This is a genomic window from Ramlibacter sp. (genome assembly GCA_019635435.1).
GTDB lineage: Bacteria > Pseudomonadota > Gammaproteobacteria > Burkholderiales > Burkholderiaceae_C > JAHBZM01.
Genome location: JAHBZM010000001.1, coordinates 3,773,521 through 3,885,512, shown reverse-complemented (window position 1 = coordinate 3,885,512; position 111,992 = coordinate 3,773,521). Strand labels below are relative to the sequence as shown.

The window sequence follows — 111,992 nt, the reverse complement described above, 5'->3', positions numbered from 1 at the left end:
GCACTGGCCCATGCGCGCGCCATCGTGGACGCCACCGACCTGCCGGTCTCGGCCGATCTGGAGAACGGCTTTGGCCACACGCCCGAAGCCGCGGCCGAAACCATTCGCCTCGCGGGCGAGGCGGGCCTGGCCGGCGGCTCGATCGAAGACGCCACCGGCAACCCGGACCAGCCGCTGTACAGCCTGAGCGAAGCCACCGAGCGCGTGGCCGCCGCCGTGCAGGCTGCGCGGGCCCTGCCTTTCCCTTTCCAGCTCACGGCCCGCGCTGAAAACTTCCTGCACGGCCAGGCGGATCTCGACGACACCATTGCGCGGCTGCAGGCGTTCGAGAAGGCCGGCGCCGATGTGCTGTTTGCCCCGGCCCTGCCCAGCCTGGAAGCCGTGCGCACCGTCTGCAGCGCGCTGGGCAAGCCCGTCAACTTCATGGTGGCGATCCCGGGCAAGTCGTTCAGCGTGGCCGAACTGCAGGCCGCGGGCGTGCGCCGCATCAGCCTGGCCACCTCGCTGTACCGCGCTGCGATGGCGGGCCTGCTGGACGCCGCGCGCGAGGTCCAGGAGCAGGGCAGCTTTGGCTACCTGGCCCGCGCCACGCCCACGGGCGCGCTGGTCAAGCTCATGGGGGAGCGCTGATGGTGCCCGGCCTGCGCAACCCCAGCAACTTCCGCGACCTGGGCCTGTACCTGGGCGCCGGGGGCCGGCCCCTGCGGCGCGGCCGGCTGTTCCGCTCCGATCACCTGGGTGCGTTGGCTGCGGACGACGTGGCCGCCCTGCAGCCGCTGGGCATTGGCCGCGTGCTGGACTTTCGCGGCGCCACCGAGCGCCAGGCCGCGCCTTGCGCGCTGCCCGGCGTGCCCGTGCATTCGCTGGCCATCGAGCCCACGGTGGTGCAGGCGCTGAGCGCGCTGCTGGCGGCCGGGCAATCCATCACGGCGGCCGACGCCGTGGCCTGCATGCAGGACACCTACCGCGGCTTTGTGCGCGACAGCTCGCACCGCTTCGCCGAATTGTTCGCCCACCTGCTCGCGACGGACGAACCGCTGGTGTTCCACTGCACCGCCGGCAAGGACCGCACCGGCTTTGCGGCGGCATTGATCCTGCTCGCGCTGGGCGTGCCGCATGACGACGTGATGCGCGACTACCTGCTCACCAACGAACGGCTCAGGCCGCCCGCAGGGGCGGGCCATGGCCTGTCGCCCGAGGTGGCACAGCTGCTGTGGCAGGTGCAACCGGCGTTCCTGGAAGCCGCGTTCGACGCCGTGCAGCAGGACTACGGCGGGCTGACCCCTTACCTGGCCGAAGGGCTGGGGCTGGGCGCGCCGGAGCGTGAGCGGCTGGCCAGTCTCTACCTCGCATAGCTCCTGTTTTGATAGCGCGTGGTGGCCGTCCCGCCTGGACTCCAGGCCGTTTTCATTCGCGTTCGGGGTGTTTTGACCAAGCTGCGGGGTTACCACCAGGTTACGGCGTCACAATGCTCGGCGGAGACACCTGATGACCGACACCCCTGCCCCCAACCCGGCCCAGTCGCCGCGCGAATTCCTTGAACACCTGTACCAGGCCGCGGTGCGCCGCGCGCTGCCGCTGCACACCACGGGCGCCTGCCTGCCACCGCCGCCCAGCCGCGAGAGCGGTGGCCGCACCGTGGTGCTGGGCGCCGGCAAGGCGGGCGGTTCCATGGCTCAGGCGGTGGAGGCCCTGTGGCCCGCCGACGCGCCGCTCAGCGGCCTGGTGGTCACGCGCTACCACCACATTCCACCGCGGCCCCAGGGCCTGAAGCAGCGCATCGAGATCGTCGAGGCCTCGCACCCCGTGCCCGATGCGGCGGGGCTGGAAGCGGCCGAACGCATCCTCGCGCTCACCCAGGGCCTGACCGCCAACGACCTTGTGTTGTGCCTGATCTCGGGTGGCGGCTCGGCCCTGCTGACGCTGCCGGCCGAGGGCCTGACGCTGGCCGACAAGCAGCGCATCAACAAGGAGCTGCTGAACAGCGGCGCCAACATCAGCGAGATGAACTGCGTGCGCAAGCACCTCTCGCGCATCAAGGGCGGCCGGCTGGCCGCGGCCTGCGCGCCGGCCCGCGTGGTCACGCTCACCATCAGCGACGTGCCGGGCGACGACCCGTCCATCATTGCCAGCGGCCCCACCGTGCCCGACGCCACCACCTGCGCCGACGCGCTGGCCATCCTCCAGCGCTACGGCATCGAGCTGCCGGCGCCGGTGGCCGCCGCGCTGCGAGGCGGGGCGCTTGAAACGCCCAAGCCCGGCGACGCGGCCTTTGCCGGCCACGAGGTGCACATGATCGCCACGCCCCAGCAGTCGCTGGAGGCCGCCGCCGAAGCCGCGCGTGCGGCGGGGCTGACGGCCTACATCCTCAGCGACGAGATCGAGGGCGAGTCCCGCGAGGTGGGCAAGGTGCATGCGGCGCTGGCCCGCGCCGCCGCGCGCGGCAACGGCGCGTTCCGCAAGCCCTGCGTGATCCTGAGCGGGGGGGAAACCACGGTGACCATCCGCAAGCAGCCCGAAGGCACACCGCGCGGCCGCGGTGGCCGGGCCGGTGAGTTCTGCCTGGGTCTGGCCCAGGCGCTGCAAGGGCAGGCGGGGGTGTGGGCGCTGGCCGCCGACACCGACGGCATTGACGGCGTGGAAGACAACGCCGGCGCCTTTGTGGCGCCCGACACGCTGCAGCGCGCCCAGGCACAAGGCATGAAGGTCGATGCCTTCATGGACCGCAACGATGCCTATGGCTATTTCGAGCCGCTGGGCGGGCTGGTCGTGACCGGACCGACCCACACCAACGTGAACGACTTTCGCGCCTTACTTGTTCTGTGAGGCGGCGGGCGCGGGCGCGGGTGCAGCGGTGGGCGCGGGTGTGGCAGCCCCCACGCGCTCGAACTTGCGCCGGTTCAGGGCGGCGTCGGGCGCGGCTTCTTCCTGGTCTGCTGCGATGTTGGCAGCGTACAGGTCGTCACCCAGCTGGTAGAAGTTGGCGCAGTTGCCCCGGTCGCCTGCCGGGGCCTTGGGCAGGTGGGTGCAGAACAGCCCGCCCTTGCTGACCGTCCAGGTGGCCTTGACCGGCGACATCCACTCCGGCGTCCAGGCGTTGCCGGTGAGCTGGCCATTGGGTGCCAGGTCGAACGCAAAGGTGAACGACTTGTTGTTGGGCTGGTAGGACACGCCGGTGAGCGTGGCCCCGGAGGCCAGCTTGGTGAGCTGCTCGGCGTTGAGCTTCTTGCCCCCCTTGTCGAGGAGTTCCTTGACCGTGGTCTGGGCTTGCGCGCCGAGCGCGGTCAATCCGAGAAACAGGAATGCAGCAACTGCTTTTCTAGACATCATGGCTTTCTGGGCGTGAAAAGGAAAAAAAGTTCCCGGCGCGGCCCCGGGGACCCCGCCGGACGGAAACCCATAAGTGTCTCATGCCGGCCTTTTCCAGGACGCCTATTGGCACATCTCGCGCAGGGTGGGCGGAATGGGCACCGCCCGGATCGCCGTGGCCTCGCCCTCGCGCCGCGCGGCGAAGATGCGGACCTCGTCGCACTCCATGATGAGGTCGGCCGGGCCGCCGGCGCGCGCGCGCTCGATGCGGTAGCGCTGCACAAAGCTCTTGCTGCGCCACTCGGCGATGTGCACGTGGATCTGCAACACGTCGCCATAGCTCGCGGTCTGCACAAAGCGCGCGTGGGTGTCGACCAGCGGTGTGCCGATGACGCCCAGCGTGGCCTCGGTCTCGTGCCAGGGGGGCACGCCGCAGCTCACGAAGAAATGGCGCGAGGCGGCGTCGATCCAGCGGAAGAAGTTGGGGAACCACACGATGCGTGCCGGGTCGCAGTCGCCAAATTCGACGGTCACGGTGTGGACCACGGTGCGCGGGGTCGCCGCGGGGGAGGAAATCGCTTCAGTCATGCCCCCGATAATCGCACCAAATGCCTGTCTCCCTGCCCGAACTCCAGCTCGCCGTCCTCGATGTTCAACCCGGCGCCGCGCTGGAAAGCCAGTCGGGCCTGCAACTGCTGCGCCCGCGCATCTACGGCGCCTGGCGCGCGGCGGCAGGTGCGCAGAAGGTGGCGGCCATCGTCATGCACCCCACCAGCAACTTCATGGGCCACTACCTCATCGAGCCGCTGGCCGCGCGCGGCGTGGCCTGCATGGGGCTGAATTCGCGCTACGCGGGCAACGACACGCTGCTGCTCATGGAGCGCGTGATCCAGGACCTGGGCGCGGGCGTCAAGTTCCTGCGCGCCCAGGGCTATGACAAGGTGGTGTTGATCGGCAACTCGGGTGGGGCCTCGCTCGCGGCGCTGTACCAGGCGCAGGCCGAGCAGCTGACCATCACCCACCTGCTCGATGGCGACCCGGCCGGCCTGGCTCCGCAGGACCTGCCGCCCGTGGACGGCCTGGCCCTGTGCGCCGCGCACGAGGGCCGTTCCACGCTGATGCGTCACTGGATCGACCCGTCGGTCACCGACGAACAGGACCCGCTCGGCGTGGACCCGGCGCTGGACATGTACGACCCGGCCAACCAGCCGTTCACGGCTGATTTTCTGCAACGCTTCAAGGCGGCCCAGCAGGCCCGGCTGCGGCGCATCGAGGACTGGGTGGCGCGGCGGCTGGCGCTGCTTCGCTCGCAGACCGCGCCGGGCAGCCCGCGCGACCAGACCTTCATCATCCACCGCACCCATGCCGACCCGCGCTGCCTGGACCTGGGCCTGGACGCCAATGACCGCGCGGTGGGCAGCGTCTGGGGCCAGGGCGCGGCCGGCGCGCGCGCCGTGAACTACGCGGCCAGCCAGATGGGCCGCATCACCTCGCTCACGGCGTTTCTCTCGCAGTGGTCGTCGCAAAGCCGGGCCGACGGGCCGTCCAACCTCGCGCGCACCCAGGTGCCGGTGCTGCTGTGCACCCACACGGCGGACCAGAGCACCTTCCCCAGCACCCGCGACGCCTGGCTGCGCGCGGCGCCGGGCCGCATCCGGAATGTGGATGTGGTGGGCGGCAACCACTACCTGGCCGGCCAGCCTGCGCTGGTGCGGCAGGTGGCCGACGAGATGGCCGCGTGGATGCTGGCGCTGTAGCGAGCCATTCCCCGGGGTTGCCCGGTGCTTCGCCACGCAGCAGGCGGCCCTGCGTCGGGCATGGGGCGCTCAGGCTGAAGCGGACTGCCGCGCGCAGGCCACCTTGTGCAGCAGCTCGATCAGGATGGTCTGTTCGCCCAGGCTCAGGTGCGACAGGGCCTGTTTTTCGGACGCGAGGATCTGCCCCGTCGCCTTGCGGGCCAGCTCGGCGCCGCGCGGCGTGGTGTGCAGCACCTGCGAGCGGCGGTCGTTCTCGCTCTGGGTGCGTTGCACCCAGCCCCGGGCTTCCAGCCGGTCCACCACGGCCGTGATGTTGGGCGCCGTGACGGCCAGCGCGCGCGCCAGCCGCACCAGCGAGCCCCCGGGGTTCTCGTCAATCAGGGTCAGCACCGTGTATTCCACGGGCCGAAGGCCAAAGGGCTCGCCCGCGTGCTCCAGAAACACCTGGTGGGTGACGATGGTGGCCTGCGCCAGCTGGTAACCCAGCACATGGTGCAGGCAGGCCTCGCTGAGTTTGCCTGCGGGGGTCACGTCGGTGCGGGGAAGAGGGCGTTTGGCGGGCATGGGGGCTATTGTGCCAAGTCGGTTCCGGGGAATTTATAGATAAGTAACTGAACTAAACATGCTTCTTGTTAAGGGAAAACACGGAGAATTTTCAGTCCATAAGCTTCACTAAATGAACAATACTGCGGTCCTTGCACAACAAGGAGACACCCATGACCCGAGTTCCCGGATACCTGCTGTGGGCCGTGCCGGCCGTTGCCGCCGCCGCCCTGGCCGCCTGCGGAGGCGGCAGCAGCGGCAGTGCCAGCGCCCTGCCGCAGCTGGCGCCCGCCACCCCCGCCGCCCTGGCCTTCACCTGCGCCGACCTGCCCGGCAAGCTCACGGGGCTGGCCAACACCACCATCACGGCATCCACCCTGGTGGCGGCCGGCACCCTCACGTTGGGTGGCGAGCCCGTCCCTGAGCACTGCCTGGTTACCGGCAACATGTTCAGCCGCACCAGCGCGGTGGATGGCAACGCCTACGCCATCGGCTTTGAAATGCGGTTGCCCGTGGTCTGGAACGGGCGCTTCTTCCACCAGGGCAATGGGGGCATTGATGGCAGCGTGGTTGCCGCCCGGGGCGAGTTGGGTGGCGGTCCGCTGACCGGCGCGCTCAAGCAGGGCTTTGCCGTGCTGAGCTCGGATGCCGGCCACGCCGGCGCGCTGGGCCCCACCTTTGGCATCGAACCCCAGGCCCGGCTCGACTACGGCTACCAGGCGGTGGCCAAGCTCACGCCCATGGCCAAGAACCTGATCAAGACCGCCTATGCCAAGGGGCCGGACCGCTCCTACTTTGGCGGCTGCTCCAACGGCGGGCGTCACGCCATGATCGCCGCCACCCGCTACGCCGCCGACTACGACGGCGTGCTGGCCGGTGCCCCGGGCTACAACCTGCCCAAGGCGGCCATTGCCAGCATTGCCGGCGGCCAGCTCTATGCCAGCGTGGCCACCAACCCGGCCGACCTGTCCACCGGCTTCACCACCGCCGAGCGCACCCTGGTGGCCAACGCCGTGCTGGCCAAGTGCGATGCGCTGGACGGCGCCACCGACGGCCTGGTGCAGGACGTGGCGGCCTGCCGCGGCGCGTTTGACCTGCAGCGCGACGTGCCCTCGTGCACCGGCGCGCGCGACGGCACCTGCCTGAGCGATGCGCAGAAAACCGCCATCGGCAAGATCTACAGCGGCCCCAGGACCAGCGCCGGCGCGCTGGTGTATGCGAGCTTCCCGTACGACGCGGGCGTGTCGGGCTCGGGCATCCCGTTCTGGGAGTTCACCGCGCCGCTGGCGCTGGACTCGGGCGCGGTGGGCATGATCTTCAAGGTGCCGCCGGTGGCCGCCGCGGGCTTCAATGGCCCGGCCTTCACGCTGGGCGCGAACATCGACGACCTCGTGGCGCAGATCAACGCGACCAACGCCACCTATGTTGAATCGGGCATGAGCCTGATGACGCCGCCCACCCCGTCCAACATGAGCGCGCTGAAGAACCGTGGCGGCAAGATCATCGTCTACCACGGCGTGAGCGACCCGATCTTCTCGGTCAACGACTCCGAGGCCTGGTACCAGGGCCTGCAGGCCGCCAACAACGGCGACGCGTCGGACTTTGCGCGCTTCTACCGCATCCCCGGCATGGGCCACTGCTCGGGCGGCCCGGCCACCGACCAGTTCGACGCGCTCTCGGCGCTGGTCAGCTGGGTTGAAAAGGGTGACGCGCCCGGCGCGCTGACCGCATCGGCCCGCGGCGCGGGCAATGCCGGCGGCGTCAACGGCGACGTTCCGGCCAGCTGGTCCGCCACGCGCACCCGGCCGCTGTGCCCCTACCCGCAGGTGGCGCGCTACAACGGCACCGGCAGCCTGGAGTCGGCCAGCAGCTTCAGCTGCAAATAGCCCCAGCCTGCTCTGATTTTGATAGCTGCCAGTGGCCACGGGGCGTGGACTGGCGGCTTTTTCTATGGAAATTTGACGAGTTCGAGCACGGCCTCGGCAAACACCTGGGGCGCTTCCTGCGGCAGGTTGTGGCCCGCGCCCGGCACGATGCGGTGGCTGCGCGGCCCGCTGAACCGGTGGGCGTGCGCGCTCGCATCGGCTGGCGGCCGCACACCGTCATCGGCCCCGTCAAAGGTGATGCTGGGCACGCTGATCACGGGCTGCGCTGCGAGCCGCGCCTCGATGCCGGCCAGCGCCGGGTCGCCTGGCACCAGGCCAAAGCGGTGGCGGTAGGACTGGATCACCACGTCGACAAAATCAGGGTTGTCAAAGGCGGGTGCCGAGCGTTCAAAGGTCGCGTCGTCAAAGGCCCAGGTCGGTGACCACAGGCGCCACAGCAGCTTGACCAGGCTGCGCCGGTCCCGCACCAGGCCCGCGCGGCCCCGCTCGGAGTGAAAGTAGTACTGGTACCAGAGGCTGTGCTCGTTGGCGGGCGTGTCGGGCTCCATCGCGCGCGCGATGTCCTGGATGTTGTAGCTGTTGAGCGAGACCAGGCCCGCGCAGCGCTGCGGCCAGAGCGCGGCCACCACGCAGGCCGCGCGCCCGCCCCAGTCGTAGCCGGCCAGCACCGCGCGATCGATGTTCAGCGCATCCATCAGGGCCAGCAGGTCCGCGCCCAGGGCCGCTTGCTCGCCCGAACGCGGGGTGGCCTCGGACAAAAAGCGCGTGGGACCGAAGCCGCGCAGATAGGGCACGAGGACGCGGCAGCCGGCGGCGGCCAGCCGTGGCGCCACTGCTTCATAGGCGTGGATGTCGTAAGGAAAGCCGTGCATCAGGAACACGGGTGGGCCGTTGGCCGGGCCGGATTCGGCGCAGGCGATGGACAGCGGGCCGGCGGTGAGGTACTTTAGGGCTTGCATGTGAACGCATGCTACCAAGGCACACCGGACCCGGTGGCCGAGGGATGACGGCACAGGCGCAGGGAGGGCAACATCATGCGATGCAAAAGAAGGCACGCGCGGCCGCGGGCCGCGTTCGACACGGGGCGGGCTGCCCATGCGGGAGGTGCCGATGGCCGTTCGTAAAATCCCGCCCGACCCCCTGGTCGGTGGACGGGTTCGCAAGACCGACGTGCGCCGCGAGGTCATCACCAGCAATTACGGCGTGACGCGCAGCTATGGCGCCTGCCCCCACACCAATCCCGCCAACCAGATGGTTTGCACCGGCGGCTCCGCCATGACGGCCCTGCTCGGCCCCGATCTGGGCGATGGCCAGCGGCGTGGTTCGCCCACGACCCAGAACAGCCTGCAGCCATTGATGGGGCTGCTCAACGGTTTCGGCGCCAAGAAATGGAAGGCGGGGCATCTGCTCAACGCCGAGTTCGGAGGCAGCGGCCTGAGCGACCGGAATCTGACGCCCCTGACCAGCGCGGCCAACAATGCCCACAAGGTCTACGAGGGCCACATCAAGCGCATGCTGCTGCTGTGCAACCAGATTGATCGCGCCTACCAGGACTACACCCATTGGTATGGGGTGCTGTACACCGTCAATGTGTCAGCCGTGTCCTATTCGAACGCACCGGCGGTCAACGACATGTACAGCTACGCGTACTCACACATCACGCTCGCCTACGGGTTCGTGAAGCTGCCGAAATTCCCGGCGATGGGCGCGCCGCCCCACACTGCCCCGCCGCCGCCCAATAACCATGTGGCGGTACCGGTACTCGTGGGCCCCGACCCGCGGCTGGCCGATTTGCGGGGCGTGGTCCAGCCCAATCCGGCGCCCAGTGCCAACATTGCGAACTGGGCTGGCGGGCTCAACGCCATCCAGTTCAGCGTCGAGATTCACAACGAGCCCTGAGGCTGCCGCGCCACCAGCGCGCAGGCCTTGAGCACGTTCTCACCGGTCGCTGGGGCCTGCAGCGGCACCGGCAGGGGCTCAGGGCTGGTCGCTCCCACGGCTTCCCGCAGCGCCTCCCACACGCTGATGGCCAGCATGAACGGCGGCTCGCCCACGGCCTTGCTGCCGCCCACGTTGTCCTCGCGGTTGGCCTCGGGCCAGAGATCGACCCTGAAGTGTTCGGGGATGTCGCCGGTGGCGGGGATCTTGTAGGTGCTGGGCGCGTGGGTGGCCAGGTGGCCCTTGTCGTTCCACACCAACTGCTCGGTGGTGAGCCAGCCCATGCCCTGGACGAAGCCGCCCTCGATCTGGCCGATGTCGATGGCCGGGTTCAGGCTGGTGCCCACGTCGTGCAGGATGTCGACCTTGAGCACGCGGCTTTCGCCCGTGAGCGTGTCAATGGCCACCTCGGTGCAGGCCGCGCCGTAGGCAAAGTAGTAGAACGGCCGGCCCGAGAGGGTGGTCTTGTCGTAGTGGATCTTGGGTGTGCGGTAAAAGCCGTCGCTCCACAGCTGGATGCGGTTGGCATAGGCCTGCTTCACCACCTCGTCAAAGTGGCGTGTGGTGGTGGGCGTGGTGATCTGGCCGCCGGCAAAGCTCACGGCGCCCGCGCCGCAGCCATCCAGCCCGCTCACAAAGGCCGCCAGGTTGTTGCGCACATTGCGCGCGGCGTACTGGGCGGCGCGGCCGTTCAGGTCGGTGCCGCTGCTGGCGGCGGTGGCGCTGGCGTTGGGCACCTTGCTGGTGTCGGCCGCGGTGCTGCGCACGCGCTCGAACGGCACGCCCAGCTCGTCGGCCACGATCTGCGCCACCTTGGTGTTCAGGCCCTGGCCCATCTCGGTGCCGCCGTGGTTCACCTGCACGCTGCCGTCGGTGTACACATGCACCAGCGCACCGGCCTGGTTGAAGAAGGTGGCCGTGAAGCTGATGCCGAACTTGACCGGCGTGAGCGCGATGCCGCGCTTGATCACCGGGCTGCCCGCATTCCAGGCCGCAATCGCCTCGCGCCGCGGCCGGTAAGCCGCCGTGCTTGCCAGCCGGCTCATCAGGGGCTGCAGGATGTTGTCTTCCACCTTCATCTGGTAGTGGGTGGTGTTGCGGTCTTCCACGCCATAGAGGTTGCGCAGGCGCACGTCCAGCGGGTCCAGGCCCAGGGTGCGCGCAATGTCGCCCAGGATGGCCTCGATCACGATCACGCCCTGCGGCCCGCCAAAGCCGCGGAACGCGGTGTGGCTCTGGGTGTTGGTCTTGCAGCGGTAGGAGGCGATCTCCACATCGCTCAGGAAGTAGGCGTTGTCGGCGTGGAAGATCGCGCGGTCGGCCACCGGGCCGCTCAGGTCGGCGCTGAAGCCGCAGTCGGCCAGCATGGTGAGCTTGAGCGCGGTGACCAGGCCGCTGTCGTCAAAGCCCACCTCCCAGTCGTAGGCAAACGGGTGGCGCTTGCCGGTGACCATGAAGTCGTCGTCGCGGTCCAGCCGCAGCTTCACGGGCCGGCCGGTCTTGCGCGCGGCCAGCGTGGCCCACACGGCCAGATGGCCGGCCTGGGTTTCCTTGCCGCCAAAGCCGCCGCCCATGCGCCGGCACTCCACGGTGACGGCGTTGTTCTCGATGCCCAGCGCGTGCGCCACCCAGTGCTGGATTTCGCCGGGGTGCTGGGTGCTGCTGTAGATCCACCACTGGCCCTGTTCCAGCGGCAGCGCGTAGGCCACCTGGCCTTCCAGGTAAAAGTGCTCCTGCCCGCCCACGGCCAGCTGGCCGCTGAGTTTGCGGGCCGAGCGCTTCATGGCGGCCTCGGGCTCGCCGCGGCGCACCACCACGGGCGGCAGCACATAGCTTTGCGCGGCATGGGCCTCGCGTGGCGTCATCACGGCGGGCAGCGGCTCGATCTGGAGCTTGACCTGGCGCGCGGCACGGCGTGCCTGCATCACGGTGTCGGCCACCACGATGGCCACCACCTGGCCCACATGCTGGACCGTGTCACGCGCCAGCACCGGCTCGTCGTGCACATGGGTGGCCAGCACCGGGTCGCCCGGAATGTCGCCGGCCAGCACCACGGCGCGCACGCCGGGCAGGGCCAGCGCAGCGGCCGTGTCCACGCCCAGCAGGCGGCCGTGGGCCACGGGGGACAACACGGGCGCCGCATGCAGCGTGCCCTTGACCTCGGGGATGTCGTCCACATAGGTGGCGGCGCCGGCCACCTGGGCGCGCGCGCTTTCGTGCGGGCGCGACACGCCGGCGGCCGGGCCCGCCGCCGCGGGCGCGTGCGGTGAATCGGTGGCCGGCGCCATGTTGAGTTCACCCGCGCGGGCGTTGCCGCCGGGCGCCACGGTGTTGAGCTTGCTGTCGCGCGCGTTCATGCGGCCTCTCCCTCGAGCTGGAACGACTCCAGGTTGATCTGCCGCAGGCCCTGGCTTTCAAGCCAGAAGCGCTGCATCAGGTTGCCCAGCACCTCGCTGCGGTAGCCGGCACTGGCGCGCATGTCGCTGATGGGCCGGAACTCGGCGCGCAGCGCGGCGGTGGCGGCCTGCACGGTGGCCAGCGTCCAGGGCTGGCCGCGCAGCGCGGCTTCGGCCTGCACCGCGCGCACCGGCGTGGCGGCCACGCCGCCGGCGCCGATGGACACCGTTTGCACGGTGTCGCCGGCCAGGCTCAGGTTGACCACCAGGCACACGGCCGAGATGTCGTCGTCATAGCGCTTGGAAATCTTGTAGGCCTTGAGCTTCTCGCCCGGCGCGGGCTTTGGCACCTTGATCCAGGCCAGCACCTCGTCCGGAGCCATCACGTTCTGGCGGTAGCCGGTGTAGAGCTTTTCCAGTGGCAGTTCGCGGTGGCCGCGCACGCTCATCAGCACCACGTTGGCGCCCAGCGCAATCAGCAGCGGCATGCTGTCGCCAATCGGCGAGCCGTTGGCCACGTTGCCGCCCAGCGTACCGGAGTTGCGCACCGGCAGCCCGGCAAAGCGGTTGGCAAAGGTCTTGAGCTGCGGCCGGTCGGCCACCAGCGCGGCAAAGGCCTCACTCAGCGTCACCGCCGCGCCGATGGCGATGTGGTGGGGGTAGCGCTCCACGCGGCGCAGCTCCTTCACCTGGGTCACGTCCAGCACCTGGGCGAACTGCCGGTGCTGCTTGGTGACCCACAGGCCCACGTCGGTGCAGCCGGCCACCAGCTGGGCTTGGGGGTGGGCGGCGCGCGCCGCCAGCAGCTGGGCCAGGTTTTGCGGCAGTTTGTAAGCCGAATCGGGCTGGAGTCCAGGATGGGCGGCCTTGATCTGCTCCAGTTTTTGTAGCAAAGCGGCTTCGTCCACGGGCACGGGCGGCAGGCTGGCCATCTGCTGCGCGGCGTCCAGAATGGGCCGGTAGCCGGTGCAGCGGCACAGGTTGCCCGAGAGTTCTTCCTGCGCCAGCGCACGCGTCACGGGCTCGCCCCGCGCCACATGGTTCTGGTAGGTGCCAAACAGGCTCATCACAAACCCCGGCGTGCAAAAGCCGCACTGGCTGCCGTGGCACTGCACCATGGCTTGCTGCGCGGGGTGCAGGGTGCCGTCGGCCGCGGCAATGTCTTCCACGGTCCACAGTGCCATGCCGTCGATCGAATGCGCCAGCCGGATGCAGCTGTTGATGGCCTTGTAGCCGATGCGCCCGCCACCGGCCTGGCCCGGTGGCGCGGGCCTCATTTCTCCAATGACCACGGTGCAGGCGCCGCAGTCGCCCTCGCCGCAGCCTTCCTTGGTGCCGGTGCAGTGCAGGTCCTCGCGCAGCACTTCCAGCAGCGTGCGCTCGGGTGGTACATTGGTCAGGCACACTTGCTCGCCGCGCCGGATGAATCGAATCGTCTTGGTGTCCATGAAGCTCAGTATGGTTGATTTGTCTTTGCTCGTGAGGGTAGAACGCAGCCCCCGGTCGCGACATAAGCATTGCCATATGACAGGAATGCAGGCCCCGGTATGAGAGACCAAGCGCTTTTCGACAAGATAGACCTCCACTTGATAAGGGTCTTGCACACCGTGTTAACCGAACGCAGCGTCTCACGCGCCGCCATCCGTCTGGGCATGCACCAACCCGCCGTTTCCGCCGCGCTCAAGCGCCTGCGCGACCTGGCGGGAGACCCGCTTTTGGTGCGTTCAGGCGCCGGCATGGTGCCTACCGATGCGGGGCTGCGCATGATCGAGCCCAGTGCAAGCATCCTGCGTGCCGCCGAAGTGCTGTTCACCGACGTGCGTGGCTTTGACCCCCAAACCTCCACCGGCACCTTCCGCGTGGCCGCGAGCGACTACCTCGACCCGCTGTTCCTGCCGCAGCTGGTGTCGCAGATCAAGGCCCAGGCGCCGCTGTGCCACATCGAGATCCACCCGCTGTCGGCCGACTCCGACTACCACGCCCACCTGGCGCAGGGCGACGTGGACGTGGTGATCGGCAACTGGCTCAAGCCGCCCGAGGACCTGCACCTGGGCAAGCTGTTTGCCGACGAGGTGGTCTGCCTGGTGTCCAGCGAACACCCGGCCGTGCGCCGCGGCTGGACGGCCGAAAGCTGGCTGGCGGCCGAGCACATCGCACCCACGCCCACCCACCCCGGCGCGCGCGGCGTGATCGACGAGCACCTGGCGGAGCTGGGCCTGTCCCGCAACATCACCGCGCGCTGCCCGCATTTCGGGCTGATCCCGGGCATGGTGGCATCGAGCTTGCTGGTGCTGACCACCGGCCGCCAGTACTGCGAGCGTTACCTCGACAGGTTGCCGGTCAAGGTGCTCGAATGCCCGATCGATTTTCCGCAACTCATGTACTACCAGCTCTGGCACGAACGCGCCCATGCGTCCGACTCGGCCCGCTGGCTGCGCGAGCGCGTCAAGGCGGTGGCGGCCGCCCTGAGGCGGTTGCCGCCCGCCGGGCCGGCGACGCCGCCGCTGCATTGATTCCCACCCAAAAATACCGATAAGCAAAGAGAGACAAACCCCGTGATTCCAAGACTCCAACTCGCGCACATCACCAAGCGCTACCCGGCGGTCGTGGCCAACAGTGATGTATCGCTGACGGTCCTGCCCGGGCAGACGCATGCGGTGCTGGGCGAAAACGGCGCCGGCAAGTCGACGCTGATGAAAATCATCTACGGCAGCGTCAAGCCCGACGAGGGCAGCGTGATGTTCAACGGCCAGCCGGTGCACATCCGCAACCCGCAGGAGGCGCGCGCCCTGGGCATCAGCATGGTGTTCCAGCATTTCAGCCTGTTCGACACGCTGACCGTGGCCGAGAACGTCTGGCTGGGTTTGAACAAGAGCCTGTCACTCAATGAAGTCACGCACAGCATCACCACCAAGGCTGCCGAGTACGGCCTGGACATCGACCCGGCCCGCCCCGTTCACACGCTGAGCGTGGGCGAGATGCAGCGCGTGGAGATCATCCGTTCGCTGCTGACCAATCCGCAGCTGCTGATCCTGGACGAACCCACCTCGGTGCTCACGCCGCAGGCCGTGGAAAAGCTGTTCGTGGTGCTCAAGAAGCTGGCCGCCGAGGGCTGCAGCATCCTGTACATCAGCCACAAGCTGCACGAGATCCGCGAGCTGTGCAACGCCTGCACCGTGCTGCGCGGCGGCAAGGTCACCGGCGTGTGCAACCCGCAGGTGGAGAGCAATGCCTCGCTGTCGCGCCTGATGATCGGGGCCGAACCGCCGGCGCTGGAGCACCATGCCCGACAGGCCGGCGAGACCGTGCTGCAGGTCCAGGGCCTGACGCTCGCGCGCGAAGACCAGTTTGGCGTGGACCTGGACGGCATCTCGCTCGAGGTGCGCGCGGGCGAGGTGGTGGGCATTGCCGGTGTCTCGGGCAACGGCCAGCAGGAACTGCTCTATGCCCTGTCGGGCGAGGACACACGGGCCGAGCCGGCCATGATCCAGGTGTTTGGCCAGGACGCCGCGCGCCTGGGGCCGGGCCCGCGCCGCGCGCTGGGCGTGCACTTTGTGCCCGAGGAGCGGCTGGGCCGCGGGGCCGTGCCCACGCTGGGCCTGGCGCACAACCTCATGCTGACCCGCACCAATGCCATTGGCCGAAGCGGCTGGATCAACGTCAAGGCGCTCGAAGCGCAGGCCGCCGACATCATCCGGCGGTTCAACGTCAAGGCCGGGGGCCCCAACGCCGCGGCCAGGTCGCTGTCGGGCGGCAACCTGCAGAAGTTCATCGTGGGCCGCGAGATCGACGCCAACCCCAGGCTGCTGATCGTGTCCCAGCCCACCTGGGGCGTGGACGTGGGCGCGGCCGCGCAGATCCGCGGCGAGATCCTGGCGCTGCGCGACGCGGGCTGCGCCGTGCTGGTGGTGAGCGAGGAGCTGGACGAGCTGTTTGAAATCAGCGACCGGCTGCATGTGATTGCCAAGGGGCGGCTGTCGCCCTCGATCGACCGCGCCAAGGCCACCGTGACGCAGATCGGTGAATGGATGAGCGGGCTGTGGAATGTGGTTCCCGTTCGCGGCTCTCCGGGGGCTTCGGCGGGCTCAGCCCGAGCGGATCATGTTGGCGAGGAGAAGAACCATGCTCAAGCTTGAACCGCGCCCGCAGGCGTCGCGCTGGTGGAGCCTGGGCTCGCCGCTGCTGGCGCTGGCCATCACCGTGGTGATTGGCGTGCTGCTGTTTGCCGCGCTGGGCAAGGACCCGGTCAAGGGCCTGCAGGTGTTTTTCTGGGAGCCGGTCAAGTCGTCTTACGCGCTGGGCGAGCTGATGGTCAAGGCCACGCCGCTGCTCATCATCGCGCTGGGCCTGTCGGTGTGCTTCCGCTCCAACGTCTGGAACATTGGTGCCGAGGGGCAGTTCGTGATCGGCGCCGTGTTCGCGGGCGGCGTGGCGCTGCTGGCCGACAAGACCACCGGCGGCTGGATCGTCATTGCCATCCTGCTGTCGGGCATTCTGGGCGGCATGGTCTGGGCCGGCATCACGGCGCTGCTGCGCGACAAATTCAGCGCCAATGAAATCCTGGTGAGCCTGATGCTGGTCTATGTGGCCGACATGGTGCTGAGCTACCTGGTCTATGGCCCGTGGAAAGACCCGGCGGGCTACAACTTTCCGCAGTCCAAGACCTTCGAGGCGGTCACGCAGATTCCGCGGCTCATGGCCGGCTCGCGCGTGAGCATCGGCCTGCTGCTGGCGCTGGGCGGCGCGGCCGCGCTGTGGGTGTTCCTGTTCCGCACGCGCGCCGGCTTTGCCCAGCAGGTGGGCGGGCTGGCACCGGCGGCGGCGCGCTATGCGGGCTTCTCGTCGCGCAAGGCGCTGTGGATCGCGCTGCTGACCTCGGGCGGCGCGGCCGGCCTGGCCGGCGCGCTCGAGGTGGCCGGGCCCATCGGCCAGCTCACGCCCTATGTGCCCGCGGGCTATGGCTTTGCCGCCATCATCGTGGCCTTTGTGGGTCGGCTGCACCCGGTGGGCATGGTGTTCTCGGCCATTCTCATGAGCATGTTCTACATCGGCGGCGAACTCGCGCAGTCGCGCCTGGGGCTGCCCAAATCGCTCACGGGCGTGTTCCAGGGCCTGCTGCTGTTCACGCTGCTGGCCTGCGACACGCTGATCGTCTACCGCCTGCGTTTCATGCCCTCCCTCACCGTGAAAGGCGCACAGTAATGGAATCCTACGCCTTGCTCCTGGCCGCCACGCTCAACGCGGGCACCGTGCTCGCCATTGCCGCGCTGGGCCTGCTGATCAACGAAAAAGCCGGCATCGTCAACCTGGGCGCCGAGGGCATGATGCTGTGCGCCGCGGTGGCCGGGTTTGCCACCGTGGTGCACACCGGCAACGACTGGATGGGCTTTGCCGCCGGCATGGGGGCCGGGGCCCTGCTGGCCGCCGCCTTTGGCCTGCTGGTGATCTGGCTCAACACCAACCAGTACGCGACCGGGCTGGCGCTGAGCCTGTTTGGCGCGGGCTTCTCGGCCTTCGCCGGCATCAAATACGTGCAGGAGAAGCTGCCCGAGCGCCCGCATTTCTCGATCCCGCTGCTGGGCGACATCCCGCTGCTGGGGCCGGCGCTGTTCCGCCAGCACCCCATGGTGTACGCGGCCATGGCGCTGGTGGCGGGGCTGATCTGGTTCCTCTACCGCTCGCGCACCGGCCTGGTCCTGCGCTCGGTGGGCGAGTCGCCCGAATCGGCCCACGCGCTGGGTTACCCGGTGCGGCGCATCCGGCTGGCCGCCGTGGTGGCCGGTGGCGCGCTGTGCGGGCTCGCGGGGGCCTACATCTCGGTGATCTACACGCCGCTGTGGGTCGAGGGCATGGTGGCTGGCAAGGGCTGGATCGCGCTGGCGCTGACCACCTTTGCCACGTGGCGCCCGGCACGGGTGTTGCTCGGGGCCTACCTGTTTGGCGGCGTGACCATGCTGCAGTTCCACCTGCAGGGCGTGGGCGTGCAGGTGCCGAGCCAGTTTTTAACCATGTTGCCTTACATCGCCACCATCGTGGTGCTGGCGTTGATCTCGCGCAATCCCGCGTGGATTCGCATCAATATGCCCGCGTCGCTTGGAAAGCCGTTCTACCCCGGTTCATAATCTTTTTTTCACCAACTGTCGCAACCCCCTCAAAGAAGGACCTGACATGACTGATCTGACGAAACGTTCCCTGCTCCAAGTGGCGGCCTTGTCCGCGGTGGCGGCGGCAGCCCTGGTGGGTTGCGGCAAGAAGGAAGAGCCCGCGCCCGCGCCGGCCCCGGCGGCGGCCGCGCCTGCACCTGCGCCCAAGCCCGAGCCGCTGAAGGTGGCCTTTGCCTATGTGGGCCCGGTGGGTGACGGCGGCTGGACCTTTGCCCATGACAACGGCCGCAAGGCCGTTGAAAAGGAATTTGGCGACAAGGTGGCCACCAGCTTCGTCGAGAAGGTGCCCGAGTCGGCCGACGCCGAGCGCGTGATCCGCGACATGGCGGCCCAGGGCAACAAGCTGATCTTCGGCATCACCTTTGGCTACATGGAGCCCATGCTCAAGGTCGCCGCCGACAACAAGGACGTCAAGTTCGAGCATGCGACCGGCTACAAGACCGCCGAGAACATGCGCACCTACGACAGCCGCACCTACGAAGGCGCCTACATGGCCGGCGTGATCGCCGGCAAGATGACCAAGTCCAACACGCTGGGCGTGGTGGCCTCCATTCCAATTCCTGAAGTGGTGCGCAACATCAACAGCTTCACGCTGGGCGCGCAGTCGGTCAACCCCAAGGTCAAGACCAAGGTGGTGTGGGTCAATGAATGGTTCAACCCGCCCAAGGAAACCGAAGCCGCCACCGCGCTGATCAACGGCGGCGCCGACGTGCTGATGCAGAACACCGACTCGTCGGCCGTGCTGCAGACCGCCGAGAAGATGAACAAGCGCGCCTTCGGCTGGGACAGCGACATGACCGCCTACGGCCCCAAGGCCCACCTGGGCTCGGCCGTGATCAACTGGGGCCCGTACTACATCAAGGCCGTGCGTGACGCGCTGGACGGCAAGTGGACCACCGGCCAGAGCTGGTGGGGCGTCAAGGAAGGCGCGATCGACATGGTGTCCATCGCCGCCGACGTGCCCGACGAAACCAAGAAGAAGATCGACGAGGTCAAGGCCGGCCTGAAGGACGGCAGCTTCTCGATCTGGAAGGGCCCGATCACCGACAACACCGGCAAGGTGGTGGTGGCGAAAGACGCCGTGGCCGACGACAAGTTCCTGGGCGGCATCAACTTCTACGTCAAGGGCGTGGAAGGCAAGGTGCCTGGCGACAAGAAGTAAGCCAGGAGATGCATCAAGGGGCCGCCCGTGGGCGGCCTTTTTTTGCGGAGTCCTGAACGCCAGCCGCAGTAAGCGACAGGGCATCATGCGGTTCTGGGTGGCCCGTTCGAGCCGCGGGGCTGGATCATGCGCAAGCCCCTTCAAGTTGCCCTGCGACTCCGATAAAATCTCCACCATGCCCCAAATCGCACAGCCCCTGCCCACGCGCCCCAGCCGCAAAGCCATCGTGCGCGCCGTGGCCAGTTCCACCGCCGTGGAAACGGGGCGCAGCGTGGCACAGCTGGAGCAGCAACTGAAGCAGAACTCGCTGCGTTTCCCGCATATCAAGCTAGCCCGTTGAGGCTGGGTCGCCGGCCTCCATGGCGCTGGCCACCAACGTGCACATGGGGCCATAGTCACCCGAAAACCCGGCATGAATGGCTGCGATGTACACGGACTTGTGCTGCTCCCATCCGCTGTAATCCAGCGGCTCGTGCCCGGCCTGAACGGCCATCACGTCGGCCAGCAGACGCGACAAGCGCCCGTTGCCCTCCCGGAAGGGGTGAATCACGATCAATTCCACGTGGGTGACGGCGATTGAATTCACCAATTCTTCGGGCGCCAGGCGCCCACAGGGTGTCCAGGGCTTCAGGTACCTGCGTTCGAATTCGTCCAGCAAGCCAGGCAGCAGCCCGGCAGTGGCGAACTGAAACCCGTCCTTACCCAGGTTCACTGAGCGCTCTTTTCCCGCCCACGGGTACACATTGCCAAGCCACAGGCGGTGCCAACGCCTGAGGTCTGTCACGCTCAGGGCCCGGTTCGGGAAGTCGTTCAGCAGCACCTCCTCGTACAAATCCCCCAACAGTTGCAGTTCCAGCGTGTCCATGTCATCGGGCGAGGTGATGCCGGCCAGATTGCGTAGCACCCGTTCATTCGAGCCCGGCTCGAACTCGCCTTCGGCCCCTGTGGTCTGGTAGCGGTTGGTCATGGCACTCTATTCAGAAGTCTGATTGCATCCCCATGCAGACTGGCAATTCTGCTGAGATCTTCTTCGATCAGAACAATCAAATCTTTGGCGTCTCGAAAATATCCTCAGCAGCTTGCTGCGGAATCAGCCGTTCCGCTTCTTGTCCTCCACGGCAAGTCCATCCAGCCTCCCGTTCGTGGACAATCTTGCCAGACAATCACCTTGAAAGAGAACCCGCGAAAACCTCATGATTGAACAGCGCCATGGGCACCCTGCGGCGCTGGCGAATGAAGTGGCCTGTGCGCCAGCGGCGGACAAGGCCTCGTCGGCCTACCGCCGCCACCTCAAGAACCTGGGCATTACCTTTGGAGTCTGTTGATGATTGCCGTTCCCCCCATTGCCGCCGACCGCCTGCCGGCCCTGCTGCGCCAGATGCCCAAGGCCGAGCTGCACATGCACATCGAGGGCTCGCTGGAGCCCGAGCTGATCTTTGCGCTGGCACAGCGCAATGGCGTGGCCCTGCCGTATGCGAGCGTGGACGCGCTTCGCCAGGCCTATGCCTTCACCAACCTGCAAAGCTTCCTGGACACCTATTACGCGGGCGCCAGCGTGCTGCTCAAGGAACAGGATTTTTACGACATGGCCTGGGCTTACCTGCGGCGTGCGCAGGCCGACCATGTGCTGCACACCGAAATGTTCTTTGACCCCCAGACCCACACGGCGCGCGGGGTCAGCATGGCCACCGTGGTCAACGGCCTGCACCGGGCCTGTGTGGACGCGCGCGCGCAGCTGGGCGTGAGTGCGTCGCTGATCCTGTGCTTTCTGCGCCACCTGAGCGAGGAAGACGCGTTTGAAACGCTGGAGCAGGCGCTGCCTTACCGCGACCGGTTCATCGGCGTGGGGCTGGACTCCAGCGAGGTCGGGCACCCGCCCGAAAAGTTTGCACGGGTGTTCGCGCGCTGCCGCGAGCTGGGCCTTCACCTGGTGGCCCATGCCGGCGAGGAAGGCCCGCCCGCCTATGTGTGGACCGCGCTGGACCTGCTGAAAGTCGAGCGCATCGACCATGGCGTGCAGTCCACCAAGGACCCGGCCCTCATGAAGCGGCTGGCGCAGGACCGCATCCCGCTCACGGTGTGCCCGCTGTCCAACCTCAAGCTGTGCGTGTTCCCCTCGCTGGCCGACCACAACCTCGGTGCGCTGCTGGACGCCGGCCTGGTGGCCACCGTCAACTCCGACGACCCCGCCTACTTTGGCGGCTACCTCAACGAGAACTTCACGCAAACCTTTGCCGCCACGGGACTGGCGGCGCAGCAGGCCTACCAGCTGGCGCGCAACAGCTTCGAGGCCGCCTTTGTGGACGCCAGCGTGCGGCGTGCCTGGCAGGACCAGCTGGACGCGTGCTTCGCGGCGGCGGCCTGACGCCCGCACACGGCTGTCGCAAGGGCAGCCGCCGCGTCACCCCGCGTGGGTCACGCGGTCCAGCATGTCCTGGCCGACCTGCCGCACCGCTTCATGGGGTGAGTCGAGCAGCAGGCGCCCGGCCTCGGCCATGAAGCCGGGGGTCGCGGTTTCGGGCACCTTGCGCAGCCAGTGCAGCGCCTGCTCGACCTGCCCCTGCGCGGCCAGCATGCCTGCGTAGCAGAACTGGCCACGGAAGTCGCCGCCCTCGGCCGCCTGGCGGTAGCTGCTGAACGCGAGCGACAGGTCCTGCGGCACCACCAGCCCGTCTTCAAAGTAGCGGCCCGCCTTGGTCATGGACTTGGCGTGGCCCAGGCTCGCGGCCTGGCTGTACCAGCCCAGGGCCTTGCGGTGGTCCTGTGGCACGGCCTTGCCCGAGGCCAGCTGGTTGGCGTAGTTGTACATCCCCACGTCCAGGCCCCGCTCGGCGGCCTGCTGGTACCAGCCGGTGGCGGCCACCAGGTCGGGCGCCGTGCCCCAGCCGTTCTCCAGGCAGCGCCCGGCCATGGTCATGCCCATGGCGTGGCCTTGCCGCGCGGCCTTGAGAAACCACTGGAAGGCGGCCACCGCATCGCGCGCCACGCCGTGGCCGTCGAGCAGCCACTGGCCCAGCACCGCCTGCGCCTCGGCCAGGCCCAGCCGCGCCGCGGCCGAGACCCAGGGCAGCGCCTGCGCGGGGCCGCCGGCCAGCAGGGCCTGCAGGCCTTGGGGCGTGACACGCGCCAGGTCGTCAACAGAGCGGGGCGGGGCGGGCGGTACGAATGACATGCAGGGGGGCAGGCGAAGCGAAGGGCCTTGATTCTAGGCACCTGCGGGCCACGGCTTAAAATGCGGGCTGGCGCTGTTGCCCCGCAGCGCCTGTTTTTTTGTTGGGGCCATGTAGAGGAACACCATGTACAAAAACCTCGCCGCTTCGCTGCGTTCAGCTTTGGCCTGCACGCTCGCCGCCGCCAGTTTTTTCTCACCCGCCATTTCGCAGACCGTCACGCCGCCCGATAAGGTGCACGGGCCGCTGAAAATCGGTTTTGTCTATGTCGCCCCGCTCACCGAGGCCGGCTGGGTGCGCCAGCACGAGGAAGGCCGCAAGGCCGTGCAGGCCGCGCTGGGCGACCGGGTCAAGACCACCTATGTCGAGAACGTGCCCGAGGGCGCCGACGCCGAGCGCGTGATCCGCGACCTGGCGCAGCAGGGCAACCAGCTGATCTTCACGCCCAGCTTTGGTTATATGGAGCCCACGCTCAAGGTGGCGCGCGATTTTCCGGGCGTGAAGTTCGAGTCCATCACCGGCTACAGGACCGCGCCCAATGTGGCCACGGCCAACGCGCGCTACTACGAGGGCCGCTACCTGGCCGGCATTGCCGCGGGGCGCATGACTCGTACCCATGTGGCGGGCTATGTGGCGGGCTTTCCCATCCCCGAGGTGCTGCAGGGCATCAATGCCTTCACGCTGGGCATGCGCTCGGTCGACCCGAAGGCCGTGGTCAAGGTGGTCTGGCTCAACGCCTGGTTTGACCCGCCGCGCGAGCGTGACGCGGCCATGAGCCTGTTCAACCAGGAGGTGGACGTGATCGCCTTCCACACCGGCTCCACCGCCGTGATGGTGGCGGCGCAGGAGCGCGGCAGGATGGCCGTAGCCTACCACTCCGACATGCGCAAGGTCGCGCCTGACGCGCAGATCGTGGCCGTCACCCACGAGTGGGGCGGCTACTACACGCAGCGCGCCCGCGCCGTGCTCGACGGCAGCTGGAAGACCGGCAGCGTCTGGGGCGGCGTCAAGGAGGGCATGATCCGCGTCGGCCACTTTGGCGCAAAGGTACCCAGGGCGGTGCAGGACGAGGTGCTGGCCCGCCAGAGCGACATTGGCGCCGGCCGGCTGCACCCGTTCCACGCCGTGGCGCCCATCAAGGACAACGAGGGCAAGCTGCAGGTGCCCGCGGGCCAGACGCTCAACGACGGGCAGATTCTCAACATGAACTGGCTGGTCGAAGGCGTGCAGGGCAAGATCGCGGGCTGAGCCGCGGCCCGGGCGGTGTGGAGCGGCCCGATATAGCCCTTATCCGGCACGGCATATGCGTGGGGGCCGTACCCCCGGTTAAGCTCCCGCCCCATGAAAGCCTACCGCGCCGCCATTCTCCGTTTTGCCGATGACCGCTCTGCGATCTACGAGGCCGATGGCCTGCTGGTCGTCGGGCCGGACGCCACGGGCCGCCAGGTGGTGCGGGCCGTGGGCGCCTACAGCGCGCTCGCGTCCAACTACCCGGGCGTGGCCATCGAGCACCTGCCGGGCCGCCTGATCGCGCCCGGCTTTGTGGACCTGCACATCCATTTTCCGCAGACCGACGTGATCGGCTCACCGGCCGAGGGCCTGCTGCCCTGGCTGGAGAACTACACCTTTCCCCACGAGTCACGCTTTGCCGACGCCGCCTATTCGGCGCAGGTGGCCACGGTGTTCCTCGACGAGCTGCAGCGCCATGGCGTGACCACCGCGCTCACCTTCTGCACCTCGCACCCCGCTTCGGTGGACGCGCTCATGGCGGCGTCGCAGGCGCGCGGCCTGCGCATGATCGCGGGCAAGGTGCTGCAGGACCGCCACTCGCCCGACGGCGTGCGCGACCAGACCGAACAGTCCCTGGCTGACACCGAAACGCTGATCGGCCGCTGGCATGGCCAGGGGCGCCTGGGCTATGCCATCACGCCGCGCTTTGCGCCCAGCTGCTCCGAAGCGCAGCTGCGCGGCGCGGGCGAGCTGGCCGCCAGGTACCCCGATGTGTGGATCCAGTCGCATGTGGCCGAAAACAAGGACGAGATCCGCTGGGCGCGCGAGCTGTTCCCGCAGTCGCGCAGCTACCTGTCGATCTACGACGACTTCGGGCTGATGCGCGAACGCGCCGTGTACGCGCACTGCATCCACTTTGACGACGACGACCGGGCCCTGATGCGGTCCACCGGCGCGGCCGCCGCCGTGAGCCCGACCAGCAACCTGTTCCTGGGCAGCGGCTTTTTTGACTACGAGGGCGCGGACCGCATCGGCTTCAGGTACGGGCTGGCCAGCGACGTGGGCGGCGGCACCAGCTTCAGCCCGTTCCACACCATGCTCGCGGCCTACTACGTGGGGCGCGAGGGCCAGACCAAACCCGGCCTGAGCCTGGGCCCGCAGGCCCTGTGGTGGCAGCACACGGCAGGGGCCGCGCAGGCGCTGGGGCTGGATGGCGTGGTGGGCAACCTGCAGCCCGGTTGCGAGGCCGACTTCGTGGTGCTCAACCCGCAGGCCACGCCGCTGCTGGCGCGCAAGACCACGCAGGCCCGCAACCTCGACGAGCTGCTGTTCGCGCTGATCGTGCTGGGCGACGACCGGGTGGTCGACCAAACCGTGATTTCCTGATCAAAAGTGGCTGGAGTCCAGGCGGGGCGGCCACTGTCTGCTATCAAATAAAGAGCAAACCGGGGTCACGCCCAGACCGCCGGGCTCAGACCGAGAGGCCCACCTGCAGCGTCGCCACGTAGCCCGCGGCATTGCTGCCGGTCACCGAGGCCAGTTGCAGGGCCGAGCCGTCGCTGAAGACGTTGTCGCTGGTCAGGCTGGTTCTTGAAAGATTGGCCGAGCTGCCGGTGTAGCGCGAATCGGCGTAGACCGCGCTGCAGGCTGCGGCGGGCAGGGCCAGCTGCGAGGTCTTGATGTCGTTGTTGCCGCTGGTGGCGCGCGCCAGGCTGGCGTACACCTCGAAGTGAATGTGGGGCCAGCGGCCGTCGTAGCAGCCGGGAAAGATGCTGTTGAACGTGACCTCGCCCGAGCTGTCGCTCACCTGCACGCCGCGCAGGTAGTTCTCGCCGGTGATGCCCTGCGAGTACATCGAGTAGCGGCCCAGCGCGTCGCAATGCCACAGGTACACCGCGAAGCCGGCCAGCGAGGCGCAACTGCTGGCGCTGTTGACCAGCTGCAGCTTGATGCTCAGGGGCACGCCCGTGGCGGTGCCGGTGGCGCCCGCGAAGCTGCTGGTGATGTCGCTGCGCACGATGCCGGCCGTGGTCAGCGCGTTGGCGATGCCGTCGCTGCCGCCGTTGTTGGTGCCGTCGCCGGGGTAGGGGCCGGCGGTTTCCTCGGGGATGGTGGCGCAGCTGGCCGATGTGCTGCCGGACGAGGTACCGGTCGATCCGGTGGTGGTGCCTGTGCTGCCGGTGGTTGTAGTGGTTGTGGTCGTTGTGGTGGCGCTGGCTTCGTCGCCGCCGCCGCCGCAACCGGCCAGCGCCACCGCGGCGCCGGCGCCCAGCCAGCGCAGCGCGTTGCGGCGGCCGTGCCTCAGGCGCAGCAGGGTATCAAGGTCGTGGGCAAGACGGGGGTGGGGGTGGAGGTGGTTTTGCATGCCATGAAGCATGGCCCCCAATTTTGGAGAAATCTGGCAGAAAGATGCATTTTGTCAACGCGGCTCGAAACTGAAGCCCACGCCGTACACCGAGCGTATCCATTCGTGGCGGGCGTCGCGCGCCGCAAGCTTGCGGCGCAGGTTCTTGATGTGGCTGTCCAGCGCGCGTTCGCTGGCCTCCAGCGCATCGGGGTAGACGAGGTCCATCAACTGGGCGCGCGGGAAGATGCGCCCTGGGCGCGCCGCCAGCACCCGCAGGATGCTGAACTCCTTGCGCGTGAGTTCCAGCCGGTGCCCGTCGAGCATGGCGGTGCCCTGGGCGTCGTCCAGCCACAGGCCGTCTGGCGGCACGGCCTGTGCCGGCGCCTGGCGCGGCGCGGTGGCGGCCTGGCTGCGCCGCAGCACGGCCTTGATGCGCGCCACCACTTCGCGCGGGGAGAAGGGCTTGCAGATGTAGTCGTCCGCGCCGGCCTCCAGGCCGAGCAGGCGGTCAACCTCCTCGACGCGGGCGGTCAGCATCACCACGGGCAACTGGCTGCGCTCGCGCACCGCGCGCAGCACCTGCAGGCCGTCGAGCCCGGGCAGCATCAGGTCCAGCAGCAGCAGGGCCGGGGGCGTGGCCAGCGAGGCCCGCAGGGCGGCCCCGCCGTCGCCGAAGTGCCGCGGTGCGTAGCCCGCGGCGCTCAGGTAGTCGACCAGCACCGAGGCGATGTCGGGCTCATCCTCGACCACGAAGACGCTTGTCATGGCGCCGCCGGCAAGGTGAGCGTGATGCGCAGGCCGCCCAGGGGCGACGGCGCCGCGCTGATCTGGCCACCATGCGCCTGCACGATGGACTGGCAGATGGACAGGCCCAGGCCGGCACCACCGCTGGCGCGGTCGCGCGAGGCCTCGCCGCGAAAGAAGCGCTCGAACAGGCGGGCATAGTCCTGCGCACGGGGTGCCGGGGCCGAGTCCTCGACCACCAGGCCGAACGCGCCAGGGGCGGCGCTGCTGGCTTCCAGCCGCACCAGGCCGCCGGCATCGGTGTACCGCAGGCTGTTTTCCAGCAGGTTCACAAACACCTGGGCCAGCCGCGCCGCGTCGGCCTGGATCACGGGCGCTTGCGTGGCGGCAAGCGCCTGCAGCGCGGCGAGTCCTTCAAGCCGAAGGCCGCGCTGCTGCAGGCGCGGCTGCATGGATTCGATCACCTCCACCAGGATCCCCAGGGGGCGCGTGGGGAGCAGGGCCAGCGCGCCGGGGGCGTCGGTGTCCTGCGTCACGAGGCGCAGGTCTTCCACCAGACGGCCCAGCCGCATCACCTGGCCATGCAGGCGCCGGGCGGTGGCGGGATCGAAGCTGCGCACGCCGTCCTGCACCGCCTCGATTTCGGCGCGCAGCGCGGCCACCGGGGTGCGCAGTTCGTGGGCCACATCGGCCAGCCACTGCTGGCGCGATTGTTCGGTGCGGGCCAGGCGCTGCGCCATGTCGTTGAAGGTCCGTGTCAGATCCGCGAACTCGTCGCTGCCCTGCACCGGCACGACCACGTCGCGGCGGCCTTCGGCCACCGACCGGGCCGCCCCCACCAGCCGCTCCACGGGCCGGACCCAGCGGCGCGCCAGCCATGCCGACATCAGCAGCGCGAGCAGCAGCCCGGCCAGCCCGACGTAGATCACAAACGCCGATTGCTGCGCCACGAAGGCGCGGTCGGCACTGGAGCCCAGCCCCTGCAGCGGGGCGAGCCCGAGAAAGCCCACGGTGCGGCCGTCCACCTGGATCGGCTTGCGCAGAATGCCCTCGGCCGGCGCGGCCAGGCCGGCCAGCGGCTGCCTGCCATCGGCGTCCCACAGCGAGAGCCGGCGGTACAGCGAGTCGGGCGAGGCGCGGGGGTCCCCGGGCTGATCGGGCGGTGGCGGCGGCGCGAGGTGCTGTGGCAACAGGTCCAGTTGGGGCTCAGCCGGTCCGCCGCCGTGGTGCGGGGGCGGAGCACCCCGCGGCAGCGGCGGGCGTTCGGCCGCGGGTGGAAAGCGGGCGCCGCCATCAGGCATCTGCAGCCGGTGCCAGGAAGCCGGGTCCTGGCGCACGAAGGCCCAGTTGCCCTCGCGCGCGTAGGCCCGCGCAAGGTTGGCCACCAGCCAGTCGAGCCGCGACAGTTCGATCTCCGCCACATAGGGGCCGATGCCGCGCTGCAGCCCCAGCCGCGAGAGGCCCACAAACAGACCCATCAGCAGCACCAGCAGCAGTGCCAGGGCCATGAAGAATTTTCGCTGCAGCGTCAGACGGGGCATGACCTCATTTTGCAGGACGCTCCCGCGTGGCCTCCTACAAACTGGGGATGCCAAGCGGCGCGGCGGCTCCTAGGATGCGTGCCAACCGGTCGTTGAACCGGGCACAACCCCACAGGAAGGAATTCCCATGACCGCCGTAATGCCCCTGCGCGCCGCGCCGCCGCGCCTCAATGTCACATCCCCGCTGGGCCTGCTGGCCGATCTTGAAGGCACCTGGGCGGGCGCGGGCTTCAACCTGATCGCCGTGCCCAACTTCCAGAATCACGGCGATTTCCGCCTCATGCTCAATGCCACGAACGAGGTGATCCAGTTCAATTCGATTGGCGGCGTGGTGCCCAACCGCGGCTCGGTGCAGGACGACATCGGCATCTTCGGGCTGACCTACCTGCAGCGCGTCAACGACGCGGTCACGCACGAGGGCATCCACATCGAGCCGGGCATCTGGCTCAATGTGCCGGCCACCACCGATCCGTCGGCGCCGCCGAGCATCGTGCGCCAGTCCACCATTCCGCATGGCGACTCGTTGCTGGCCCAGGGCACGGCGTTCAGCGTGCCCGGGGGGCCGCAGATCGCGCCGGTCAGCGCCAAGCCCACGGGCCCGGGCCTGAGCACCAAGCTGCCGGGCTACCTGGACCCCTATGGCCACTCCAACCTGCCGCCGGGCATGAAGCAGGCCTATGTGGCCAACATGAACCAGGCGCTGGTGGATGACATTGAGGGCCAGACCATCATCAACACCGTGGTGCTGGAGGTGGCCTCGATCCCGGTGGGCGGTATCGTGAACATTCCGTTTGTCACGGTGAACGCCAACGCCACGCGCATGGACGCGATCTTCTGGATCGAGACGGTGCAGCGCCCCGACGGCTCAACCTTTCTGCAACTGCAGTACACGCAGACCGTGATCCTGAACTTCCTGGACATCGACTGGCCCCACATCTCGGTGGCCACGCTGATCCGGACCTGAGCGTTCCGCCGGCCCCGGCGCCCGGGGCCCGTGGCCGCCCACAAAGCCCTGGACCTCGAAGTTGCCCAGCCACAGGCGCAGCAGCCCCAGGTCGGGCACGGGGCGCAGGCCCAGCGCGGCCACGGCCGGTAGCAGGCGGCTGACGGGGGTCTGGCCATCCAGGCGGCGCAGCAGTTCCCATTGCACGGGCGCCAGTTCACGCGTGTGCAGCCGGTAGCGGGCGCGGCTGAGTGCCAGCCAGACCGGCCGCGCGGGCGGAATGTCGGGCGCGGCGTGCAGCCGGCTGTCGGCGGTGTGGCGGCGCAGGGCCTGCAGGTAGTCGTGCACCGGGTGGCTGAGCAGGAGCAGCCGCAGGCAGGGGGCGGCGCGCGGGCACCATGCCAGCAGGTCGGCATCGGCCATGCCGCGCACTGCGCTGGCGTCGGCGTCGTCGGCTGTGGCGGCCTGTTCGAGCCCCGGGGCTTCGCTGACCTGCAGCAGCGTGCTTTCCAGTTCGGCCAGGGCCAGCAGAAAATCGGCCCAGTCCGGCGCGTTGCCCTCGCGCGGCGGCCGGGTCGCGGCCAGGTGCGCGGCAAAGCCGTCGGCCACGCGGTTCACCGAGTGCGAGCGCGGCGGGTGTTGCGTCAGAAAGTCCACCGCAAAGGCGTTCAGCATGTCGGCGCCCGTGGCATGCAGCAGCCCCGGGAAAATCGCGTGGAAGCCCTGCAGCAGCCGGGCCCGGTAAGAACGCTGGTAGATCGCCAGGCGGGCCTCGGCGCCGAGCCTATCCGACGACTGCAGGTGCTGCGGCGCCAGTGCCTGCAGGTCGGGCTGGCCCGGCTCGCGGATGGCCTGCTGCATCCAGGCCTGCAGCGCGGGCAGGCTCATGCGCCAAACTCCGCGCCCGCGAGTTGCGGGTAGCCGCCCGCGGCGTCGTGCGGGGCATCGGCCCGGGGCTGCTGCGGGGCATGCGCCGCGCCGCCTGGCCTGGCCGCGGCTGGCCGCGCCAGCCAGTCGCGCGCCTTGAGCAGCTCGGCATGCAGCGCGTCCAGCGCGGGAATGTGGTCGTCCCATTCCAGCAGCGTGGATACCGGGCCGGTGCGCGCGATGGCCTGGCGGTACAGCCACCACACGGCGTCGCACACCGGGGCGTCGTGGGTGTCGAGCAGGTAGCCGTCGCAGGGGCGGTGCCCGGCCAGGTGGATCTGCACCACGCGGTGCGCGGGCAGCGCGTCGATGTAGTCGCTCGCGCTGAAGCCATGGTTGATGCTGGAGACGTAGACATTGTTCACGTCCAGCAGCAGGCCGCAGTCGGCCTCGTCGGCCAGGCGCGCGAGGAACTCCCACTCGGGCAGGGTGTCGGCCTGAAAGCGCGCGTAACTGCTCGGGTTTTCAATCACCAGTGGCCGCTCCAGCAGGTCCTGTGCCTGGCGCACCCGGGCCACCACATGGGCCAGGGTCTGCTCGTTCAGCGGCAGGGGCAGCAGGTCGTGGGTGGTCTGGCCGGCCACGCCGGTCCAGCACAGATGGTCAGACACCCAGCGCGCGTTGACCTCGCGCGCCAGCTGCTTGAGGCTGGCCAGGTAGGCCCGGTCCAGCGGGTCGCTGCTGCCAATGGACAGCGAGACCCCATGCAGCACCACCGGGTAGCGCTGCGCCACCTGCTGCAGCGCATGGCGCTGCCAGCCGTGGTTGTCCAGGTAGTTCTCGGTGATGGCCTCGAACCAGTCGATGGCCGTGGGCCCCTGCAGCAGCTGCGGCACATGCTGGCTGCGCAGGCCCAGGCCCAGCCCGAGGTCGGGCAGGCCCAGGCGCGGCGGGCGCGCCGTCACTTGGAGGTGGGGGCCACGGCGGCGCGGCGGTTGGTGCCGTTGAACTGCTTGCTGCTTTGCGGCGTGGGCAGCGAGCTGATCTTGTTGCGCGCGGCAAACAGCGTGCGCGCCTGCTCCCACACGGGCTGGCCGATCAGCTTGAGCAGCGCCGCCTTGGCCTCGGGCGTCCAGCCCTCGCCCGTCTGGGCGTTGATGCTGGCCGCGGCCGTGCGGTCAAACACCTGCAGCGGACCGATGGGCGTCTGGCAGCCGCCGGTGGCCTTGCCCACGTTTTCGCCGGGAATCCACTGGTCGGCCGGCCCCAGCATGCCGCTGCCCGGCAGGCTGGACAGAAAGCCGCAGCCGCCCTGCGCGCTGCAATCGTTGTTGCCGCCGCAGGTGTGCAGGTCGGCGGTGGCGCAGGCGCCATCGCCCTTTTGCGTGGCAATGCCGCCCCAGCCGCGGCCGCTGCATTCGTTCAGGCCCTGGCAGGCGTTGAGCGCGATGTCGCCCTTGGCCCATTTGGCGCGCAGCTTGGCCGTGGTTTCGTCCCAGTGGAACAGCGACAGCGGGTCGGCCGTGTCCATGGCCTTCTGCGCGTCGGCGCCCGTGGCGCCGGCGCTGTACTGGTAGCCGATGACCTTGCCCCATTGCCACAGCATGGGCGTGATGTACTTGAAGGCCAGCATCGCGTCATTGAAGCCGGGGCTGGTGGTGGTCTGGCCGCTGCCGGCCTCCAGCGTGCCCCTGGCAAAGCCTTTTTGCATGGTGTCGGTCAGGTAGCTCCAGATGGTGGAGGCGGATTTCTGCAGGGCCGTGGCGCTGGGCGCCCAACTGGGCAGGTCGGCCGACTTGACGTTGTTGGCCGCGTAGAACATGGGCTGGCCACCGGGCAGGGTCGGGCCCGACCGGGCGATGTCGCTGTTGCCCTGGATCTTCGCCACCACGGCCTGCACATTGACAAAGCGCGTGTAGTGCGACAGCGCGCCCCAGCGCGCAAACCGGCTGCCGGCCACGGGCTGGAACTGCGGCAGCACGTCGCCCGCGGGCGCGGACTTGAACAGGCCCCCGGCCGCCTTGGCCACCAGGCCGCCTTCGCCCTGGTCGGTGATGGCGTTGGCCGCGGTGTTGACGTCGGCCCGCGTGGCGATGGTGGGGATCATCGGGTAGGTGCTCTGGAAGGTCGCGTAGTTCACCTGCTTGTTGTTGGGCCGGAAATGCGGGTCGTCTTCGGGCGCGATGCCGGCGTAGGCGCGCATGTAGCGGTTCAGCAGCACCAGCGTGGCGTGGTACAGGTCGGCGATGGACTGGTAGATCACCTCCTTGTTGGGCGGCGCAAAGCCGCCAGCGGCGGGCTTTTCAATCGCAATCAGCGCGGCAATCACATCGGGCAAATTGCCGATGGTGGTGGTGAACGGTTTGCCGGGCGTGGGTTCAAGGTGCGGCACCACGATCACCTGGCCGGGCTTGACGTTGAGCTGGGGGATCTGCGGCGTCACGCCAAAGGCGTTGCAGATGTTGCAGGCCAGCTGCAGGTGCAGCATTTCCTGCACCGCCACCGAGAGCACTTCCTGCTGCGCGTCATACAAGGGCGTGGTCTTGCCCTTGTCGGGGCTGTAGCCCAGCGCGGCCTCGGTGAAGGAGTAGACCGCCGTCAGGTACAGCGGGATGGTCATGAACTCCACCTTCACGATGGCCTGCAGGTGGGCCTTGAGCAGCTTGGCGTCGTTGGTGGAAAACAGTTGGGCGGCGGTGCGCAGGGCGGCGGTGGAAGTCATGGGGGTCCTTCTGTCAGTCTTTGGCGGTCAGCGGATGCCGTTGTCGAAGGCTGCATGATAGGAAGCGCAGTGCCGCCTCGCCTCCCCCATTTGTAGGAGGGCTGGCGCGCGGGAATTCCGCCCGTTCAAGGGGAAAATGGCCGCTGGTCCTTGCCTGGTGGCCTTCGTCTGCTATTGAACCAATAGCAGATGAGCGGTCAGCGGTTGAGCTTTTTCTCGCGGATGTAGCGCGCCAGGCCGCAGTAGCCTTCCTTGAACAGCAGGTCGTTCTCGAGTTTGGCGGGCATCAGCTTTTCCTTCAGGTCGGCGGCGGCCTGCGTGCCCTGGTTCTGGCGGATGAATCCGATGGCCTGCTCGAACTTCGAGACCTCGGCGCGGCAAGGGTCCTGGGCCTGCTGGCTCGGGTCCACCGGGGTCTGGGCCCGGCCGCTGCCCAGCGCCAATGCCAGTGGCAGGCCGATGAGGATGGAAACCAATGAGGGGGTTGAACGCATGGGGCACTCCCGGTAGATGCCGGTTGCCAAGCATGAACCATTCCCGTGGCGGTTTCATGATCAAACGCGTATGGGCCCCATCCGCCGCGCCATATGCACCGGGCTGGGGCGCGGGCGCCTGCCTACAATGGCGCAGCAGGAGCGTGAGCAATGACGATTAAAAGCGACAAGTGGATTCGCCGCATGGCGGAACAGACCAGGATGATCGAGCCTTTCGAGCCGGGGCAGATCCGCGAACGGGAAGGCCACAAGATCATCAGTTACGGCACCAGCAGCTATGGGTATGACATCCGCTGCGCGCCCGAATTCAAGGTGTTCACCAACATCCACAGCACCGTGGTGGACCCGAAGAACTTTGACGAGAAGAGCTTTGTCGACTTTCATGGCGACAGCTGCATCATCCCGCCCAACAGCTTTGCGCTGGCGCGCACCCTGGAGTACTTCCGCATCCCGCGCAATGTGCTGACCATCTGCCTGGGCAAGAGCACATATGCGCGCTGCGGCATCATCGTCAACGTGACGCCGTTCGAGCCCGAGTGGGAAGGCTATGTGACGCTGGAGTTCAGCAACACCACGCCGCTGCCCGCCCGGATCTACGCGGGTGAAGGCTGCGCCCAGGTGCTGTTCTTTGAGAGCGACGAAGTCTGCGAGACCAGCTACAAGGACCGCGGCGGCAAGTACCAGGGGCAGCGCGGGGTGACGTTGCCGAAGGCGTGACATAACGCCTGTTCAGTCGCCGGTGATCTCTTCTCCGGTCCATCCGTCCCTGTATCCCCAGTCCAGGATGCCCATCAGGGCATGCAATTTCTTGCGCAGCGCAGCTGCATTGGGCGGCTCAGTCTTGGTGAGCCACCGGGAGAAGAGCCCGCTACGGGTTGTTGTGGGTGGAAAGTGGGCAATGACCAGAACCTTGCCGTCAAGCTTGCGCACCAGCTCGACGCGGCAGCGGGGTTTGCTTCCAACGTAGCAGAGATTGGTCCGCACGCAGTGAAACTCTTCAAAACGATAGCGGTGCGTTTTGCTGCGGAATCTCCAATCCGTTGTGGTTGATTCGATGACGCCCGCAGCAGTCTGGAAGCTGATCTTTCGCTTGCAGAGCAGTTGGTTGACAGCAAGGTAAGCCCACACGGGTACCAGGCAGATCGCCATAACGACAGCGGTCCAACGCGAATGAAGGGACACTCGCCCCAGCCACGTCGCCGTAGTCAGCATCGTCACCCAGGTGAGGTGGCCTACCTTGGGCTCACTCAAGGTGAGCTTGGGCTTGCTCCGCTCAGCCATCACTCGCCACCGCCACCCGCGCCGCCGCCAGATCCCACCCCGCCCAGCCGCAGCTCTTGAACAGCACCGGCCCCTGTCCCGCAGCGGCGGAGCCACGCACCACATCGCCCAGCGACGCAAACGCTGATACATCCAGCCCGGCCTGAAGCAGGTCGCCGGCCTCGTGGGCCGCGTCGGGCGTGTCGACGAATACGCGGCCCAGTTCGGCAAAGTGCCGGCACAGCCTGGGCGCCAGTTCCACCATGGTGGGGGTGAACGCGCCCACGGCGGCGACGAAGCCGTCTTCCCGCGGTAACACGCGCAGCACCACCTCATTGGCCGGCGTGCAGGTCACGGCCAGCGGGCAATCGGCCAGCGCGGCGTTGGCGTCGGGGGTGGCGCGGGCCTGCAGGCCCAGGGTGCGCGCCTTTTGTGCCAGTGCCTCGGCGCTGGCCTGGCTGCGCGACGCCACCACCACCTCGGTGATGCCCAGGCCCTGGGCAAAGGCCTCCAGGTGCGCGAGCCCCTGCGCGCCCGCACCCACGATGAGCAGGGGGCCGTCCGGATTCGGCGCCAGCCGCTGCGCCGCCAGCAGCGACACCGCGGCCGTGCGCCGGGCCGTGACGGTGGGGCCGTCCAGCAGCAGGCGCCGCTCGCCCGTGGCCACGTCAAACACCACCACGTCACCCTGGATGGTGGCGCGGCCGGTGCCGGCATTGGCGGGGGTGAAGGTGATGAGCTTGGTGATGGCGATGCGCGCGTCCAGCGCCGGCATCACAAACAGGCTGCCGCCGCCGGGCAGGGCCTGCACCAGCCGGGGCGGCACCTGGACCGTGGGGTCGCGCAGCAGGGTGGCCATTTCGGCCGCCAGCGCCGGGTAGGGCAGGCGCAGCGCGGTCTGCGCGGCATCGAGCACGTGGGTCATGGGGCGATGGTAGCGGCAGGCGATGCGATCTTGTCCTACGCCCTGACAAGCCGCCAGCCGTAGCACGGGCGGCCGCCCGGTTCCTACGATGAAGCCATGTTCCGAGGAGATCCAACATGCTGTCCACACTGATCGAAAAAGTAGCCGATGCCCCGCGCGAAAGCCTGTTTCTTGCCGTGGTGCTGGCGGTGGTGGGAGGCTTGCTGTCGGCCATGTACCTGGTCTGCGACGCCCAGACGCGCCAGGCCCAGGAACGCCGCGCCTTGCTGGAAACCCAGCGCCTTGCGGTGCTGGACTGCCTGGGCAGCGACCCGCGCGCCAGCTATGCCTCGTGCCGGCAGGAGGTGGCGCTGCGTTTTGACCCGCAGGGCGCTGAAGCCCGGACCGCCAATGAGGTGCTGGCCGCCGCGCCCCTGAGCCACGTGACCATGCTGGTGCCCGTGGCCTACGCGGCGCGCTGACACCCGGCGGTTGCCGGCCTACAGCTCTGCCCCTTCCACCAGAAAGCGCACGCGCTTGACGCCCTGCCATTCATCGGCGTCCAGCCGGAAGGCCAGCTTGACCCGGCCCGGCAGCGGGTCGGTGTGGCCGAACCAGATGCCGTCCACGGGCTGGCCCTGGTGCCGCAGCTTGAGGGCCAGGTGCTTCTCGCCCACCAGCCGCTGTGACAGCACCTCGACTTCCTCACTGAACACCGGCGGCGCAAAGCCCTGGCCCCAGACCTCGGCGTGCAGGGTGTCCACCAGGTCGGCGCGGCGGTACTCGGGCGCCAGCGGGCCGTCGGTGTCGATGCGCCGGGTCAGCGTGGCGGCATCCAGCCACTCCCCGGCCACCGCGCCCAGCGCCTGCGCGAACACCTCAAACTGATCCCGCGCCACGGTGCAGCCGGCCGCCATGGCATGCCCGCCAAAACGCAGCAGAACGCCGGGGTGGCGCTTGGCCACGAGGTCCAGCGCATCGCGCAGGTGAAAGCCCGGAATCGAGCGGCCCGAGCCCTTGAGCTCCTGTTCCTTGCCCGGCGCCTGGCTGGCCGCGAACACAAAGGTCGGGCGGTGCAGCCTGTCCTTGATCCGCGAGGCCACGATGCCGACCACGCCTTCGTGAAAGCCGGGGTCGAACACGCTGATGGCCGGCGGCGCAACGGCCGCGCTGTCCAGCAGCGACTCGGCGATGCTGAAGGCCTGTTCGCGCATGTCGCCTTCAATGACGCGGCGCTCGCGGTTGATGCCGTCCAGCAGGCGGGCCAGTTCGTCGGCGCGCACCGGGTCGTCGGTGCTCAGCAGTTCAATGCCCAGCGTCATGTCGGCCAGCCGGCCGGCCGCGTTGATGCGCGGGCCCAGCGCAAAGCCAAAGTCAAAGGTGGTGGCCACGCGGGCATCGCGCCCCGCCGCGCGGAACAGCGCCGCCAGGCCGGCGGGCAGCGTGCCCGTGCGGATGCGCCTGAGGCCCTGCGCCACCAGGCGCCGGTTGTTCGGGTCCAGCTTGACCACGTCGGCCACCGTGCCCAGCGCCACCAGCGGAAGCAGCCCGTCGAGCTTGGGCTGGTCGGCCGCGGTGAAGCGGCCGCGGCGGCGCAGTTCCGCGCGCAGGGCCAGCAGCACGTAGAACATCACGCCCACGCCGGCGATCGATTTGCTCTCGAAGGCGCAGCCCGGCTGGTTGGGGTTGACGATCACGGCGGCCTCGGGCAACTGCGCGGCCGGCAGGTGGTGGTCGGTCACCAGCACCGGCAGGCCCAGCGCATTGGCGGCGGCCACCCCCTCCACGCTGGCAATGCCGTTGTCCACGGTGATGAGCAGGTCGGCGCCGCTGTCCTTCACCCGGTGGGCAATGGGCGGTGTGAGGCCATAGCCATCGACCACGCGGTCGGGCACGAGGTAGCTGACATGGGCGGCGCCCAGCAGCCGCAGGCCGCGCAGCGCCAGGGCGCAGGCGGTGGCGCCGTCGCAGTCGTAGTCTGCCACGATGCACAGGCGCTGTTGCCGTTCAATGGCGTCGGCCAGCAGCACGGCGGCTTCAGGGGCGCCCTTGAGCGCCGTCAGGGGCAGCAGCCGCGCCAGGCCGTCGTCGAGCTCGTCATGGCCCACCACGCCCCGCGCCGCGTACAGGCGCGCCAGCAAGGGGTGCACGCCGGCCTGCTCCAGCGCCCAGGCCGCGCGCGGCGGCACGTCTCTCGCTACTATTTTCATAGCGGCTCGAGCAGGCTGTGGGCGGGCTGGCGGGCGATCTTGCTTGAAATCTGGCGGAACAGGCTGCGCGGCAGGGTTTCAAAGGTCTGGGCGCTGCGCTCCCCGCACAGCGTGAGCGTGACGCGCTGGCCCGCGTCCAGCGCCTCGATCAGGCGGGCGCATTCCCCGGCGTCCAGCTGGCGCCAGGCCTCGGCCCAGGCGGGCCAGTCCGCGCGCAGCGCGGCATCGCGCAGGTAGTGCGTGACCCGCAATGCGCTGGCCTGCGTGGCCGGAGGGGTGGCCGCAGCGGTTGCGGCGGGCAGGGCGCCCGCGCCGCTGACCCAGAAGGAATTGACGGGCAGCAGCCCGCCCCGTTCCCGCGCCTCGTTCAGCGGGTGGGTGTACAGCAGCATCTGCATCTCGCTTTGCAGCCGGCGCAGCGTGCGGGCCGGGTCTCCCTGTGGCAGCCAGGGGTTGATGGGGCGGCCGATCACCCGGTCCAGCGAGGCCGTGCGCAGATCCCCGAACACCGGGGCGCGCGCCAGCCACAGCGTGGGCGCGTCGAACACCAGCTCGATGCCGTCCTGCGCAAAGAACGGCTGCATGGCGGCCAGCAGCGTGCGCGCGTCATCGGCGTCCAGTTGCAGCGCCTGCGGGTGCAGCAGGGTGATGTGGTCGGTGGCCAGTTGCCAGTGGCAGGGCGTGATCCAGGCCCAGGCGCCGCCGTGGTCGTCCGGTCGCGTCTGGCGGGCCTGCCAGGCACCCCAGGGGATGCGCCCGTCCAGCGGCTCCAGGCCGTAGGCGCGTGCCAGCGCCCGCTCGTGCGGGGGCGACAGGCTGTCGTCGTCGCCCGGGTCGGCCTCGGTGGCGGTCAGGCGCGACAGCAGCTTTTCCAGGTGGGGCAGGCTCAGCGCGCGCAGGGCCTCGCGGGCGGCGCTGGAACTGCAGGCGGCGAAGGGAATCAACAAGTGGGTGCTGTCCGACATGGCCCTATTGTCCGGGATGCCACAATCACGCCCAACAAACAATCCCCAGATGCAGATTCCCTACGAACTCGCGGTGGGCTGGCGCTACACCCGGGCCGGCCGGGCCACCCGGCGCAACGGCTTCATTTCCTTCATCTCCGGTGTCTCCATGCTGGGCATTGCGCTCGGGGTGGCGGCGCTCATCATCGTGCTGTCGGTCATGAACGGCTTCCAGAAAGAGGTGCGCGACCGCATGCTCGGCGTGGTGGCCCACATCGAGATCTTCGCACCCGGTGGCGCGGCCCTGCCCGACGTGAACCGCACCATGGCCGAGGCCCGCAAGAACCCGCAGGTGATTGGCGCAGCGCCTTTCATCGCCACCCAGGCCCTGCTGGCGCGCGGCGAGGACATGAAAGGCACCATCGTGCGCGGCATTGATCCGGCCGCCGAACCCGCCGTGACCGATGTGACCGCCGCGCTCAGCCCACAGGTGCTGAAGCAACTGGCGCCGGGCGGCTTTGGCATCGTGCTGGGGGGCGAGCTGGCGCGTTCGCTGGGCGTGCGCGAGGGTGACCCGGTCACGCTGATCGCGCCCAGCGGCCAGGTCACGCCAGCCGGCGTGGTGCCGCGCCTCAAGCAGATGACGGTGGTGGGCACCTTTGACTCCGGCCACTACGAGTACGACTCGGCGCTGGCCATGATCCACATTGACGATGCCGCGCGCATCTTCCGCCTCGAGGGGCCCAGCGGCGTGCGCCTGCGGCTCAAGGACCTGGACCAGGCGCGCGAGGTCGCGGGCGAACTGGCCGGCACCTTGACCGGCCCGGTGCTGGTGCGCGACTGGACGCGGCAGAACCGCACCTGGTTCGCCGCCGTGCAGCTGGAAAAACGCATGATGTTCATCATCCTCACGCTGATCGTCGCGGTGGCGGCGTTCAACCTGGTCAGCACGCTGGTGATGACCGTGACCGACAAGCGCGCCGACATCGCCATCCTGCGCACGCTGGGCGCCAGCCCGCGCAGCATCATGGGCGTGTTCGTGGTGCAGGGCGCGATGGTGGGCGTGATTGGCACGCTGGCCGGCCTGCTGCTGGGCCTGGGCGTGGCCTACAACATCGACGTGATCGTGCCGGCGCTGGAACGCCTGTTCCACGCGAGCTTTCTGCCCAAGGACATCTACCTGATCAGCCGCATGCCCAGCGACCCGCAGCGCGGCGACATCATGCCGATCGCGGTGATCTCTCTGCTGCTGGCCTTTGTGGCCACCATCTACCCGAGCTGGCGCGCCAGCCAGGTCAACCCGGCGGAGGCCCTGCGCTATGAATAAGCCACCGGTGCTGGGCGCGCGTGGCCTGACCAAGCGCTTTCACGAAGGCCTGATCGACGTGACCGTGCTGCAGGGCGTGGACCTGGACGTGCATGCCGGCGAGACCCTGGCCATCGTCGGCGCCTCGGGCTCGGGCAAGAGCACGCTGCTGCACCTGCTGGGCGGGCTGGACGCCCCCACCAGCGGCACGGTGCACTTGCAAGGCCAGGCCCTGGCCACGCTGGACGCGGCGGCCCAGGGCCGCCTGCGCAATGCGCACCTGGGCTTTGTCTACCAGTTCCACCACCTGCTGCCCGAGTTCAGCGCAGTGGACAACGTGGCCATGCCGCTGTGGATCCGCCGCACGCCGCGCGAGGAAGCCACCCGGATCGCCACCGCCATGCTGGCGAGCGTGGGGCTGCAGGCGCGTGTGCACCACCGTCCGGCCGAACTGTCGGGCGGCGAGCGCCAGCGCGTGGCGATCGCGCGGGCGCTGGTCACCCGGCCGGCCTGCGTGCTGGCCGATGAACCCACGGGCAACCTGGACCGAAGCACCGCCGATGGCGTGTTCGAGCTGATGATGCAGCTGGCGCGTGAGCATGGCACGGCGTTTGTCGTGGTCACGCATGACGAAACGCTGGCGGCGCGTTGCGCCCGCGTGCTGCGGCTGGTGTCAGGCCAGCTGGCCTGAGGCCGGGCGCAGGCCGTTCACAGGATCCGGTTGAACCAGAGCACCGACAGGCCCGCCGACACCAGGGCCAGCGCGGCGGCCAGCAGCGCCAGCAGGCCGGAGATCTCGGTCTCTTTCTTCTCCACGGCAAGGCGCGAACTCAGGGTCTGGTAGACCTTCTTGAGGTCTTCCGAGGTGCCCGCGTAGTAGTACTCGGCCTGGGTCTTGTTGGCGATGGACTTGAGCGTTTCCTCGTCCAGCCGCACCCGCATCGACCAGCCCTCAAAGCCGATGGTCTCGCCGTCCACCGTGCCAATGCCCACGGTGTAGACCCGCACGCCGCGGTCGGCCGCCATCTTGGCGGCTTCGAGCGGGTCCACGCCGGTGGTGCGCTGGCCGTCGGTCAGCATGATGATGGCGGCCGAGCTGTAGGAGCCGGGTGCGACCGGGGTGAACTCCTTCTTTTCCTTGGCCGGCTCGTCCAGCGAGCGGCCGACCGGGCCGAAACGCGAGCCGCCCATCTGCTGCAGGTCGATGCCGGCATCGGGGAACAGCGTGGCCAGCGAGATCACGATGGCATTGCCTGTGGCCGTGGCGCGCTGCAGCTGGAAGCGGTCGATGGCGGTGACCAGGTCCTCGCGGTTGATGGTGGGCAGCTGGGCCACCTGGGCCGAACCCGCAAACGCCACGATGCCCACCTTCACATGGCGCGGCAGCTCGGTGAGGAATTTCTTGGCGGCCTCCTGCGCCGCCACCAGCCGGCTGGGCTGCACGTCGGTGGCGCGCATGCTGCCGGAGACGTCCATGGCGAGAATGATGGTCTGCTGCGTGGACGGCAGCGTGATGACGGCCACCGGGCGCGCCGTGGCCACCAGCATGGCCGTGAACGCCAGCAGGAACAGCACCGGCGGAATGTGGCGGCGCCAGCCGATGCCGCTGCCCATGGCCTCGCGCACGATGGACAGCGAGGCATAGCGCACCGCGGTCTTCTTCTTGCGGCGCAGCAGCCACAGGTACAGGCCCACCAGCAGGGGCAGGGCCAGCAACAGCCAGAGGAACTGGGGCCAGAGGAAATGCATGTCAGTCTCCGCCGGGCTGAGTGACGCGGGGCATCATTCAGGCGGCCTTTCTCAGGTGGGCGGGCAAGCCGCCCGAAGCGAGCTGGCTGCGGCGCTTGCGCAGGTCGGTGAAGCGCAGCAGGGCGTCCAGCAGATCGTCGTCGGTGGACAGTTCCAGGCTGTCCACGCCCGCGCGCGCCAGCGACTCGCGCAGTTCGGCCTCGCGCTGCGCCGCGATCCGCGCAAAGCGGTGGCGAAAGCCCGCGTCATGGGTGTCCACCAGCAATTGCTCGCCGGTTTCAGCGTCGCGCAGGGTCACCAGGCCCAGGTCGGGCAGCTCCAGTTCCAGCGGGTCGAGCAGGCGCACGGCCACCACCTCGTGGCGCTGCGCCAGCCGGGCCAGCGGCTGCTCCCAGCCGGGTTCGCTGATGAAGTCGGAGACCACGAACACCGTGGAGCGCCGGCGGATGGCGTTGGCCGCGGATTTGAGCAGCTCATCAAGCCGGGTGGTGCCGGCCTCGTTGCCGGCCGGCCGGCTTTGCAGGCTGTGCAGCAGGTGCAGCACATGGCGGCGGCCGCTGCGCGCCGGGATCAGGGTGTCGGGCCCCGCGCCATGCAGCAAGGCGCCCACCCGGTTGCCATGGCGTGTGAGCAGGCGCGCCAGCACGGCGACGAATTCCGCCGACACGTTGCGCTTGCGCTGTTCACCCGAGCCGAAGTCGACCGAGGCGCTGAGGTCCAGCAGAAACCAGGCGGCCATCTCGCGGTCTTCGGTGTAAACGCGCACATGGGGCATCTGCAGCCGGGCCGTGACGTTCCAGTCGATGTGGCGCACGTCGTCGTGGTGCTGGTACTCGCGCAGGTCGGCCAGGTCCAGCCCGGCGCCGCGCATGAGCGTGCGGTAGTCGCCCTGCAACAGGCCGTCGAGCCGGCGCAGCGTGGTCCACTCCAGGCGGCGCAGCACCTGCTCGGCGCTGGGCGCGCCGGCCATCGGAGCCGCGGCCACGACGGGCGTGGGCTCAGCGGGGGGCTTGCGGGCGAACAGGCGCATGGCTCAGTGCTCCAGGCCCGGGCCGGGGAGGGTCAGGCTGGCGTGGATCTTGTTCATGCGGCCAGCTTTTCATGTTCGAGCGGTTTGGCGGGCACCGGCACCTTGGCCATGATCCTGGCCACGATGGCGTCGGCGCTCAGGCCCTCGGACAGCGCCTCGTAGGACAGCACCAGCCGGTGGCGCAGCACGTCGGGCACGAGGTCGGTCATGTCCTCGGGCAGGGCGTAGCTGCGCCCGCGCAGCATGGCCAGCGCGCGCGCGCCCTCGGTGAGGTTGATGGTGGCCCGCGGACTGGCGCCGAAGGTGATGTAGGGTTCGATCTCCTTCAGGCCATGGCGCTGCGGCGTGCGGGTGGCCGACACCAGCTTGACCGCGTACTGGATCAGCGACGGGTCCACATAGACGCGGCGGCACTCGGCCTGCAGCGTGGCGAGCTGTTCGGTGGTGGCCACGGGCGACACGTTCACGGCCGGGCCGGTCACACGGCTCACGATGACAAATTCTTCCTCGTCGCTCGGGTAGTCCACCAGCACCTTCATCATGAAGCGGTCCACCTGGGCCTCGGGCAGCGGGTAGGTGCCCTCGGTCTCGATCGGGTTCTGCGTGGCCATGACCAGGAAGGGGCTGGGCACCCTGTGCGTTTCGCCCGCGATGGTGACCTGGCGTTCCTGCATCACCTCCAGCAGGGCGCTTTGCACCTTGGCGGGCGCGCGGTTGATTTCATCGGCCAGCAGCAGGTTGGTGAACACCGGGCCCAGCGAGGTGCTGAAATCGCCGGTCTTCTGGTTGTAGATGCGGGTGCCCACCAGGTCGGCCGGCACCAGGTCGGGCGTGAACTGGATGCGCTTGAACTGGCCGCGCACGGTGTTGGCCAGGGTCTTGACCGTGAGCGTCTTGGCCAGGCCCGGCACGCCTTCGACCAGCAGGTGGCCCTGGGCGAGGATGGCCACCATCACCCGCTCCAGGAACCGGTCCTGGCCCACGACCACGCGCTTGACCTCGTACAGGATCTGCTCCATGAGCTGGGCGGTGGCGGTGTCCTGGGGCGTTGCGGTGTCCATGCGTGGCTTTCAGAAGGAAAAGGTCAGAAAGGGGGCAGGCCGGCCGCCGAGGCGGCGTTCTCGATGGGCACCGCAAAACCGATGCCAATGAAAGTGCGAGCCGGGGTGGGGTTGAGGATGGCGGTCACGATGCCCACCACCTCGCCATCCATGGTGACCAGCGGCCCGCCCGAGTTGCCCGGGTTGGCGGCGGCGTCGAACTGGATCAGGTTGCTCATCTCCTGCTTGCCCTCGGGCGAGCGGAACGCGCGCTTGAGTCCCGACACCACGCCCGCCGACACCGACGGGCCAATGCCGAACGGAAAGCCCACGGCCACCACCTGCTCGCCCGGCGCGAGCTGGGACGTGGAACGCAGCGTGGCGGCGATCAGGTCGTCAGGGATCTGGTGGGCCTGCAGCACGGCCATGTCGTTCTCGGCCTGCATGCCGGTGATGGAGGCGGTGGCCTCCAGCCCGTCGGCAAAAATCACGACGATGCGGTCGGCGCCACGCACCACGTGCAGGTTGGTCAGGATGGTGCCCTTGTCGACAATCACCACGCCCGAGCCCACGCCCTGTTCGACCTCGTCGTCGGCGGGTTGGGCCACCCTGGCGGGCCCCGGAGGTGGCGCGGGCGCCGGCGTGGCCGGCTTGGCGGCGTGCGGTGACTTTGTGTCTTTCAACTTGCTTTTCTTCACATAGCTGACCACCCGCACCACCGAGGGGCGGATGGCCTCGGCCGCGCGCGCCGAGGCCGAGGGCAGCACCGTGCTTTGCAGCGTCTTGAGCACGGCCGCGTTGATGTCGTCCTGCGTGATGCGGCGCTGGCCGGGCCGCAACGCCAGGCCCAGGCTCAACAGCAGCAACAGCGCGAGGACCGCGATCGTGGACCACAGCACCCGCGGATTGATGGCGGCCAGGCGGCGCGACGCTGGGGTGCCGGGGGAAGTCCGGGAGGTCTCGGAGGTGGGCAAGGGGGCGGCCGCCACGCCGGAAGGGTCTGGCGCGGGGCCCTGCTGATCCCGCAGGGGTCGGGCGGAGCGGCTGTAAAGGGCGGGCCTGCGCATCGGTACACCTGTAACACTGCCTGGAGAAACGGGAGACGCGAAATCGCACGGTATCACGGTTTGCTTTGCGATGCACGTGCTTCGGGCATCATCGGAACATGACGGTCTGGATCGACACCCATTGCCATCTGGATGCCGCTGAATTCGGCCACGACGTGGCGGCGGTGCGGGCCCGCGCCGCCGACCGCGGCGTGGCTCGCTGCGTGCTGCCCGCCGTGTCGGCCGCCAACTTCGAGGCGGTGCGGGCCCTGGCGCACCAGCATGGGGATGCCTATGCGCTGGGCATCCACCCGCTGTACACCCCTGGCGCGACAGAAGCCGACCTGGCCCTGCTCGACGGACAACTGGCCCGCCACCGCGACGACCCGCGGCTGGTGGCGGTGGGCGAGATCGGGCTGGACCACTTCGTGCCGGGGCTGGACCGCGAACGCCAGGCTTTTTTCTACCGCGAACAGCTGCGGCTGGCGCGCCGCCACGGCCTGCCCGTGATCCTGCATGTGCGCCGCTCCGCCGACGCATTGCTCAAGCACCTGCGCGAGGTGGTGGTCAGCGGCGGCATCGCCCACGCGTTCAACGGCAGCGCGCAGCAGGCGGGCGCGTTTACCGGGCTGGGCTTCAAGCTCGGCTTTGGCGGCGCCGTGACCTTTGACCGCGCGCTGCAGTTGCGCCGCCTGGCGGCCAGCCTGCCGCTTGAGGCGCTGGTGCTGGAGACCGACGCGCCCGACATTCCGCCGCACTGGCTGTACACCCCGGCGGGTGAGCGCGCCGCGGGTGGGGCCCAGGGCCGCAACGAGCCGGGCGAACTGCCGCGCATTGGCGAGGTGGTGGCCGGCCTGCGTGGCATGGCGGTGGCAGAATTGGCGCGCGCCACTGTTCTCAATGCCTGCCAGGCCCTGCCGAGGCTGGCGGCCCTTTCGGAATCCCCATGCTGAGCCCCTCCGGGCCGCCTGCAGCGTCACAGCGCCTGCAGGGGCTCCCCCCGCTGATATCCGACGCCACCGCGCTCCTCATCCTGGGCAGCTTCCCGGGCGGCGTCTCGCTGGCCCGGCGTGAGTACTATGCCCATCCGCAAAACCAGTTCTGGCGGATTCTTCAAGCCATTTGGCCCGGGAGTCCAGGCGGGGCGGCCACTGACAGCTATGAAAATCGTAGCAAATGGCTGCTTGGCCATGGCCTGGGCCTGTGGGACGTGTACGCCAGCTGCGAGCGCCAGGGCAGCCTGGATGCCGATATCCGCCATGCCGAGCCCAACGACTTCGTGGCGCTGGCGCGGCGCCTGCCCAAGCTGCGGGCCGTGGCCCACAACGGCGGCGAGAGCTGGCGGCATGCGCGCCACACGGCGGCGCTGGGCCTGCCCGCGCACAAGCTGCCGTCCACCAGCCCGGCCAATGCCTCGTGGAGCTTCGAGCGCAAGCTGGCCGCCTGGCGCGCGGTGTTCGAGCAGCACGGCCTCGCATGACCCGCCGCAAAACCCCGTCCACGCTGGCGCTGCCCGAGGTCAACTTCTCGGACTACGGCGACACTCGCTACCTGCACCTGGGCACCGAGTGGGTCCAGGGTTCGATGAAGCTCGATGCGCCGTTCGAGCTGGACCTGGAGTACGTGCAGCGCATGATGGCCTGGCTGCTGTTCGCAGCGCCGGCCACGGTGGCGAAGCGCCACGCCATGCAGCTGGGTCTGGGCGCCGCGGCGCTGACCAAGTTCTGCCACAAGAAGCTGCGCATGAAGACCACCGCCATCGAGCTCAACCCCCAGGTGGTGGCGGCCTGCCGGCTGTGGTTCAAGCTGCCGGCCGATGATGTGCGCCTGTCGGTGGTGCTGGGCGATGCCGCCCAGGTGGTGGCGCACGAGCACTGGCGCGGCCAGATCGACGCCCTGCAGGTGGATCTGTACGACCACGAGGCCGCCGCGCCCGTGCTGGACAGCGCGGCTTTCTACGCCGACTGCCGCCGCCTGCTGACCGAAGACGGCTGCATGACGGTCAACCTGTTCGGCCGGGCCTCCAGCTACGACGCGAGCCTGCAGAAGATCGCGCAGGCCTTCGGGGAAAAGGCGGTCTGGGCCTTCAAGCCCACGCGCGAGGGCAACACCGTGGTGCTGGCCCAGCGCACCCCGTCGCGGCCCGCCCGCGGTGCGCTTGCGCAACAGGCCGAAACCATCCAAACTCGATGGGGATTGCCCGCGCCGAAGTGGCTGCGCGTGTTCAAACCCATGACCCTATGAGCGCCATCCTGAAAACCCCTCCTTCCCTGGCCAAGACCCCGCACCGCGGCCCGATCGACTGGCGCAGCATGGTCGAATGGCTGGCGGCCGACGGCGTGATCTCCGCCGATGAGGCCCGCCGCACCATCGCCCGCTGCGCCCAGGCCGAGAGTGCCCAACACCCGCTGGTGCGCCTGGCCAGCGTCTCCATGGTGCGCCAGAGTGACGGCAAGCCGCTGGACGTGGAAATGCTGGCCCAGTGGCTGGCCGCGCGCGCGGGCCTGGACTACCTGCGCATTGACCCGCTCAAGGTGGACGTGGGCAAGGTGGCCGACACCATGAGCGCGGCCTATGCCGAGCGCCACCGCGTGCTGCCGGTGCAGGTCACGTCCAAGGAGGTGGTGGTGGCCACGGCCGAGCCCTTCCTCACCGACTGGGTGGACGAGGTCGAGCGGCAGTCGCGCCGAACCGTCCGCCGGGTGGTGGCCAGCCCGCAGGACATCCACCGCTACACGGCCGAGTTTTTCGCGCTGGCCAAGTCCGTGCGGGCCGCGCAGAAGGCCGGCGGCAACGCCGGTGCCGCCAGCTTCGAGCAGCTGGTGGAGCTGGGCAAGACCAACAAGCAGCTGGACGCCAATGACCAGGGCGTGGTCCAGGTGGTGGACTGGCTGTGGCAATACGCCTTTGACCAGCGCGCCTCCGACATCCACCTGGAGCCGCGGCGCGAACAGGGCGTGATCCGCTTTCGCATCGACGGCCTGCTGCACTCGGTCTACCAGATGCCCATGGGCGTGCTCAACGCCATGACGGCGCGCATCAAGCTGCTGGGCCGCATGGACGTGGTCGAAAAGCGCCGGCCGCAGGACGGCCGCATCAAGACCCGCAACCCGCGCGGCGACGAAATTGAAATGCGCCTGTCCACGCTGCCCACCGCCTTCGGCGAGAAGATGGTGATGCGGATTTTCGACCCCGACACCGCGGTCAAGGACCTGGACGCCCTGGGTTTTTCCGAGCACGACGCCAAGCGCTGGGAGGCGCTGGTCCAGCGGCCCTACGGCATCATCCTTGTGACCGGGCCCACGGGCTCGGGCAAGACCACCACGCTGTACTCCACGCTCAAGCGGGTGGCCACCGAGGAGGTCAACGTCAGCACCGTGGAGGACCCGATCGAAATGATCGAGCCCTCGTTCAACCAGACCCAGGTGCAGCCGCAGCTCGATTTCAACTTTGCCGAAGGCCTGCGCGCCCTCATGCGGCAGGACCCGGACATCATCATGGTCGGCGAAATCCGCGACCTTGAAACCGCCGAGATGGCGGTGCAGGCCGCGCTCACGGGCCACCTGGTGTTCTCCACGCTGCACACCAACGACGCGCCCTCGGCCATCACGCGGCTCATGGAACTGGGCGTGCCGTCGTACCTGATCAACGCCACCATGCTGGGCGTGCTGGCGCAGCGGCTGGTGCGCACGCTGTGCCGCCAGTGCAAGGTGCCCGACGACGACGCCTCGCGCGAGGAGCTCGATGCCGTCGTCAAGCCCTGGAAGATCAATGGCGGCTACCGGCCCTACAAGCCCGTGGGCTGCGTGGACTGCCGCATGACCGGCTTCATGGGCCGCATGGGCCTGTATGAACTGCTGACCATCAACGAGGCTTTCAAGGACAAGGTGACCCAGTCCCCGAGCATGGACGTGCTGCGCCGCCAGGCGGTCACCGACGGCATGCGCCCGCTGCGGCTGGCCGGCGCGCTGCGGGTGGCCGAGGGCGTGACCACCATCGAGGAAGTGCTCACGGCCACGCCGCCGCTGGATTGAGGCATTGACCGCACCGCTGCACACAACGGCCTTGGTGACAGGGGGCGCCCAGGGGATAGGGCGGGGCATCGCGCTGCGGCTGGCGGCCGACGGGGCCGACATTGCGCTCAATGTGCTGCGGGATGACGAGCGGGCCGAGGACATGCGCCAGCGCATCGAGGCGCTCGGCCGGCGTTGCCTGGTGTTGCCGTTTGACGTGTCGCGGCTTCAGGACATGCGCCAGGCGCTGGACCACGCCGTCGCGGTGCTGGGGCCGCTGGGCATCCTGGTCAACAACGCCGGCATCGAAAAGCGCGCTGCGTTCCTGGAGGTGACCGAGGCCGACTACGACCGCGTGCTGGCCGTCAACCTCAAGGCCGCCTTCTTTCTCACGCAGGCCTTTGCCGCGCATTGCCGCGAGGCCGGCCATGGCGGGCGGGTGATCAACATCAGCTCGGTGCACGAGGAGCTGCCTTTTCCCAACTTCGCGCCCTACTGCCTGAGCAAGGGCGGCATGAAGATGATGACGCGCAACCTCGCCATCGAGCTGGCGCCGCTGGGCATCACCGTCAACAACATCGCGCCCGGCGCGGTGGAAACACCCATCAACGCGCGCCTGCTCGCCGACCCGGCGCTGCGCGAACCGCTGCTGGCCAACATCCCGCTGAAGCGGCTGGGCCAGCCCGCGGACGTGGCCGGGGTCGCGGCCTTTCTCGCCTCGGCCGATGCCGCTTACCTCACCGGCACCACCACCGTGGTGGACGGGGGCCTGCTGTGGAACTACACGGAGCAGTGAGCGCCCCGGCCCCGGCCAAGGCCACCGCTCACCGGGCCCACCGCCAGCGGCAGGCCGCGCAGGCTCCGCCACCCGACACCCTGTCGCCCGCCGACCGCTACCAGGAGCTGTTCGAGGCGGTGCAGCGCAGCGATGTGTTCCCCGACAGCAAGACCTTTGTGGACTGCGTGCCGCTGGGCACGCCCGCGGACATTCTTGACGCCTACCGGGCCCGCTGCGGGGCCGCCGGCTTTGACCTGCGGGAATTTGTAGCGCAGCACTTTCGCGTGGTCATGCCCTCGCCGTCGGACTACGAGTCGGTGCCGGGGCAGAGCCTGGCGGGCCACATCGACGGGCTGTGGGGGGTGCTCACGCGCAGGCCGCAGGCCCATGCGCCCCATGCCTCGACCCTGCAGCTGCCGCACCCCTACGTGGTGCCGGGCGGGCGCTTCGGCGAGCTGTATTACTGGGATTCGTATTTCACGATGCTGGGGCTGGCCGCCAGCGGGCGCACCGGGCTGCTGCGCGCCATGGTGGACAACTTTTCCTTCCTGATCGACACCTACGGGCACATTCCCAATGGCACGCGGACCTACTACCTGAGCCGCTCGCAGCCGCCGGTGTTCGTGCTCATGGTGGAGCTGGCCCAGCAGTGCGGCGTGGGGCATTGCGCCGACCATCTGCCGCAGCTGCGCCAGGAGCACGCCTACTGGATGGCCGGTGAAGCCGGCCTGGCGCCCGGCACCGCGAGCCGGCGCGTGGTGCGGCTGGCCGACGGCACGCTGCTGAACCGCTACTGGGACGACCGCGACACCCCGCGCGAGGAGTCCTGGCTTGAGGACGTGACCACCGCCCAGTCCAGCCGGCGTGAGGCCGCGCAGGTCTACCGCGACCTGCGCGCGGCGGCCGAATCGGGCTGGGACTTCAGCAGCCGCTGGCTGCGCGAGCCGGCGCCCGAGGCTTCGGCGGGCACGGCGGCCGCGCGGCGGGCCGGCACGGCGCCGTCGCTCGCGAGCATCTGCACCACCGCCATCCTGCCGGTGGACCTGAACGCCTTTCTCTACAAGCTCGAGCAGAAAATTGCCGAACTGGCCGACCAGCACGGCGACGAAGCCACCGCCAGGGCCTACAGCGCCCGCGCGGTGGCCCGCGCCGCCGCGGTGCAGGCGCTGTGCTGGGACCCGGACCAGGCGGCCTTCTTCGACCACGACTGGCGCCTGGGCCAGCGGCGCCGCTGTTTGACCGCGGCCTGCGTGGTGCCGCTGTTTGTGGGCCTGCTGGCACCCGGGCAGGCGGCCGCGCTGGCGCGCACCCTGAAGCAGCGCATGCTGGCGCCCGGGGGCCTGGCCACCACCGAGTGCCGCAGCGACCAGCAATGGGACCGGCCCAATGGCTGGGCACCGCTGCAGTGGATGGCGATCAAGGGCCTGACCGACCAGGGCCAGGCCGCGCTGGCCGCCACGCTGACCGACCGCTGGCTGACCACCGTGGGCACGGTCTACGGGCGCAGCGGCAAGCTGGTCGAGAAATACCGGCTGCGCGAGGTACCGCAGGAAGACGCCGCGGGCGGCGGCGGCGGCGAGTACCCGCTGCAGGACGGCTTTGGCTGGACCAATGGCGTGACGCGTGCGCTGCTGGCCCTGCAGCCCGACCCCGGGGCAAGCCGGGCCAGGGCCGTTTCCTCGGCCGCTGAAAGCTGACTTGTTTCTCGCGCCGCGTGTCTTTTAGTATTCAAAAGTCAGCGGGCAGTCAGTGCAGTTGGGGTAAGTGAAACCCACATACGGTGTGCGGCACCCAGCACGGACAATCCCCGGAGCAGTTTGCTGGAGACACACACCATGAAAATCAAGAGCCAGAAGGACTTCTTCTCGGGCGTCATGTTCAGTGCCGTCGGCGTGGCCTTTGCGGGCGGCGCCTTCAACTACACCATCGGCGAAGGCGCCCGCATGGGCCCTGGCTACTTCCCCCTGATGCTGGGCGTGATCCTGGCGCTGCTGGGCCTGGCCATTGCCTTCAAGGCCATGGTGGTGGAAACCGAGGACGGTGACCCGATCGGCAAATGGGCCTGGAAGCCCCTGTCTTACGTGCTGGCCGCCAACCTGCTGTTTGGCGTGCTGCTGGGCGGCCTGCCCAGCATCGGCCTGCCGGCCATGGGCATGATCGCCGCGATCTACGGCCTGACCATCGTCTCCAGCCTGGCGGGCGACAGTTTCAAGCTCAAGGAGGTGCTGATCCTGGCCACCGTGCTGGCCGCCGGCAGCTACCTGGCTTTCGTGGTGCTGCTCAAGCTGCAGTTCCCGGTCTGGCCCACCTTCATCACCGGTTAAGGAGCGGCCCCCATGGATCTGTTCAACAATCTCGCGCTGGGTTTTGGCGTTGCCTTCACCTTCCAGAACCTGGTCTACGCGTTTATCGGCTGCCTGCTGGGCACGCTGATCGGCGTGCTGCCGGGCATCGGCCCCGTGGCCACCATCGCCATGCTGCTGCCGGCCACCTATGCGCTGCCGCCCGTGGCCGCGCTGATCATGCTGGCCGGCATCTATTACGGCGCGCAATATGGCGGTTCCACCACCGCCATCCTGGTCAACCTGCCCGGGGAATCATCGTCGGTGGTGACCGTGATCGACGGCTACCAGATGGCGCGCAAGGGCCGGGCCGGGCCGGCGCTGGCGGCCGCGGGCCTGGGCTCGTTCTTCGCGGGCTGCATGGGCACGCTGATCCTCGCGGCGTTTGCCGCGCCGCTGACCGAGGTGGCCTTCAAGTTCGGCCCGGCCGAATACTTCTCGCTGATGATCCTGGGCCTGATCGGTGCCGTGGTGCTGGCCTCGGGCTCGCTGGTCAAGGCCGTGGCCATGATCATCCTGGGCCTGCTGCTGGGCCTGGTGGGCACCGACGTGAACTCGGGCGTGGCGCGCTACGCGTTCGACATCCCCGAACTCACCGACGGCATTGGCTTCATCGTGATTGCCATGGGCGTGTTTGGCTATGGCGAGATCATCAGCAACCTGTCGCAGCCCGAGGACCAGCGCGAGGTCTTCACCGGCAAGGTCCAGGGCCTGATGCCCACCAAGGAAGACTTCAAAAACATGGTGCCTGCCGTGCTGCGCGGCACCGCGCTGGGCTGCGCCCTGGGCATCCTGCCCGGCGGCGGCGCGCTGCTGTCGGCCTTTGCGGCCTACACCATCGAGAAGAAGACCAAGCTGCGACCGGGCGAGGTGCCGTTTGGCCAGGGCAACATCCGCGGCGTGGCGGCGCCCGAGTCGGCCAACAACGCGGGCTCGCAGACCTCGTTCATCCCGCTGCTCACGCTGGGCATTCCACCCAACGCCGTGATGGCGTTGATGGTCGGTGCCATGACCATCCACAACATCCAGCCCGGCCCCCAGGTCATGACCAGCAACCCCGAGCTGTTCTGGGGCCTGATCGCGTCCATGTGGATCGGCAACGCCATGCTGGTGATCCTGAACCTGCCGCTGATCGGCATCTGGATCAAGCTGCTCACCGTGCCCTACCGCTGGCTGTTCCCGGCCATCGTGCTGTTCTGCGCCATTGGCGTGTACTCCACCAACAACAACACCTGGGACATCTGGATGGTGGCCATCTTCGGCTTCATCGGCTATGTGTTCATCAAGCTGGGCTGCGAGCCCGCGCCGCTGCTGCTGGGCCTGATCCTGGGCCCGATGATGGAGGAGAACCTGCGCCGCGCCATGCTGCTGTCGCGCGGCGACTGGAGCGTGTTCGTCACGCGCCCGCTGTCGGCCGGCCTGCTGGCGGCGGCGGCCCTGCTGCTGGTGGTCGTGCTGCTGCCCGCGATCCAGAGCAAGCGCGAGGAGGCCTTCGTCGAAGACTAGGGCAGGCCTCCCCCTTGGTAATGCCCCGCGGCGCCTTCGGGCGCCGTTTCTCTTGGGGCCTGCGTCACAATAGCTGTCCGAGGGAAGCATGCCACCGACAACACAGATACGCCCCCATCCCCAGCGGATGGCTTTGCACAACGAAATCCACGCCAGGCCGCCCGAGGCGCTGAACGCGCCGCTGGCCATCTCGCATGTGGTGATGGTCTGCGACGCGGCCGAGCGCGAGGCCAGCCGTGCCCATGTGGTGGCCCTGCTGCGCGACCACCACCTGCCCCAGCCCGACGCCGAATCCACCCACATCCGCATGGACCTGGGCGCCTTCCGCATCCGCTGGGAACTGCACACCGAATTCGTGACCTGGACGTTCACCCGCCTGATCAACTCCGGCGGCTTCGGCGAGCGCCAGCCGCCCACCGCGATCGAGGCCGTGCCCCAGGACTGGCTGGGCGGCCTGCCGGGCCAGTGCCTGGCCAGCGTGAACCTGTGGCTGCTGCCCACGCAGAGCCTGGGCACCAGTTCGCTGGTCAAGCATGTGCTGAACGAGGACACGCTGGTCGCCTCCACCGTGGCCGATGGCCATGGCGAGGTCTACACCGACTTCGCCGTCCATGCCGACGGCTTCTCGCGCATGGTGCTGCTGGCCGGCTCCATGACACCGCGCCGGGTCGGCCGCCTGGTGCAGCAGCTGCTGGAGATCGACACCTACCGCATGGCCGCGCTGCTGGGCCTGCCCGCCGCGCGCGAGGCTTCGGCCGCGCTGGCCTCTGCCGAGCGCGAGTTGGCGTCGCTGGCCATGGCCATCCGCACCGTGAACCGCGATGGCGAGCCCGACCTGCTGGACCGCCTGACCCGGCTGGCGGGCCAGGTCGAGAGCCAGTACGCGGCCACCCATTCGCGCTTTTCGGCCAGCGCGGCCTACTTCGAGCTGGTGGACAAGCGCATCGCCGACATCGCCGAATCGCGCCTGGCCGGCATGCAGACCATTGGCGAGTTCATGGACCGGCGCCTGACACCCGCGCGCAGCACCTGCGAATGGGCCAAGCGGCGCCAGGACGCGCTGTCCGAGCGCGTCTCGCGCATGAGCAACCTGCTGCGCACCCGCGTGGAGATCGAGCAGCAGCAAAGCAGCCAGGCGCTGCTGGGCGCCATGAACACGCGCCAGGGCCTGCAGCTCAAGCTGCAGTCCACGGTGGAGGGGCTGTCGGTGGCGGCCATCACCTACTACATCGTGGGCCTGGTGAGCTACCTGGCCAAGGGCGCGCATGCCGTGGGCTGGCCCTGGAGCCCCGAGAGCACGGCGGCCTGCGCCATTCCGGTGGCGGCGGGCGTGGTGTGGTGGTCGCTGCGGCGGCTGCACCACAAGGTGTTCGAGGTGTGAGGGTGACACCTCCCGCACCCGCCCCAACCCCGGTTTCTGAATCAAATCAGCCAGGAGTCCAGGCCAGCCGGCCACTGGATGCTAGCAAAAGTGTAGCAACCGGCCTGCTCATGGCGGTCATCGGCGCCATTGCCTTCAGCGGCAAGGCGATCATCGTCAAGCTGGCCTATCGCTATGGCGTGGACGCCGTCACGCTGCTGATGCTGCGCATGCTGTTCGCATTGCCGTTCTTCGCGGTCATGGCCTGGTGGGCCAGCCGGGGCAAGGCCGCGCTGACCCGGCGCGACTGGCTGGGCGTGCTGGGCCTGGGCGTCACGGGCTACTACCTGGCGAGCTTTCTGGACTTCGCGGGGCTGCAGTTTGTCAGTGCCTCGCTGGAGCGGCTGATCCTGTACCTCAACCCCACGCTGGTGCTGCTGCTGGGCTGGTTCATGTACGGCCGCCGCTTCAATGCGCGCCAGCTCGCGGGCATGGCGGTGAGCTATGGCGGTGTGATCCTGGTGTTCGGCCACGAGATCGAGCTGCAGGGCGGCAGCGCGGCGCTGGGCGCCACGCTGGTGTTCCTCAGCGCGATCAGCTACGCCATCTACCTGGTCTACAGCGGCGAGCTGGTCAAGCGCATTGGTTCCATGCGGCTGGTGGGCTTGGCCACCACGGTGGCCTGCGTCTGCTGCATCCTGCAGTTCGTGCTGCTGCGGCCGCTGGGCTCGGTGGCCGCGGTGGCGCCGCAGGTGCTGTGGCTGTCGGTGCTCAACGCCACGCTGTGCACCGCCGTGCCCGTGCTGCTGGTGATGATGGCGATCGAGCGCGTCGGACCCGCGCTCACCGCGCAGACCGGCATGGTCGGTCCGATGTCCACCATCCTCATGGGCGTGGTGATCCTGGGCGAACCGTTCACGGCCTGGGTGGCGGCGGGCTCGGTGCTGGTGATTGCGGGGATCTTTGTGTTCACGAGGTCGGCGCGGTAGCCTGGTTGGCGCTCGGGCGTTCGTCCGCGCCTGCGCCCAAGCGCATGCCCAGGTCACGCGGCCCAAGCCGCAGCCCCCTTCGGGGGGAGCCGCTGCAGTACTCAAAACTGCTGGATCGATCAGTCCGGGTTTGATGTGGCTGGCGCGTCGATGCGCCACGGCAGTTTTTCCGTGCTTCGCGCCTGCGGCTTTGATCGGGCCGCGTGGCCTGGGCATGCGCTTGGGCGCGAGTACAAAAGGCGGAGCGCCCACAAGGAAGCCCGGGAAGTCCGCAGAGCAGGTTGAGGTTCTGGAAAATCGCACGCCCAAAGCCTGCGGGTGGGGCGCGGCCCTTGCGCCACCGATCAAGAGTCCCGGGCGCGAAGCACGGAAAAACTGCCGTGCGTCGTTGGCGGGCTACAGGGTCAAGCCCCAACTGGTCGGGTGAGCAGTTTTGAGTACTGCAGCGGCTCCCCCGAAGGGGCCGGGGCTCTGGTGGCGCAAGGGCTGCGCCCCACCCGCAGGCGTGCAACGTGGCAACTTGCGCTGCGGCACAAGACTCAGGGCGTCCCCACCCGCTGAGCCAGCGAAACAGAAGGCTTGCCCGCAAAAGCATCAAGCCGTGACCCCATGGCCACCTCCACCTGGTCCAGCCGCTGCTGCGCCGGCGGGTGCGTGCTCAGTGACAGGGCAAACAGCGGGTCGTCCGCCGCCGCGCCGCGCAGCTGCTGCAACACGGCCACGAGGCCATAGGGGTCGAAGCCGGCGCGCGCGGCCAGCGCCACGCCGTTGCGGTCGGCCTCGAATTCATCGCCCTGGTCCAGGCCGCTTGAGTACAGGTCGCGCCCCAGCGCCAGCAACTGCGCCGACACCATGCCGCCCAGGTTGTTGTTGAGCTGCGAGCTGATCACCTGCGTCAGCGCGCCCGCGCGCGCCTTGGCGCCGATGGCCTTGAGATGGTGCTTGCCCGTGACGTGGGTGATCTCGTGCGCCAGGATGCCGGCCAGCTCGGCTTCATTGCCCACGCGGTCGATCAGCCCCTTGGTCACGAACACATAGCCCCCGGGCGCCGCAAAGGCGTTGAAGCCCGGGTCGTCGAGCACCGCAAAGCTCCAGGGCAGTTGCGGCCGCGAGGACTGCAGGCTGATCCAGCGGCCCAGCTGGTTCACGTAGCGCTGCAGCTTCATGTCGGGGTGCAGCGGCTTGCTGCCCAGCAGCACGGCCGACAGCTGGCGGCCGATCTCGATCTCCTTGGGCTCGTCGATCTGCTCCACCGACTTGGCCAGCAGCTGCACCAGGTCGCCGGCCAGCGCGGCATTGTTGCCCGCGGGCGCCGCGCCACTGCCCAGCATCTGCGTGAGCGGGTTGGCGGGCGCGGCCTGGTTGCCCTGTGGCCGCACCAGCGAGTTGAAAAAGTTCAGCGCCTTGGCGGCATCGCCGCTCTGGGCCTGTGCCAACGGGGCCGTCAGGGCCAGCGCGGCCAGCAGGGTGGCGGCGATGAGGCCGCTGCGGTGGCTCATTGCTGCACCTCGTTGCCCGGCGTGCCGGCGGCGGGCGCCGGCCGTGGCGGCGCGGGCAGCGGCGCCACGTCGGCGGGGGTCAATGCGGCGGCGCTGGCAAAGCGGCGGGCCTGTGTCTCGTTCTGGCGCAGCGCTTCCATCCGGCCCACGGCCTCGAGGTTGGGCTGGGCATTGGCCAGGTCTTCGGCGCCCAGGCCGCGGATGCCCACGGTGGGCGTGGCCGCCGAGTTGCCGCCCCCACTGCTGCGCCGGTTGAAAAAGCCGGTGAGACTGCGCAGCGCACCGGTGGCCGCATTGCCACCGCTGGGCTGGGCCGAGGTGCCGGGCGCGCCCATGTCAAACAGGTGGACCCAGCCGGTCACGCCGGCCTCGGTCTTCACCTGAACCCAGGGGCCTTCGCGGCCGCCCAGGCGGGTCACCGGCGTCTGCGCCGGCAGCGCGGCGAGGCTGCGCGAGGTGGCGCCAGGCGCCTCGCGCAGTTCGGCGGTGCGGCGGATCACGGCCGCCTCGGTCTGCGCCAGGGCGGCAGTGGCGGGCGCCATCAATGCGAGCGCCAGCGTGCAATAACCTGCCCATTTCATGGTGTTGAACCCTGCCCGTATCATGTTTTTGTCATTTCAAACACAAAACGGAGATTGTTATGGATTTGGGAATCGCGGGCAAATGGGCGCTGGTGTGCGGCGCCAGCAAGGGGCTGGGCTTTGGCTGCGCGCAGGCGCTGGTGCGCGAGGGCGTGCATGTGTTGCTGGTGGCGCGCGGCGCCGAAGCCTTGCAGGCCGCGGTCGCCAGTCTGAAGGCCGACCCTTTGCGGCCGGCCGCGGCCCAGGTCGAGTCGGTGGCGGCCGACATCACCACCGAGGCCGGGCGCGCCGCGGTGTTCGCGCAGCGCCGTGACTTTGACATCGTGGTCACCAATGCGGGCGGCCCGCCGCCCGGGGACTTCCGCGACTGGGACCGCGAGGCCTGGATCAAGGCGGTGGATGCCAACATGCTCACGCCGATCGAGCTGATCAAGGCGTCTGTGGACGGCATGGCCGCACGCGGCTTTGGCCGCATCGTCAACATCACCTCGAGCTCGGTCAAGGCGCCGATCGACATCCTGGGCCTGTCCAACGGCGCGCGCAGCGGGCTCACGGGCTTTGTGGCCGGCGTGGCGCGCACCGCCAAGCTGGCCTCGGCCAACGTCACCATCAACAACCTGCTGCCCGGCAAGTTCGACACCGACCGCATTGCCGTGACCTTCGAGGCCGCGGCCAAGCGCACCGGCAAAACGGTGGACGAAGTCCGCAAGTCGCAGGCCGGCCTGATCCCGGCGCAGCGCCTGGGCACGCGCGAAGAGTTTGGCGCGGCCTGCGCCTTCCTGTGCAGCCAGCAGGCCAGCTACATCACGGGCCAGAACCTGCTGACCGACGGCGGCGCCTACCCGGGCACCTACTGACGCGGCGGCTCGGCCTCCGGGGCGCCACCTGCGGGCTGGCGCGCCATGTCTTCCATCTGCTTGACGATGTCGGCCTCGGAGGGTGCGGCCGAACCCGCCGCCGGCGCAGCGGTGGGCCGGTCCAGCCAGTGCACCGTGGCGGGCACGCAGAACACCGTGACCAGCACGGCCACCTGGGCCAGGCCGTAGGGCAGCATGGCTGCCAGCAACGCGCGCGTGCTGACCCGCGCGAAGCCGCCGCGCGACTGCACCACCAGCACGGCGTAGCCCATGGGCGGCAGCAAGAAGCCCAGCTGCAGCACCAGCAGCAGCAACACGGCCGATTGCTGGGCATCGCCCAGCCGCGCGATCAGCGCGGGCGCCAGGATGGGGATGATCACGAAGATCATCTCGAAGGCGTCCAGCACCCAGGCGCAGGCGGCCACGAACAGCAGCACCGCGGCGGCCGTCATGGCCGGCCCCAGGGGCGAGGTCAGCACGAGGTCGGACAGCCAGCGGTCGGTGCCCCAGCCGCGAAACACCAGGCTGAAGGTGGTGGCGCCCACCAACAGCGCAAACAGCGCGCCACTGAGCTGCAGGGTCTCACCCAGCAGGCGGCGCCAGTCCACCGCGCTCATGGCGCCGCTGGCCAGCGCCGTGATCACCAGCAGGCAGCCGCCGGTGGCCGCGGCTTCCACCGCGAGCAGGGCCCCGCTGAACACGCTGGCCAGCAAGGCCACGATGGTGCCGATGCCCGTGAGCGCCAGGACGGTGTCGCGGCGCGTCAGTGATTCGGCGGGCGCGCTGGCCGTGCCGCGCCCGCGCCACCAGGCCACCCCGGCCCACAGCAGCACCAGGGCCAGGGCCGGCACCAGCGCCGCCCGCAGCACGTCCTGGGTGTTGATGATGCGCAGCCCCGCCAGCGGGAAGCCGGGCAGGTTGCTGGCCTCGGTGTGGGCACGCAACATGGCGTCGCCCAGCAGCAGCAGCACCAGCGAGGGCGGCACCACCACCCCGATGGTGGCGGCCACGCTGAGCATGGCAATGCCGCGGGCCGGCGCCAGCGACTGCAGCCGGGGCCCCACCAGGCGCGACAGCAGGCTGGCGCTGGACGCCACCGACCCGTTCATCGGCGCCACCAGCACGCCCACGCCCAGCGCGGCCAGCGGCGCACTGCCGCCCAGCGGGCGCAGGAGTCGGTTCAGGAACAGAAAAATGGCGTTGGCCAGGGTCAGGCGCTGCAGCAGCAGGCCAATGAACACATACAGCGGCAGCGCCTGCAGCAGGTCGTGTTCGAGCAGGCCCACCAGCCGGCCGGGCACCGCGCCCAGCAGGCGGGCATCGATCACCCCGGTGGCCAGGCCCAGCCCGGCAAACAGGCTGGAGGTGCCCAGCAGCAGGGCCCACACCGGCAGGCCGGTGCCGATCACCAGCGCGCCCAGCATCAGCAGCATCCACAGGCCGGCGCTGGTCATGGCAGCTCCCGGCGCGGGCGCACGGCGTCAATCAAGGCCAGCAGCGCGAGCACCCAGACCGACAGCTTCACCAGGAAGTAGCCCGGGTTGGCGGTTTCCGGGAAATGCTCCAGATGGGCCAGCGAGGCCCACACCTCGGGGGCCGACGCCAACAGCACAAAGCCGGCCCAGGGCGCGACGCACAGCGCGAGCAGCCAGCGGCGCCATCGCGTGGGCCGCGCGGGCCCGGTGCTGCCATGCGCCGCCAGGTGGGCGCTGTGGCGCGAGGCGGCGGTGACCGCCACCGCCGCGTACAGCGCAAACAGGATCTGGGCCAGATCGTTGGCCTCGCGCGAGCCGGCATGAATCCAGTCGCGCAGCGGCCATTGCGCAAACAGCAGCCCCGCCAGAGGCAACACCAGCCAGGCGGCCCAACCGAATACCTTGTTCATGGAGTGCGCCGGCCGGCGCAAATGGCGCCGGTGGCGGGCGCGATGCTACCCAGCCAACCTGACTGCTACCGGATGCAACCGGACTTCAGCGTCGCGAGGACACCACAATCCCGCCCACGATCAGCGCAAACGCCAGTGCGTGGTACAGGTGCGGTACTTCGCCCAGCAAGGCCGTGGAGAACACCGCCGCAAACAGCGGCGTGAGGTTGGAGAAAAACCCCGCCACGCTCGGGCCCACGCGCTGCACGCCCAGCCCCCAGCAGCGGTAGGCCAGGATGGCCGGGCCCACCGCCACATACAGCAGCGCCGCCGCCACCGGCCAGCTCCACACGATCTGCGCGTCAGTCAGCGCCCACTCGGCGCCCGCGAACAGGCCCGACCAGCCCAGGCCAAACACCACCTGGGCCATCAGGAACGCGGCCCAGTCCTGGCGGATGGCCGGGGCGTCCCCGGGGCGCGCGATCAGCCAGCTGTAGAACGCCCAGGCGGCGGTGGCCACCAGCACATACAGGTCGCCCGGCACCAGCCGCAGCTGCATCAGCTGGGCCCACTCGCCATGGCTGAGCACCAGCACGACGCCGGCGATCGAGAGCGCGGCGCCAAGCCACTGGCGCCGCGACACCGCCTGGCCAAAGAAGGCCCGGCCAATGCCCAGCATGAACACCGGCGTGCTGGCCGCCACCAGCGTCACGTTGATCGGGGTGGAGGTCTTGAGCGCCAGGTATTGCAAGGCGTTGTAGCAGCCCACGCCCAGCAGCCCCAGCAGGGCGTAGCGGCGCCAGTGGCTCCACAGGCCGCTGCCGGGGCGCAGGACCCAGGCGGCCAGCGGCAGCAGCAGCACGAAGGCGCCCACCCAGCGCAACAGGTTGAGCGTGATGGGCGGGACCAGCCCGTTGAGCATGCGCCCGACGACGGCATTGCCGGCCCACATCAGGGGCGGCACCACCAGCAGGGCCGCGGTGGCGGGGGTGAGGCGTTGGTTCATGGAAGGCGACACTGTACGGGGTTTGGCAATGTCCCGCCGAGGCAGGGCCGGGCGAATCGTGGCAGCATTCAGGCCCTACCAACCCGCAGGAGCAGGCCATGAGCAAAGCAGTACAGATCAACCAACACGGTGGCGCGGAAGAACTCAGGATCGTGGACGTGAGCGTGGGTGACCCCGGCCCCGGCGAAATCCGCATCCGCCATCACGCCATCGGACTGAACTTCATCGACGTCTACCAGCGCACCGGCCTGTACCAGCTGCCCATGCCGGCCACGCTGGGCATGGAGGGCGCGGGCATCGTCGAGGCCGTGGGCGAGGGCGTGACCCACCTGAAGGCCGGCGACCGCGCCGCCTACGCCAGCAACCCGCCCGGCAGCTACAGCGAGGTGCGGGTGATGCCGGCCCGCCAGGTCTGCAAGCTGCCCGACGCCATCAGCTTTGAAACCGGCGCCGCGATGATGCTCAAGGGCCTGACCGCCCAGTACCTGCTCAAGAAGACCCTGCCGGTGCAGGGCCTGCAGGCCGGCGACTTCGTGCTGTTCCATGCCGCCGCGGGCGGCGTGGGCCTGATCGCCTGCCAGTGGGCCCGGGCGCTGGGGCTGCAGCTGATCGGCACCGCGGGCTCGGACGCCAAGTGCGCGCTGGCCCGGGAACACGGCGCGGCCCATGTCATCAACTACAGCACCGAGGACTTCGGCGCCCGGGTCAAGGAGATCACCGGCGGCAAGGGCGTGAAGGTGGTGTACGACTCGGTGGGCAAGGACACCTGGGACAAGTCGCTGGACTGCCTGCAGCCGTTTGGCCTGATGGCCAGTTTTGGCAATGCCTCGGGGCCGGTGGCGCCGTTCTCGCCCGGCATTCTCGGCCCCAAGGGCTCGCTCTATGTGACCCGCCAGACCCTGTTCACCCACATTGCCACGCGCGAAAGCACGCAGGCCATGGCGGATGACCTGTTCGCGGTGGTCCAGAGCGGCCAGGTCAAGCTGCGCATCGACCAGCGCTACCCGCTGGCCGACGTGCAGCAGGCGCACCGCGACCTGGAAGCGCGCAAAACCACGGGTTCGACCATCATCACGCTGTGAGCCCGCTGGCGCCCGATGCGCAGTGGCTGGCGGCGCAGCAGGCGCGCGCCAGCCTGCCGCCGCGCGTGCCGCGCTGGCCGCTGCTGGCGGGCGCGGCGCAAATTGGCTCGGTGGAACCCGGGTTTCTGGAACAAATCGGGCTGGAGTCCAGGACTGGCGGCCTTCATGCGCTACAAAAAGATGAGCAAAACGGCCAGCCGGCCTGGCGCCTGACGGGCGACCTCACGGCCGCGCTGGCAGCCCTGGCGCAGGCCCTGCGCGAGGCCGGCCTGGCCGGTGCCTGGCGCGATGAGCTGCTGGCCGTGGCCGACGGGCAGGGCCGGGTGCTGGGCGCGGTGGAGCGCGCCGCCGTGCGCCCGCTGGGCATCGCCACGCGGGCGGTGCACCTGGTGGGCCGCAGCCCGGACGGCGGGCACTGGGTGCAGCGCCGCTCGCTGACCAAGGCCAATGACCCGGGCCTGTGGGACACCCTGATGGGCGGCATGGTGGCGGCCGCCGACACGCTGCACAGCGCGCTGGCGCGCGAGACACAGGAAGAGGCGGGGCTGCCGCTGGCGGCGCTGCAGAACCTGCGCCATGGCGGGTTCGTGCGCATGACGGCGCCCGCGCGCGATGGCGGCGGCGCGGGCTATGTGGTCGAGCACCTGGACTGGTTTGAATGCACCGTGCCCCGGGGGCAGGTGCCGGTCAATCAGGACGGCGAGGTCGAGGAGTTCCGCCTGCTGGCGCCCGGGGAGCTGCGGGAGCGGCTGCACCGCGGCGAATTCACCCTGGAAGCCGGCCTGATCCTCTGCGCGGCGGGCCTGTAACGCGGGCCGTCGTGGCCCTGCTCCTACAGACGGTAGCGACGGCCGCTTGCAGCCAGCGGACGGCCTGGTGTTTACATTGGTCTTCAACGTAGTACGCAGCCTGTTCGCGCCATGGCGCCCAGGGGCTGAAGGAGAACACCATGAAATTCCGGGCCTATATCGTCGAAGACAGCGCCACCATCCGCGAAAACCTCATTGAAACCCTGCGGGAACTGGCCCTGGTGGACCCCGTCGGCACGGCCGAAACCGAGCAGGAAGGGCGCGACTGGCTGGCCCGCAACGGTGCGCAGTGGGACCTTGCCATCGTGGACCTGTTCCTGCGCGAGGGCAGCGGGCTCAACATCCTGGAGGCCTGCCGCTGGCGCAAGCCGGGGCAGAAGATGATCGTGCTGAGCAACCATGCGACCCGCGACGTGCGCTGGCGCTGCACCCAGCTGGGCGCCGACGCCGTGTTCGACAAGTCCACCGAGATCGACGCGCTGCTGGAGTACTGCATCCACGAACGCGACAACCGCCAGCGCGTGACGGCCTGAAGCAGGCTGGCGGCGCGGCGCTCAGCGGTGGTCGGCGTCCAGCAGCACGTTCTGGCGCAGCCGGTTGGGTGCCAGGGCCCCGGCCGAGTCGAGGATGGGGTAGGCGATCGAGCAGATGTGCGAGTTGATGCGCTTGAGGTCGCTGATCAGGTCGATGTGCAGCGAGCTGGTCTCGATGCTCTGCATGGTGTTGTCGGACAGGCGGCCCAGGTGGGTGGTGGCGTACTCGCGTTCCAGGTCACGGAAGCGGGCCTTTTCCTCGAGCAGCTTCTGCGCGTCGCGCACCGTGCCATTGAGGAACACGCTCATGCCCAGCCGCAGGTTGGCCACCAGGCGGGCGTGCAGCTCGCAGATCTCGGCCATGCCGGCCACCGAGAAGCTGCGGCCCTTCTTGATCTTCTTGTCCTCGATGTCCAGCAGCACGCGCTCGATGATGTCGCCGATCTGCTCCATGTTGATGGTGAAGCTGATGATGTCGGTCCAGCGCCGGCTCTCTTCCTCGCCCAGGGCCTCGCGCGAAATCTTGGTCATGTAGTACTTGATGGCCGAATACAGCTCGTCCACCGTGTCGTCGAGCTTGCGCAGGTCCTCGGCGAGCTTGAGGTCGTTGTCCTTGATCACCTTGAGCACCCCCAGCATCATGGTTTCCACGATGTCGGCCTGGTGCAGGGCCTCGCGCGCGGCGCAGGAGATGGCCAGCGAGGGCGTGGCCAGCGCCGACGGGTCCAGGTGATGCGGCCGCCCGGCCAGGGTGCTCTTGTCGGGCTTGGGCAGCCAGCGGCTCACCCAGAGCGCCACGATCTGCGTGACGCCGATGAACAGCGCCCCCACCAGCAGGTTGAAGACCAGGTGGAACAGCACCACGAAGGTGGCGTTTTCATTGATGTAGGGGCGGGCATAGGTCAGCCACAGGCCGGTGAAGGGCGCGACGATCAGCACCCCCAGCGCCTTGAACACCAGGTTGCCCATGGGCACCTGGCGCACTTCAATGGCCGAACGCGCCGTGGTCAGCACGGCCAGCAGGCCGCTGCCCAGGTTGGCGCCCAGCACCAGGCCCAGCGCCACGTCCAGCGGCACCACGCCCGAGGCCGCGAGCGTGGCGGTCAGCAGCACGATGGCCAGGCTTGAATACGAGACCACGGCCAGCACCGCGCCCATGGTGATCTCCAGCAGCCGGTCGCTGGCCAGCGAGGCCAGCAGGGCCTTGACCGCGGGCGCCTGGGTCAGCACGGTGGTGGACTCCGTCACCAGCCGCAGCGCGAGCAGCATCAGGCCCAGCCCGATCAGCACCCGGCCAAAGCGCCCCACGCTGGACGACTGGCGCGAGATGAACAGCACCACGCCCACGAAGATGAACAGCGGGGACAGCCAGGACAGGTCAAACGAGAACACCACGGCCATCAGGCTGGTGCCCACGTCGGCGCCCAGCATCACGGCCAGGGCCAGCGGCAGCGTGACCAGGCCCTGCCCGACAAAGGAGGAGACGATCAGCGCCGTGGCCGTGCTGGACTGCACCAGCGCGGTGACGCCGATGCCCGAGATCGCCGCCGTGTAGCGGTTGCTGATGCTGCGGGCCAGCACATGGCGCAGATTGGCGCCAAATACCCGCAGGATGCCGGTGCGGACGAGATGGGTGCCCCAGACAAGCAGCGCGATCGCCGCCAGAAGATTCAACAGGTGCTTCATTGCTTCAAGCTTCAACTATACGCTTGATGCAATGCAGCAATCGCACGGCTCAGCGGGCCCTGCGCACGCGCAGCAACTCGTCGAGGATCAGGCAGGCCGCGCCCAGCGTGATCGCGCTGTCGGCCAGGTTGAACGCGGGGAAATGCCAGCCGCGCAGGTGGAAGTCCAGGAAGTCCACCACGTAGCCGTGCAGCAGCCGGTCCACCACGTTGCCGATCGCGCCGCCCAGCACGCAGGCCAGCGCGAACGAGAACAGCTTCTGGCCCGGGTGCGAGCGCAGCATCCAGATGATGAACAGCGCCGCCGCCACGCCGATGCCCGTGAACAGCCAGCGCTGCCAGCCCGAGGCCGCGGCCAGGAACGAGAACGCCGCGCCGCTGTTGTGCACCCGCACCACATTGAAGAAGCTGGTGACCCAGGTGCTGTCGCCCACCGCGTAGTAGCCCAGGATCAGCACCTTGGTGAACTGGTCGGCGATCACGATGATCAGGGCCAGGGCCAACCAGGGCGTGACGCTGCTCGAGGTGTTTCTGAACATCAGGCGACCTTCCTGTCTTCACCGGCGCCGAACAGGTTGCTGGTGCAACGGCCGCACAGCGTGGGGTGGGCCGGGTCGTGGCCCACATCCGGCCGGTAGTGCCAGCAGCGCTCGCACTTGGCGTCACTGCTGGCGCTGACCTTCGCGGCGGTGGCGTCGGCCGCCACCAGGTCCACGGCCGAGGTGATGAAGACGAACTTCAGGTCGTCGCCCAGGCTGGCGAGCAGGGGCAGGTCCGCGGGGGTCGCGCCCAGCGCCACCCGGGCCTGCAGCGACGAGCCCACCTGGCCGTCGGCGCGCAGCGCCTCGATGTCCTTGTTGACGCTGTCGCGGATCTCGCGGATGCGTGCCCACTTGGCCAGCAGTGCCTCGTCGGCCGCGGGCAGTTCGGCGTAGGTCTCCAGGAAGATCGATTCCGAGCTGCCGAAGATCTTCCAGGCTTCCTCGGCCGTGAAACTCAGGAACGGCGCCATCCAGCGCAGCATGGCATGGGTGATCTGCCACAGCGCGGTCTGGGCGCTGCGCCGCGCCAGCGATTTGGGCGCCGTGGTGTACAGGCGGTCCTTCAGCACGTCCAGGTAGAAGCCGCCCAGGTCCTCGCTGCAGTACAGCTGCAGCTTGGCCACCACGGGGTGGAATTCATAGACCTCGAAATGCGCGAGCACCTCGGCCTGGAACTGCGACGCGCGCGCCAGCGCGTAGCGGTCGATCTCCAGCATCTGGTCCGGCGGCACGGCGTCGGTGGCCGGATCAAAGTCACTCACATTGGCCAGCAGGAAGCGCAGCGTGTTGCGGATGCGGCGGTAGGCATCGACCACGCGGGCCAGGATCTTGTCATCGCCCGCGATGTCGCCGGAATAGTCCGACGCGGCCACCCACAGGCGGATGATTTCCGCGCCGAGCTTCTTGCTGGTTTCCTGCGGGTCCACGCCATTGCCCATGGACTTGCTCATCTTGCGGCCCTGGCTGTCCACGGTGAAGCCGTGGGTCAGCAGGCCGCGGTAGGGCGCGCGGCCGTACATGGCGCAGGCGGTCAGCAGCGAGCTGTGGAACCAGCCGCGGTGCTGGTCGTGGCCTTCCAGGTAGAGGTCGGCCTCGGGGCCGGTGTCATGGGCGGCACCGGCGTGCGACTTGCGCAGCACCGTGGTGTGCGTGGTGCCGGAGTCAAACCACACTTCCAGGATGTCGCTGCTCTTGGTGTACTGCGCCGCGTCGGCGCCGGCGCCCACTTTGGCCAGGATGTCCTCGGTGCTGGCCTTGCTCCAGGCCTCGATGCCGCCTTGTTCCACCATGTTGGCGGCCAGGTCCAGGATCTCCATGGTGAGCGGGTGCAGTTCGCCCGAGTCCTTGTGCAGGAAGAAGGGCAGGGGCACGCCCCAGCTGCGCTGGCGCGAGATGCACCAGTCGGGCCGCCCGGCGATCATGTCGCGCAGCCGGGCCTTGCCGTTCTCGGGGAAGAAGCCGGTTTCCTCGATGGCGGCCAGCGCCATCTGGCGCAGCGTGGCGGGGGCCTTGTCCCTGGTGAACACGCCTTCGCCCTCGTCCATGCGGATGAACCACTGCGCCGCGGCGCGGTAGATCACCGGCGTCTTGTGGCGCCAGCAGTGCGGGTAGCTGTGGCTGATGGTCTCGGTGGCGAACAGGCGGCCGGCGTTCTTCAGGGTCTCGATGATCTGGGGCACGGCCTTCCAGATGTTCAGGCCGCCAAACAGCGGGAAGTCAGGCGCGTAGGCGCCGTTGCCCTGCACCGGGTTGAGGATGTCGTCGTAGGCCAGGCCATGGGCCACGCAGGAGTTGAAGTCGTCCAGGCCGTAGGCGGGCGAGGAATGGACGATGCCGGTGCCGTCGTCGGCGGTGGCGTAGTCGGCCAGGTAGACGGGCGAGAGGCGGCGGTAGCCGTAGCTGCCGTCCTCGTTCTTCACGTCGTACAGCGGGTGGCGGAAGTTCAGGCCGCCCAGCTTCTCGCCCTTGACCGTGGCCAGCACGGTGCCGCTGAGGTGGAAGCGCTCCATGCACTTTTCCACCAGCACCGAGGCCAGCACCAGCAGGCCACGCTCGGTGTCGACCAGCGAGTAGTCCAGCTCGGGGTTGAGGTTGAGCGCCTGGTTGGCCGGGATGGTCCAGGCCGTGGTGGTCCAGATGACGATGTAGGCGTCTTTGGTGAATGCAGGGACGCCGAAGGCTGCAGCCAGCTTCGCCGGCTCGTCGCTCAGGAAGCCGACGTCCAGCGTCTGCGACTTCTTGTCGGCGTACTCGATCTCGAACTCGGCCAGCGAGGAGCCGCAGTCAAAGCACCAGTACACGGGCTTGAGGCCGCGGTAGACAAAGCCGCGCTCGACCACGCGCTTGAAGGCGCGAATCTCTTCGGCCTCGTTGACGAAGTCCATGGTGCGGTAGGGGTGGTCCCAGTCGCCCAGCACGCCCAGGCGCTTGAAGTCGGCCATCTGGATGCCGATCTGCTCGGTGGCAAAGGCGCGGCTCTTGGCCTGCATCTCGTCACGCGGCAGGTTGCGGCCGAATTTCTTCTCGATCGCGTTCTCGATCGGCAGGCCGTGGCAGTCCCAGCCCGGGATGTAGGCCGCGTCCAGGCCCTTGAGCTGGCGCGCCTTGACGATCATGTCCTTGAGGATCTTGTTGACCGCGTGGCCCATGTGGATCTGGCCATTGGCATACGGCGGGCCGTCGTGCAGCACGAACTTGGGCGCATTGCAGCGCGCATCACGCAGCTTTTTGTACAGGCCCTGGTCTTCCCACTCCTTGACCCAGCCCGGCTCGCGCTTGGGCAGGTCGCCCCGCATGGGGAAGGGGGTGTCGGGCAGGTTCAGGGTGGCGCGGTAATCGGTTTTGTCGGTCATGGCAAACAGCAAGAAGGCTTCGACAAGCTCAGCCCGAACGGGCAATGGCAATGCGGGGGAAAGCAGACCGTTCGCCCTGAGCCTGTCGAAGGGCGGCGAACGGGGCCCGTTCGTTAAATTCGGTCGCGCGTGGTCTGGCGCCGCGTGGAGGCAAAGTACGCGCGTGCGTCGCCGCAGTCGCGGGTGATGCCCTGGGTCAGGGCGTCAAGGCCGTCGTACTTGAGTTCGTCGTGCAGTTTGTGCAGCAGTTCCACGCGGATGATTTTACCGTACGCCCCTTCGGGGCCCAGGCCGTCGGGCCAGTCCAGGCAATGGGTTTCGAGCAACACGCGGCCGCCGTTGACGTCGCTGGCGTCCAGCGAGGGGCGGATGCCGAGGTTGGCCACGCCGGCCAGCGGCTCGCCCAGGCCGTGAACCCGGACGGCAAAAATGCCGCTGGCGGCCGATTTCCAGTGCGAAAACCGCAGGTTGAGTGTTCTGAACCCGAGCTCGCGGCCGAGCTTGCGGCCGTGAACCACGTGGCCGCTGATGCTGTAGGGCCGGCCCAGCAGGGCCGCGGCCCGGTCCATGTCGCCCTGGCTCAGCGCCTCGCGCACCGCCGAGCTGGAAACGCGCTGCCCGTGCACCTCGTAGCTGTTCATGCGGGCCACGTCAAAGCCGCTGGCGGCGCCGGCGGCGTCCAGCATGGCGTAGTCGCCGGCGCGCTTTGCGCCAAAGCGGAAGTCGTCACCCACCAGCACATAGCGCACGCCCAGCCCTTTGACGAGCACCTCGCCGATGAACGCCTCGGGCGACAGTGACGACAGCCGTGCATCGAAGGGCAGCACCACGCACTGGTCCACACCGCATTCGGCGAGTTCAAACAGCTTGTCGCGCAGCGTGGCGATGCGCGCGGGCGCCAGTTCGGGCTTGCGTGCCAGCCGGGCGAAATAGTCGCGCGGATGCGGCTCGAAGGTCATCACGCAGCTGGGCACGCCGCGGTGGCGGGCCTCGTTGCGCAGCAGCGCCAGCATGGCCTGGTGGCCGCGGTGCACGCCGTCGAAGTTGCCGATGGTCAAGGCGCAGGCCGGCGCGACGCCGGGGTGGTGAAAGCCTCTGAAGATGCGCATGGCCCTTGAAATTTGATATCTTTTTGATAGCAGCGGGGGGCCGCCACTCATGCGCTGGCGGCGGCCGCGACATGGAAGCGTCGCTGAAACAGGGTATATTGTGCTGCACCCGCGACAAACGCGTTGCCTGGTCCGTTCAACGGTTTCTCATCTCTGATGGAGGCGTGTCTTGAAGGTCTTGAAGCTGTCTGCCCAAGGGTTGCCCCAGTCCTGGATTTCACTGGAGCAGGCCGTCCTGCATTACGCCGCGCAAGAGGTGCGGTGGGAGGTGGGCGCGGAAGTCGCGGTGTTCCGCGGCGGGCACAACGCCATGACGGGCGAGCAGTCGGTCATCACGGTCAGCAGCATCATCGGCACCAAGGGCGTGCCCAACATCAATCCCTTCGACCTCAAGCCGGGCCTGACCAACAGCAAGCTGTTCGCGCGCGACCGCAATGTCTGCGCCTACTGCGGCAACCATTTCCACGAAGAAGACCTGACGCGCGAGCACATCACCCCGTTCGCGCAGAATGGCCGGGACCACTGGATGAACGTGGTCACCGCGTGCCGGGCCTGCAACCACCGCAAGGCCAACCGCACGCCAGAGCAGGCGCACATGCCGCTGCTCTACACGCCCTATGTGCCCAGCCTCTGGGAGGACTTCATCCTGCGGAACCGCCGTATCCTGGCGGACCAGATGGAGTTCCTGATGGCGCACTTGCCCAAGACCTCGCGGCTGTACGCCTAGGCCCGGGGCCCCGGGCTCGGGCTGCCCCGCCCCCCGGCACGACCGGCGCCACGGCCGGCGGCGCAAACCCACCTGCATCGGCCGCCGCCAGCAGCAGCGGCAGCTCATCTCCCATCGGCGGTGTCAGTTGCCCGGTGGCCGTCACGGTGCAGGGAATGCTGAAGGTGGCCGTGGTGTTGGGCGGGAAGGTGGGCGTGAGGAAAATCCCCGTGCCCTGCAGCGCCGAAATGGTGGGCACCGTGGGCGTGATCGTGACCGAGCCCACGGGTGACGACGTGAAGGTCGGGGTCGAGCAGCTCAGGCCGAGCACATAGCTGTCGGTCAGGCGCGTGCCCGCCGCGCTGCTGGGCCCGGAGTTGACCACGGTGACGACATAGACCGTGGTGCCGCCCGAGGTCAGCGTCGTGGTGTTGTTGGTCTTGGTGACGGACAACAGCGCCTGGCGGCTGATCAGCGTGTTTTCAAACGCGCAGCCCGCATTGGTGGCGCCGCCCGCCGCATAGCCGGAGGCGCCGCCGCCGTCCCAGCCTTCGTTGCTGGCGTCGCAGGACGAAAGCGGCCCCGTGGTGGTGATGGCCGCTTTGTTGGGGTCGCCACCGCCCGCGACCTTGGCGACGTTGTCCACCGATGTGGCGGTCACGTCGGGACTGACCGACACCGTGAGCGTCAGCACCGTGCTGGCGCCATTGCCGGCGAGCACCGTGGTGCCGCGGCTGCAATCGGCCGTGTCGCTGGCAAAGGTGGTGGTGGACAGCGTGCAGGTCCAGCCGCCGCCCGGCGCCTGGGGCGAGATGAAGCTCAGGCCCTGGGGCAGCTGGTCGCGCACGAGGATGGGGCTGGCCGCCAGCGTCTGGGTGCCCCCCTGGTTGGTGATGGTGAGCGTGTAGGTGCCGGTGTTGCCGGCCACAAAGGTGGGCGTGGTGTCGACCTTGACCATCGACAGGTCGCGCCGCGGCACGCAGTACGAGAAATTCTGGAACCCGACCACCTGCCCGACCGAGGGATTGATGCCGGGGTTGCCGGCCAGGAAGTCGATGCGAACGGCATCCACCGGGTTGGCGAACGTCACGGTCACGTTGCAGGCCGCGCTGGTCGCGGCGCAATTCCCGCCAGCGGCCAGGGCGGTCACTTCGGTTGTGCCTGCGGCCGGGCTGTTGGTGGCGATGCTGAAATTGGCCGGGGTGCCGACCGCCATGCCCGGGGCAATCACGGTGTTGCCATTCAGCGAGCCCGTGACGCGCAGCACGTCCTGCCAGTTGTTGGCCTGGTAGTCCACGTCGCCCATCACCAGCAGCAGCTTGTCCATGGGCCTCGAGAAGGTCAGCGTCAGGTGCGTTCCGAAACCGGCGGTGGTGCCGGTCATGGCCAGAGCCAGCGAATTGGTGAAGCCGCCGTAGTTGGCCAGGCGGGGCGCATTGGGCGCGGTGCCGCCGGGCGCGGACCAGCTGGAGGCGCCGTCGATCGACGCCTGGAAGGTCACGGTGTTGGCCGTGATGGAGCCGGTGGACGTGCCCACCCCGAAAGAAAACGGCCCCAGTGCCGCCGATGTCCAGGTCCCCGTGCCGCCGGTGGCGCTGGTCGAACGCGTGGCCCCGAAGACGAAGGTGACCAGGCTTTCATTGGCATCGCAGGCGCTGGCCTGGGCCCAGGCCCCCTGGCACGCGCACAGGGCCCACAGAAAGCCCAGAAACATTCGCACAAATGAACCCGTCACGCGTACCTCTTGAATTTCCAACGTGGCAGAAATTCTGCGGCAGGACGGGAGTGGGCGATCACGGGAACTGCAAATTCAGTCGGTCGTGGCGCTTCGGCGCCACAGAAACCGGCATTAGTTTCCAGTGCCGTGCGCAGGCGGCTAAGGCAGGCCGGTGGCGGTCACCCCGCAGGTCAAAACGAAGGTGGCGGTGCTTCCGGCGGGGAAGGTCGGAATGGCTATGCCCGTGGCGGATTGCAGTGCGCTCACGAACAGCTGGATCGGCAGCGGACAGACGGCGCCCCCGGAGGCCGAACAGTTGATGGAGGTGCAGTTCAGGCCGGTGGCGGCTGGGTCCTTCAGTGCCGCGCCATCGGCGTCGGCCGGTCCCAGATTGGCCACCGTGATGGTGTAGTTGTTGGTTTGCCCCGGCACCAGCGTGGTGACGCCGTCGTCCTTGACCACGGTCAGATGGGCGGCGGGCTTGATGGTCAGCACCACCGTCGAGGAGTTGTCGGTCGTGCTGGTGTCCAGCGCGCCGGTCACGGTATAGATACCCACCGTGTTCGTAGCGGTGGAAACCACCGAGGTCACGCTGACCCGCGCCACGACCGTGATGTCGCAGCCCTCGTCAATGGCCGCGCTCGAGATGGTGCCCCGGACCACGGTGCGCCCGCCGACCACGGCGGTGCTGGTTGCGCAGCCGGCGGATCCCACGGGCGTCGCCGACACCGACAGCACGGGTGTGATGAGGGCAGGCAGGGTGTCCGTGAAGGTTCGCGTGCCCTCGACCCCGCCTCCGTTGCGTATGTTGATCACGTAGGAGATCGTGGCGCCTGAGGGCACGTCGATGTTGCTGGTGGTGGTCGCCCCTGTTGCGCCGGTGCGCTGGCTTTTCTCGACCGAGAAGTCCGAGGCCCGTAGATAGAAGCTGGCCGTGGCGGCGTCGGCGTTGGAGCCCGATACGGTGGTCAGGCTGCCCGCCGGAATGGTGTTGAGGCTGAAGGCGGCCACGGTGCCCGTGACCCGCACCACGAAGCTGCAACTGCCGCCCGTGGTGCCGCCGGGTATGGCGCTTCCGTTCAGGATCGTGATGCGGGTGGTCGCGGTGGTCGCACTGGTGGAGGCGGGCTTGGTCACCGGCGAGCCGTCGGAGAAGCAATTGATGGACAGCAGGGACGGTCGGGTGATGCGCAGGTTGGTGGGCAGCGTGTCCGTGAGCGAGGACGTGAGTGTGTTGGTGCTGGTGTTGGGGTTGGTGATGACGATGGTTAACGTGGTGGTGCCAACCGCCGAGGACGAGGTCACGGGGCTGAACGACTTGGTGATGATCGGCAGGTTTGGCAGCGACAGGTTCTGGACCTGGAACGATGCCGAGGCGGCCACGGTGTTGGTCCCGGCGGAGGTGGTGAGGCTGCCGGCCGGGACGGTGTTGTTGTAGAGATTGGCCAGCGTGGCGGACACCCGCACGCTGAACGAGCAACTGCCACCGCTGCTGGAGCCCCCGGGGATCAGCGAGCCCGAGGCAATGACCGCGCTGCCCGCGCCAGCGGTCCCCGTGATGGTGGTGCTGGTCGGCAAGGAGGCCAGTGGAGTTCCGTCAGAGTAGCAGGTGCCCGTGAGTGATGGCGTGGGGTGGACCACCATGCCGGTGGCGAAGGTGTCGGTCACGGGCAGCGTGACGAAGATGGGCACCTTGTTCGGATTGCTGATGGTGATGTCCAGGGTCGACGTGCCAGGCGTGGTGGCCGTGGTCGGGCTGAACGATTTGGTGATGGTGGGCGGATCGGGGGGCGCCACGCAGTTGCCGGCGTCATTCACGGGTGTCGTGTTGTCCACCAGCGTGGCCGAAATGCTCGGCGACGCCGTGTGGTCGTCGAGTTCGTAAGTGATGTTGCTGGTGCCCGCGCCGCCGATGTAGACCTTGCCGGTCTTGGGGTGGACCGCCACCGAGGCGATCTGAAACGCCGTGACCGCGACGGTGGCGGTCTGGACCACCTGGGCGCTGGTGATGGTGTAGCCCGAGTAGGTGAGCGCCAGCTTGAGCACGCGAATGGGGTTGGTGTTGGTGACCAGCCAGATATCGCCGGTCTGCTGGTCGGCGAAGATGTCGCCGCTGCTGTTGAGCAGCGGATAGGTCACGCTGCTGCCCACCACCGACGAATAGACCGTGGTCCAGCTCGTGGAGGTCGGGTTTTCCGGGTCGAGCAGGCCGATGGCCACCAGTTGGGTGCTGGTGCTGCCATCGTCCACATAGACATTGGTGACCGCCGTGTTGACCGAGCCGAGCAGGAACATGCGCCGGCTGCTGGTGTCGCGGTCCAGCGTGGCGCCCACGAGGTAGTTGATGGATTGCGTGCCCGTGGTGAGGTTGCTCCGGGTGTAGGTGAACGAGGCCGGCACCGAGATGTTGGCTCCACCCCCCGTGGTGGCGAAGGTGATGCTGCCCGTGGCGTTGCTGAACGTGGCCTTGTACATGGGCATCGGAACCGTCACGCCAGCCGAGAAGTACAAGGCACCGTCGCCTTCATACCCCGAGAGCGAATTGCCGCCTACCGGCGTGGCTGCCACCGTGACCCACTGACTGGTGGCGGAATTGAAATAGACCAGGTTGTTGCCGGAGTTGGCCCACAGCGCGGTACACGCCGAAGGCACGGCCCAGGCTCCCCCGCCAGCCGCCAGCAGCAGGCTTGCGAAAAGGACCCAACGCAAGAATTGACGCAAGCCGGAGAACATCGTCGCAGGTGGCACCGCCAAAAGGGGATTGGGGTGGCGGCAGGCCCGAGCCTCCCGCCCTGCGAGCGATGGTATGCCAGAAAGTCCATTTGTGGAAACAAATAGTTGCACTTTTGCCGCTTTTCCGGCGGCGGGCGAGGAGGGCCCTGGCTACTGGCTCAATTCGATCAACGTGACCTGCTGCTGTTCCAGGGGCCAGACGCGGCCCACGATTCGTTCGCCGTTGAACTCGGCTGTCACGCTACGGGCGGTCGCGTTGTCCAGCTTCAGCCGGCTGCTCGAGACGCCGGCGCCCGGCGGCACGCCGGGCAACTGGGTCTGGCCATCCAGGCTCATCCGGTCGCGGGGCGGGTCGAAATAACCGCGTGGCCGGGTGAAGGTGAGCAGGGCTTTGGCGCCCTGATCGGCTGTGGCTATCCGTTCCGCGCGGAAGTGCACGATGTCGCTGCCCCGAGGGAACGGGCTGCGGTAGATGTGGGCGGTGGCATAGCTCGGTGCCGCCACGACGAATTCATAGCGGCCCCCCGGGTCGGCGGTGAATGGGCCCCACTGGCCATCGGCACCCACGGTCTTCTGGTGGACGGGAGCGCCGCGGCGCTCGCCGGTGGCCGGGTCCACCGCGTAGATGGTCATGCTGGCGCCGGGAACCGGCAGGTTGTTGCCGAAGCTGCCGGTCCGCGCATCCAGCGGGTCCACGCCCAGGCCCGTGATCTTGCCGTTGAGCACCGCAGTGGGGGCAACGATGACTTGTGGGGTCGCGGGCGCGCTGCCCGTGATGAAGCGCCACGCGGCCTCGAAGGCGGCCGGCGAGAACGAGGTTTCGCGGTGGTCGAGCCCGGCAATCACCACGTTGGTCGCGCCGCGCAATTCGGGGCCGGCAAAGCTCACGCCGGTGGGCTTGCCCTTGGCGCCAATCCACAGGCCGTCGGGCTGGGCGTACTTGTCGTTGTGGTCGGAGCGGATGGTGAGCCAGCGCACCGGGCCGGTGACCTCGTCGCCCGCGGCGTTCTTGGGCGCGTTCAGGGCGGTGAGGAAGGGGCCGGTGCCCGCAAACTCGTTGCCTTCGCGGAACCCCTTGATCGACCAGACGCCGTGGTTGGGCGCGCCGCCCAGGACGGCGTGGCTCACGGTCTTGTCGCCGCCACCGTTCTGGATGTAGTTGCGCACCGCGTAGCCGCCGCGCGAGTTGCTGATCAGCACCACGCGGCTGGCGCCAGTGGTTGCCAGCACCTTGTCGACCTCGGCCTTGAGGAAGGCCATGGCCTCGGCGGTCGAGCTGCGGCCCGCCTGGGGCTTGGCGTCCTCGTCGCGGGCCAGCGGGTAGGGCATGTCGATGGCGTGCAGCCGCTCGCGCGGCCAGCCGTTGGACTCAAAACGCCACAGCGTGGTCTGCCACAGCGCCGCGCTGTCGCCATTGCCATGCACAAACACAATGGGCGGGCGGTCGGTGCCTGGCGCGGGGGTGGCGCAGCCCGCCAGCCACAGGCCCGCGATGCCCAGACCCATCAGGGTTCTACGCTGCAACATGAATGTCTCCTTTGAAGGAAAAAATGCCTGCAGCCCCCGCGGGTCTTGCGCTTTTTGCTATTGATTCAGTAGCAATCCGGTCCGCGTTCAGGCAAACACACCGGCGGTGTCCTGCATGCGCGCAGAGACTTCGCCCAGGTGGTGCATGCTGTCGCCAAACGTCATTTCAAGCTGGGTGAGCTTCTTGAAGTAATGGCTCACGATGTACTCGTCGGTCACGGCGATGCCGCCATGCATCTGGACCGACTGCTGTCCGATGTAGCGCATCGAGCAGCCCAGCTGGTACTTGGCGCGTGCCATGGCCGCGCGGCGCTCGTCGGCGGGCGCGTTGAGCTTGAGGCTGGCGTAGTAGCTCATGGAGCGGGCCAGTTCGAGCTGCATCTTCATGTCGGCCACCCGGTGGCGCAGCGCCTGGAAGCTCGCGATCGGCACGCCGAACTGCTTGCGCGTGTTCATGTACTCGACGGTGATGGCCACAGTCTTGTCCATCACCCCCACCGCCTCGGCGCAGGTGGCCGCGATGCCGATGTCCACCGCGTGTTCCAGGGCCGCGAGGCCGTCGGTGGTCACCAGCGCGGCGGGCGCGTCCTTGAACGTGACCTCCGCGGCGCGGCCGCCATCCTGCGTGCCATAGCCGCTGGTGGCCACGCCCTTGGCGCCGCGCTCAACCAGGAACAGGGCGATCTTGCCCTTGACGGTGGCGGGCACCAGGAAGGCATCGGCCTGGTCGCCCACGGGCACGACGCTCTTGGTGCCGGTGACCGTGAAGGCCGCGCCGGCCTGGCTGGCCTGCGCCTCGCACAGGTCCAGGCGGTAGCGCGCCTTGCGCTCCTGGTGGGCCAGCACCACCAGGGCCTCGCCCGAAGCGATCCTGCCCAGCCAGGCGTCCTTGACGTCCTTGGGCGCGTAGCCGGCCAGCACGCCGCCGGCGATCAGGGTCTGCGCGAAGGGCTCGAGCACGATGCCGCGGCCCAGCTCTTCCATGACCACCATGCCCTCGGTCGGGCCCATGCCCAGGCCGCCATCGTCCTCGCTGATGTACAGGCCGCACAGGCCGAGCTCGGCGATTTCACCGTAGGCCGCGCGGTCAAAGCCGCCGGCCTTGGCCGCCTTGTGGCGGCGCTCGAAGGTGTAGCCCTTGTCGACCCATTTGCGGACCGCGTCGCGCAGCTGTTCCTGGTCGTCAGAAAAATCGAAATCCATAGCTTGTTTCCTAATCAGTTGGGGACAGAGCTGAAGGTCTGTCCCGCAATTACCCAAGAACCGTCTGGGCCACGATGTTGCGCTGCACTTCGTTCGAGCCGCCGTAGATGGTGGTCTTGCGCATGTTGAAGAAGGTGGCCGCCAGTGGCGCGTTGCCCGTGGCGCCGCCGGGGAAGTCGCCCTGCCAGCCGGCTTCCATGGCTTCCTTGATGAAGGGCAGGCTGTAGGGGCCGGCGGCCAGCATCATGAGTTCGCTGTAGCGCTGCTGGATCTCGCTGCCGCGGATCTTGAGCAGGCCCGCGATGTCCAGCGAGTTCTTGCCCGACTTCTCGGCGCTGAGCACGCGCAGCACCAGCATCTCGAGCGCGACCACTTCCACTTCGAGCTTGGCGATTTCGTCGCGGAAGCGGGTGTCGTCATACACGCCCTCGGCCCTGGCGATGCGCTTGAGGCGCTCGAGCTCGCGCTTGGCGCGGTTCACGTCGGCGATGTTGGTGCGTTCGTGGCTGAGCAGGTGCTTGGCATAGGTCCAGCCCTTGTTCTCTTCGCCGATCAGGTTCTCGGCCGGCACCTCGACGTTGTCGAACCAGACCTCGTTCACCTCGTGGCCGCCATCCAGCATGATGATGGGGCGCACGGTCACGCCGGGGCTCTTCATGTCGATCAGCAGGAAGCTGATGCCGGTCTGCGGCTTGCCCTCGGTGCTGGTGCGCACCAGGCAGAAGATCCACTCGCCGTACTGGCCCAGCGTGGTCCAGGTCTTTTGGCCGTTGACGATGTATTTGTCGCCCTTGCGCTCGGCGCGGGTCTTGAGCGAGGCCAGGTCCGAGCCCGAGCCCGGTTCGCTGTAGCCCTGGCTCCACCAGACTTCGCCGCTGGCGATGCCGGGCAGGAAGCGCTTTTGCTGCTCGGCATTGCCAAAGGCCATGATCACCGGCGCCACCATCACGGGGCCGAACGGAATGACGCGCGGCGCACCGGCCAGCGCGCATTCTTCTTCAAACAGGTGCTTCTGCACCGCGGTCCAGCCCGGGCCGCCGAATTCCTTGGGCCAGCCGTGGCCCAGCCAGCCCTTCTTGCCAAGAATCTTGGCCCAGCGCTGCATGTCGTCGCGCGTGAGGTGCAGGGCGTTGTGCACCTTGTGCGAAATGTCCTTGGGCAGGTTCTCCTGCACCCAGGCGCGGATCTCTTCGCGGAATTTCTGTTCTTCGGGGGTAAAAGCCAAATCCATGACGGTATCTCCTGTGCGATCCGAGTTTACGTACGGTCGTTCTATTCTGTGTGTCCGGGTTGCGACATCCCGAGCTGTTCGAGGACATTTTGCAGTGCAGAACGCAGCGTGCCCACCTCGTTTTCGAGTGCGCGGATGCGGGCCTCGAGCCGGCGCACGTCATCCAGCGGAACACCGGAAGGCTCAACCGGCGCGGCGCTGGCGCCCAGGTCCACCGGGCCGCACAGCAGATGGGCCCAGCGCTGCTCGCGGGCGCCCGGCGCGCGTGGCAGCTTGACCACCAGCGGGCCGCCTTTTTCCTCGCTGCGGTCCTGCAGTTCTTCCAGAAAAGCGTCGACCGAGGAGATGTCGGCAAAGCGGTACCAGCGCTCGCTGTTGATGCGCAGTTCACCCGCCGTCTGCGGGCCGCGCAGCGCCAGCAGGCCCAGCAGCACGGCCGACTGTTCGGGCACGCCGACCACGCGCTGGAAGTTGTGTTCGTAGCGCGGCACGCGGCTGCCGCTGGACTCGAACACCAGGCTCAGCAGCTTGAGCGAATCCAGCGCCTCCTGCACCTCGGTTTCAACCAGGTTCATCAGCGGCTCGCGGCTGGTTTTCTGGTTGCAGCCGGTCAGCAGCGTGTTCAGCGTGAGCGGGTAGCTGTCGGGCACGGTGCGGGCTTTTTCCATCAGCGTGGCGAGCACGCGGGCCTCGTTCGGGGTCAGGGGGCGCAGGGGCATGGCAGGGATAATTGCAGGTGAATGAAAAACATCGTGATTCTGATCTCAGGCAGTGGCTCCAACATGGCCGCCATTGTCCGCGCCGCCCAGCGCGACAACTGGCGCAAGACCCTGGACGCGCAGGTGTCCGCGGTCATCAGCAACCGGCCGCAGGCCGAGGGCCTGGCCCTGGCCCGCGAGCACCTGATCGCCACCGACGTGGTGGACCATACCCGCTTTGCCACCCGCGAGGCCTTTGATGCCGAGCTGGCCACGGTGATTGACCGGCGCCAGCCCGCGCTGGTGGTGCTGGCGGGTTTCATGCGCATCCTCACGCCGGGGTTCGTGGCCCGCTACGAGGGCCGGCTGCTCAACATCCACCCGTCGCTGCTGCCGGCCTTCACGGGCCTGAAGACCCACCAGCGCGCCATTGACGCGGGCTGCCAGGTGGCCGGCGCGACGGTGCACCGCGTGACGGCCGACCTGGACCATGGCCCCATCCTGGCGCAGGCTGCCGTTCCGGTGCTGTCGGGCGACACGGGCGAGACGCTGGCCGCGCGCGTGCTCACCCAGGAGCACCTGATCTACCCCCGCGCGATTGCCGATTTGCTTCGAAATTCATAGCAAGGAGTGGCCGCCAGTCCTGGACTCCAGCCCTGTTGGGTCATCAACCCGGGCAAAGCGGGGCTGCCGGACGCCGTCAACCAACACCTCTTCGCCAAACATGGCGGCGGGGCGCACCCACAGCCCGTGGCCGCCGTAGAGCGCGCGGTACAAGGTCATGGGCTCCAGGGTCTCGCTGTGGCGCACGGTGCCCAGCACCTCGTACGGCAGGCCCTTGTAGTGGCGGTAGCGGCCGGGCGGCGTTTCAATCAGCGGGGGCAGGTCGGTGTCGGGCATGGTCGGCTTCTTCAGGCTGAAGGGCAGGTGGGACAATACGGCCATGCATCCTAAAGCCCTGCTCGACGCCTGTGCCGAGCTCGTCAAGCTCACCCTCAAGTTCGATCACCCGGCCGACGCCGTGGTGTCCCGCTATTTCCGCGACAACCGTTCACTGGGCCCGCGTGAGCGCGCCACGCTGGCCGAGACGGTCTACACCGTGCTGCGCAAGAAGCTGCTGTTCGACCACATGGCGCCCTCGGGCAGTGGGCCGCGCGAGCGCCGCCTGGCGATCCTGGGCTTTCACGGCCCGCGCGACTTTCTCAAGAGCGCGCTGAGCGACCAGGAGAAAAAATGGCTGGACCAGTGCGACAGCATCCAGCCCGCCGACCTGCTGGAGCGGCACCGCCACAACCTGCCCGAATGGCTGGTGCCACCGCTCAAGGAGCAGCTCGGTGACGGCTTCTGGCCGCTCGTGAACGCGCTGAGCCAGAGCGCGCCGCTGGACCTGCGCGTCAATGCGCTGGCCGACAAGCGGGCCGATGTGCAAAAGGAACTGGCCAGGGCCGGCATCGCCGCCGTGCCCACGCCGTATTCGCCCTGGGGCCTGCGCATTGAAGGCAAGCCGCCGCTCAACAAGGTGGACGCCTTCACCCGGGGTGCCATCGAGGTGCAGGACGAGGGCTCGCAGCTGCTGGCCCTGCTGCTGGACGCCAAGCGCGGCGAGATGGTGGTGGACTTCTGCGCCGGCGCCGGCGGCAAGACCCTGGCCATTGGCGCCTGCATGCGCAACACCGGCCGGCTCTATGCCTTTGACACCTCGGCCCACCGGCTGGATGCGCTCAAGCCCAGGCTGGCGCGCAGCGGCTTGTCCAACGTGCATCCGGCGGCCATTGCCCATGAGCGCGACGACCGCGTCAAGCGGCTGGCCGGCAAGATCGACCGCGTGCTGGTCGATGCGCCGTGCTCGGGCCTGGGCACCCTGCGTCGCAACCCGGACCTCAAATGGCGCCAGTCGCCGCAGTCGGTGGAGGAGCTGGTGGCCAAGCAGACCGCCATCCTGCAAAGCGCGGCCCGGCTGCTCAAGCCCGGTGGCCGGCTGGTCTATGCCACCTGCAGCGTCCTGCCGCAGGAGAACGAGGCGATTGCCCAGGCCTTCACCGCCGCCAATAGGGAGTTCAGCCCACTTTCAGCGGGCGACATCCTGTCCAATCTCAAGGTCGAGGCGGCCGCCAGCCTTTGCAGCGGCGGTGAATCGGGCGCTGACTACCTGAGGCTGTGGCCTCACACGCATGCCACCGACGGTTTTTTTGCGGCGGTTTGGGTGAAAACTTGATGAAAGTCACGGGCGAGACGGTTAAAAGCCCCTGATTCACAGGTTATGCACATGTTATACAGGGGGTAAGCCCTAAAATGCTTGTAAACCAGAATAACAGCCTCCACCTGACGTCGTTCCCCTGAGAGAGACCCCCTTACTATGTTGCTTCCTGACTGGGCCGTGCTGAACGCGGCAATCGACTGGCTCGGCCACGGCCTGTGGAATCTCGCCTGGTGGCAGATCGTGCTGTACACGCTGGTGACCACGCACCTGACCATCATGGGCGTGACCATCTTCCTGCACCGCGCGCAGTCGCACCGTGCGCTGGAGCTGGGCCCGATCCCCTCGCACTTCTTCCGTTTCTGGCTCTGGCTGGGCACGGGCATGGTCACCAAGGAATTCGTGGCCATCCACCGCAAGCACCACGCCAAGGTCGACACCGAGGAAGACCCGCACAGCCCCCAGACCCGCGGCATCAAGAAGCTGCTGCTCGAAGGCACGGAGCTGTACCGGGCCGAGTCCAAGAACAAGGAAACCATGGCCAAGTACGGCTATGGCACGCCCGACGACTGGCTTGAGCGCAACCTCTACACCCGCTACTCGTGGCAGGGCGTGGGCCTGATGCTGATCCTGGACCTGGCGCTGTTCGGCGCGGTGGGCGCGGCCGTCTGGGCCGTGCAGATGGCCTGGATTCCCGTGATGGCCACCGGTGTCATCAACGGCATTGGCCACTACTGGGGCTACCGCAATTTCGAGTCGCCCGACGCCAGCACCAATGTGAGCATCTGGGGCATCATCATTGGCGGCGAAGAGCTGCACAACAACCACCACACCTACCCCACGTCGGCCCGGTTCTCGGTCAAGCCCTATGAGTTCGACATTGGCTGGATGTACATCAGCCTGATGGAAAAGCTGGGCTGGGCCACGGTCAAGAAGGTGCCGCCCAAGCTGCAGCTTGGCGCGGTGAAGCCGGTGGCCGACGAGAAGACGCTGGAGGCGCTGATCGCCAACCGCTACGAGGTCATGGCCGGCTACGCGCGCGAATTGCGCCGCGTCTGCCAGGCTGAAATCGCGGCCCTCAAGGCCCGCCAGGGCGACCTGTCCCAACTTGCGGCCGCCAAGCGCTGGCTCCACCGTGACGATGACAAGGTCCCCGCCAGCGCGCGTCCGCGCCTGGCCCAGGCCCGCGCCGCCCATCCGGTGCTGGACAAGATGGTGACCATGCGCGAAGAGCTGCGCCAGATGTGGCTGAGCACCGGCCATTCGCGTGAGCAGCTCGCGTCTGACCTCCAGGCCTGGTGCCGTCGCGCCGAGGAAAGCGGCATCGTCGCACTGCAGCAGTTCTCGATGAAGCTGCGCGCCGCGCACGCATAAGCCGCCCCGGGCGGGCTGGCCAGCCTGAAGCGGGCCTGTTGCTGCGCCCCGATCTTGACCCACAGGGGCTGGTCCGCGCGCCAGCCCTGGCCGGCGGGTAGCCGCCTGGCCCCGGGCGCCAGCCCTTCGGCCGGCCCGGCGCCTGCCAGCGTGAGCCACAGGACCCCTGATTCGCAGAACAGCTGCGTTCCTTCGGCCACCCAGAAGGCGACTTCCTGGCCTGGCTGGAGCCTTTGGTCAGCGTTCATCGCCGGCCTCAAGGCTCACGGTCATTTCAATCTCCACCGTCGCGTTCTTGGGCAACTGCAAAACGCCCACGGAGGTGCGCGTGTGGGCTCCGGCATCGCCCAGCACCTGGCGCAGCAGGCCCGAGGCCGCGTCGGCCACCTCGCTTTGCTGGCCGAATTGCGGCGCTGACTGCACGAACACGCCTACCCGCAAGACCCGCCTGATCCGTTCCAGGCTGCCCAGGGATTGCCGCAACAGCAGCAGGGCGCGAACGGTGCAAATGACGGCGGCGCGCTGCGCGTCCTGCAGCGTGACGGCCGAGCCTGCCGCCCCGGTCACCACCACCACCGTTCCCACGCGCGGCACCTGGCCGCTCACGTAGGCCGTCGGGCCGTCAATCACGACCGGCAGGTAGTCGCCTCCCGCCCTGATCTCGCCGCTGAAATCGTGGCCCAGCCCGGCGATGATGCCGTCCAGCGCTGCCTGCCTTGAAGAATCCATGATGCCGCCTTTGCCGTGGGTGGATAGGGTTCAAGCGTAGCGCCACGCTGGTTGCCGGGGCAGGCACAGCGGGCCTCTTGAGCAGGCGATCAGCGTCTGCATCGGTGCTCTGTTATGGTTGTCTGGTACCGTTTTTGTATCTGTTTCGAAGCAGCAAATGCGGTCAAGATCGTCTGCGCCCGGCATGACCACCGATTCAACACCGCTGTACCTGCAACTGGCTTCGCATTACCGCGACGCCATTGGCAAGGGCGCGCTGCTGGCGGCTTCCCGCATGCCGTCGGTGCGCGACATGATGCGCCGCCACCAGGTCAGCCTGTCCACCGCGCTGCAGGCCCTGCGCTCGCTGGAGGAGCAGGGCTGGCTGGAAGCCAGGCCCCGGGTCGGCTACTTTGTTCGCGGGGCCCGGCCGTCGGCGCTGGGCGAACTGGCCGAGCCCGACCTGCGCAAACCGTTTGCGGCAGACCCCACGCGTTTTGCGGGCATCAACGAGCGCATCTCATTGCTGCTGGAAAGCGGGCGCCGGGCCAGCCTTCGGGTGGATCTGGGCGGCGCCACGCCGGGGCCTGAGCTGTTTGATGCCGCCATGATGAACCGGAGCGCCGCCGCCTTGCTGCGCGAACAGCCGGGCATCCTGGCGCACGGGCGGGCGCTGACGGGCGCGCACCCCGAATTCCAGGCGGCGATGGCGCGGCGTGCGCTGGACGCCGGCATGGCGCTGAACCCGCGTGACGTGCTGGCCACCAGTGGCAACACCGAGGCGGTTCACCTGGCCCTGAGCGCCGTGGCGCAGCCGGGCGACGTGGTGGCCGTCGAGTCGCCCACCTACTACGGCCTGCTGCAGGTCATCGAGTCGCAGGGGCTGGAGATTCTCGAGATCCCCTGCAGCCGGCACACGGGCATTTCGCTGGAGGCCCTGGAGCTTGCCGTGCGCACGGAACCGCGGCTGAAAGCCGTGGTGGCCATGCCGCACCTGCAGATGCCCCTGGGCACGCTGATGCCCGACAGCCAGAAAGCGGCCCTGGCGGCGTTCTGCGGCGAGCACGGGCTTGCCCTGATCGAGGACGACTCCTACCGCCTGCTCGTGGAGGGCAGCGCGGTGCCGCGGCCCGTCAAGGCCTGGGACCAGAGCGGTCACGTCATCTACTGTGAGTCATTCAACAAGACGCTGGCGCCAGGCCTGCGTCAGGGCTGGATGAATGCGGGGCGCTGGCACGAGCGGGTGCACATGCTCAAGTTCGCGCAGAGCCGCAGCACGCCCGCGTGGGGGCAGTTGCTTGTGGCGCGCTGGGCCGCGTCGCCGGCTTTTGCACGCCATCTGCAGCGGCTGCGGCTGCAATTGCGCAGCCAGCGTGAACGCACCGCCCAGGCCATTGCCCGGTACTTCCCGCCGGTCACGCGCCTGGCCTTGCCGCCGGGTGGCCTGTGCCTGTGGGGTGAATTGCCGGCGGGCGTGTCGTCGTCGGTGCTCTACGAAGATGCGCTGCGTGAGGGCATCCGGATTGCCCCGGGCGCGATGTTCTCCAACACCGGCCGCTATGACGGCTTCATGCGCTTTGGCTGCGCGATGGCGATTTCACCCGAGATCGAAGAGGCCTATCGCGTGCTGGGGCGGCTGGTGCGCCGGCAGATGCGCTGAAGACGCCCCCAATAAAAAACCCCGCAATGCGGGGTTTTTTATTGGGAGGAGCCTGAATTACTTCAGCTTCATTTCCTTGTACTCGACATGCTTGCGAGCCTTGGGATCAAACTTCATGATCGCCATTTTCTCGGGCATGGTTTTCTTGTTCTTGCTGGTCGTGTAGAAGTGACCGGTACCGGCCGTGGACTCCAGCTTGATCTTTTCGCGTCCGCCTTTGCTTGCCATGTCAGTGCTCCTTAAGCTTGGCCACGGGCACGCAGGTCTGCGAGCACGGAGTCGATCCCGTTCTTGTCGATCAGGCGCAGCCCGGCGTTGCTGATGCGCAGGCGCACCCAGCGGTTCTCACTCTCGACCCAGAAACGGCGGTATTGCAGGTTCGGCATGAACCGGCGCTTGGTTTTGTTGTTGGCGTGGGAAACATTGTTCCCGACCATCGGGCCCTTGCCCGTTACGTCGCAGACGCGTGCCATGAGCACTCCAATTTCTATTCAACGGCTGTTACTGCCGGCCGGAACCTGCGCTCCGGCCTCGCACCAGCCTCACCTCGCCAGAAGGGTGGCGGTAACCCATTGCTGACCTTCGGCCTCCCGGCCAAAATCAGCAAAGCCTTGAATTATAACGAATTTCCTGCGCGTGCCGGTCAGGCCTGGTTCTGCTCCAGGAAACGCTGGGCATCCAGCGCGGCCATGCAGCCGGTGCCGGCACTGGTGATGGCCTGGCGGTAGACATGGTCCTGCACATCACCCGCGGCAAAAACGCCGGGCACGCTGGTCATGGTGGCAAAGCCCTTGAGGCCGCTCTGCGTGACGATGTAGCCGTTTTCCATGGCCAGCTGCCCCTGGAAAATGTCGGTGTTGGGGGCATGGCCGATGGCAATGAAGCAGCCCTTGAGCGTGAGGTCTTCGGTGGCGCCGGTCTGCGAGTTTTTCAGCCGCACGCCCGTCACGCCGCTGGCGTCGCCCAGCACCTCTTCCAGGGTGTTGAACAGCTTGAGCTCGATCTTGCCGGCCTTGACCTTGTCCATGACCTTGTCTACCAGGATCGGTTCGGCCTTGAACTTGTCGCGCCGGTGCACGAGGTAGACCTTGCTGGCAATGTTGGACAGGTACAGCGCTTCTTCCACGGCGGTGTTGCCGCCGCCGATCACGCAGCAGACCTGATCGCGGTAGAAAAAGCCGTCGCAGGTGGCGCAGCCACTCACGCCCTTGCCCATGAAAGCGGTCTCCGACGGCAGGCCCAGGTACTGGGCCGACGCGCCGGTGGCAATGATCAGCGAGTCGCAGGTGTATTCGCCGCTGTCACCCTTGAGCCTGAACGGGCGTTGGCTGAAATCGACGGCGTTGATGTGGTCGAACACCACTTCGGTCTTGAAACGCTCCGCATGCTCCAGAAAACGCTGCATCAGCTCCGGGCCCTGCACACCGTGCACGTCGGCGGGCCAGTTGTCCACATCGGTGGTGATCATCAGCTGGCCTCCCTGGGCAATGCCGGTGATCAGCACCGGGTTCAGGTTGGCGCGCGCCGCATAAACAGCGGCGGTGTAGCCGGCGGGGCCGGAGCCGAGGATCAGGACTTTGGCGTGCTTGGTTTGGGACATGGTAATTACCTGTGTGGAAAACACCACAGGTCGGTGTACAGTTTGGGGGCAGGCCGCCGAGTATCAAGCTTGCGGCCCACGTGGACGATGTGCAATTTCAATCTGTGCGATTGTAAGAACCCCTGAACCGGGGCATGCCTGAAGGGATTTGAGAATGTCGATGCTGTCCAACCTGGAACTGATACGCCGGGTACCGCTGTTTGCTCTGCTCACAGCCGTGCAGGCCGAGGCGGTTGCAGACGCGGTCACCAAGCGCCGCTTCAAGCGCGGCGAGGTGGTTGTCGAGCAGGGCGAGAAATCCAACACCCTGTTCATCATCCTCACGGGCCGGGTGCGCGTGGTGACGTCGGACAAGCGGGGCCGCGAGGTCATCCTGGCCACGCTGCAGCCCGGCGACTACATCGGCGAGATGAGCCTGATCGACAACGAGCCGCACTCCGCCACCTGCCGCGCCGAGGTCCAGACCGACATGCTGGTGCTGGGGCGCGCCGAGTTCGCGCGCTGCCTGCCCGAGAACAGCTCCATGGCCTACGCCATCATGAAGGGGCTGGTGCAGCGCCTGCGCCAGGCCGACCGCAAGATCGAGTCGCTGGCGCTGATGGACGTGTATGGCCGGGTGGCCCGCTCCCTGTTGGAATTCGCCAAGCCCGACCGCGACGGCGAGCTCACCATCCGCGACAAGATTTCCCGCCAGGACATCGCCAAGATGGTGGGCGCCTCGCGCGAGATGGTCAGCCGCGTGATGAAAGACCTCGAAGACCGGGGCTTCATCGAAACCCGCGAGGATGGCTCCATGGTGATCAAGGACCGGCTCACCACACTGGGCTGAGCCTGCGCCCGATGACGGTGGCCGCGCCAGCGGCCTGCGGTAAGCTTGGGTGCTGCCCATGACCTACTCCCTCAATACCCTGAATGCTTCGGCCAGCGACGGCCATGCGGCGCGCACCGGCGTGGGCCGGTTCGCGCACGAGATCGCGCTGGTCCTCGGGCTGGCGGCCCTGGTCTTCTGGCTGCTCGCGCTGTGGAGCCATTCCGCGCTGGATGCGGCCTGGTCCACGTCGGGCGCGGGCGGGCCGGTGCGCAACTGGGGCGGGCGCCTGGGCGCCTGGCTGGCCGACCTCAGTTATTACAGCCTGGGCTTTTCCGTCTGGTGGTGCGTGGCGGCCGGTGTGCGGGCCTGGCTGGCCACCCTGGCGCGCTGGATGCGCGGCAGCGCCACGCCGCGCGAGACGCCTGTGCGCTTCAGCCGCTCCCGCACGGCGTTCTGGCTGGGCCTGGTGGTGTTGCTGTGTGCCAGCACGGCGCTTGAATGGTCGCGGCTGTACCGGTTTGAACCGCGCCTGCCCGGCCATGGCGGGGGCGTGCTGGGCTACCTGACCGGACCACCCGGCGTGCAATGGCTGGGGTTCACCGGTTCGGGGCTGGTGTTCATTGCCCTCACGGTGCTGGGGGCGGCCCTGGTGTTCCGCTTTTCCTGGAGCCAGGTGGCCGAGCGCATCGGCGCCTGGGTGGACACGTTCATCGAGTCGCGCCGCGAGAAGCGCGAGATTGCCGAGGACCTGGCCCTGGGCCAGCGCGCCGCGCGCGAGCGCGAGGAAGTGCTGATCGAGGAGCGCATCGAGATCGAGGAGCACCACCCCACGCCCATGCTGATCGAGCCGGTGCTGGTCGAACCGCCGCGCAGCGAGCGCGTGGCCAAGGAACGGCAGAAGCCGCTGTTCACCGAATTGCCCGACAGCAAGCTGCCGCAGGTGGACCTGCTGGATGGTCCGGTGGGCCGGCAGGAAACCGTCTCGCCCGAGACGCTGGAGATGACCAGCCGGCTGATCGAGAAGAAGCTCAAGGACTTCGGCGTGGAAGTGCGCGTGGTGCTGGCGCAGCCCGGCCCCGTGATCACGCGCTACGAGATCGAGCCCGCCACCGGCGTCAAGGGCTCGCAGGTGCTCAATCTCGCCAAGGACCTGGCCCGCTCGCTGAGCCTGGTGTCGATCCGCGTGATCGAGACCATTCCCGGCAAGAACTACATGGCGCTGGAGTTGCCCAACGCCAAGCGGCAGTCGATCCGCCTGAGCGAGATTCTGGGCTCGCAGATCTACAACGAGGCCAAGTCCATGCTGACCATGGGCCTGGGCAAGGACATCATCGGCAACCCCGTGGTGGCCGACCTGGCCAAGATGCCCCATGTGCTGGTGGCCGGCACCACCGGCTCGGGCAAGTCGGTGGGCATCAATGCCATGATCCTGAGCCTGCTCTACAAGGCCGAGGCGCGCGATGTGCGCCTGCTCATGATCGACCCCAAGATGCTGGAAATGTCGGTGTACGAGGGCATTCCTCACCTGCTGGCGCCCGTGGTCACCGACATGCGGCAGGCCGCGCACGGCCTGAACTGGTGCGTGATGGAGATGGAGCGCCGCTACAAGCTCATGAGCAAGCTGGGGGTGCGCAACCTCGGGGGCTACAACAACAAGATCGACGAGGCCAAGGCCCGCGGCGAATTCATCTACAACCCGTTCAGCCTCACCCCCGACAGCCCCGAGCCGCTGGAGCGCCTGCCCCACATCGTGGTGGTGATCGACGAACTGGCCGACCTGATGATGGTGGTGGGCAAGAAGATCGAGGAGCTGATCGCCCGCCTCGCCCAGAAGGCGCGCGCGGCCGGCATCCACCTGATCCTGGCCACCCAGCGGCCCAGCGTGGACGTGATCACGGGCCTGATCAAAGCCAACATCCCCACCCGCATTGCCTTCCAGGTCAGCAGCAAGATCGACAGCCGCACCATCCTGGACCAGATGGGCGCCGAGGCGCTGCTGGGCATGGGCGACATGCTCTACATGGCCAGCGGCACCGGCCTGCCGGTGCGCGTGCACGGCGCATTTGTGAGTGACGACGAGGTGCACCGCGTGGTGGCCTATCTCAAGCAGCAGGGCGAACCCAACTACATCGAGGGCGTGCTGGAGGGCGGCACGGTCGATGGCGAGGATGGCGACCTGCTGGGCGGCGGCGAAGGCGGCGGCGAGAAGGACCCGATGTACGACCAGGCCGTGGAGGTGGTGCTGAAGAACCGCAAGGCCAGCATCTCGCTGGTGCAGCGCCACCTGAAGATTGGTTACAACCGTGCCGCGCGGCTGGTGGAAGATATGGAGAAAGCCGGGCTGGTCAGCGCCATGAGTGGCAGCGGCCAGCGTGAAATCCTGGTGCCTGCGCGCGCCGAATGAGCTGGACCCATTCAATGAAAAAGCTGATCGCTACATTTTTCATAGCAGCCAGTGTCCACGCGGCGTGGGCTGGCGGCATGGAAAGCCTTGAATCCTTCGTCAAGACGGTGAAAAGCGGGCGCGCCGACTTCACCCAGGTGGTGACCTCGCCCGCGCGCGAGGGCCAGGCGCCCAAGGTCAAGACTTCCACCGGCACCTTTGAATTCCAGCGGCCCAACCGGTTCCGCTTCAACTACCTGAAACCGTTTGTGCAGACCATCGTGGCCGATGGGCAGACGCTGTGGCTGCACGATGTGGACCTGAACCAGGTGACGGCGCGCAAGCAGGCGGCCGTGCTGGGCTCGACCCCGGCGGCGCTGATTGCCTCGGCACCCGATCTGGCCGCGCTGCAAAAGGACTTCAAGCTCGAGGCCGCGCCCGACCGGGACGGCCTGCAATGGGTCCAGGCGCTGCCCAAAACCAGGGATGGCCAGTTGCAGAGCGTGCGCGTGGGGTTCAAGGGCGAGCAGCTGGCGGTGCTGGAGATTCTGGACAGTTTTGGCCAGCGCTCGGTGCTGACGTTCAGTAACCTGCAGGCGCCAGCGACCCTGGCAGCCGACACCTTCCAGTTCAAGCCGCCCGCGGGCGCCGACGTGCTGCGCCAGTAACCGGCCAGCAACGGGTCAACCCAGCTCGAAGCTGGTGATGCCGAAGATGCGCTGCAGTGGCAGGCGGGGCGCGGCGCCGGTGTACATCCGCGCAGTTTCAAAAACGGGCTTCATGCCATGCCGGTGGGCCAGGGCCGTGGCGCCATCGTTCGGCCCGGGCACATCCAGAAAGACCGTCTCGCCGGCGGGCACCCTGGCCTGAAGCGCCACAAAAAGCCTTTCGGCCAGCGACTCATGGTCGGCAAACAGCGGCCCGATCTTGAAGCCCTGGCGGCAGGGCCTCAGCACGCCGTAGCCCTTGAGGTCGCCACCGTCGATCACGCCCAGGGCCGTGGACCCCGGCTGTGCAATCCAGGCGCGCAGGAATTCGGGCCGGCGGGCGCCAAACAGGGGCAGGTCGTAGGCGGCGAGCTGCGCAAAGGGGAGGGTGGTCAGCGGCACCACGCCAGGGTCCACCGGGGCTGTGGTGCCTGCCAGCCCTTCATAACGTGCGTTGCGCCAGGCCAGCCCAAAGCCCGAGCGGCGGTAGTTGTCCTGCTGCGCCACCACGCCATCCAGCCCCACCGTGCGCCCTGCCAGCCGCGCCAGGCCGGCCTTCCAGAGCTGCAGGCCCAGTCCGCGGCCGCGGTGTTCGGGGTGGACGATGTACAGACCCAGAAAGCCGTCTGCCTCGCCGTAGCGCACGACCGATATCGTCGCCACGGGCTGATCGTCCACCACGCCCATCAGGAAGCCGCCGGCATCGGCCGCATGGAAGCAGGCCGCGTCGTTCAGGCCGGGGTTCCAGCCCTCTGCCGCCGCCCAGTCAATCGCCAGGGCCACGTCGCGCGGGGCCATGGGCCGGACAACCAGGGAGTGGGCCATGGGCAGCTTCAGTCTCCCGGCTGGATGTCCCGCGCGATCTGGTCCAGTGCCTTGCGCTCCACATACTCGTCCATGCGCGACAGCAGGCGCCACCACTCGCTGCCATCCTCGCGGTAGACGCGGATGGCGCCCGCGCGCACCAGGATCTTGCGCAGTTCGTCGTCGGCGAAGCCGCCCAGGTTCTTCTGCAGTGTCTCGAAGGAGCGGTCGGTGAAGCTCTTGTGGCTCAGGAAGTGGCGGGCGGTTTCCTCGGCCATGAACTCGGTCTTGTGCTGCTCATGCAGCATCCGCAGCTGGTTGGCGAACTGCTGGCGGTTGAGCATCCAGCTGATGCCGCCACCCACCAGGGCGCCCAGCAGGGCTGAAAAAGTTGACCACAGGGCTGCTTCCATATGGGGCGGACTATAAACTCCCGGCAGACCATGGCTGCCCCTGACCCCGCGCGCACCGCCGCCCCCGCCCACACGCCCCTGGCCGAACGCCTGAGACCGCGAACGCTGGCCGAGGTGATTGGCCAGCAGCATCTGCTGGGCGAAGGCATGCCCCTGCGCATTGCGTTCGAATCGGGGCAGCCCCACAGCTGCATCCTCTGGGGCCCGCCGGGCGTGGGCAAGACCACCATTGCGCGGCTGATGGCCGATGCGTTTGACGCGCAGTTCATCACCATCAGCGCCGTGCTGGGCGGGGTCAAGGACATTCGCGAGGCCGTGGAGCAGGCCCAGATTGCGCAGGGCACCGCCCTGGAGCAGGCCCATGGCGGCGGTGGCCGGCGCACCCTGGTGTTCGTGGACGAGGTGCACCGTTTCAACAAGAGCCAGCAGGACGCCTTTTTGCCCCATGTGGAGAGCGGCCTGTTCACCTTCATCGGGGCCACCACCGAGAACCCGTCGTTTGAAGTGAACTCCGCCTTGCTGTCCCGGGCCGTGGTGTATGTGCTGCAACCGCTCGCGCCCCAGGATCTGGAGCAAATAGTGGCCAGAGTCCAGGAGGCGCGGTCACTTCCTGCTATGGAAAGCGTAGCAATCGAGCGCCTCATCGGCTACGCCGACGGCGACGCCCGGCGCCTGCTCAACACGCTGGAAACCCTGGCCGTGGCCGCGCAGCGGGAAAAAATCGACCCGATCACCGACGCCTGGCTGCTCAAGGTGCTGGGCGAGCGCATGCGCCGCTACGACAAGGGCGGTGAGCAGTTCTACGACACCATCAGCGCCCTGCACAAAAGCGTGCGTGGCTCGGACCCCGATGCGGCGCTGTACTGGTTCGTGCGCATGCTCGATGGCGGCGCCGATCCCCGCTACATGGCGCGCCGGCTGATCCGCATGGCCAGTGAAGACATTGGCCTGGCCGACCCGCGCGCGCTGCGCCTGGCGCTGGATGCCGCCGAAACCTATGAGCGCCTGGGCACCCCCGAAGGCGAACTGGCGCTGGCGCAGTGCGTGGTCTACCTGGCCGTGGCGCCCAAGTCCAATGCCGTCTACAAGGCCTACAACGAGGCGCGGGCCCTGGTGAAGAAGGACGGCACCCGCCCCGTGCCCCTGCACCTGCGCAACGCGCCCACCCAGCTCATGAAGGACCTGGATTACGGCAAGGACTACCGCTATGCGCATGACGAGGAGGGCGGCTTTGCCGCCGGCGAGCGCTACTGGCCCGACGGCATGGCCACGCCGCAGCTGTACCGGCCCGTGGATCGCGGCCTGGAAATCCGGATCGCAGATAAGCTGAGAGAGCTGAAGAAGTTAAATGATCAGAAAAACTAATTAAAGAGAAAAGCCCCTGATAAGGGCTTCTGTCGAGGGTAAACCCCGGGCAATACACGGTTTTTCACGCGCTCACCGATAGCTACAATCTCGTACACGAACCCGCCAAGGGACCTGCTTGGCGGGTTTTTTGCTAGATGGCTGGTTGTGCCCACAAGGCGCGCCGGTCAATCAACAGACCTGGTCACAAAAATCCTGGCTCAACCTGGCTATCGGCCGGTTACAAAAACGGAGAATTTCTATGGACATCTTGCTGCAACAGATCATCAACGGTCTGGTCCTCGGCAGCATGTACGCCTTGATAGCCCTGGGCTATACCATGGTGTACGGCATCATCCAGCTGATCAATTTTGCGCACGGCGAAGTGCTCATGGTGGGGGCGCTCACCAGTTGGGCCGTGATCACCGTGCTCCAGCCCGCCATGCCGGGCGCACCGGGGTGGGTCATCCTGCTGCTGGCCACCGTGGTGGCCTGCGTGGTGGCCGCCGCGCTCAACTTCACCATCGAGAAGGTGGCCTACCGGCCGCTGCGCAACAGCCCGCGGCTGGCCCCGCTGATCACGGCGCTGGGCATGTCCATCCTGTTGCAGACGCTGGCCATGATCGTCTTCAAGGCCAACTACAAACCCTATCCCACGCTGTTGCCGCCTCAGCCCTTTGAAATCGGCGGCGCGGTGATCACCGCCACCCAGATCATGATCCTGAGCGTGACCGTGGTGGCCCTGCTGTTCCTGGTCTGGCTGGTCAACTACACCAGCCTGGGCCGCGCGATGCGCGCCACCGCCGAGAACCCCCGCGTGGCGGGCCTGATGGGCGTCAAGCCCGACACCGTGATCTCCGCCACCTTCATCATCGGCGCCATCCTGGCGACCATTGCCGGCGTGATGTACGCCTCCAACTACGGCACGGTGCAGCACACCATGGGCTTCCTGCCCGGCCTCAAGGCCTTCACGGCGGCAGTGTTCGGCGGCATCGGCAACCTGGCCGGCGCCGTGATCGGCGCCGTGCTGCTGGGCCTGATCGAAGCCATCGGCTCGGGGTACATCGGCACCCTGACCGGCGGCGTGCTGGGCAGCAACTACGCCGACATCTTTGCGTTCATCGTGCTCATCATCATCCTCACCCTGCGGCCATCGGGCCTGATGGGTGAGCGCGTGGCGGACCGGGCCTGAGGAGAACACCATGAATCAGAAAAAACTCCTGACCTACCTCTTTGGCGGCCTGGCCCTGCTGGTGCTGCCCTTCATTCTCCAGAGCTTCGGCCACGCCTGGGTGCGCATTGCCGACGTGGCCCTGCTGTACGTGATGCTGGCCCTGGGCCTGAACATCGTGGTGGGCTATGCGGGCCTGCTGGACCTGGGCTATGTGGCGTTCTACGCCGTGGGCGCCTACATGTTTGCGCTGATGGCCTCGCCCCACCTGACGGAAACCTTTGCCTCGTTTGCGGCGATGTTCCCCAACGGACTGCACACACCTCTGTGGATCGTCATTCCGCTGGGGGCCGGGCTGGCCGCGCTGTTTGGCGTGCTGCTGGGCGCGCCCACGCTCAAGCTGCGCGGCGACTACCTGGCCATCGTCACGCTCGGCTTTGGCGAGATCATCCGCATCTTCCTGAACAACCTGGACCATCCGGTCAACGTCACCAACGGCCCCAAGGGGATCAACCAGATCGAGGCCATCAAGTTCTTCGGCCTGGACCTGGGCGACCCGCTGATGATCGGCAGCTACGAGGTGGCATCGGTCACGCTGTATTACTTCCTGTTCCTGGCGCTGGTGATTTTCAGCGTGCTGGTCTGCTACCGGCTGGAACTGTCGCGCATCGGCCGCGCCTGGATGGCCATCCGCGAGGACGAAATCGCCGCCAAGGCCATGGGCATCAACACCCGCAACCTGAAGCTGCTGGCCTTCGGCATGGGCGCCACCTTTGGCGGCGTGGCGGGCTCGATGTTCGGTGCCTTCCAGGGCTTTGTCTCGCCCGAGTCCTTCAGCCTGATGGAGTCGGTGATGATCGTGGCCATGGTAGTGCTCGGCGGCATCGGCCATCTGCCCGGGGTGATCCTGGGGGCGGTGCTGCTGTCGGCCCTGCCCGAGGTGCTGCGCTATGTGGCCGGGCCCTTGCAGGCCATGACCGGCGGGCGCCTTGATTCCGCCATCCTGCGCCAGCTGCTGATTGCGCTGGCGATGATCGTGATCATGTTGATGCGGCCGCGCGGCCTGTGGCCCGCGCCCGAGCATGGCAAGTCGCTGCAACAAGGCAACTGAGGACACCGCCATGACAGACACCGTATTGAAAGTAGCCGGCATCTCCAAGCGCTTTGGCGGCCTGCAGGCCCTGTCCGACGTGGGCATGACCATTGAGCGCGGCCAGGTGTATGGGCTGATCGGGCCCAACGGCGCCGGCAAGACCACCTTCTTCAACGTCATCACCGGGCTGTACACGCCCGACAGCGGCACGTTCGAGCTCGCGGGCAAGCCGTACAAGCCGTCCGCCGTGCACGAAGTCGCCAAGGCGGGCATTGCGCGCACGTTCCAGAACATCCGCCTGTTTGCCGAAATGACGGCCCTCGAAAATGTGATGGTAGGGCGCCACATGCGCACCCACTCCGGCCTGATCGGCGCGATCTTCCGCACCCCCGGCTTCAAGGCCGAGGAGGCCGCGATTGCCAAGCGCGCCCAGGAGCTGCTCGACTACGTGGGCATCGGCAAATTCACCGACTACAAGGCCCGCACCCTGTCCTATGGCGACCAGCGGCGCCTGGAGATCGCGCGCGCGCTGGCCACCGACCCGCAGCTCATCGCGCTGGACGAGCCGGCGGCCGGCATGAACGCCACCGAGAAGGTGCAGCTGCGCGAGCTGATCGACCAGATCCGCAAGGACAACCGCACCATCCTGCTCATTGAACACGACGTGAAACTCGTGATGGGCCTGTGCGACCGGGTCACCGTGCTGGACTACGGCAAGCAGATCGCCGAAGGCGAGCCCGCCGCCGTGCAGAAGAATGAAAAAGTGATTGAAGCCTATCTGGGCACGGGGGGACACTGACATGGCGCAGACGCTACTCAAGGTCAAGGGCCTCAAGGTTGCCTATGGTGGCATCCAGGCCGTCAAGGGCGTGGATTTCGAGGTGCACGAGGGCGAGCTGGTCTCGCTGATCGGCTCCAACGGTGCCGGCAAGACCACCACCATGAAGGCCATCACCGGCACGCTGGCCATCAGCGCCGGCGACATCGAATACCTGGGCAAGAGCATCAAGGGCCAGGGCCCCTGGGACCTCGTCAAGCAGGGCCTGGCAATGGTGCCGGAAGGCCGCGGCGTGTTCACCCGCATGACCATCACCGAGAACCTGCAGATGGGCGCCTACATCCGGCGTGACAAGCCCGAGATCGCCGCCGACATGGAGAAGGTGTTCACCATCTTCCCGCGCCTGCGCGAGCGCAAGGACCAGCTGGCCGGCACCATGTCGGGCGGCGAGCAGCAGATGCTGGCCATGGGCCGGGCCCTGATGAGCCGCCCCAAGGTCTTGCTCATGGACGAGCCCTCGATGGGCCTGTCGCCCATCATGGTCGACAAGATCTTCGAGGTCGTGCGCGACGTGTACGCCCAGGGCGTGACCGTGCTGCTGGTGGAGCAGAACGCCAGCCGCGCGCTGGCCATTGCCAACCGCGCCTACGTCATGGAGTCGGGCGAAATCACCATGAGCGGCGACGCCAAGGAAATGCTGACCGACCCGAAGGTGCGGGCAGCCTACCTCGGCGAGTAGCCGTCAGTAGCGGTACTGCAGGCCCACGCTGGTCATGCGCACCGGCTCCCGGCCGCCACCGGCAAAGTGGAAGTCGTGGCTGTCCCAACCCAGGGTGGCTGACACCTTGGGCGTGAACACGTAGCTCACGCCCGCCCCGTAGGAAATGCCAAAGCCGCTGTCGGAGCCGGGCGTCACGCCTGATCCCGCCGTGGCCGAGGTTTCGGTGCGGCCGTAGGTGGTGCCCACCTTGCCGTACAGGTCCACGGCCTGGCTGAGCGGCAGCTTGCCGATCAGGCTGAGGTTGAGGCCGTGGGCACGGGTGGTGCCGCCGCCCCGGTCAATCCGCCCCATGTTGAGGTAGCCCAGTTCGACGCCCCAGCGGTCGCCCACCATGCTGCCACCGTACAGGTGGCCCGCGGTAGCGGAGTCGCCACAGACAAACGCCCCCGAGCCGCAGCCCGTGTCGTAGTTGGAACGGCCCAGATTGAGGCCCAGGTAGCCGCGGCTGGCGCTGGAGCCGTAGCTCTGGTTCTGTTGGGCCGCGGCGGGCAGGGAAAGCATCGAGCCGGCCACCAGCACGGTGGGCAGCAGGATGCGGGACAGTTTTTGCATGGGTCACTCCAGGTCAGGTAAAACCCCGCGCCGTCAAACGGATGGCGCAGGCGTCCTGACAATCTAAAGAGGTCCCCAGTGGCGGCCTGTGGGACAGGCCGGCCGCTGCCTGTAGGACGGCTCGGACTTTTCAGTCCACGCGGGCCCCGGAGGCCTTCACCACCTTTTCGTACTTGGCGAGTTCGCTCTTCATGAAAGCGCCGAACTGCTCGGGTGTGGAGGGCACGGGCTCGGCCATCAGCGCGGCAAAGCGCGTTTTGGTCTCGGGTGCGTTCAGTGCATCCACAAAGGCGTGGCTCAGCCTGGCCAGAACGTCTTTGGGCGTCCCGGCCGGAGCCACCAGGCCCCACCAGGTGTCGATCGAGAAGCCCTTGAGCGTGTCGGCCACGGGGGGCACGTCGGGCAGGGCTGGCGAGCGGGTGAGCGAGGTCACCGCCAGTGCCTTGAGCTTGCCCGCGCGGATGTTGGGGGCCGCCGTGGCGAGGTTGTCAAAGTTGAAGTCGACCTGGCCCGAGAGCAGGGCCAGCTGGGCCGGGTTGCCTCCGTTGTAGGGGATGTGCACGGCAAAGATGCCGGCGTCGCGCTTGAACATCTCGCCGGCCAGGTGGCCCGCGCTGCCATTGCCGCCGCTGCCGTAGTTGAGCCTGGCCGGGTTGGCCCTGGCGTAGGCGATCAGGTCCTTCACGCTGTTGATGTTCAGGCGCTTTGCGGTGTCGGCATTCATGACCAGCACATTGGGCACGCGCACCATCTGTGTGATGGGGGCAAAGTCCTTCGCGGCGTCAAAGGGCATCTTGCTGAACAGCCAGGGGTTGATGGCATTGGTGGCCACGGCCGCAATGCCGATGGTCAGGCCGTCCGGGGGGGCCTTGGCCACGAGGTTGGCGCCGATGTTGCCGCCCCCGCCGGGCTTGTTGTCGATGATGACCGTGCCCAGCGAGTCCTTGACGCGCTCCGCCAGCAGGCGGGCCGTCACGTCAATCGGGCCGCCGGCGCCATAGGGCACCACCAGGCGGATGGTCTGGCCCTGGGCCAGAGCGCCGGTGGCTGGCAGTGCCAGCGCGGCGGCGAGGGTGGACAGAACGAGTTGTCGGCGTTGCACGGTCATGCGGTCTCCTTGTGTTTGTCGGCTTCAGTGGTGAACGAGTCGGCATAGAACTCATCAGGCGGCAGGCCCGCCTGGGCACTGTATTCGGCCCGCGCCGAGTCCACCACGATGGGCGCGCCGCAGGCATAGACCTGGTGGCCCGAAAGATCTGGGAAGTCTTCCAGCACGGCGCGGTGGACAAAGCCGGTGCGGCCGGTCCAGTTGTCTTCGGGCAGGGCGTTGGAGATGACCGGCACGTATTTGAGCTGCGGCATGGCCGCCAGCTGGTCCTGCACCCAGCTGTCCAGATAGAGGTCGTCAGGGCGCCGGCCGCCCCAGTACAGCGTGGCGGGGCGCGTGATGCCCTTGTGGCGCATGTGCTCGATCAGCGCCTTGATTGGCGCAAAACCGGTGCCCGAAGCCAGCAGCACCATGGGCTTGGCGGAGTCCTCGCGCAGGAAGAAGCTGCCGTAAGGCCCCTCGACCCGCAGGATTTCCTTTTCCTTCATGGCGTTGAACACATGGTCGGTGAACTTGCCGCCGGGCATGTGGCGGATGTGCAGTTCGATCCCGGGCGGCGTGGAGGGCGCGACCGCCGGGTCGCTCACCAGGGTATGGGGCGCATTGGCCATGGAGTAGCTGCGGCGCGCGCCGTCGCGCAGGATGAACTCGACGTACTGGCCCGCGTGGTAGCGCATGGTGTCGTTGGCTGGCAGTTGCAGCCGCACCAGCATCACGTCGTGCGACTTTTTCTCCAGCGCCAGCACGCGCGAGGGCATCTTCTTGATCGGGAAGGCGCTCTCGTCGGTCACCTGGCGCGACTCCAGCAACACGTCGGTCTGCGGCACGGCGCAGCAGGTCAGGATGTAGCCGGCCGCCTCTTCCTCGTGGCTCAGTGCCTTGGTCTGGTGGGTGCCATGCACCACCGTGCCCTCGAGCTTCTTGCACTTGCAGGAGCCGCAGGCGCCATCCTTGCAGCCATAGGGCAAGCCAATGCCCTGACGGATGGCGGCGGGCAGGATGGCTTCATCGGGTTCGGCGGAGAACGTACGCCCGCTGGGCTGCACAGTGATCTGGAAACTCATTCTTTGGGTATCCTCGGGGCCTGTTTTCATTGGTAGCCCCCCGATTTTGCCCTCAAACCAAAACCCCCTCGGCGCTTTGCCCGCGCGCTTTCGCCGCGAGAGGCTGCTGATCGTGGGTTGCGGTGATGTGGGGCTGCGCGTGGTCCGAGCCCTGAGGGGGCGGTTTGCGGTGCTGGCCCTGACCTCGTCGCCGGCGCGCAGCCCCTTGCTGCGCGCGCAGGGCATAAGGCCGCTGGCGGGCGACCTGGACGCGCCGGCCAGCCTGCGGCGGCTGGCCGGGCTGGCCACGCGCGTGCTGCATCTGGCCCCGCCGCCCTCGGAAGGGGAGGCCCAGTGGTGGCGCGACCCCCGCACCCAGGCGTTGCTGCGCGCGCTGCGCCTGCGCAGCCTGCCGGCGTCTATGGTTTATGGGTCCACCAGCGGCGTGTATGGCGACTGCCAGGGCGAAGTTGCTATGGAAACAAGAGCACTGAATGCCCACACGCCAAGGGCCCAGAGGCGTTTTGATGCCGAAACACTGGTTCGCCACTTTGGCCGGGCCGCGGGCGGCGGCGGGGCGGTGCGGGCCAGCATCCTGCGCATCCCCGGCATCTACGCGCCAGACCGCGAAGGCGGCACGCCCCGCGCGCGCCTGCTCAAGGGCACGCCCGTGCTGGCCGCGCAAGACGATGTGTTCACCAACCACATCCACGCTGACGACCTGGCGCGCGCCTGCCTGGCCGCCCTGTGGCGGGCCCGGCCTCAGCGCGTGTACAACGTCAATGACGACAGCCAGCTCAAGATGGGGGACTACTTTGACCTGGCTGCCGACTTGTTTGGCTTGCCACGCCCGCCGCGCGTGCCGCGCAGCACCGCGCAAGACGCGTTGCCGCTGAGTTTGCTGAGCTTCATGAGCGAGTCGCGGCGGATGGACAACGGACGGCTCAAGCGGGAGTTGGGGCTGCGGCTTCGCTACCCGACCTGTTCTGAAGGCCTTGCACCACTTGCTTCGCGGCCGTCTCAGGTGCAAAAAGTCTTCTGAAAAGCGCCCGGCAACGCTGACCGATCCCGGGGTCGCCTTCAATGTCCCGTACCAGACCTTCGGCCTCCCGTTGCAGGGACCCCTGGGTTTCATTGGCGGTAACGCGGCCCACTTGCTCGTTCATGATCAGCTTGATCAAGTCGTTGCCCTGGTTGATGCACGCCAGAACGGGGAGGCCCGACTGCATGTAGGTGAGAAACTTGCCAGGAATATTGTGTGTTTTGTGTCTCGGGTCCAGCGCGATCAGGCCCACGTGGCATTGGGCATAGAGACCGGGTATCTCGTCGGGATCGATCTCGTCGAAGAAAAGAACATTGCTGAGCTGACGGTCGCGGGCGGCGCCCTGGAGGCGGCGGGATTCGCTGCCCCGACCGACGAAAAGAAACCCCAGATCGCTCCGGTGAACCAGATGCCCGGCGAGGTCGATCAAGGCATCCATGCCTTGGGCAATGCCCATATTGCCGGCATACACAAAGATCTTTCGTCCCGCCAGCGGCGTCTGGCTCACCGTGATGCTGCAGCCCTTGTCCGGGGCGTCGGCCAGCCAGTTCTGAAGAACTTCAACGCGTGCGGTGGGCCGATCACCCAAGTCAGTGAAATAGGCCAGGTTGCCCGGCGACTGGACGCCAATGACGTCAGCCACCGAGTACTGGTGGCGTGCAATGGCCTTGAAGAAGAGGTAGGGCAAGCCCTTGCCCATCAAGCCCATGTCCACTGCCCATTCAGGGAAGATGTCGCGAATGATGAGATAAGCCCGGCAAGTGCTGGCCTTCTTCAGCATCTGGACTGCAGGCCCGAGGAAGATGGTGGGGGAATACCACACCACGCCGTCCCAACGCTGTTTGCCCAATGGGCTTCGGTGCAAATTGCGCTTCATTGAATGCGGCATCATCCATTCGCCCAGCGTGCGGCGAACATAGCCAACATCCTTGGTCTGGGGCGTCTTCAGGCGCATCACCTGTACGCCGTTCCAGACATCGAGGTGCCACGGCTGATCGAGTTCCGGGGAAGCCACCATGACAGTGACCTCATGACCCAGCGCCAGCAAGGCGAGGGACAGATCCCGCAACTGGACGGCGCCAGACGAGCGCAAGGGCGGATACACATCCGCAAGCAGTGCGATTCGCATTCGCGCGGCCCTTAGTACTTTTTCCAGACCACCCGGTTGACGTAGTCGGTGTAGCTGTGAATGATGCGGACCACCTTGTCCGATACGTTGGGCATGCTGTAGTCACCCACCTGGCGCAGCAGGCGGGCTGTGCCACGCGACTGGTTATCCAGAATGCGCAGCGCCTGCATCACCCGCTCAACGCTCAGGCCCACCATCATGACGGCAGCCTCCTCCATGCCCTCGGGGCGTTCATGCGCTTCGCGCAGGTTGAGCGCCGGGAAATTCAGGATGGATGACTCCTCGCTGATCGTGCCGCTGTCGGACAGCACGGCCCGGGCCGTGATCTGGAGCTTGTTGTAGTCCGTGAAGCCCAGCGGCTTGATCAGCCGGACGCCGTCGTGCAGCCGGACCCCTGACGCGTCCACCCGCTTCTGTGTTCGTGGATGGGTTGAAACCACCACAGGCAGACGATGGTGTTCGGCAAGGCCATTGAGCACATCCACAAGTTTGCCGAAGTTCTGGGCCGACTCAATATTCTCTTCACGGTGGGCGCTGATCAGGAAAAAGCCATTGGGTGCCAGACCGAGGCGATTGAGCACATCCGACGCATCAATGCCCGCCCTGTAGTGCATGAGCACCTCGTTCATCGGGCTTCCGGTCTTGATCACCATGTCGGGAGGCAGGCCTTCGCGCAACAGGTATTCGCGGGCAATGTCGCTGTAGGTCAGGTTGACATCGGCGGTGTGGTCAACGATGCGCCGGTTGATTTCTTCCGGCACCCGCATGTCAAAGCAGCGATTGCCTGCTTCCATGTGAAATGTCGGGATCTTGCGCCGCTTGGCGGGCAGAAGCGCCATGCAGCTGTTGGTGTCGCCGAGCACCAGCGCGGCATCGGGGGTCACCTCAGCAAGCAATGCGTCCACGGCAATGATCACCTTGCCAATGGTTTCGGCCCCGCTGCTGCCGGCGGCATCCAGGAAATGATCGGGTTTGCGCAGCCCCAGGTCATCAAAAAAGACCTGGTTCAACTCGTAGTCGTAGTTCTGGCCCGTGTGAACAAGCACATGGTCGCAGTACTCGTCCAGCCGGGTCAGCACTCGGGACAACCGGATGATTTCGGGCCGGGTACCGACCACGGTCATGACTTTCAACTTCTTCATGGGGCGACTCTCCGGGCGATGGTGTCCGGTTGCGCCGGGTCGAAGACCTCATTGGCCCAGAGCATGACGATCATCTCTTCCTCCCCCACATTCGTGATGTTATGGGTCCAGCCGGGAACCGTCTCGACAATCCGGCCGTCACCGCCCTGGACGATCAACTCATGGGTTTCGCCAGAGACGATGTGCCTGAAGCCGAACAGCGCGCGCCCCTTGATGACCAGAAATTTCTCGGTCTTGGCATGGTGGTAGTGCTCACCCCGGGTAATGCCTGGATGGGCCGTGAAATAGGAAAACTGGCCGCAATCCGGCGTTTTGAGCATCTCCACAAACACGCCTCGTGGATCGGCATGGACCGGAACGTCGTAGTGGAACTCCTGGACAGGCAGGAAACTGACGTAGGTGGCGTAAAGCCGCCTGACCAGCCCAGTGCCCACGCGCTCCGTGAGCAAGGCCTTGCGGCCGCTTCTGAAGCGCTGCAGCGTCTGCACCAGCTCACCGACGGTCAGCTGATATTCAGGGCCGGCTTCGCAAAACCCCGAGGCCGTCTTGCCGTCTGCCAGCAGCATGCAGAAATGTCCCACAACATCGTCAATATGAACCAGCCGGATGATGGCCTCCGGGTCATGGACGGTCACGGGAATATCTCTGGCAATGTTGTGGCAAAACGTGGCCACAGCAGAGTTGTAATTGGGACGCGACCACTTGCCAAAAACATTGGCCAGCCTGAACAGGTGGACCCTGGCACCCCTGCTCTCGCCGTAGGCAATCAATGCTGCCTCGGCGTTGCGCTTGCTCAATCCATAGGGATTGTCCAGCGCGGCCTGGATTGATGACGCAAACACGACCTTGGGCGGTGTGGCCAGGCCGGACAGGACGCGGCAAAGCCTTTCGGTGAAAAGGTGATTGCCCTGCTCGAATTCCCTGGCGTCGTCGGGCCGGTTGACCCCGGCGAGATGAAACACGCAGTCAGTGCCAGAAAGCAGTGCGTTCAGCACATCCTCATCTGCATCGTGCGGGATTGAGACAACGTCATGGCCAGCCGACTCCGCCAGGCGGACCTTGAGGTTCTGCCCGATGAAGCCATGGGAGCCCGTGATGGCAATTTGCATGTCAGTCTTCTGCGCGGGCGTGCTGCCCGCTGGCAACCAGTCGCATGAAATCCAGTTGAAGCAAGAGCTGGGTCATCCCGTCAAGGGTCAGGCGCTCGGTATTGTGGGAGTTGTAGTCATCGTCGGCACGGGTGCGATCTTCCCCAAGTTCGACAAACTTCTCATAGTTCAAGTCACGCCCGTCCGGTGGAATGCGGTAGTAGCGGCCAAGATCGTCCGCCACGGCGCGTTCTTCGCGGCTGAGCAGCGTTTCAAACAGCTTTTCACCATGGCGCGTTCCAATAATGCCGACGGGGTGTCCTGGCTTTTTCATCAGGCCCAAAATGGCGTGAGCCAGCACCTCAACGGTCGCTGCCGGTGCCTTCTGGACAAAGATGTCACCGTTGTTGCCATGCTGGAACGCGTAGAGCACCAGGTCAACTGCGTCATCCAGCGTCATCATGAACCGCGTCATCGAAGGGTCCGTGATCGTGATGGGCTTGCCAGCCAGTACCTGCTCCACAAAAAGAGGGATCACCGAACCACGAGACGCCATGACATTGCCGTATCGGGTGCCCGAGATGACCGTGCCGGTTCCTTCGAGATTGCGCGACGCTGCGACCATCACCTTTTCCATCAATGCCTTGGAAATTCCCATGGCGTTGATGGGATAGACCGCCTTGTCGGTGCTCAGGCACACCACGCGTTTCACACCCGAGCGGATCGCTGCCTCCAGCACGTTTTCGGTGCCCAGCACATTCGTCCGCACGGCTTCCATGGGGTGAAACTCGCACGAGGGAACCTGCTTGAGCGCCGCGGCGTGAAAGCAGAAGTCAACGCCGCGCATGACGGCCGATACGCTTCGCATATCCCGCACATCGCCGATATAGAACCTCAGTTTGGGGTGGTTGTGCCGCTTGCGGAGGTCATCCTGCTTCTTCTCGTCCCGGCTGAAGATACGGATTTCGCGCAGATCAGATTGCAGAAAGCGGCGCAGCACGGCGTTGCCAAAGGAGCCGGTCCCGCCCGTTATCAGAAGTGTCTTGTTGGTGAACATGGTTGCTTGTGCTCGAGCTGCGGTCAGTATCTTGGGGCAACGACTGTTGGTCCTATCCAATGTCTGCTGGCGAAGATGTGGCTACGCGATGAGTGTCGCGGGGCTCACGAAGCTTTTCGCTTGCCGCTTGCGGCCTGTGAGCCCGGGAAGTTACCAGTAGAGCCAAAACAATGAGCCCTCCACCGCTTAGGAGGGACGTTGACAACGGTGCATTCAGAAGCGACATCCAGAATCCCGTAAGCCAGAGAGCAACAAATCGAGTCGAAACTGGCTTCGAAAGGCCATTGATGATTCTCATCACTGCCAGAACTGCAAGGGTGGCCGGAATAATTCCCAGCAAGCCCATCGCAGCAAAACCATCGCTCGCCCAGAAATTGGCATTGAAGTTGGCATCCTCACTCCCTGAGTATTCGATGCCGATCATCTGCCCAAGCGAATAATTTCCGTATGGGTAGGCCTCGGTCAGAAATTTAACTACCCCTATGTGCGTGTAGTAAGTCAATTCATGCGAGGTGAAGAAGTCGTAGTAGGTCGTGAGATTCCATCCACCCGTGGCAAGTGTTCTCACTAAAAGAAGCGATTTAAATATCTCCAAGCCATCCACTTCGACGAGGGCAAAAAATCCCATGGCCATGCTCATCACCAAAAGGAGGCCAAGAAAAAAGTCTTTTCCATCTACGTAGAGCTTGCTGAGAACAAAAACTGCCAACGGCAATAAGAGCGTACTCTTTGCGCCATTCGTCATATAGACAACGATGGCGAGGCCAATTGAAAAGTACAGTGGGCTTCTGCTTTTTCCAATGGAACCGATTGTTGCGTAGTACGGAATGAAGCAGACAGACAGCCAAAGAATCAAGTAGCCAAAAATCCCTCCCCTTGCCGAATCTTGTGCGTCAAACCGTAGTTCATAAACGTCTTCAAAACCCACGAGGCGCATATGTCCCCAGTTAAAGTAGAAGGCAACCAATGTGCCCAGCACAGTGAGTCCAAATATCGTCAGCTTCGCTATTGGCCGAAGCCCGGAGGCCTGAATTCGTGGTGATCCATTCAACAATTCTTTGACTGGAAATCGACTCGAACAGTAAAAAATAGCCGACATGCTGGCGGAAAGAAAAAGCATGACGAAAAATACTTCCGCGACCGACCTGTTCAGCATGAAGAGTACCGTCAGAAGGCCTGGCGCGTAGCACATTGTGTATAACAAGGTCGCGCCGTAGTTCGACGGAGTCATCACATTTGAATAGGCAAGTACGGGAGCCAGGGCCAAGACGTAGCCAAGTACGTACAAGCCGGTATGACGCGGAATGTAGTCATAGTGCGCATACCCAAAGACAGGATGAATGTATGTGAAATACATCCAGTGGTACAGCGCTAGATAGAGGCCGGCCAGAACAAGTCGACGAACCATGGTGAATTCTATTGCGTCAGTTTTAACTGCATCGGATATTCGTGCGGGTTAAGCGCCCATTTCTATGGACAAATCAACGGAGGTGGTTATGGTCATTTGGGGTGAGGAGACTGTTTCGGGAAATTTCACGGAGACTTCAGGTCGAGATGAATGGCGTAATAGACCACCAGGAAATAAATGAAGTAGGCGACAGCAAGAAACCATGACAGGTACATCATGGCGTCCATAAAAGGAACCGCATGGCGCGCGCATGTGTCAATCAGCAATGGTACGCCGAGCACGCGCAGAACGTCAGACCATACCTTGAGGTGCGGCTTGTTCACCGCGGCCAGCAGCCTTGAAATGGGGCTGGCAACAAAGGCCACGATCATGAAAGGCGTCATGGCCTGCGCAATGTGGGCTGCAAGGTCCCACGAGTTTCCCAGGACGAACGGAAATACCAGGGGTGCGAGCATGAGCACCGGCAGATAGATGGCACAACCCGCCGCGAGCAGTGCCAGGGCCACTTTTCTTGTGAAACGCGGTAGCTCTGATGGGGCATTGAGTCGAAGCGCTGCACCCCGGGTGTGAATGACGTCGGCAACGGCGGTGCCAATCAGGGCTGATGGCGCCACCAGGATCATGGCAACGAGAAAGTATTCACCAGCCTCCTTGGCTCCATACCGCGCGGCGAACAGTGGAGCGATCATCAATGAGGCGGCGGCATCAATCAGGGCGAGGGGCAGCATGGCCGCCGTGTACCTGCGCTCCCGCCGGACGATTGCCCACCAGGCGCTGACCCAGCCCACTTTCATGCGCAGGACGGCAAGCTTTGGCAGCAAGGGCCGCATCAGGCCTCCGACCCCAATGCCGCGCCCCGTGAGTTCGCCCAGCGCCAGGCCGCCCCATCCGGGCGCGAGGGCCGACCACAGGACGGGCGCAATCGCCCTGCCCAGGCTTTGCTTCAGTGAGGCGCGTGCGATGTGCTCAAAATGGTTGTCGCGAAGCGTTCGGTAACGGCTGGCCAGATAAAGCCCGTTTGACAGCACCATGATGCTGATCAGGGGGACGCTCCAGAAAGAAAGCTGACCGAAGCCTATCCAATGGTTGAGGATCATGACCCCCATGGCCAATCCGCTCATGGCAGACACCAACGCGGCGCTGATCACGGCGGCAACAAACAATTCGTCGGCCGCCTGGTCAGTGGAGCTCCCGACGATGGCAATGTCGAGGCAAAGGCACGCGCCCACGGTGGCCACGCCCACAAATCCGGTCAGCAGGCCGAAAAGACCGAAAGCCGCTGGGTCGTAGAGACGGGTCAGCAATGGCAGTGAGGCCAGAATGGCCAGCTGCCCCAGCCCGGTGGCGCCTGCCAGCACACCGACCGCCCGCAGTGCGGGCCGGTGCATCAGCCGGGTCAGAACTGACATGCCGTCACCAGGGCTGGACACCCGCACGGCGGATCAGGTTCTTGATCCCCACGGGGATCACGCGTTGAATCACGCGGCGCGCCAGCACGGCCGCTGCCGGCCGGATCCCGCCATTGAAGCCAGGCTCAATGGCCCTTATGGTGTTCAGCACCGATTCCAGCGCCGCCTCATAGCGGTGGTAGACACTGGCAGGTGGGGGAACGTCTGCCGAATAAACCGCGGAGACGTGGTCGTAGCGCATGCCCGTGAGCAGCTGGAACTGGTGGAAGTGATAAAAGAGCAGGGGGGCTTCGTCAACAAAGATGGCTCCGCCGGCTTCCCGAAACTGGTGGTTGGGGTAGTTCCATGGCGCGACACCAGCTCCCTTGTGCTGCAACACATGAACCGATGGATAGTCTTGCGGCCAGGCGTCGAGGTACTTCTGATCACCGAGCTTGCCATCTTCCAGCCTGGCAAAGCACCATTCGATGCACTGATCCCGCCAGCGCTGCAGGCATTGCAGGCCGTCGGCGTCGCGGCGGAAGCTGACCCATTCGACGTTGTAGCGGCCATAGGCTTCCAGATGCCGCAGCCGTGGTGTAAACCGGTGTTCGATGATGGCAATCGACTTTCCGCCAATTTCGTCGAACAACGGCTCCACCGGCGAAAAGAACATGAGGTCGGCATCCAGATAGGTCAGCATCTCGACGCCCGGGCGATTGCGCATCAGGTACCAGCACAGCGAGGCTGATAGCGTCCAGCAATACTCGGCAATGGAGCGCCCGGGTTTCACGCGCAGAAGATCCTCGTCTTCCACGGTTTGAAGACTGAGCGTCGTGACGCCCGGCAATGCGAGGGTCTGCAGCAGGCGCTGGGTCTGGCTGTCCATGCACAGGACTTCAACCTCCGCCGTCGGGCACCACTGGCGCAAGGTCTGCAGCATGACAACGCCTTTGAGCAGGTAGTTGCTGTCAAACAGGGTGCAGAAATGGCGAACCGGTTTCATTGCGCCACCTTTTCGCAAAGGTAGGTCTTGGTGGCAACGGCGTCGCCGTCTTGCCAGCTTGCATCCAGCGTCACGACGGCGCTGACAGCCAACCCATGGCGGCGCATGAGATGGACCAGTTCTTCTTCATTGAAATGAATTTCCAGGGTCTTGACGCCATATGCCATCTTGGTAAAGCGCCGTGTCTTGCTCTGGTGCAAGACGGGGGTGCGATGAAAGACCACGTGGTGACGTGCAACGCGCGCGGCTTCCGAAATGGCTTTTTCGTAATCTGCAACGTGAAGAATGCAGCAACCGGAAAGCACGATGTCGATGCTGGCATCCGGTTCGGGCAGGGCGCAGGCATCGGCCACCAGAAAGGCGAAATCGGGGTGAAGCCGCCGCGCCAGGTCAATAAAGGCGGGGGAAAAATCACACCCCCGATATTCCACGGGCAGTGACTTGATGGCAAAGGCCTCGCCGTGGTAACCGCTTGAGCACCCAACCTCAAGCAAGGTGGCCAACCCGGCCTGCGGGATGAGGGGACGCAAGAGGTCCACCAGCACATCAAAATTGCGAACCCCTTGCCCGCTTCGGTAAACCGCCAGGGCCGCGTCGACGCCTTTGCGCTGCGCTTGGGGAATGGAGGGGGCTTGCCACGCGTTTGCCAACTCGGTGGACACAGCTTCGGCTTCGCCGGGGGCCAAAGGCCTGTATTGCCCGGACACGCTAAGGCGAAATGGGGACGCCAGTGTCCGGAGAACGGACTTGAGCTGCGGGTGCCGGTTGGCAAAGCTCCGGATGAGGGATGTGATGGGCATCACTTTAGTCCCTGAGGCCCGGAAAGTGCGGGATAGTCTCGCAGACCGATTGCACGTCCTGTTCGCTGGTGGCAAAGGAAATGGGCAGACTCAGAATGCTGGAATGAATCTGCTCGGCGATGGGGTAGTCACCCGACAGAACGCCCTTCATGGCCTCTTGTCGATGCGGTGGGATCGGGTAGTGCACCTCTGTCTTGATGCCCTGGTCAAGCAACCAGCCACGCAATGCGTCGCGTCTGGCGTGGCGCACGGCAAATATATGAAAGACGTCGACCTCATCGTCCCGGCATGCGGGAAGTACCAGCTCCCTCGGCAAAAGGTTGAAATACATGGCTGCGAGCCGACGCTTGTGCGTGGTGATGGCGTCCAGATGCGCAAGCTTGACGCGCAGGATGGCGGCCTGCATTTCATCCAGGCGGGAGTTGTAGCCAGCATAGGTATTGACGTATTTGACCTTTGAGCCGTAATTGCGCCAGTGGCGCAGGCGGTCGGCAAAAGATTCGTCGTTGGTCACAATGGCGCCGGCGTCACCCAGCGCACCAAGATTCTTGGTGGGGTAGAAACTGAAGCACCCCGAAATGCCAAAGGTCCCGGTGGCCTTGTCCTTCAGACGGGCGCCATGCGACTGGGCGCAGTCTTCCACAACATGCAAGCCATGTTCGGTGGCGAACGCACAAATGAGGTCCATGCGGCAAGGCTTGCCGTACAGGTGGGTCACACAGATGGCGGCCGTATGGCGGGTCAATGCTGGCAGCAGTTGCCGGGGGTCCATGTTGTAGGTGGCCAGGTCCGGCTCGACCAACACGGGCGTCAGGCCCGCGTGAACGATGGCCAGGATGGTGGCAATGTAGGTATTGGATGCCACCAGGACTTCAGAGTTTGGCGCCAGTTCGAGTGCCTTGAACGATAGGGTCAGCGCGTCAAGGCCGTTCGCCACGCCGACACAATGAGCACTCTGCAGGGAATGCGCAAATTCCTGCTCAAAAGCCCGAACTTCCTCGCCCAACACGTACCAGCCTGAATCAATCACCCGCTTGACTGCGGCAAATAACTCACCAGACAGGCCCTGATTGGTGGCCTTCAGGTTTTCGTACTCAATCATCTCGCGTAGGGCTCATCTATGTATTCAGAACGATCGTACGGGGTTGAAGCCATGACCAGAAGAATGCTGGACGGGCCAAACAGCATTGTGTGCCAGTCCTCGGGCTCAACGAGCAGGCATTGGTTGGAGCTATCAAGAATGATGTCACTCCTATAATTGCCATTGTCCATATGAATCGTCACGCTGCCAGCTACAGCCACAAGCGCCTGGCGCGTCGTGCGGTGGCGATGGCCACCACGCACCTGCCCATCCGCTTTGCTAATCCAAAAAACGCGTCGAATGGGAAAGGGGAGCTCGTCCTGCAGTATGGCCAATTGACCTCTTTCATCGAAAACGCTTCTCAGAGAGATGAGGGTGAAGTTACTCATAAAATATCAAT

General features: G+C 67.2%; 106 protein-coding genes (1 of these 106 running past the window's edge). 48 read left to right on the top strand and 58 right to left on the bottom strand.

Annotated features, from left to right (window positions below):
- The 3 genes from KF796_18770 to KF796_18760 form a co-directional block, all read left to right on the top strand.
- A protein-coding gene (locus KF796_18770) for an isocitrate lyase/phosphoenolpyruvate mutase family protein (protein MBX3588679.1) crosses the window boundary here: on the top strand, positions 1–630 show its 3' portion. 198 nt of this gene lie to the left of the window's left edge; only the last 630 of its 828 coding nucleotides appear in the window; its start codon lies off the left edge, out of view; it ends in the stop codon at positions 628–630.
- Positions 630–1,355: a tyrosine-protein phosphatase gene (locus tag KF796_18765; GenBank protein MBX3588678.1), complete on the top strand. Its 726-nt coding sequence runs from the start codon at positions 630–632 to the stop codon at positions 1,353–1,355. The genes KF796_18770 and KF796_18765 overlap by 1 nt, the downstream gene beginning before the upstream one ends.
- Positions 1,356–1,488: 133 nt before the next feature.
- Positions 1,489–2,826, top strand: a complete 1,338-nt coding sequence (locus KF796_18760; GenBank protein MBX3588677.1) for a glycerate kinase — start codon at positions 1,489–1,491, stop codon at positions 2,824–2,826.
- Here KF796_18760 and KF796_18755 read toward each other — a convergent pair.
- Positions 2,812–3,330 carry a hypothetical protein gene (locus KF796_18755; protein MBX3588676.1) on the bottom strand — a complete coding sequence of 173 codons (519 nt, stop codon included), beginning with the start codon at positions 3,328–3,330 and terminating at the stop codon, positions 2,812–2,814. The two genes, KF796_18760 and KF796_18755, sit on opposite strands and share 15 nt — an antisense overlap.
- A gap of 102 nt (positions 3,331–3,432) precedes the next feature.
- Complete coding sequence (locus KF796_18750) at positions 3,433–3,897, bottom strand: acyl-CoA thioesterase (GenBank protein ID MBX3588675.1); 465 nt, start codon at positions 3,895–3,897, stop codon at positions 3,433–3,435.
- Positions 3,898–3,929: 32 nt separating this feature from the next.
- On the opposite strand from KF796_18750, the gene KF796_18745 reads away from it, so the two are divergent.
- Complete coding sequence (locus KF796_18745) at positions 3,930–5,066, top strand: alpha/beta hydrolase (protein MBX3588674.1); 1,137 nt, start codon at positions 3,930–3,932, stop codon at positions 5,064–5,066.
- A 69-nt stretch (positions 5,067–5,135) separates the two neighbouring features.
- On the opposite strand, the gene KF796_18740 is transcribed toward KF796_18745, so the two are convergent.
- Positions 5,136–5,630, bottom strand: a complete 495-nt coding sequence (locus tag KF796_18740) for a MarR family transcriptional regulator (GenBank protein ID MBX3588673.1) — start codon at positions 5,628–5,630, stop codon at positions 5,136–5,138.
- Between the two features lie 152 nt (positions 5,631–5,782).
- Between KF796_18740 and KF796_18735 the strand changes: the two genes are divergently transcribed.
- Complete coding sequence (locus KF796_18735; protein MBX3588672.1) at positions 5,783–7,495, top strand: tannase/feruloyl esterase family alpha/beta hydrolase; 1,713 nt, start codon at positions 5,783–5,785, stop codon at positions 7,493–7,495.
- A 62-nt stretch (positions 7,496–7,557) separates the two neighbouring features.
- Here KF796_18735 and KF796_18730 read toward each other — a convergent pair whose 3' ends face one another.
- Complete coding sequence (locus KF796_18730; GenBank protein MBX3588671.1) at positions 7,558–8,454, bottom strand: alpha/beta hydrolase; 897 nt, start codon at positions 8,452–8,454, stop codon at positions 7,558–7,560.
- Positions 8,455–8,605: 151 nt separating this feature from the next.
- Here KF796_18730 and KF796_18725 point away from each other — a divergent pair, with 151 nt between their 5' ends.
- Positions 8,606–9,394 (top strand): hypothetical protein, encoded by a 789-nt coding sequence (locus KF796_18725; protein ID MBX3588670.1) that lies wholly within the window; start codon positions 8,606–8,608, stop codon positions 9,392–9,394.
- Here KF796_18725 and xdhB read toward each other — a convergent pair.
- Both xdhB and xdhA read right to left on the bottom strand, forming a co-directional pair.
- Complete coding sequence (xdhB, locus tag KF796_18720; GenBank protein MBX3588669.1) at positions 9,379–11,790, bottom strand: xanthine dehydrogenase molybdopterin binding subunit; 2,412 nt, start codon at positions 11,788–11,790, stop codon at positions 9,379–9,381. The two genes, KF796_18725 and xdhB, sit on opposite strands and share 16 nt — an antisense overlap.
- Positions 11,787–13,277 carry a xanthine dehydrogenase small subunit gene (xdhA, locus tag KF796_18715; GenBank protein ID MBX3588668.1) on the bottom strand — a complete coding sequence of 497 codons (1,491 nt, stop codon included), beginning with the start codon at positions 13,275–13,277 and terminating at the stop codon, positions 11,787–11,789. The genes xdhB and xdhA overlap by 4 nt, the downstream gene beginning before the upstream one ends.
- 99 nt (positions 13,278–13,376) lie before the next feature.
- Here xdhA and KF796_18710 point away from each other — a divergent pair, with 99 nt between their 5' ends.
- The 6 genes from KF796_18710 to KF796_18685 all read left to right on the top strand — a co-directional run bounded on the left by KF796_18710 (position 13,377) and on the right by KF796_18685 (position 19,495).
- Positions 13,377–14,342: a LysR family transcriptional regulator gene (locus tag KF796_18710; GenBank protein MBX3588667.1), complete on the top strand. Its 966-nt coding sequence runs from the start codon at positions 13,377–13,379 to the stop codon at positions 14,340–14,342.
- 42 nt (positions 14,343–14,384) lie between these two features.
- Entirely contained in the window at positions 14,385–15,965 is a 1,581-nt protein-coding gene (locus KF796_18705; GenBank protein ID MBX3588666.1) for an ABC transporter ATP-binding protein, read from the top strand.
- Positions 15,952–17,031 (top strand): ABC transporter permease, encoded by a 1,080-nt coding sequence (locus KF796_18700; protein MBX3588665.1) that lies wholly within the window; start codon positions 15,952–15,954, stop codon positions 17,029–17,031. The genes KF796_18705 and KF796_18700 overlap by 14 nt, the downstream gene beginning before the upstream one ends.
- Positions 17,031–17,951: an ABC transporter permease gene (locus KF796_18695; protein ID MBX3588664.1), complete on the top strand. Its 921-nt coding sequence runs from the start codon at positions 17,031–17,033 to the stop codon at positions 17,949–17,951. Before KF796_18700 ends, KF796_18695 begins: the two co-directional genes overlap by 1 nt.
- A gap of 46 nt (positions 17,952–17,997) precedes the next feature.
- Positions 17,998–19,155, top strand: coding sequence for a BMP family ABC transporter substrate-binding protein (locus KF796_18690; protein MBX3588663.1), 1,158 nt, complete (start codon positions 17,998–18,000; stop codon positions 19,153–19,155).
- 175 nt (positions 19,156–19,330) lie between these two features.
- Positions 19,331–19,495: a hypothetical protein gene (locus KF796_18685; protein MBX3588662.1), complete on the top strand. Its 165-nt coding sequence runs from the start codon at positions 19,331–19,333 to the stop codon at positions 19,493–19,495.
- On the opposite strand, the gene KF796_18680 is transcribed toward KF796_18685, so the two are convergent.
- On the bottom strand, positions 19,484–20,122 hold the full coding sequence (locus tag KF796_18680; GenBank protein ID MBX3588661.1) for a Fic family protein: 639 nt from the start codon (positions 20,120–20,122) through the stop codon (positions 19,484–19,486). The two genes, KF796_18685 and KF796_18680, sit on opposite strands and share 12 nt — an antisense overlap.
- Positions 20,123–20,479: 357 nt before the next feature.
- Between KF796_18680 and KF796_18675 the strand changes: the two genes are divergently transcribed.
- Positions 20,480–21,520: an adenosine deaminase gene (locus KF796_18675; protein ID MBX3588660.1), complete on the top strand. Its 1,041-nt coding sequence runs from the start codon at positions 20,480–20,482 to the stop codon at positions 21,518–21,520.
- Between the two features lie 36 nt (positions 21,521–21,556).
- On the opposite strand, the gene KF796_18670 is transcribed toward KF796_18675, so the two are convergent.
- A complete protein-coding gene (locus tag KF796_18670; protein MBX3588659.1) occupies positions 21,557–22,327 on the bottom strand; it encodes a sel1 repeat family protein in 771 nt (256 codons plus the stop codon).
- Between the two features lie 124 nt (positions 22,328–22,451).
- On the opposite strand from KF796_18670, the gene KF796_18665 reads away from it, so the two are divergent.
- Positions 22,452–23,573, top strand: a complete 1,122-nt coding sequence (locus KF796_18665; protein ID MBX3588658.1) for a BMP family ABC transporter substrate-binding protein — start codon at positions 22,452–22,454, stop codon at positions 23,571–23,573.
- A 93-nt stretch (positions 23,574–23,666) separates the two neighbouring features.
- Positions 23,667–24,941, top strand: a complete 1,275-nt coding sequence (gene guaD / locus KF796_18660; protein MBX3588657.1) for a guanine deaminase — start codon at positions 23,667–23,669, stop codon at positions 24,939–24,941.
- 85 nt (positions 24,942–25,026) lie between these two features.
- On the opposite strand, the gene KF796_18655 is transcribed toward guaD, so the two are convergent.
- From KF796_18655 to KF796_18645, 3 genes are read right to left on the bottom strand one after another with little or no spacing between them, the layout of a single operon-like run.
- The gene (locus KF796_18655; protein ID MBX3588656.1) at positions 25,027–25,920 is read right to left on the bottom strand and encodes an intradiol ring-cleavage dioxygenase; all 894 of its coding nucleotides are present in this window, start codon (positions 25,918–25,920) and stop codon (positions 25,027–25,029) included.
- Between the two features lie 54 nt (positions 25,921–25,974).
- Positions 25,975–26,667, bottom strand: coding sequence for a response regulator (locus KF796_18650; protein MBX3588655.1), 693 nt, complete (start codon positions 26,665–26,667; stop codon positions 25,975–25,977).
- Positions 26,664–28,187, bottom strand: a complete 1,524-nt coding sequence (locus KF796_18645; protein MBX3588654.1) for a HAMP domain-containing protein — start codon at positions 28,185–28,187, stop codon at positions 26,664–26,666. The genes KF796_18650 and KF796_18645 overlap by 4 nt, the downstream gene beginning before the upstream one ends.
- Positions 28,188–28,314: 127 nt before the next feature.
- On the opposite strand from KF796_18645, the gene KF796_18640 reads away from it, so the two are divergent.
- Positions 28,315–29,151 carry a hypothetical protein gene (locus KF796_18640; protein MBX3588653.1) on the top strand — a complete coding sequence of 279 codons (837 nt, stop codon included), beginning with the start codon at positions 28,315–28,317 and terminating at the stop codon, positions 29,149–29,151.
- Here KF796_18640 and KF796_18635 read toward each other — a convergent pair.
- The 4 genes from KF796_18635 to KF796_18620 form a co-directional block, all read right to left on the bottom strand.
- Positions 29,053–30,018, bottom strand: a complete 966-nt coding sequence (locus tag KF796_18635) for a putative DNA-binding domain-containing protein (GenBank protein MBX3588652.1) — start codon at positions 30,016–30,018, stop codon at positions 29,053–29,055. The genes KF796_18640 and KF796_18635 overlap by 99 nt on opposite strands.
- The gene (locus KF796_18630; protein MBX3588651.1) at positions 30,015–30,941 is read right to left on the bottom strand and encodes a DUF692 domain-containing protein; all 927 of its coding nucleotides are present in this window, start codon (positions 30,939–30,941) and stop codon (positions 30,015–30,017) included. The genes KF796_18635 and KF796_18630 overlap by 4 nt, the downstream gene beginning before the upstream one ends.
- A 17-nt stretch (positions 30,942–30,958) precedes the next feature.
- Positions 30,959–32,719 (bottom strand): hypothetical protein, encoded by a 1,761-nt coding sequence (locus tag KF796_18625; protein ID MBX3588650.1) that lies wholly within the window; start codon positions 32,717–32,719, stop codon positions 30,959–30,961.
- 197 nt (positions 32,720–32,916) lie between these two features.
- Positions 32,917–33,213 (bottom strand): hypothetical protein, encoded by a 297-nt coding sequence (locus KF796_18620; protein ID MBX3588649.1) that lies wholly within the window; start codon positions 33,211–33,213, stop codon positions 32,917–32,919.
- Positions 33,214–33,363: 150 nt separating this feature from the next.
- Here KF796_18620 and KF796_18615 point away from each other — a divergent pair, with 150 nt between their 5' ends.
- The gene (locus KF796_18615) at positions 33,364–33,930 is read left to right on the top strand and encodes a dCTP deaminase (GenBank protein ID MBX3588648.1); all 567 of its coding nucleotides are present in this window, start codon (positions 33,364–33,366) and stop codon (positions 33,928–33,930) included.
- Between the two features lie 12 nt (positions 33,931–33,942).
- On the opposite strand, the gene KF796_18610 is transcribed toward KF796_18615, so the two are convergent.
- Together KF796_18610 and KF796_18605 are read right to left on the bottom strand one after the other, a co-directional pair.
- Positions 33,943–34,362, bottom strand: a complete 420-nt coding sequence (locus KF796_18610) for a hypothetical protein (GenBank protein ID MBX3588647.1) — start codon at positions 34,360–34,362, stop codon at positions 33,943–33,945.
- Positions 34,363–34,486: 124 nt separating this feature from the next.
- Positions 34,487–35,398, bottom strand: a complete 912-nt coding sequence (locus tag KF796_18605; GenBank protein ID MBX3588646.1) for a delta(1)-pyrroline-2-carboxylate reductase family protein — start codon at positions 35,396–35,398, stop codon at positions 34,487–34,489.
- Between the two features lie 116 nt (positions 35,399–35,514).
- Between KF796_18605 and KF796_18600 the strand changes: the two genes are divergently transcribed.
- A complete protein-coding gene (locus tag KF796_18600) occupies positions 35,515–35,859 on the top strand; it encodes a hypothetical protein (GenBank protein ID MBX3588645.1) in 345 nt (114 codons plus the stop codon).
- 18 nt (positions 35,860–35,877) lie between these two features.
- Here KF796_18600 and recJ read toward each other — a convergent pair whose 3' ends face one another.
- Together recJ and KF796_18590 are read right to left on the bottom strand one after the other, a co-directional pair.
- Entirely contained in the window at positions 35,878–37,587 is a 1,710-nt protein-coding gene (recJ, locus tag KF796_18595; protein MBX3588644.1) for a single-stranded-DNA-specific exonuclease RecJ, read from the bottom strand.
- On the bottom strand, positions 37,584–38,552 hold the full coding sequence (locus tag KF796_18590) for a phosphoglycerate mutase (GenBank protein ID MBX3588643.1): 969 nt from the start codon (positions 38,550–38,552) through the stop codon (positions 37,584–37,586). The genes recJ and KF796_18590 overlap by 4 nt, the downstream gene beginning before the upstream one ends.
- 49 nt (positions 38,553–38,601) lie before the next feature.
- On the opposite strand from KF796_18590, the gene KF796_18585 reads away from it, so the two are divergent.
- A complete protein-coding gene (locus KF796_18585) occupies positions 38,602–39,858 on the top strand; it encodes a lipoprotein-releasing ABC transporter permease subunit (protein MBX3588642.1) in 1,257 nt (418 codons plus the stop codon).
- The gene (gene lolD, locus KF796_18580; GenBank protein MBX3588641.1) at positions 39,851–40,528 is read left to right on the top strand and encodes a lipoprotein-releasing ABC transporter ATP-binding protein LolD; all 678 of its coding nucleotides are present in this window, start codon (positions 39,851–39,853) and stop codon (positions 40,526–40,528) included. The genes KF796_18585 and lolD overlap by 8 nt, the downstream gene beginning before the upstream one ends.
- Before the next feature lie 17 nt (positions 40,529–40,545).
- Here the strand turns inward: lolD and KF796_18575 are convergent, their stop codons facing one another.
- The 4 genes from KF796_18575 to KF796_18560 form a co-directional block, all read right to left on the bottom strand.
- The gene (locus KF796_18575; GenBank protein ID MBX3588640.1) at positions 40,546–41,586 is read right to left on the bottom strand and encodes a VWA domain-containing protein; all 1,041 of its coding nucleotides are present in this window, start codon (positions 41,584–41,586) and stop codon (positions 40,546–40,548) included.
- Positions 41,587–41,623: 37 nt separating this feature from the next.
- The gene (locus tag KF796_18570; protein ID MBX3588639.1) at positions 41,624–42,556 is read right to left on the bottom strand and encodes a DUF58 domain-containing protein; all 933 of its coding nucleotides are present in this window, start codon (positions 42,554–42,556) and stop codon (positions 41,624–41,626) included.
- 113 nt (positions 42,557–42,669) lie between these two features.
- On the bottom strand, positions 42,670–43,677 hold the full coding sequence (locus tag KF796_18565; GenBank protein ID MBX3588638.1) for a MoxR family ATPase: 1,008 nt from the start codon (positions 43,675–43,677) through the stop codon (positions 42,670–42,672).
- 23 nt (positions 43,678–43,700) lie between these two features.
- Positions 43,701–44,723: a trypsin-like peptidase domain-containing protein gene (locus KF796_18560; GenBank protein MBX3588637.1), complete on the bottom strand. Its 1,023-nt coding sequence runs from the start codon at positions 44,721–44,723 to the stop codon at positions 43,701–43,703.
- Between the two features lie 98 nt (positions 44,724–44,821).
- On the opposite strand from KF796_18560, the gene KF796_18555 reads away from it, so the two are divergent.
- The 10 genes from KF796_18555 (at position 44,822) to KF796_18510 (ending at position 55,690) form a co-directional block, all read left to right on the top strand.
- Positions 44,822–45,655 (top strand): TatD family hydrolase, encoded by an 834-nt coding sequence (locus KF796_18555; protein ID MBX3588636.1) that lies wholly within the window; start codon positions 44,822–44,824, stop codon positions 45,653–45,655.
- Positions 45,649–46,182 carry a DNA-deoxyinosine glycosylase gene (locus KF796_18550; GenBank protein MBX3588635.1) on the top strand — a complete coding sequence of 178 codons (534 nt, stop codon included), beginning with the start codon at positions 45,649–45,651 and terminating at the stop codon, positions 46,180–46,182. Before KF796_18555 ends, KF796_18550 begins: the two co-directional genes overlap by 7 nt.
- Positions 46,179–46,946 (top strand): spermidine synthase, encoded by a 768-nt coding sequence (locus KF796_18545; protein MBX3588634.1) that lies wholly within the window; start codon positions 46,179–46,181, stop codon positions 46,944–46,946. Before KF796_18550 ends, KF796_18545 begins: the two co-directional genes overlap by 4 nt.
- Positions 46,943–48,736, top strand: coding sequence for a Flp pilus assembly complex ATPase component TadA (gene tadA / locus KF796_18540; protein MBX3588633.1), 1,794 nt, complete (start codon positions 46,943–46,945; stop codon positions 48,734–48,736). Before KF796_18545 ends, tadA begins: the two co-directional genes overlap by 4 nt.
- Before the next feature lie 16 nt (positions 48,737–48,752).
- Entirely contained in the window at positions 48,753–49,511 is a 759-nt protein-coding gene (locus KF796_18535) for a glucose 1-dehydrogenase (GenBank protein MBX3588632.1), read from the top strand.
- Positions 49,490–51,190 (top strand): alpha,alpha-trehalase TreF, encoded by a 1,701-nt coding sequence (gene treF / locus KF796_18530; GenBank protein MBX3588631.1) that lies wholly within the window; start codon positions 49,490–49,492, stop codon positions 51,188–51,190. The genes KF796_18535 and treF overlap by 22 nt, the downstream gene beginning before the upstream one ends.
- 138 nt (positions 51,191–51,328) lie before the next feature.
- Positions 51,329–51,817, top strand: coding sequence for a tripartite tricarboxylate transporter TctB family protein (locus KF796_18525; GenBank protein MBX3588630.1), 489 nt, complete (start codon positions 51,329–51,331; stop codon positions 51,815–51,817).
- Positions 51,818–51,829: 12 nt separating this feature from the next.
- Complete coding sequence (locus KF796_18520) at positions 51,830–53,341, top strand: tripartite tricarboxylate transporter permease (protein MBX3588629.1); 1,512 nt, start codon at positions 51,830–51,832, stop codon at positions 53,339–53,341.
- 88 nt (positions 53,342–53,429) lie between these two features.
- Positions 53,430–54,722, top strand: coding sequence for a DUF3422 domain-containing protein (locus KF796_18515; protein MBX3588628.1), 1,293 nt, complete (start codon positions 53,430–53,432; stop codon positions 54,720–54,722).
- A 110-nt stretch (positions 54,723–54,832) separates the two neighbouring features.
- Positions 54,833–55,690, top strand: coding sequence for a DMT family transporter (locus tag KF796_18510; protein MBX3588627.1), 858 nt, complete (start codon positions 54,833–54,835; stop codon positions 55,688–55,690).
- 539 nt (positions 55,691–56,229) lie between these two features.
- Here the strand turns inward: KF796_18510 and KF796_18505 are convergent.
- On the bottom strand, positions 56,230–57,189 hold the full coding sequence (locus tag KF796_18505) for a M48 family metalloprotease (GenBank protein ID MBX3588626.1): 960 nt from the start codon (positions 57,187–57,189) through the stop codon (positions 56,230–56,232).
- Positions 57,186–57,770: an SH3 domain-containing protein gene (locus KF796_18500; protein MBX3588625.1), complete on the bottom strand. Its 585-nt coding sequence runs from the start codon at positions 57,768–57,770 to the stop codon at positions 57,186–57,188. Before KF796_18500 ends, KF796_18505 begins: the two co-directional genes overlap by 4 nt.
- Positions 57,771–57,829: 59 nt before the next feature.
- Here KF796_18500 and KF796_18495 point away from each other — a divergent pair, with 59 nt between their 5' ends.
- On the top strand, positions 57,830–58,627 hold the full coding sequence (locus tag KF796_18495; protein MBX3588624.1) for an SDR family oxidoreductase: 798 nt from the start codon (positions 57,830–57,832) through the stop codon (positions 58,625–58,627).
- On the opposite strand, the gene KF796_18490 is transcribed toward KF796_18495, so the two are convergent.
- From KF796_18490 to KF796_18480, 3 genes are all read right to left on the bottom strand, one after another.
- Positions 58,621–60,081, bottom strand: coding sequence for a TRAP transporter large permease subunit (locus tag KF796_18490; GenBank protein MBX3588623.1), 1,461 nt, complete (start codon positions 60,079–60,081; stop codon positions 58,621–58,623). The genes KF796_18495 and KF796_18490 overlap by 7 nt on opposite strands.
- Positions 60,078–60,512, bottom strand: coding sequence for a C4-dicarboxylate ABC transporter substrate-binding protein (locus tag KF796_18485; GenBank protein MBX3588622.1), 435 nt, complete (start codon positions 60,510–60,512; stop codon positions 60,078–60,080). The genes KF796_18490 and KF796_18485 overlap by 4 nt, the downstream gene beginning before the upstream one ends.
- 85 nt (positions 60,513–60,597) lie before the next feature.
- A complete protein-coding gene (locus KF796_18480) occupies positions 60,598–61,497 on the bottom strand; it encodes a DMT family transporter (protein MBX3588621.1) in 900 nt (299 codons plus the stop codon).
- Between the two features lie 98 nt (positions 61,498–61,595).
- Between KF796_18480 and KF796_18475 the strand changes: the two genes are divergently transcribed.
- The 3 genes from KF796_18475 (at position 61,596) to KF796_18465 (ending at position 63,921) form a co-directional block, all read left to right on the top strand.
- Positions 61,596–62,579, top strand: a complete 984-nt coding sequence (locus KF796_18475) for a quinone oxidoreductase (GenBank protein MBX3588620.1) — start codon at positions 61,596–61,598, stop codon at positions 62,577–62,579.
- Positions 62,576–63,388 (top strand): NUDIX domain-containing protein, encoded by an 813-nt coding sequence (locus tag KF796_18470; GenBank protein ID MBX3588619.1) that lies wholly within the window; start codon positions 62,576–62,578, stop codon positions 63,386–63,388. Before KF796_18475 ends, KF796_18470 begins: the two co-directional genes overlap by 4 nt.
- A 140-nt stretch (positions 63,389–63,528) precedes the next feature.
- Positions 63,529–63,921, top strand: a complete 393-nt coding sequence (locus KF796_18465; protein MBX3588618.1) for a response regulator — start codon at positions 63,529–63,531, stop codon at positions 63,919–63,921.
- A 21-nt stretch (positions 63,922–63,942) separates the two neighbouring features.
- On the opposite strand, the gene KF796_18460 is transcribed toward KF796_18465, so the two are convergent.
- From KF796_18460 to KF796_18445, 4 genes are all read right to left on the bottom strand, one after another.
- Positions 63,943–65,607: a Na/Pi cotransporter family protein gene (locus KF796_18460; GenBank protein MBX3588617.1), complete on the bottom strand. Its 1,665-nt coding sequence runs from the start codon at positions 65,605–65,607 to the stop codon at positions 63,943–63,945.
- A 49-nt stretch (positions 65,608–65,656) separates the two neighbouring features.
- Entirely contained in the window at positions 65,657–66,145 is a 489-nt protein-coding gene (locus tag KF796_18455; protein MBX3588616.1) for a lipoprotein signal peptidase, read from the bottom strand.
- Positions 66,145–69,000 carry an isoleucine--tRNA ligase gene (ileS, locus tag KF796_18450; protein MBX3588615.1) on the bottom strand — a complete coding sequence of 952 codons (2,856 nt, stop codon included), beginning with the start codon at positions 68,998–69,000 and terminating at the stop codon, positions 66,145–66,147. The genes KF796_18455 and ileS overlap by 1 nt, the downstream gene beginning before the upstream one ends.
- Positions 69,001–69,113: 113 nt before the next feature.
- Positions 69,114–70,109: a bifunctional riboflavin kinase/FAD synthetase gene (locus KF796_18445; GenBank protein ID MBX3588614.1), complete on the bottom strand. Its 996-nt coding sequence runs from the start codon at positions 70,107–70,109 to the stop codon at positions 69,114–69,116.
- A 169-nt stretch (positions 70,110–70,278) separates the two neighbouring features.
- Between KF796_18445 and KF796_18440 the strand changes: the two genes are divergently transcribed.
- The gene (locus tag KF796_18440) at positions 70,279–70,836 is read left to right on the top strand and encodes an HNH endonuclease (GenBank protein ID MBX3588613.1); all 558 of its coding nucleotides are present in this window, start codon (positions 70,279–70,281) and stop codon (positions 70,834–70,836) included.
- Here the strand turns inward: KF796_18440 and KF796_18435 are convergent.
- The 6 genes from KF796_18435 to KF796_18410 all read right to left on the bottom strand — a co-directional run bounded on the left by KF796_18435 (position 70,751) and on the right by KF796_18410 (position 79,945).
- A complete protein-coding gene (locus tag KF796_18435; protein ID MBX3588612.1) occupies positions 70,751–72,529 on the bottom strand; it encodes a DUF11 domain-containing protein in 1,779 nt (592 codons plus the stop codon). The two genes, KF796_18440 and KF796_18435, sit on opposite strands and share 86 nt — an antisense overlap.
- Positions 72,530–72,691: 162 nt before the next feature.
- Positions 72,692–75,241 (bottom strand): DUF11 domain-containing protein, encoded by a 2,550-nt coding sequence (locus KF796_18430; GenBank protein ID MBX3588611.1) that lies wholly within the window; start codon positions 75,239–75,241, stop codon positions 72,692–72,694.
- Positions 75,242–75,415: 174 nt separating this feature from the next.
- Positions 75,416–76,792: a twin-arginine translocation pathway signal gene (locus tag KF796_18425; protein MBX3588610.1), complete on the bottom strand. Its 1,377-nt coding sequence runs from the start codon at positions 76,790–76,792 to the stop codon at positions 75,416–75,418.
- Between the two features lie 87 nt (positions 76,793–76,879).
- Entirely contained in the window at positions 76,880–77,995 is a 1,116-nt protein-coding gene (locus tag KF796_18420; GenBank protein ID MBX3588609.1) for an acyl-CoA dehydrogenase family protein, read from the bottom strand.
- A 49-nt stretch (positions 77,996–78,044) separates the two neighbouring features.
- Positions 78,045–79,226 (bottom strand): acyl-CoA dehydrogenase family protein, encoded by a 1,182-nt coding sequence (locus KF796_18415; GenBank protein MBX3588608.1) that lies wholly within the window; start codon positions 79,224–79,226, stop codon positions 78,045–78,047.
- A gap of 41 nt (positions 79,227–79,267) precedes the next feature.
- Positions 79,268–79,945 carry a YceH family protein gene (locus KF796_18410; GenBank protein ID MBX3588607.1) on the bottom strand — a complete coding sequence of 226 codons (678 nt, stop codon included), beginning with the start codon at positions 79,943–79,945 and terminating at the stop codon, positions 79,268–79,270.
- A gap of 21 nt (positions 79,946–79,966) precedes the next feature.
- Here KF796_18410 and KF796_18405 point away from each other — a divergent pair, with 21 nt between their 5' ends.
- Entirely contained in the window at positions 79,967–80,548 is a 582-nt protein-coding gene (locus KF796_18405) for a phosphoribosylglycinamide formyltransferase (protein ID MBX3588606.1), read from the top strand.
- Here KF796_18405 and KF796_18400 read toward each other — a convergent pair.
- A complete protein-coding gene (locus KF796_18400; protein MBX3588605.1) occupies positions 80,543–80,824 on the bottom strand; it encodes a DUF1653 domain-containing protein in 282 nt (93 codons plus the stop codon). The two genes, KF796_18405 and KF796_18400, sit on opposite strands and share 6 nt — an antisense overlap.
- Positions 80,825–80,867: 43 nt before the next feature.
- On the opposite strand from KF796_18400, the gene KF796_18395 reads away from it, so the two are divergent.
- Both KF796_18395 and KF796_18390 read left to right on the top strand, forming a co-directional pair.
- Positions 80,868–82,139 carry an RsmB/NOP family class I SAM-dependent RNA methyltransferase gene (locus KF796_18395; protein MBX3588604.1) on the top strand — a complete coding sequence of 424 codons (1,272 nt, stop codon included), beginning with the start codon at positions 80,868–80,870 and terminating at the stop codon, positions 82,137–82,139.
- A 141-nt stretch (positions 82,140–82,280) separates the two neighbouring features.
- Positions 82,281–83,495 (top strand): fatty acid desaturase, encoded by a 1,215-nt coding sequence (locus KF796_18390; protein ID MBX3588603.1) that lies wholly within the window; start codon positions 82,281–82,283, stop codon positions 83,493–83,495.
- A gap of 237 nt (positions 83,496–83,732) precedes the next feature.
- Here the strand turns inward: KF796_18390 and KF796_18385 are convergent, their stop codons facing one another.
- A complete protein-coding gene (locus tag KF796_18385; protein ID MBX3588602.1) occupies positions 83,733–84,224 on the bottom strand; it encodes a RidA family protein in 492 nt (163 codons plus the stop codon).
- Positions 84,225–84,408: 184 nt separating this feature from the next.
- On the opposite strand from KF796_18385, the gene KF796_18380 reads away from it, so the two are divergent.
- The gene (locus KF796_18380) at positions 84,409–85,863 is read left to right on the top strand and encodes a PLP-dependent aminotransferase family protein (protein MBX3588601.1); all 1,455 of its coding nucleotides are present in this window, start codon (positions 84,409–84,411) and stop codon (positions 85,861–85,863) included.
- Between the two features lie 57 nt (positions 85,864–85,920).
- On the opposite strand, the gene rpmG is transcribed toward KF796_18380, so the two are convergent.
- The 3 genes from rpmG to trxB all read right to left on the bottom strand — a co-directional run bounded on the left by rpmG (position 85,921) and on the right by trxB (position 87,463).
- Positions 85,921–86,091 (bottom strand): 50S ribosomal protein L33, encoded by a 171-nt coding sequence (gene rpmG / locus KF796_18375; protein MBX3588600.1) that lies wholly within the window; start codon positions 86,089–86,091, stop codon positions 85,921–85,923.
- An 11-nt stretch (positions 86,092–86,102) separates the two neighbouring features.
- Positions 86,103–86,336 (bottom strand): 50S ribosomal protein L28, encoded by a 234-nt coding sequence (rpmB, locus tag KF796_18370; GenBank protein MBX3588599.1) that lies wholly within the window; start codon positions 86,334–86,336, stop codon positions 86,103–86,105.
- A 170-nt stretch (positions 86,337–86,506) separates the two neighbouring features.
- Positions 86,507–87,463: a thioredoxin-disulfide reductase gene (trxB, locus tag KF796_18365; protein ID MBX3588598.1), complete on the bottom strand. Its 957-nt coding sequence runs from the start codon at positions 87,461–87,463 to the stop codon at positions 86,507–86,509.
- Between the two features lie 154 nt (positions 87,464–87,617).
- Between trxB and KF796_18360 the strand changes: the two genes are divergently transcribed.
- The 3 genes from KF796_18360 to lolA are packed head-to-tail and all read left to right on the top strand — an operon-like array spanning position 87,618 to position 91,325.
- Positions 87,618–88,292 carry a Crp/Fnr family transcriptional regulator gene (locus KF796_18360; protein MBX3588597.1) on the top strand — a complete coding sequence of 225 codons (675 nt, stop codon included), beginning with the start codon at positions 87,618–87,620 and terminating at the stop codon, positions 88,290–88,292.
- 58 nt (positions 88,293–88,350) lie between these two features.
- Positions 88,351–90,678, top strand: coding sequence for a DNA translocase FtsK 4TM domain-containing protein (locus KF796_18355; GenBank protein MBX3588596.1), 2,328 nt, complete (start codon positions 88,351–88,353; stop codon positions 90,676–90,678).
- Between the two features lie 14 nt (positions 90,679–90,692).
- On the top strand, positions 90,693–91,325 hold the full coding sequence (lolA, locus tag KF796_18350) for an outer membrane lipoprotein chaperone LolA (GenBank protein ID MBX3588595.1): 633 nt from the start codon (positions 90,693–90,695) through the stop codon (positions 91,323–91,325).
- 15 nt (positions 91,326–91,340) lie between these two features.
- Here lolA and KF796_18345 read toward each other — a convergent pair whose 3' ends face one another.
- Together KF796_18345 and KF796_18340 are read right to left on the bottom strand one after the other, a co-directional pair.
- Entirely contained in the window at positions 91,341–92,162 is an 822-nt protein-coding gene (locus KF796_18345) for a GNAT family N-acetyltransferase (protein ID MBX3588594.1), read from the bottom strand.
- Positions 92,163–92,197: 35 nt separating this feature from the next.
- On the bottom strand, positions 92,198–92,581 hold the full coding sequence (locus KF796_18340) for a hypothetical protein (GenBank protein MBX3588593.1): 384 nt from the start codon (positions 92,579–92,581) through the stop codon (positions 92,198–92,200).
- Between the two features lie 30 nt (positions 92,582–92,611).
- Here KF796_18340 and KF796_18335 point away from each other — a divergent pair, with 30 nt between their 5' ends.
- The 5 genes from KF796_18335 to KF796_18315 all read left to right on the top strand — a co-directional run bounded on the left by KF796_18335 (position 92,612) and on the right by KF796_18315 (position 97,706).
- On the top strand, positions 92,612–93,946 hold the full coding sequence (locus KF796_18335; GenBank protein ID MBX3588592.1) for a replication-associated recombination protein A: 1,335 nt from the start codon (positions 92,612–92,614) through the stop codon (positions 93,944–93,946).
- Between the two features lie 241 nt (positions 93,947–94,187).
- A complete protein-coding gene (locus KF796_18330; GenBank protein MBX3588591.1) occupies positions 94,188–95,117 on the top strand; it encodes a branched-chain amino acid ABC transporter permease in 930 nt (309 codons plus the stop codon).
- A 10-nt stretch (positions 95,118–95,127) separates the two neighbouring features.
- Complete coding sequence (locus KF796_18325; protein MBX3588590.1) at positions 95,128–96,207, top strand: ABC transporter ATP-binding protein; 1,080 nt, start codon at positions 95,128–95,130, stop codon at positions 96,205–96,207.
- A 10-nt stretch (positions 96,208–96,217) separates the two neighbouring features.
- Positions 96,218–96,988 carry an ABC transporter ATP-binding protein gene (locus KF796_18320; protein ID MBX3588589.1) on the top strand — a complete coding sequence of 257 codons (771 nt, stop codon included), beginning with the start codon at positions 96,218–96,220 and terminating at the stop codon, positions 96,986–96,988.
- 1 nt (position 96,989) lies between these two features.
- Complete coding sequence (locus tag KF796_18315; protein ID MBX3588588.1) at positions 96,990–97,706, top strand: ABC transporter ATP-binding protein; 717 nt, start codon at positions 96,990–96,992, stop codon at positions 97,704–97,706.
- A gap of 3 nt (positions 97,707–97,709) precedes the next feature.
- Here KF796_18315 and KF796_18310 read toward each other — a convergent pair whose 3' ends face one another.
- From KF796_18310 to KF796_18300, 3 genes are all read right to left on the bottom strand, one after another.
- Entirely contained in the window at positions 97,710–98,249 is a 540-nt protein-coding gene (locus KF796_18310; GenBank protein ID MBX3588587.1) for an outer membrane beta-barrel protein, read from the bottom strand.
- Between the two features lie 181 nt (positions 98,250–98,430).
- A complete protein-coding gene (locus KF796_18305; protein MBX3588586.1) occupies positions 98,431–99,402 on the bottom strand; it encodes a tripartite tricarboxylate transporter substrate binding protein in 972 nt (323 codons plus the stop codon).
- Positions 99,403–99,404: 2 nt separating this feature from the next.
- The gene (locus KF796_18300; GenBank protein MBX3588585.1) at positions 99,405–100,472 is read right to left on the bottom strand and encodes a CDP-6-deoxy-delta-3,4-glucoseen reductase; all 1,068 of its coding nucleotides are present in this window, start codon (positions 100,470–100,472) and stop codon (positions 99,405–99,407) included.
- A gap of 46 nt (positions 100,473–100,518) precedes the next feature.
- Here KF796_18300 and KF796_18295 point away from each other — a divergent pair, with 46 nt between their 5' ends.
- Positions 100,519–101,493 carry an NAD-dependent epimerase/dehydratase family protein gene (locus KF796_18295; GenBank protein ID MBX3588584.1) on the top strand — a complete coding sequence of 325 codons (975 nt, stop codon included), beginning with the start codon at positions 100,519–100,521 and terminating at the stop codon, positions 101,491–101,493.
- Here KF796_18295 and KF796_18290 read toward each other — a convergent pair.
- The 10 genes from KF796_18290 to KF796_18245 form a co-directional block, all read right to left on the bottom strand.
- Complete coding sequence (locus KF796_18290) at positions 101,396–102,586, bottom strand: glycosyltransferase family 4 protein (GenBank protein MBX3588583.1); 1,191 nt, start codon at positions 102,584–102,586, stop codon at positions 101,396–101,398. The genes KF796_18295 and KF796_18290 overlap by 98 nt on opposite strands.
- A gap of 47 nt (positions 102,587–102,633) precedes the next feature.
- Positions 102,634–103,764: a UDP-N-acetylglucosamine 2-epimerase (non-hydrolyzing) gene (wecB, locus tag KF796_18285; protein MBX3588582.1), complete on the bottom strand. Its 1,131-nt coding sequence runs from the start codon at positions 103,762–103,764 to the stop codon at positions 102,634–102,636.
- A complete protein-coding gene (locus KF796_18280) occupies positions 103,761–104,873 on the bottom strand; it encodes an NAD-dependent epimerase/dehydratase family protein (protein MBX3588581.1) in 1,113 nt (370 codons plus the stop codon). Before KF796_18280 ends, wecB begins: the two co-directional genes overlap by 4 nt.
- Position 104,874: 1 nt before the next feature.
- Positions 104,875–105,909, bottom strand: coding sequence for a polysaccharide biosynthesis protein (locus KF796_18275; protein ID MBX3588580.1), 1,035 nt, complete (start codon positions 105,907–105,909; stop codon positions 104,875–104,877).
- Positions 105,910–105,961: 52 nt separating this feature from the next.
- The gene (locus KF796_18270; GenBank protein ID MBX3588579.1) at positions 105,962–107,317 is read right to left on the bottom strand and encodes a hypothetical protein; all 1,356 of its coding nucleotides are present in this window, start codon (positions 107,315–107,317) and stop codon (positions 105,962–105,964) included.
- 125 nt (positions 107,318–107,442) lie between these two features.
- Complete coding sequence (locus KF796_18265; protein MBX3588578.1) at positions 107,443–108,726, bottom strand: oligosaccharide flippase family protein; 1,284 nt, start codon at positions 108,724–108,726, stop codon at positions 107,443–107,445.
- A 4-nt stretch (positions 108,727–108,730) separates the two neighbouring features.
- Positions 108,731–109,711 (bottom strand): hypothetical protein, encoded by a 981-nt coding sequence (locus KF796_18260; protein ID MBX3588577.1) that lies wholly within the window; start codon positions 109,709–109,711, stop codon positions 108,731–108,733.
- The gene (locus KF796_18255; GenBank protein ID MBX3588576.1) at positions 109,708–110,511 is read right to left on the bottom strand and encodes a class I SAM-dependent methyltransferase; all 804 of its coding nucleotides are present in this window, start codon (positions 110,509–110,511) and stop codon (positions 109,708–109,710) included. The genes KF796_18260 and KF796_18255 overlap by 4 nt, the downstream gene beginning before the upstream one ends.
- A 4-nt stretch (positions 110,512–110,515) precedes the next feature.
- On the bottom strand, positions 110,516–111,613 hold the full coding sequence (locus KF796_18250; GenBank protein MBX3588575.1) for a DegT/DnrJ/EryC1/StrS family aminotransferase: 1,098 nt from the start codon (positions 111,611–111,613) through the stop codon (positions 110,516–110,518).
- On the bottom strand, positions 111,610–111,981 hold the full coding sequence (locus tag KF796_18245) for an FdtA/QdtA family cupin domain-containing protein (GenBank protein ID MBX3588574.1): 372 nt from the start codon (positions 111,979–111,981) through the stop codon (positions 111,610–111,612). Before KF796_18245 ends, KF796_18250 begins: the two co-directional genes overlap by 4 nt.
- Positions 111,982–111,992: the final 11 nt, after the last annotated feature.

Coding starts and splice junctions, on each gene's coding strand:
- KF796_18765 (MBX3588678.1), top strand. CDS start 630: ATGGTGCCCGGCCTGCGCAACCCCAGCAACTTCCGCGACCTGGGCCTG.
- KF796_18760 (MBX3588677.1), top strand. CDS start 1,489: ATGACCGACACCCCTGCCCCCAACCCGGCCCAGTCGCCGCGCGAATTC.
- KF796_18755 (MBX3588676.1), bottom strand. CDS start 3,330: ATGATGTCTAGAAAAGCAGTTGCTGCATTCCTGTTTCTCGGATTGACC.
- KF796_18750 (MBX3588675.1), bottom strand. CDS start 3,897: ATGACTGAAGCGATTTCCTCCCCCGCGGCGACCCCGCGCACCGTGGTC.
- KF796_18740 (MBX3588673.1), bottom strand. CDS start 5,630: ATGCCCGCCAAACGCCCTCTTCCCCGCACCGACGTGACCCCCGCAGGC.
- KF796_18735 (MBX3588672.1), top strand. CDS start 5,783: ATGACCCGAGTTCCCGGATACCTGCTGTGGGCCGTGCCGGCCGTTGCC.
- KF796_18730 (MBX3588671.1), bottom strand. CDS start 8,454: ATGCAAGCCCTAAAGTACCTCACCGCCGGCCCGCTGTCCATCGCCTGC.
- KF796_18725 (MBX3588670.1), top strand. CDS start 8,606: ATGGCCGTTCGTAAAATCCCGCCCGACCCCCTGGTCGGTGGACGGGTT.
- xdhB (MBX3588669.1), bottom strand. CDS start 11,790: ATGAACGCGCGCGACAGCAAGCTCAACACCGTGGCGCCCGGCGGCAAC.
- xdhA (MBX3588668.1), bottom strand. CDS start 13,277: ATGGACACCAAGACGATTCGATTCATCCGGCGCGGCGAGCAAGTGTGC.
- KF796_18710 (MBX3588667.1), top strand. CDS start 13,377: ATGAGAGACCAAGCGCTTTTCGACAAGATAGACCTCCACTTGATAAGG.
- KF796_18700 (MBX3588665.1), top strand. CDS start 15,952: ATGCTCAAGCTTGAACCGCGCCCGCAGGCGTCGCGCTGGTGGAGCCTG.
- KF796_18695 (MBX3588664.1), top strand. CDS start 17,031: ATGGAATCCTACGCCTTGCTCCTGGCCGCCACGCTCAACGCGGGCACC.
- KF796_18690 (MBX3588663.1), top strand. CDS start 17,998: ATGACTGATCTGACGAAACGTTCCCTGCTCCAAGTGGCGGCCTTGTCC.
- KF796_18685 (MBX3588662.1), top strand. CDS start 19,331: ATGCCCCAAATCGCACAGCCCCTGCCCACGCGCCCCAGCCGCAAAGCC.
- KF796_18680 (MBX3588661.1), bottom strand. CDS start 20,122: ATGACCAACCGCTACCAGACCACAGGGGCCGAAGGCGAGTTCGAGCCG.
- KF796_18675 (MBX3588660.1), top strand. CDS start 20,480: ATGATTGCCGTTCCCCCCATTGCCGCCGACCGCCTGCCGGCCCTGCTG.
- KF796_18670 (MBX3588659.1), bottom strand. CDS start 22,327: ATGTCATTCGTACCGCCCGCCCCGCCCCGCTCTGTTGACGACCTGGCG.
- KF796_18665 (MBX3588658.1), top strand. CDS start 22,452: ATGTACAAAAACCTCGCCGCTTCGCTGCGTTCAGCTTTGGCCTGCACG.
- guaD (MBX3588657.1), top strand. CDS start 23,667: ATGAAAGCCTACCGCGCCGCCATTCTCCGTTTTGCCGATGACCGCTCT.
- KF796_18655 (MBX3588656.1), bottom strand. CDS start 25,920: ATGCAAAACCACCTCCACCCCCACCCCCGTCTTGCCCACGACCTTGAT.
- KF796_18650 (MBX3588655.1), bottom strand. CDS start 26,667: ATGACAAGCGTCTTCGTGGTCGAGGATGAGCCCGACATCGCCTCGGTG.
- KF796_18645 (MBX3588654.1), bottom strand. CDS start 28,187: ATGCCCCGTCTGACGCTGCAGCGAAAATTCTTCATGGCCCTGGCACTG.
- KF796_18640 (MBX3588653.1), top strand. CDS start 28,315: ATGACCGCCGTAATGCCCCTGCGCGCCGCGCCGCCGCGCCTCAATGTC.
- KF796_18635 (MBX3588652.1), bottom strand. CDS start 30,018: ATGAGCCTGCCCGCGCTGCAGGCCTGGATGCAGCAGGCCATCCGCGAG.
- KF796_18625 (MBX3588650.1), bottom strand. CDS start 32,719: ATGACTTCCACCGCCGCCCTGCGCACCGCCGCCCAACTGTTTTCCACC.
- KF796_18620 (MBX3588649.1), bottom strand. CDS start 33,213: ATGCGTTCAACCCCCTCATTGGTTTCCATCCTCATCGGCCTGCCACTG.
- KF796_18615 (MBX3588648.1), top strand. CDS start 33,364: ATGACGATTAAAAGCGACAAGTGGATTCGCCGCATGGCGGAACAGACC.
- KF796_18610 (MBX3588647.1), bottom strand. CDS start 34,362: ATGGCGATCTGCCTGGTACCCGTGTGGGCTTACCTTGCTGTCAACCAA.
- KF796_18605 (MBX3588646.1), bottom strand. CDS start 35,398: ATGACCCACGTGCTCGATGCCGCGCAGACCGCGCTGCGCCTGCCCTAC.
- KF796_18600 (MBX3588645.1), top strand. CDS start 35,515: ATGCTGTCCACACTGATCGAAAAAGTAGCCGATGCCCCGCGCGAAAGC.
- recJ (MBX3588644.1), bottom strand. CDS start 37,587: ATGAAAATAGTAGCGAGAGACGTGCCGCCGCGCGCGGCCTGGGCGCTG.
- KF796_18590 (MBX3588643.1), bottom strand. CDS start 38,552: ATGTCGGACAGCACCCACTTGTTGATTCCCTTCGCCGCCTGCAGTTCC.
- KF796_18585 (MBX3588642.1), top strand. CDS start 38,602: ATGCAGATTCCCTACGAACTCGCGGTGGGCTGGCGCTACACCCGGGCC.
- lolD (MBX3588641.1), top strand. CDS start 39,851: ATGAATAAGCCACCGGTGCTGGGCGCGCGTGGCCTGACCAAGCGCTTT.
- KF796_18575 (MBX3588640.1), bottom strand. CDS start 41,586: ATGCATTTCCTCTGGCCCCAGTTCCTCTGGCTGTTGCTGGCCCTGCCC.
- KF796_18570 (MBX3588639.1), bottom strand. CDS start 42,556: ATGGCCGGCGCGCCCAGCGCCGAGCAGGTGCTGCGCCGCCTGGAGTGG.
- KF796_18565 (MBX3588638.1), bottom strand. CDS start 43,677: ATGGACACCGCAACGCCCCAGGACACCGCCACCGCCCAGCTCATGGAG.
- KF796_18560 (MBX3588637.1), bottom strand. CDS start 44,723: ATGCGCAGGCCCGCCCTTTACAGCCGCTCCGCCCGACCCCTGCGGGAT.
- KF796_18555 (MBX3588636.1), top strand. CDS start 44,822: ATGACGGTCTGGATCGACACCCATTGCCATCTGGATGCCGCTGAATTC.
- KF796_18550 (MBX3588635.1), top strand. CDS start 45,649: ATGCTGAGCCCCTCCGGGCCGCCTGCAGCGTCACAGCGCCTGCAGGGG.
- KF796_18545 (MBX3588634.1), top strand. CDS start 46,179: ATGACCCGCCGCAAAACCCCGTCCACGCTGGCGCTGCCCGAGGTCAAC.
- tadA (MBX3588633.1), top strand. CDS start 46,943: ATGAGCGCCATCCTGAAAACCCCTCCTTCCCTGGCCAAGACCCCGCAC.
- KF796_18525 (MBX3588630.1), top strand. CDS start 51,329: ATGAAAATCAAGAGCCAGAAGGACTTCTTCTCGGGCGTCATGTTCAGT.
- KF796_18520 (MBX3588629.1), top strand. CDS start 51,830: ATGGATCTGTTCAACAATCTCGCGCTGGGTTTTGGCGTTGCCTTCACC.
- KF796_18515 (MBX3588628.1), top strand. CDS start 53,430: ATGCCACCGACAACACAGATACGCCCCCATCCCCAGCGGATGGCTTTG.
- KF796_18510 (MBX3588627.1), top strand. CDS start 54,833: ATGGCGGTCATCGGCGCCATTGCCTTCAGCGGCAAGGCGATCATCGTC.
- KF796_18505 (MBX3588626.1), bottom strand. CDS start 57,189: ATGAGCCACCGCAGCGGCCTCATCGCCGCCACCCTGCTGGCCGCGCTG.
- KF796_18500 (MBX3588625.1), bottom strand. CDS start 57,770: ATGAAATGGGCAGGTTATTGCACGCTGGCGCTCGCATTGATGGCGCCC.
- KF796_18495 (MBX3588624.1), top strand. CDS start 57,830: ATGGATTTGGGAATCGCGGGCAAATGGGCGCTGGTGTGCGGCGCCAGC.
- KF796_18490 (MBX3588623.1), bottom strand. CDS start 60,081: ATGACCAGCGCCGGCCTGTGGATGCTGCTGATGCTGGGCGCGCTGGTG.
- KF796_18485 (MBX3588622.1), bottom strand. CDS start 60,512: ATGAACAAGGTATTCGGTTGGGCCGCCTGGCTGGTGTTGCCTCTGGCG.
- KF796_18480 (MBX3588621.1), bottom strand. CDS start 61,497: ATGAACCAACGCCTCACCCCCGCCACCGCGGCCCTGCTGGTGGTGCCG.
- KF796_18475 (MBX3588620.1), top strand. CDS start 61,596: ATGAGCAAAGCAGTACAGATCAACCAACACGGTGGCGCGGAAGAACTC.
- KF796_18465 (MBX3588618.1), top strand. CDS start 63,529: ATGAAATTCCGGGCCTATATCGTCGAAGACAGCGCCACCATCCGCGAA.
- KF796_18460 (MBX3588617.1), bottom strand. CDS start 65,607: ATGAAGCACCTGTTGAATCTTCTGGCGGCGATCGCGCTGCTTGTCTGG.
- KF796_18455 (MBX3588616.1), bottom strand. CDS start 66,145: ATGTTCAGAAACACCTCGAGCAGCGTCACGCCCTGGTTGGCCCTGGCC.
- ileS (MBX3588615.1), bottom strand. CDS start 69,000: ATGACCGACAAAACCGATTACCGCGCCACCCTGAACCTGCCCGACACC.
- KF796_18445 (MBX3588614.1), bottom strand. CDS start 70,109: ATGCGCATCTTCAGAGGCTTTCACCACCCCGGCGTCGCGCCGGCCTGC.
- KF796_18435 (MBX3588612.1), bottom strand. CDS start 72,529: ATGTTTCTGGGCTTTCTGTGGGCCCTGTGCGCGTGCCAGGGGGCCTGG.
- KF796_18425 (MBX3588610.1), bottom strand. CDS start 76,792: ATGTTGCAGCGTAGAACCCTGATGGGTCTGGGCATCGCGGGCCTGTGG.
- KF796_18420 (MBX3588609.1), bottom strand. CDS start 77,995: ATGGATTTCGATTTTTCTGACGACCAGGAACAGCTGCGCGACGCGGTC.
- KF796_18415 (MBX3588608.1), bottom strand. CDS start 79,226: ATGGATTTGGCTTTTACCCCCGAAGAACAGAAATTCCGCGAAGAGATC.
- KF796_18410 (MBX3588607.1), bottom strand. CDS start 79,945: ATGCCCCTGCGCCCCCTGACCCCGAACGAGGCCCGCGTGCTCGCCACG.
- KF796_18405 (MBX3588606.1), top strand. CDS start 79,967: ATGAAAAACATCGTGATTCTGATCTCAGGCAGTGGCTCCAACATGGCC.
- KF796_18400 (MBX3588605.1), bottom strand. CDS start 80,824: ATGCCCGACACCGACCTGCCCCCGCTGATTGAAACGCCGCCCGGCCGC.
- KF796_18395 (MBX3588604.1), top strand. CDS start 80,868: ATGCATCCTAAAGCCCTGCTCGACGCCTGTGCCGAGCTCGTCAAGCTC.
- KF796_18390 (MBX3588603.1), top strand. CDS start 82,281: ATGTTGCTTCCTGACTGGGCCGTGCTGAACGCGGCAATCGACTGGCTC.
- KF796_18385 (MBX3588602.1), bottom strand. CDS start 84,224: ATGGATTCTTCAAGGCAGGCAGCGCTGGACGGCATCATCGCCGGGCTG.
- KF796_18380 (MBX3588601.1), top strand. CDS start 84,409: ATGACCACCGATTCAACACCGCTGTACCTGCAACTGGCTTCGCATTAC.
- rpmG (MBX3588600.1), bottom strand. CDS start 86,091: ATGGCAAGCAAAGGCGGACGCGAAAAGATCAAGCTGGAGTCCACGGCC.
- rpmB (MBX3588599.1), bottom strand. CDS start 86,336: ATGGCACGCGTCTGCGACGTAACGGGCAAGGGCCCGATGGTCGGGAAC.
- trxB (MBX3588598.1), bottom strand. CDS start 87,463: ATGTCCCAAACCAAGCACGCCAAAGTCCTGATCCTCGGCTCCGGCCCC.
- KF796_18360 (MBX3588597.1), top strand. CDS start 87,618: ATGTCGATGCTGTCCAACCTGGAACTGATACGCCGGGTACCGCTGTTT.
- KF796_18355 (MBX3588596.1), top strand. CDS start 88,351: ATGACCTACTCCCTCAATACCCTGAATGCTTCGGCCAGCGACGGCCAT.
- lolA (MBX3588595.1), top strand. CDS start 90,693: ATGAAAAAGCTGATCGCTACATTTTTCATAGCAGCCAGTGTCCACGCG.
- KF796_18345 (MBX3588594.1), bottom strand. CDS start 92,162: ATGGCCCCGCGCGACGTGGCCCTGGCGATTGACTGGGCGGCGGCAGAG.
- KF796_18340 (MBX3588593.1), bottom strand. CDS start 92,581: ATGGAAGCAGCCCTGTGGTCAACTTTTTCAGCCCTGCTGGGCGCCCTG.
- KF796_18335 (MBX3588592.1), top strand. CDS start 92,612: ATGGCTGCCCCTGACCCCGCGCGCACCGCCGCCCCCGCCCACACGCCC.
- KF796_18330 (MBX3588591.1), top strand. CDS start 94,188: ATGGACATCTTGCTGCAACAGATCATCAACGGTCTGGTCCTCGGCAGC.
- KF796_18325 (MBX3588590.1), top strand. CDS start 95,128: ATGAATCAGAAAAAACTCCTGACCTACCTCTTTGGCGGCCTGGCCCTG.
- KF796_18320 (MBX3588589.1), top strand. CDS start 96,218: ATGACAGACACCGTATTGAAAGTAGCCGGCATCTCCAAGCGCTTTGGC.
- KF796_18315 (MBX3588588.1), top strand. CDS start 96,990: ATGGCGCAGACGCTACTCAAGGTCAAGGGCCTCAAGGTTGCCTATGGT.
- KF796_18310 (MBX3588587.1), bottom strand. CDS start 98,249: ATGCTTTCCCTGCCCGCCGCGGCCCAACAGAACCAGAGCTACGGCTCC.
- KF796_18300 (MBX3588585.1), bottom strand. CDS start 100,472: ATGAGTTTCCAGATCACTGTGCAGCCCAGCGGGCGTACGTTCTCCGCC.
- wecB (MBX3588582.1), bottom strand. CDS start 103,764: ATGAAGAAGTTGAAAGTCATGACCGTGGTCGGTACCCGGCCCGAAATC.
- KF796_18280 (MBX3588581.1), bottom strand. CDS start 104,873: ATGCAAATTGCCATCACGGGCTCCCATGGCTTCATCGGGCAGAACCTC.
- KF796_18275 (MBX3588580.1), bottom strand. CDS start 105,909: ATGTTCACCAACAAGACACTTCTGATAACGGGCGGGACCGGCTCCTTT.
- KF796_18270 (MBX3588579.1), bottom strand. CDS start 107,317: ATGGTTCGTCGACTTGTTCTGGCCGGCCTCTATCTAGCGCTGTACCAC.
- KF796_18265 (MBX3588578.1), bottom strand. CDS start 108,726: ATGTCAGTTCTGACCCGGCTGATGCACCGGCCCGCACTGCGGGCGGTC.
- KF796_18260 (MBX3588577.1), bottom strand. CDS start 109,711: ATGAAACCGGTTCGCCATTTCTGCACCCTGTTTGACAGCAACTACCTG.
- KF796_18255 (MBX3588576.1), bottom strand. CDS start 110,511: ATGCCCATCACATCCCTCATCCGGAGCTTTGCCAACCGGCACCCGCAG.
- KF796_18250 (MBX3588575.1), bottom strand. CDS start 111,613: ATGATTGAGTACGAAAACCTGAAGGCCACCAATCAGGGCCTGTCTGGT.
- KF796_18245 (MBX3588574.1), bottom strand. CDS start 111,981: ATGAGTAACTTCACCCTCATCTCTCTGAGAAGCGTTTTCGATGAAAGA.